This window comes from Avibacterium paragallinarum (genome assembly GCF_011765605.1).
Classification (GTDB): Bacteria; Pseudomonadota; Gammaproteobacteria; order Enterobacterales; family Pasteurellaceae; genus Avibacterium; species Avibacterium paragallinarum.
This window is the reverse complement of record NZ_CP050316.1, coordinates 2353997-2469339: the sequence shown is the minus strand read 5'-3', so window position 1 is coordinate 2469339 and position 115343 is coordinate 2353997. Positions and strand designations below refer to the sequence as shown.

Here is a 115343-nt window from a genome sequence, read left to right as displayed (position 1 = left end):
TTCAAACAAATTTAAGCCGGGCTCTTGTAAGGTTTTTAATGCTTCTAGATTTGGCACAAATTGGCTCAGCTCAGGGTTTTGCACCAAAAGGGCGATGAGCAAACGCATTGGCGTTTTTCTCATCGGCGGTGGATTGTGCGTAGTGGCATTTTCCAATTTGGTTGGGATCAACTGTTCCAACTGAGTTTGATCAAACACCCCTAATTTCTGGGCTAAGGTTTTCCGCAAGGATAAACGGAGCATTTCGCCCGCAATGCGATTGATCAACGGCACAGCCAACGCCGCCAGCTTTGTTTTCCCCTCTTTGGAAGAAAAATCCACTTGCGTACTCAGGGTGGAAAACATAAATTCGCTCAGAGATTGAGCTTGGCTGATGTAATTTTCAAAGCCCTCTTTGCCATATTGCCGAATGAAGGTATCGGGATCTTCACCGTCAGGCAAAAAAATAAACTTCATTTGCCGCCCATCTTCTAAGAAAGGCAAGGCATTTTCTAAGGCTCGCCACGCCGCATCACGCCCCGCACGATCCGCATCATAACAACAAATGATCTGTTCCGTTGAGCGAAACGCGAGTTGAATTTGCTCGGGGGTGGTTGCTGTGCCTAAAGAAGCCACCGCATAATCAATGCCGAATTGTGCCAGTGCCACCACGTCCATATAGCCCTCCACAATCAGCAAGGTGTCAGGGCTATCATTCACCTGCAACGCCTCAAACAGCCCGTAAAGCTGGTTGCCTTTGTGGTAAGTGTGGCTTTCAGGCGAGTTGAGATACTTCGGCTTTTCATCATTCAGCACCCGTCCGCCAAAAGCGATAGTGCGTCCACGCCGATCACGAATGGGGAACATCACGCGGTTACGAAAGCGATCGTAAACGTCCTGCTTTTCATTGCGGGAAAGCATTCCCACATCAAACAATTTCTGCCGTTCTTCCGCATTACGCCCAAATTGTTTTAGCACCGCATTAAATTGATTTGGGGCGAAGCCAATTTGAAAACGATCGATCACCTCTGCCGACAAACCGCGTTGCTGTAAATAGGCTTGAGCAGGCAGATGCGAGGGCAGTTGCTGATGATAAAACTGGGCGATTTCCTGCATTAATTGGAACAGATCTTTTTTGCTCCGATAATTGCTCTGCGTGTTGTGATCTTTGCCATTAAAGTGCGGTGATTTTTCGTAAGGAATTTCCAAGCCCTGCATTGCAGCCAGTTCTTCCACCGCCTCAATAAACTCAAGTTTGTCATATTCCATCAAAAAGCTGATCGCATTGCCGTGTGCGTGACAACCAAAACAATGGTAAAACTGCTTTTTCGGACTAACGGTGAAGGAGGGGGTTTTCTCGTGATGAAATGGGCAACAAGCCTGATATTCACGCCCCGCTTTTTTCAGTTTGACGCGTGAGTTGATCAACTCAACAATATCGGTTCTGGCTAAAACATCATCAATAAATGAACGTGGAATATGATTTGCCATCTTGCTCCCTCGCTTTGTTTGATAACCCTTACACACTTTCACAAAAGTGCGGTGTATTTTTGTGGTGTTTTTTTGCAATGATGATGAGAGATTAAAACAACAAAACCGTGATTCCAACAGGTTTCACGGCTTGCTTAACTCGAGTTTAATTAAAAAATTTTTAATTAGTATAAACGTACATTGCGTGCATTTTCACGAGCAACACGTTTTGCGTGGCGTTTTGCACGGGTTGCGTTTTCACGTTTACGAATTGTGGTTGGTTTTTCGTAGAATTCACGGCTACGAACTTCCGCTAAAATTCCTGCTTTTTCGCAAGAGCGTTTAAAACGACGTAATGCTACGTCAAAGGATTCATTTTCACGAACTTTAATTATAGGCATAAGCCATCACCTCAATATTGATTAATATTTTGCAAAATTTAGTAACCGTTTCGATCAAACGGCTTATTCAAATAAATAAGGGTCGGAATTTTAATCTAAATTTATCGCAAAAGCAAAGAAAAGATCCGATTTTTTCCTCGCAAAGCGAGAAATTTAGGGAGAAAAGGGGGATAATCTTGGCGGTAACTGGTGAAAATGGGCTAAACAGGGTAAAATCTCCGCCACATTTTTTAGTTTGAGTAGAGAACAGAATGCGAATTTTAGGCATTGAAACCTCCTGTGATGAAACGGGCGTGGCGATTTATGACGAAGAAAAAGGCTTAATCGCCAACCAGCTTTACACCCAAATTGCCTTACACGCCGATTACGGCGGCGTTGTGCCAGAGCTAGCCTCACGCGATCATATCCGCAAAACCACGCCGTTAATTCAAGCGGCATTGCAAGAAGCCAATCTCAGCCCTGAAGACATCGATGGTATCGCCTACACCTGCGGGCCAGGCTTGGTGGGGGCATTATTGGTTGGCTCAACCATTGCACGTTCACTGGCTTATGCGTGGAACGTGCCAGCTATCGGCATACACCATATGGAGGGGCATTTGCTCGCCCCAATGTTGGAAGAAAATGCACCGCACTTTCCTTTTGTCGCCTTATTGGTTTCGGGCGGGCATACTCAGCTCGTCCGCGTTGATGGGGTTGGCAGCTATGAAGTGTTGGGCGAAAGCATTGATGATGCCGCTGGTGAAGCCTTCGACAAAACCGCAAAATTGCTTGGTTTAGATTACCCTGGAGGGGCAGCCTTAGCCCGTCTTGCTCAACAAGGCACGCCAAATCGCTTTATCTTTCCACGCCCAATGACTGATCGCCCAGGGCTAGATTTCAGCTTCTCTGGCTTAAAAACTTTTGCCGCCAACACCATTCAGCAAGCGATCAAAGAAGAGGGAGAACTAACCGCACAAACCAAAGCGGATATTGCCTACGCATTCCAACAAGCAGTGGTGGAAACCCTTGCAATAAAATGTCGCCGAGCCTTAAAAGAAACAGGCTTTAAACGCCTTGTGATAGCAGGCGGCGTAAGTGCCAATCAGCAACTACGCCAATCTCTCGCCGAATTAATGGCACAACTGGGCGGCGAAGTGTTCTATCCACAACCGCAATTTTGCACCGATAACGGGGCAATGATTGCCTACACAGGTTTTTTACGCCTCAAACAAGGGGAAAGTTCACCGCTAGAAATCGAAGTGAAACCCCGTTGGGCAATGACGGATTTAACTGAAATTCACATTTAAAAAGGAAAAATTATGCAACAATCTCATTCTTCTGCCATTCGTGCCGCGGGGATCGGCTGTGCCTTAATGCTACTCCTCATTGCCATTGCCTTATTTACCCTCCCCTCATCGCAAATCGTGGATTACCTAACCCTCGCGGGCGAATGGGTGGGGCAAGGCACAACGGTCGGCATTTTTATGCTCGCCGCCTTACCGTCGCTCACCGCATTACTTTTTTATTTCATCTGGAAATGGCTCACAAAATAACCGCACTTTAATTATGGCAAAACTGTATTTTTATTATTCAACAATGAACGCGGGCAAGTCCACCACCTTGCTACAATCCGACTACAACTACCGCGAGCGTCAAATGAACACGCTGGTTTACACCGCAGCCATTGACGACCGCTTTGGTGTCGGCAAAGTAACCTCAAGGATCGGCATTAGCCAACAAGCTAAACTGTTCCACAAAGAAACGGATCTCTTCCTTGACATCGCTGACCATTTGGAGCAAGAAAAGCTGCATTGTATTTTGGTCGATGAAGCCCAATTCCTCACCAAAGCACAGGTTTACCAACTTAGCGATGTCGTGGATAAATTGCATATCCCCGTACTGTGCTACGGCTTACGCACCGATTTCCAAGCAGAATTATTTGAAGGCAGCCAATATTTACTGGCGTGGGCGGATCAACTGGAAGAACTCAAAACCATCTGCCACTGCGGCCGCAAAGCCAATTTTGTCTTGCGTTTAAATGACCAAGGCGAAGTGGTGAAAGAAGGCAGCCAAATTCAAATCGGCGGCAATAACCACTATGTATCCGTATGCCGTCAGCATTACAAAGAGAAGATCGAAAAAGTGTAAAAAAGTGTTATTTTTTACCGCTCTTTTATTATTGGAATATCTTTGATATCGCATTTTTATAAGACGAAATTATCCAATCACTCGTAGATACTCTCCCAACCTCAAAGCTAAATACTTTTTGCATTATGTCAAAATAATCTGAGGTTGGTAAAAAACAAGTCACTTTAGATGTTTTGAAAATAATTATAGGAAAAAATAGGCAACTTTCTTACCGCACTTCCCCTAGAGGCTCCTATGGGTTCGCTGAAACTAAAGAGATAAAAAATGAAAGACAACCAATTACTCAATCAACTGTCGCAACTTAGCACGGAACAACGTAATCCAAACTCAATGAATTTGGATGAGCTTTCTGCGTTAGAAATTGTGCAACTAATGAATGCGGAGGACAAAAACGTGCCGTTGGCTATCGAAAAATGCTTGCCACAAATTGCCACGGCGGTGGAGAAAATCGTCCACGCCTTTCAGCACGGCGGTCGGCTGGTTTATCTCGGTGCGGGAACAAGCGGTCGTTTAGGCGTGCTTGATGCATCCGAATGTCCGCCTACATTTGGCGTTTGCCCCGAAATGGTGAAAGGCATTATTGCGGGTGGCGAACGTGCTTTACGTCACCCCATTGAAGGAGCGGAAGATAATCCACAAAGTGCGGTAGAAAATTTGCAAGAAATTGATTTTTCGGCTCAAGATATTTTAGTTGGTATTGCTGCCAGTGGTCGTACACCTTATGTGCTAGGCGGTTTAGATTATGCGAAATCCTTAGGGGCAACCACGGTCGCCATTGCTAGCAACGCCAATTCACCGATGACTCAGGTGGCGGATATTGCCATTACTCCTGTTGTCGGTGCGGAAGTGCTGACGGGTTCGAGCCGTTTGAAATCGGGCACAGCACAAAAATTGGTGCTGAATATGCTCACCACCGCAAGTTTTGTGCTAATGGGCAAATGCTACCAAAATTTAATGGTGGACGTGCAAGCCAGCAATCAAAAATTAGTGGCACGTGCTACTCGCATTGTCATGCAAGCCACCGATTGCACTGCAGAACAAGCCCAACAAGCCCTCACTGCCGCCCACAATAACGCCAAAGTGGCCATCTTAATGTTGCTGGCAGATCTGGATTATCCAAGTGCGGTGCAATTATTGAGCGAAAATAAAGGTCGTTTGCAAGGGGCGTTGAAATAAAATTAAAGCAAAGGGCGTAAGCGTTGCAATACCGCTTCGGCAGAAATCTGTGCCATTGTTGCGGCTTGCAAGTGGAATTGATTTTTCCCATAAGTGCCGATTAAATCAGGGTTGGTCGCGCCGTAAAGGGTGATATTGGGTTTATCCAACGCAGCGGTGAGATGTGCCAATCCTGTATCTACGGAAACTACCGCTTGGGCATTGGCGATATGTTGGGCTAGTTCGGTGAGGGATAGCTTAGGTAAAACCACTGCATTTTCAATGCCTTGAGCGATCCACTCAGCGGATTGCTTTTCTTTTTTATTGCCCCAAGGCAAATGCACGGCAAAGCCAAGTGCGGTCGTTTCTCGGGCAAGTTTTTTCCATTCTTCATTTCGCCAATGCTTATCCGCTCGCGTGGTGGCGTGAATAAAGACAAGATAAGGCGGGCTTATTTTTTTCCTAGAAAACGACTGAGAAAAATGATGTGCAATGCCATAATCTCCCTGCGTTTGCGGCACGGGGTAGCCAAGCGAAAGAGCAAATAACTGACGAATACGTTCAACGGCGTGCTGATGATAATCAATGGAAAAACGATGATCATAAAACCACGCGGCAAGGGGTTCTCTCGCACAATGTTTGTCATAGCCATATTTTTCCCCTTTGGCGAGGCGGGCGGCGAACAAAGCACTTTTTACCAAACCTTGTGCATCAATCACTGCATCATATTGATTTTGTTGCAATAATTGACGATAAGCCAGCCATTCCTGCCACGCTTTCCCCTGCCATAATTGCTTACGCCAACGGCGTATAGCGATGGGGATCACCTGATTGACCGCCGAATGCCAAGTGGGAATTTCTGCGAAATTTTCTTCCACCACCCAATCCACCTGCAAATCAGGAAATGCCTTTTGAGCGTCCGTCAATGCTGGCAGCACGTGAATCACATCACCCATTGAAGAGGTTTTCACCAAGCAAATTCGCATAATTCCCCTTTCGCCCCCTTAAAGTGCGGTCAAAATTTGGTGCAATTTTTCCATTACCATCGCAGGGGTGATGTCGATTAGGCTTTGATAATAGCCCTCCGCACTGTCTTTGCCCTTGCGGATTTTTTCTAAACCGCCCTGTTGTAAGCGGATAATCACCGCGTCTTTTGCCAGCGGTGGCGTATATTGCGGGCTAGTTGGGCCATAAAGTGCCACCAACGGACGCTGTACCGCGGCGGCAACGTGCATTAATCCGCTATCATTGGTTACAATGCCTTGACAATCCGCGATTAAATCCACCGCTTGATTGAGCGTGGTTTGCCCTGCTAAATTTAAGCAATAAGGCTGCAAAGGCACGGGCAAGCTCGCACGGATTTCCTCACCCACGGCTTCATCTTTCGCCGAACCAAAAATGCGAATGCTATAGCCTTGTTCGATGAGATGCTGAGCAAGCGTCGCATAATGATAATGCGGCCAACGCTTCGCAGGACCAAATTCAGCCCCTGGGCAGAAACCCACCGCGGAGCGATTTTCCGCCTGAGCAAGCTGAGCGTGAAAATGGCTTTTGGTTTGCTCGATTTCTGCCTCATTCACTTGTAGATAAGGGTAAGGAATGTTCATTTGCTCTGCGGTCGGCACAGCATTTTTTTCATATGCCAATGCCACATAACGTTGCACCATCATTGGATAATCCGCTTTATTCTTCCGCAGATCATTAAGGAAAAAATAACGGCTCTCCCCTTTCCAACCACGGCGAAGCGGGATTTTAGCAAACAGCGGAATAAAAGCCGATTTGAGTGAATTTGGCAACACAATCGCCATATCATATTGATTTCTCAATGTTTTTCCAATTTGATAACGCTGGCTTAAACCAAAGGTACCGTGCCCAATCGGCATTGTGAGCGCCTGACGCACCTCTGGCATTCTATCCAGCAAAGGTTTACACCAATTTGGCGCAAGCACATCAATTTGGCAATCAGGATATTGCTGTTTTAAGCATTGGTATAAACTGTGCGACATCATCATATCGCCAACCCAAGATGGGCCGATTATTAAGATATTCATTTGGGTTTGTTTAATATATAGAGTGCTTAGTAGGAAATAAAAAGCACAAATCATAATGCACTTTTTTCTTAATTAAAGCAATAGAGTAACCTAACTAGATGAATTACTAAATAGTTCAAGGTTTATCTCTATTATTTTTTTGTAATAATTCAATCAGTGATTTTAGAGCATTAATTTCATTATCTTTTTGAGATAGTAATTCTTTTTGATGAGCAATAATTAATTGCAATTTTTCATTTTCTTGTATTTGTTTTTCTGAGCCACCGTAGTAATTTGTATTATGATCATTCATTAAAAAAGTGACATTTTTTTCTCCAGAATTCATCAATTCAATAATATCAATATTAAAAATATTAGCAATTTGCTCCAAACGATGTAGGCTAAGTTTAGTCTCTCCACGTTCTAATTTCGCATAATTATTGGTTGACATATGTAGCCGATTAGCCATTTCTTCCTGGGTCCATTTATTGGCTTCTCTTCTAAATTTTATTTTATCTTTCACGTTCATAAATCACCATTCATTGTTTTTGTCAATATCTTTATTAATTGTATATTATACGGATATGTGTGTGGATAAATAGGACTTATTCATCAATAATAAAAAATATTTTAACATATATTTTATGAGGTTTAATGATGAAACTTATTTCCAAATCTATTTTTGTTATTGTCAGTTCCTTAATGTTGAGTGCTTGTGTTACTCAGCGAATGGCTGATTTTACTCTTGCTAGTACAAAAAATGTTAATCTTAGTTCTGGGAAATTAGTTCTCGGAGAAAGAGTAAAAGGAGAAGATCAATCATCTGGAATTGCCTATCTAAAAAATGCAGTAGATAGAGCTATTGAAAAAGACAGATGTGCTGTTGCTCTTTCCGATGTAGTTATTTCTCTAGAACCCGGATTTTTTAGTGTAAAATTTATTGCTGAAGGTACACAAGTGATAGATCGTAGTTTACCAGGTTGTGATACAAGAAGATAATTAATTTTTCTATGAATATCTTATAAGATTATTCAAATTTTTTCTTTCAACTTCTACGTAGGTAGTCGTAGATATTAAACTTATTACAAGATGACTTAGCTGAATGCTAGGTCTTTTTTTATAAGAAAAGAGATTAATTAGATTTCAAACATCGGTATGTTACCAAATAATGAAATTATTCCCATAGTATCTTCTACCTTTCTTATTAATTTTGACATTTTCTAATCCAGCCTATATTTAATTACATAAAGTGTAGAAAACATTTTGATAGCTCTTACTGCTAAAAATCGTGTTGATTCTAGATGGACATCTATATTTGCCCTTTACATTAGAATATAGGTAAAAGAAAATCCCATTACGAATACCACCATAATGGAATTATAGAGAGAGTAGAGTTACTTCTCCTCTACAAGCTACTTTTCACCTCATATTTATCCACTAAAAATATTCAATATCAAGCCGTAGAATACTTTAACTATCGTAGGGGCTGACCTATGTGTCAGCCCGTAATCAAGTTATTTATTCAACCACGCCATATATTCCGCCACGCCTTCGGCGACGTTTTTGAATGGCTTGTCATAACCTGTGGCGCGCAGTTTGGTGAGATCCGCTTGGGTGTATTCTTGGTAACGGCTTTTTAAATGCTCTGGGAATGGAATGGTTTCAATTTGCCCCTTGCCGTGGAATTTCAATACCGCTTGTGCTACCGCCTCGAAACTTTCCGCTTTGCCCGTTCCACAGTTGTAAATGCCCGAAATGCCCTGTTGCCAGCACCAGATATTTACCGCTGCCACATCGCCAACATAGACAAAATCACGCAAGAAATGCTCGCTGCCTGCGAACAATTTTGGGTTTTCCCCTTTCAAAATTTGATTGTTGAGGTGGAATGCCACGCTCGCCATACTGCCTTTGTGCTGCTCTCTTGGCCCGTACACATTGAAATATTTGAAACCACAGACGGGCGATTGTGCCTCAGGTAAAATCTTACGCACATATTCATCGAACAAGAATTTTGAGTAGCCATACACATTCAACGGTTTTTCAAACTCACGCGCTTCTACAAAGGTATCGCTGTCGCCGTAGGTGGCGGCACTGGAGGCATAATAGAAAGGGATTTGGCGATCTAAACAATAATGTAATAACTCTTTGGAATATTCATAATTGTTTTCCATCACGAATTTGCCGTCCCATTCCGTGGTGGCAGAACACGCCCCCTCGTGGAAGATCACATCAATATCGCCTAAATCATCGCCTGCCATAATGGACGCGATGAAATCATCTTTATCGCAATAATCCGCAATATCCAAATCCACTAGGTTCACAAATTTCGTGCCGTCTTTTAAATCGTCCACCACTACAATATCCGTGCGTCCCATTTCGTTCAACGCTTTGACAATGTTGCTTCCAATAAAGCCTGCACCACCTGTTACAATAATCATTTTTCAATCCTCATTTAACAATCAATATTAGGGCGTATTCTAAAGGATTTTCGCGGTAAGGGCTAAAGAAATTTCTCCCCTGTTCCCCCTTTTAGGTTATGATATAGCCCAAATTGACTAATGATGAAGGAGAGCCTATGCAAGCCAAAGAGATCGCGAAATACATTGATCACACCGCCCTCACGGCGGAGAAAACCCCGCAAGATATTCTAAACTTGTGCCAAGAAGCGATGACACATCAATTTTGCTCCGTGTGCATTAATTCCGCCTACATTCCGCTTGCTAAGCAAGCCCTCGCACAAAGTGCGGTGAAAATTTGCACTGTTGTTGGCTTTCCGCTTGGAGCGAATTTGAGCAGTGTCAAAGCCTTTGAAGCCTCAGAAGCCATTAAGCAAGGGGCTGATGAAATTGATATGGTGATTAATGTGGGGCTTGTGAAAGCACAACAATGGCAAGCCGTAGAGCAAGACATCGCCGAAGTGCTTACCGCCTGTCAAGGCAAAACCCTAAAAGTAATTTTAGAAACCTGCCTGCTCAGCAAAGAAGAGATCGTGAAAGCCTGTGAAATCTGTAAAAAACTGGGCGTTGCCTTTGTCAAAACCTCCACTGGGTTTAACAAAGGCGGGGCAACCGTTGAAGATGTCGCCTTGATGAAACAAACCGTTGGCGATGCGGTAGAAGTGAAAGCCTCTGGTGGCATTCGCGACACGGCCACCGCACTGGCAATGCTTGAAGCAGGAGCAACCCGATTAGGCGTAAGTGCGGGGGTTGCGATTGTGCAGGGGGAGAAAGTGCAAGGAAATGGCTATTAAATTTTTGTGGGTTTAATGCCTGTTTTGACCGTTTGGAGGAAAAATGCCAAGTAGAACATCGCAAATTTTACAGCTAGTGAATGCGTCTGGAAAAGTGAATGTCAATGCCCTTGCCGAGCAATTTGGTGTATCGGTCGAAACCATTCGCCGTGATCTGCGAGCGTTAAATCAAAAAGGCTTATTGCATCGCGTTCACGGCGGGGCGATGAGTTGCCAGTCTAAAGACATTGGGCGTTCCTTTCAAGCAAGACAACGGTTAAATTCTGAAGCGAAAAAATACATCGCACAACAAGCGGTAGAATATGTGTTTGAAGGGGCGGTGATCGGGCTTGATGCCAGTTCCAGTAGCTGGCATTTTGCTCAGCTTATTCCCGATATTCCTTGCACCGTGGTAACCAATTCTATGCACAATATCAATGCCTTAGTTAATAAACCCAATGTAAAAACCATTGCCACTGGTGGAGTTTATTCCGCCAAATATGCCGCTTTTTATGGGCCGCTCTCTGAGCAATTATTGCTCCGCTTGCATATTGATCTTTGCGTGTTTTCTTGTACTGGCATTGATAGCAATGGTGGCATTTGGGAATCCAACGAGCTGAACGCGTCTATTAAACGCAAAATGATCGACGCCTCTGGGCAGAAATTTTTACTGCTTGATAGCTCTAAATTTGAGCGGAAAAATTTAATCAAACTCGGTGAGCTTTCTCAACTGGATATTTTATTTACTGATCAAGCCCCAAATGAAGGTTTACAAAACTATTGTAAAGAGCAAGAAATTCACCTTGCTTTTTGACCGCACTTTTTCGTTTTAATGCCCGATTTTGTTTTTAATACCAAAAACGGGCATTTTAACTTCCCTGAATCGGGCATTTTTTGTGATCTCTTTCGCAAAAATGACATAAGATTTCTAAAAAGCTGTTCATTTTTTCCCATCTACTGAAAAATAAATCTAGTGCAATTTCGATTACCAAACCATTTTGCTTTTCTACCACTTATTTTGTCGTTGATATGCTCAATCTAAGAAGAAAACAAAATGCTGTTTGAAATCTGCCATATAGTCGTTTCAATTCAACGTAAGACAAAACTTTGCTCCATAGGCAGTACAGCAAGGCAAACTAACGCCGTATTATTTTGAAATCAAACGACGATATTTTTCAACCAAGAAAGGGGGAAACAAAATGACTGTATTCAAATCCTCACCGATTAAAATCGGTATCCGCCCAACCATTGATGGTCGCCGTATGGGCGTGCGTGAATCGTTAGAAGATCAAACAATGGCGATGGCAAAATCGGTCGCTCAGTTGCTTGAAAGCCATATCCGCCATTCCGATGGCTCATTTGTGGAATGCGTGATTGCGGATAGTTGCATTGGTGGCGTAACGGAAGCCGCCGCCTGTGCGGAGAAATTTAAACTGGCGAATGTGGGAGCGGTGATCACTGTAACCCCTTGCTGGTGCTATGGCTCGGAAACCATTGATATGGATCCACATATGCCAAAAGCGATTTGGGGCTTTAACGGCACAGAACGTCCAGGGGCGGTTTATCTTGCTGCCGCGTTGGCAGGGCATTCACAAATGGGCTTACCTGCCTTTTCTATTTATGGCACAGAAGTGCAAGAAGCCTCTGATACCAGTATTCCGGAAGACGTTAAAGAAAAACTCCTACGCTTTGCTCGCGCCGCACTGACTGTGGCGACCATTCGCGGTAAATCCTATCTTTCTATCGGTTCTGTTTCTATGGGAATTGCGGGCTCTATCGTGGATCAAAAATTCTTCCAAGAATATTTAGGAATGCGCAATGAATATGTGGATATGAGCGAAATCAAACGCCGTCTTGATCGCAAAATCTATGATGAGGAAGAAGTGGCATTGGCATTACAGTGGGTGAAAGACTATTGCAAGGAAGGCGTTGATGTGAACCATCCTGATCAGCAAGACAGCCCTGAACAAAAAGCGAAGTTGTGGGAAACTGTGGTGAAAATGACGATCATCACCCGTGATTTAATGGTAGGCAATGAAAAACTTGCCACCTTGAATTATGGCGAAGAAGCCCTCGGGCATAATGCCATTGCCGCAGGTTTCCAAGGGCAACGCCACTGGACAGATCATATGCCAAATGGGGATTTTATGGAAGCGATCCTCAACTCTACTTATGACTGGAACGGCGTGCGTCCACCTTATATCCTCGCCACCGAAAACGACTCACTCAACGGCGTATGTATGCTACTTGGCAACCAGCTTACAGGGCAAGCCCAAATCTTCGCCGATGTTCGTACTTATTGGAGTGAAGAAGCGGTAGAGCGTGCTACTGGCTTCCGCCCTGAAAGCGGTTTTATCCATTTGATCAATTCAGGATCGGCAGCACTTGACGGCACAGGGCAACATACCGATGCACAAGGCAATCCTGTGATCAAACCTGTTTGGGAGGTTAGCGAAGAAGACGGCAAACGCTGTGTAGAAAACACCCGCTGGTGTCCAGCTATATATGAGTATTTCCGTGGCGGTGGCTATTCCTCACAATTTCTCACCAAAGGCGGAATGCCGTTTACAATGCACCGCTTGAATCTCATTCGAGGCATTGGCCCAGTACTACAAATTGCCGAAGGCTGGTCGATTGATCTGCCTGAGGAGGTTCACCAAACCCTAATGCAACGCACCAATGAAACTTGGCCTTGCACTTGGTTTATGCCTCGTTTAACGGGAACGGGGGCGTTTACCGATGTGTATTCCGTAATGGCAAATTGGGGTGCGAACCACTGCGTCGCCACTTACGGGCATATCGGTGCAGATCTCATCACGTTGGCTTCAATGTTGCGTATTCCTGTGTGTATGCACAATGTGGAAGAGAAAAATATTTTCCGCCCAAGTGCGTGGAATGGCTTCGGACAAGACAAAGAAGGGCAAGATTACCGTGCTTGTGCCAACTTTGGACCGCTTTACAAATAATCCTGAAGAAAAAAGTGCGGTGTTTTTTGACCGCACTTTTAAGGAGGTTCTATGACAATCGCACTGATTTTTGATTGCGGGGCAACCAATTTACGCACCATTGCGATAGATCAAAATGGAAAAATGTTAGCCGCTCATCACCAACCCAATCGCACCCAGCCCGATCCGCACTATCCGCATTTTTACATTTGGGATATGGACGAAATCTGGCAAAAATTGCTCTTTTGTGCCGAGCAAACCTTAACTCAGCTAAAACAATCCCATTCTTTAGCGGAGGTTGTCGGCATTGGCGTCACCACCTTTGGCGTGGACGGCACGGCTTTTGACGCACAAGGCAAACCGCTATATCCCATTATTTCGTGGCAATGCCCTCGCACCATTCCCGTAATGGAACGGCTGTCGCACTACCTTGATGAGCAATCCCTCTATCAACGCAACGGTATAGGACAATATAGCTTCAACACGCTGTTTAAGCTACTGTGGTTGAAAGAAAACGAGCCAGACATTTTTCAACAAATGGACAAATTCCTGTTCATTTCCTCAATGATTACCCAGCGTTTAACGGGCGTGTTCAGCACCGATCGCACAATGGCAGGCACATCAATGATGACGGATCTGCAAAGCCAAACTTGGGATAGCGAAGTGCTGAAGGTGCTGGGGTTACAAACCTCGCATTTTCCGCCAATGGTCAATGCAGGGGAAAAAATCGGCAATTTAAGCACCGCACTTTGTCAGCAGTTGGGCTTAAATCCAATCCCTGTGATTTCCTGCGGACACGATACCCAATTTGCGGTATTTGGTTCAGGGGCTGGCATTAATCAACCCGTTCTCAGTTCTGGCACTTGGGAAATCCTAATGGCTCGCACCGAACAAGCCAATCCCCGCTTTGAATTTATCGCTCAAGGGCTAACCACAGAATTTGATGCCCTGCCATTTTGTTTTAATCCCGCGGTGCAATGGCTCGGTTCTGGCGTGTTGGAATGGGTGGGAAAAACCTTTTTTGCCGATGTCAGAGGATCAGCACAATATTACACCACGATGATGAATGAGGCGGAGGTTGCACCCGTGGGATCACAAGGCATTCGCTTTAGTGGCAAGTTTAACCCTGCGGATAACGGGCAAGGCTTCGGGCAAATTTCGGGGCTTTCAATGCACAGTCAGCGAGGGGAAATTTATCGTGCGGTGTTGGAACATCTCGCCTATCGCCTGAAAGCGGGTTTGGACATTTTGCAACAAGTTAGCCATTTCAACGCTGAAAGCCTAATTTGTGTCGGTGGCGGTTCTAAAATGCCTTGTGGAATCAGATTCGTGCCGATGTATTAAATCTGCCTATAGATGTGGTGGACGTAGCGGAAAGTACAGTGTTAGGAGCAGCGATGTTTACTCTCGCAGGCGTTGGTGTGTATGACAACGTGGTACAAGCTCAACAACAAATGCAACCCCGCAAACAGCGAATTTTGCCTTCAAATCACACCGCACTTTATCAACAGCTTTACCAACAACATAGGGAGGATTTGCAATGTTAAAAGGTATTCACCCCAGTCTTTCACCAGACTTATTAAAAATCCTTGCCGAAATGGGGCACGGCGATGAAATCGTTCTCACTGATGCTCACTTTCCCGCTCATCAACTGCATTCACGCGTGCTTCGAGCAGACGGTGTTGGCATTGCCACCTTGCTAAGTGGCATCACGCCGTTGTTTGAGTTTGATGCTTATGTGGACGCCCCGCTCATTATGATGCAGGCGGTCAGTGGCGACAGCCTCGATCCCAACGTAGAAATGCGTTATCTCAATGCGATCGCACAGGCATCAGAAAACCAAAGTGCGGTGCAAAATTTGCCTAAATTAAGCCGTATCGATCGTTTTGATTTTTATGAGCGTGCGAAGCAAGCCTATGCCATTGTGGTAACAGGGGAATGTGCCAAATACGGCAATATTATTTTGAAAAAAGGGGTTACCCCGATTTCGATCCAATAGTAGTAAGGAAATAAAAATGAACAGACAACAGCTCTCACAAAAAATTATTGATACTTGCCTTGAAATGACGAGATTAGGTTTAAATCAAGGCACCGCCGGCAACGTTAGCGTTCGTTATCAAGACGGAATGTTAATTACCCCCACGGGAACGCCTTACGAACAAATGACACCAGACAGTATTGTTTATGTGGATAAACAAGGCCATTATGAAAAAGGAAAATTACCTTCCAGCGAATGGCATTTCCATTTAGCGGTATATCAAGCTCGCTCTGATGTTAATGCCGTGGTGCATAATCACGCGGTGAATTGTGCTGCCGTTTCAATTCTCGAAAAACCCATTCCCCCTTTCCATTATATGATTGCTGTTGGCGGGACAGATCATATTCCTTGTGTCCCTTATGCCACATTCGGTACACACCAATTGGCGGAATATGTGGCACAAGGCATTAAAACCTCAAAAGCAATTTTACTCGCTCATCACGGTTTAATTGCTGCAGAACAAAATCTTGATAAAGCACTTTGGCTCGCACACGAAGTGGAAGTATTGGCACAGTGGTATATGAAATTGCTCGCAACAGGCCTTGACATTCCGCTTTTATCAGAAACGCAAATGGCAGAAGTGTTAGAAAAATTTAAATCTTATGGATTACGTATTGAAGAATAGTTAATTAAATAAGCTCATTTTTCTATCGGTTGTTTTGAAAATGCAATGAGTTTGTTTCTCACACAAGGAGAACATTATGAGTGCTAAAATTCTTGAAAAACAATTTGTCGTCCCCTTCATTTTAATCACGACATTATTTGCACTATGGGGATTTGCCAATGACATCACCAACCCAATGGTTGCCGTATTCCAAACAGTAATGGAAATTCCTGCTTCAGAAGCGGCATTAGTGCAGTTTGCTTTCTATGGTGGTTACGGCACAATGGCAATTCCTGCCGCATTATTTGTTAGCCGTTATAACTATAAATCGGGGGTATTACTGGGTTTAGCCCTTTATGCAGTCGGTGCATTTTTATTCTATCCTGCCGCACGCTATGAACAATTTACCTTCTTTTTATTCTCGCTCTATATCTTAACCTTTGGCTTGGCGTTCTTAGAAACCACTGCCAATCCTTATATTTTATCAATGGGCGATCCACAAACTGCCACACGCCGTTTAAATTTAGCCCAATCTTTTAATCCGCTCGGCTCAATTACGGGAATGTTCGTTGCCTCGCAAATTGTGTTAGTCAATTTAGAATCAGACAAACGTGATGCGGCAGGCGATTTGATTTTTAACACCTTATCCGCCGCCGAAAAAGCCGCCGTGCGTACCCACGATCTCGAAATTATCCGCAATCCTTATTTAGTGGTAGGGTTGGTTGTCGTGGTCATAATGCTGGTGATTGGTTTATACAAAATGCCCGCCACCAAAATGGAACAAGGCACTAAACTCTCTTTCCGTGAAGCTTTCAATCGCTTAATTGCAAAAGCCAAATATCGCGAAGGGGTGATTGCACAAGTGTTCTATGTGGGTGTACAAATTATGTGCTGGACATTCATTATCCAATATGCCGAACGCTTAGGCTTCACCAAAGCAGAAGCCCAAAATTATAACATTATCGCAATGGGTATTTTCATCGTCAGCCGTTTTATTAGCACCAGCATTATGAAATATCTCAAAGCAGAATTAATGCTATTCCTGTTTGCTTTAGGTGGATTTTTCAGCATTCTTGGCGTGATCTTTATTGACGGCGTGGGAGGGTTATATTGCTTAATTCTCACTTCAGCCTTTATGTCCCTAATGTTCCCAACCATTTATGGCATTGCACTTTATGGCTTAAAAGAAGAAGCCACTTTAGGCGCAGCGGGCTTGGTAATGGCGATTGTCGGCGGTGCGTTAATGCCACCATTGCAAGGCATTCTTATTGACCAAGGCGAAATTTTTGGAATGCCCGCAGTAAATGCCTCTTTCGTCCTCCCACTTATCTGCTTTGTCGCCATTGCAATTTATGGTTATCGCACGTGGAAAGTATTGGAATAATATCTTAAAGAAATAAAAGATCCCAATTTTGGGATCTTTCAATAGCGTTTAGACCGCACGTTATAAAGTGCGGTCATTTTTGCTCTTAAAATCGATATTCAATACCTAAATTCCCTTTTACCGAATAAGAAGAATTTGAGGTTAAATTTTTGGCATAATCTACAGAGCCATACCAATACAGATTTTGATTAAGTTGATGCGTCGCACCAACACCCAGCGTTATCCAATTTTTCTGCCAAGTGCTATCCCAACGTTTCTCACCGAAATCAATTTTTTGTGTTGGTAAAAATTCGTGAGAAAAATTCACTGTGAGATAAGGCGAAAGTGTTCGTGCTGTGTGCAATGCAGGGGCGATACGCAGTGCTAGTCGTCCAATGAAACTTCTATCAACATTGGAGGCAACATTAACCACATCCATTTTATAACCGTTGGTATGAAGTTGCTGATAAGTGAGTTGAACATCACTAAATAAGGCAAGATGTTGGTTTTGAACAAGGATAGTACCTGTTTCGAAAGACGCTCCCCAACCTTTAACGTGAGTGCGAGCAGAGCTATTTTCTGTTGAGTTATTTAGATTTCCCCATAAATAACGCACCACAGTATCAAAATAATTTCCTGTATTTGGGTTATAAGCTGTGTGAGAAAAGCCAAACTGTTTTAAATTCCCCCGCGTATCACCCGTTTGTTTGGAAGTGAGTACATACCCCCCCCCCAGCGGGTTGAATATTCATTGCAATATGCGCATTATCATAAGATATTGAATGAAAATTCGCATACCCCAAAATCAGTTTTGTATCTTCTGTGTAGGTTTTCGCTGTTGTGCCTGGCTTATGAGATAAGCCAATTCCCATTTCAATACCCGACACTTTATTTGAAACCTCTAATTGCTGATTATCGCTAAATTTTTGCCGTGCGTGGAGAACTCTCAGGTAAACAGGGCGTTGCTCAGACTCACTAATCCGATACGCTTCCCCCTCACGTTCACGCCAAGATGATGAAAGTGCATTAGCCGCAAAACGTAGTGTATGATAACTTGTGCGTATCGTGGCATTTTCATCAGAAATACTATCTGTGCCACCATTATTAGGATTTTTCACCCATCCCCAAGTAAAGCCTTTCACACCATCTTTTTCATAAGGCACAAGCTGAACTTGTGTTCCATCAGCTAAAGGAAGGAAACCATAAAAAGAATTTTCATGTTCGATCTTCCCACCGATAGTAATCAGTGGTTTACCATCTTGAATAGCATAAAAGGTTTTGTTAGGGTCGGTAATGGTGTTTGTAGAAGCATCGGGTTCTTCATAGTTACTACTTTGAGGTTTTATTACTTTAACTAAAGTATAACCATATACATTGCCCCCAATCGTCACCATATCTGAAGTTAAACCCGTATTTGTCTCTGTATCCGTACCCGTTTCCCATTGGGAGGCGAGATAAAGCGTTGTAGGATTAGTCTCAGATTTTACATTTTCGCCAAACCAGTTGCCTGTAACATTAATTTTAATTGGAGTGCCAGCTCTACGCGTTACATACAGCGATCCTCTTTTTCCTTGATTATTTGGATCATCTTCAAGTGCAATATTATTTGTATTTAATGCATTATCTACTCTAATAATTCCTTGCGGTTTTACTAGCGTATCCCCCATTCCCCCTAGATTTACATTCTTACCACTCATCCAAAAATTACCTTCTATACTAAGTTTTTTTTCACCATATTTGGGCGTTCCATCTAATGTCGTACTAACTGCCAAAGAAGAAACAGGAACAAATAAACCCGTCACAAACAAAAATATTTTATGCTTTTTATAAAGTGAATGTATATTCATTAGAAACTCCTTTCAGACTTAATCGATAGACTTTCTTTTAAAGTCCAATCCATTATATACCGAATTAGTCTTAAGCAAAAACAGCCCATAAAATAAACCGCACTTTATAAAGTGCGGTTTATTTTTCAAGGATTATTTCTCAAACATTACTTCTGCAAAATAACTTCTTGCGGAATCCCAAAGAAACTGCTGAAAACCACCTCTGTATTTGTCGCCGAAGTAGTAACTTTTACGTTAGGATTCGATTGTTTCACTTTCCACGCACCTTTTAGGCTAACTTTCACCAACAAAGGTTTTGGGCGTTTTTCATTGGCGATATTTAGCTTGGTGGTCACACCGCTGAGGGTAAGTTGGTTGCCTTCCTGTTTCGCCATTACGATAGCAGGCATATTTACCGAACTTACCAAATCATCGTCAATACTACCCGAAGAATAGAACGCATAGCCATTTACCCCCGAAAGTTTATCTTTCACAATATGGGCATTGCTTTGTGCTTGGAAATGATAAGGTTTTTCACCTTTTTTCAACGCATTTGCAAGGGTTTGCATTTTATTTGGCGTTGCATCAAGCACGACAAGGTATTCATAATCTGCATTATTCCCTTGCTTGCTGTGATCCAGCCACGCCGAGCTAAATACACCCTCTGTTTTTTTCCGCTCCATTCCCACATAGCGAACATCAGGTTCGCCCTGTATAGAGTGCTGTTTCTGTTTAACCACATAACCGAGAGGGGCATTCGTGATTAAATAGCCATTACCATCACCATCAATAAGCCAATCACCAGTTTTAAAACTTTGCGGTGTCGCACTTGTTACATTCTTTCCGTTAAATATTGCATTACCACTACTTACATTAGAAAGCTGAAACAAGGTGGTTTCAACATTTTGATTGTTATTTCCACTACGAATATCCGTTCCTACCATAATCAAATGATCATCTGCGGCAAGCACGGTTTTTTTCGCGGTAAAACTAGGATCAAAATGCTGAAGTCTTGATGGGGACAATAAATGAGATGCCATCATTCCATATTTTTGCAATAAAGAAGAAGTACCATTATAAGGTGTTTCGCCTCTTAACATTAATGTGTGTACAATCGGGCTATTCAGTTTATCTAATGAAAGATGAATGGCTGTTGTACCAGGCAATCTATTCCAATCCCAACCATTTTCGATAAAGCCTTGTTCATCAGGTTTTTTATGCGAAAGAATTTGTGCCGATCCATTACTTTGATAACGACCATAACGATTTTCTTCAAAATAGATTTCTGATGACCATACATTACTGTTATAGGTTTTCAGTGTAACCATTTTGTCATTAAAGCGATGGATACCAAATGCCCCACCATTAAATGCCCAAAAGCCTTGAGGCAATTTAGCGGGTAAAATTTCTTGATTAAAAATCACCGCACTTTGTTTTGCGGTTTTCCCACTAATCGTCAAATAAATACTGGCTAATTCTGTATCGACCTTACCGTTATTGGCTAAAGCAAGCCAACGATAAGCATCAACGATTGTATAAAGCGATTCCGTTTTAAAAGGGTGACGTCCGCCCAACGCGATCCCCGTATATGGATTACTATAGATCCAAGCAGAAACTAACGCTTTTTTCAAATTTTGATAGGCAGCGTCCTTCAACGCAAAGGCAGTGCCACTAAATAAATACGCTAAGGCTGCCATATTAGGAAATGCAGGGAAAGAATAGCCTGGATAATTCCCATTATGCCGCCAAGCTGTACCATCTGGTCGCAACCCGTCTTTTGTCCCTGGAACCGTTTGCGAAAGTGAACCTGAGATATAATTTGCAAATGACGAGATTAAACGTCCACGTTCTTCAACATTGTTCTCTAAAAAGAGTAACGCAAAATGCTGACGAGCTAAGGTATTGTAGTAATCCAAATCTGAGCTGTCTGGCGTCAGTACCATATCAAAACTATCTTTAAACTCTCTGGCATACCACAAAAGGGTATCATAAATGGTAGATTGCAATCCCGCATCAGCAAGCACATCTTTCATCAGGAATGCCGATAAATACCACCATCTTGAACTATACCCCCAGTGGTGCGTAGTAATTAACCCACTGCCCTTATAGAACCCTTGATCGATAAGATGCTCACTTAGTAACACATACATTTTTGCCAACTGCTGGCGTTCTTTATTATTATGGCTCTTATTATAGGCAAGACTGATGTTATACATTAAGGTTGAATAATCAGCTAAATCAATGTACTCATCAAAGTATTTTTTATCCTCAGCACGCATATACCTAACTTGATAACGGTTTTTCTGTTTGCCTGTAAGCACATGCCGCCCCGTAATTACCCCATCAGCATTCTTTTGAATATTAAATGAAGTAAAGATTTTTTGGAGAGCTTTGAAATCGATATTTTCTTTAAAGCGAGGATCATTTTCCGTTAATAAAAACTGTTTAAAACGCTGTTCAACCGTATTAAGATCTTGGTGTAATTGTGCCGAAGAAACGTTTGGAAGTGGTGAATATTTATATTTTACCTCAGGCTCAGTGATGCGAGTTTTAACGTGATAATCAGACCACTGATAACGTGCATCATCAACGGAAAGCATAATATGGTCGATAAAAAAGCGTCCTTTTTTAACCGCACTTGGTGCAGTAAAGCGAACGGAATCAATGTTGCTTCCAATACCACGTGCGAGAGAAAAAGCAGGGCCATCGCCCCCCGTACCACTACCGTCTTGTGTTCCACCTGCTGTGCCTGCTCCAGGCATTTCACGGTATTCCATATCATTATTGAGTGAAACCCCTATTGCACGCCACCCTTTAAAATTTAGCTTAACACGCAAGCCCGCATCGCCCGAATTATATGCTGTTACCCCTTGTCCTAAATCAACAACTAAATAATCATCAATCGGCGTTTCATTATAAATAAAAAATGAAAAGAGCGGCGTCGCTTTCCGCCCTAAAGCTTGGAAAGATTCTGCATCTGTCGGCACATAATAATCACGATGAAAAACAATGCTACTCCCTGCTTGCCAATTCCATTCTAATGAAGTTTTGCCCGTAATAGAACGTAATGAACTGAGCGAAAGCTGGCTGCCTTTACCGACGGTGAAATCTTTTAACACCGCACTTGTTACAAAAGGCTCTATTTTCGCTTGCATTATCTGATGGGGATCATTGGTATCCTTTGCAATGCTACTGCCTGCCGCCAACGCCGCAGACAGGGCAAGTGCAAGGACTGAAAGACGGCTTTTTTTCATTTTTCCTAACATTGCCCAACTCCTTAGAATGTGCTACTTAAACTTACACCAAATGCTGCTTCGTTATATTTACCAAATTTGTTGTAAGACAATGAACTTGATACATTCAACGTTTCAGTAATATCTAAACTTGCATTAAATTTTGTAGTAAATTGATTTCCACCCACCGCATTCATCGTCAAAATCCCCTCTTGCGGCGTGGTTGTATCGCCAGCTAAACGATAATGACCATTTAGCTGAGATGAACCAAATTGCTTGTAATATTGCAGATCAAAGCTTGGTACAAACTTCCCAATACTTAAATCAAAGCGTTTCCAGAGCGAAATCCCCGCACCAATATGACGAGCATTATAGGTTTGAGTATCAGATTCCAGTGCAAATGGTGAACCTGTTTCTTTCCAGCCTGAATTACTGAACCATTGTTGTTTCAAACTCATAAATGGACGTAAAGATACTCCTCTAAATTCAGTATCGATTCCCCCTGTAACTTGATAGCCCACTTGGAATCCTGAGTAATCCCCTGTTGCCGTAGTATTACCAATAGAACGCGTACTATCTACAGAATAAGATCCGCCGATGAGATTAGCTTCAGTAAAATAAAAATCATCTTTCCATTCCATATAAGGCATAAATGTAATATAAGTTAGATTCTTATTCACATTGCTGTTACTGAGCGTACTACGATTTACACCAAAGGAAAATCCAAGCAATGCCTCATCATTAATTTGACGATCCATACCAATATGCACACCATAACGATTTAAGCTATAGTCATAAGCGGTTGAATTTTTTCCTTTAGCAAAAGAAGAACTTGCCCAAAGATTCCACCCATCTTCACGCTCATAGCTTGGTAATTGGTGTCGATAGGCAAGAGTGCGTTGTTCAATATGACTTCGCATTTGCTCGCTCCACACCCAAGCCGATTGGATATCTGCACCGCTTAAATCGGGTAAGAATTGGCGGGATAAAGAAACAATTTGAGTCGTTTTAGGGAATTGTTTGAGAAATGTTTCTCTCTCCTCATTACCCACCCCTATAGAATTTTTTAAAATATAACCAATAAAATCAGATTGTTCAGAAGTCTTATCTAAGAAGTTCTGAATACTATTTTCCTTTATTTTAATTTCATTGGATTTTTTGTATTCGAAGACTAAATTATTCCCCTCGGTACGGTTTTTGATACTCCCGCCTTGCTCAACTAATTCCACCCACTCATCATCTTGCTTAGGTAAATCACGGCTAGATTTTAAAGTGTCTGTAATGTCCGTGCCATCTTTATTAAAAATATGGATTTCAGCGGTCGGTATTTTTTGAGCTTTCTCCGTGATCTTCAATAATGTAAGTTGCTTACCATCAATATCATCAGCGGTAACATTCTCACCAAGTGTTAATTTCACTGTGTTATTATCCTTAAAAATAATTTGGGCTGTTGTCAAAAGTGTATCAGCATTTTTATCTTCAAGAATAAGGTTTAAACCTGTATTTGGTTCCATTTGAAGATAAGCTTTATTATAGTTAGCTCCAGTTTGCCCACTTTTAACACTTAATGTGCCATCACTCTTTACATAAATATTGGTTATGCCGCTAATATCGCCTTTTAATGTACTTTTGCCTTTAACCTCAATTTGGTGACCAGACTTCTCAAATTCCTTAATAGCAATGTTTCCTTCTACAGTACTATTATCTACTGTAATTTTCATATTATTTTTTGCTAAATTAGGGGCTTGGATAGAATAGTTCGTTCCTTTAACGGTACTTCCATTTTTAATGTTAATACCATCACTATTTGCCCGTAATTCAGAGCCATTATAAAGAATTGCTGTTCCATCACTTTGAATAGTAACGGCTTTACTCTCATCACCAACTTGGACGGTGTACCTTAATCCTAACGAATCTTCTAATATAAGAGCGTTATTACTACCGCTGAGATCAGTTTTTACCCTAATTTGTCCTTGCTGTTGTTTATTCGTTGAAGATTTTAATGAAACAGTTTGCGAGGTATTTAAACCGGATGGCTCTGTCGCACTAATTTCACATGCATTATTATCAATCGTTATAATATTGCCTGAAGCTGTACAAGCAGCAAAACTCTCTGTTGGTATTCCATATAGTCCAATACTGATTAAAACAGCCAAGGGTAATCGTTGTAGCTTTTTCATTTGAACCTCCAATTAAACAGAAATTAGAACGTAACTCTCATACCTAAACGCAAGTAATTTTGTTTTGACGTTGCTTTAGCTGGGTTATTAGTGAATTTCACATTTTCCCGATAGAATTCCCCTAATAAAGTGAAATTATTATTCACTTGATATTGAACACGCATTGCATAACGCGTGAGATCGCGTTTCTCTACAGAACCACTGCTTTCATTTTTCACTTTAATTTTTCCAAGGATCGATTTACGAACATAAGGGGAAAGCGTAAGACCAAAGTTGGTTTTATAAGTCATATAAAGGCGAAGTTGAGGGTTACTTTCTGTTAATGTAGAATTTTCCCATTGGGCGTTATCATCTCGGCGGTTACGAATATCATTATACGCAATTTCCATATTCCAATTTGGCGTAATGAGATAACGTAACCCCTGCTCTAATTCATAACCTAAACGTGTTGCACGTTGATGAAGCTGCTGCTCTTTCGAGTTATTAGAACTGGCTTTATTACGTTTATATTCATATTTAATCAGTTCTGGTTTAAAACGCCCATTCCAAACAAGTTGCTCTGTAATATTATAGTTATAGGTAATATCCATATTATAGAAATCAAAGGTGTCATTATTCCCATTGATATTAATCGTTTTATCTTGTCGAATATTAATTGAAGGCTGAACCCAGCCATTAGAAAAACGATAGCGATAACCCACACCAAAATCCATACGTTGATAATCACGTTGCCCGATTAACTGTTCAATTTGTGGTTTAGACGAGGCACTGCTATAAGCGGGATTGGTATCATTAACAGTTCGTGTATAGCCTTTAGAACGATTTTGGCGAATACCAAAACTAAACGTCCAATTTGAATTATCCGGTGAAATCGTAGTATCTAAACGATAACCGTGATAATTGCGAGCCTGCCCCGTATTATCACCCGTTTTATTATATTCATCGTTATAACGCACATCCTCCCAGCTAAGAATAGCATTCACATTTGCCGCTTGAACTTGTAAGGCAAATGCAGAAACTGTAGAGGCAAATAAAAGAGGTTTTATCATTTTCATACTCATAATCTCCAAACAATACAAAAAAATATGAAACTCTATTTCACTATAATCACAAAAAAAAAACGAAATTGAAACAGCAAAATTTTGATTATTTGAAGTAGATCACAAAATGAATGCTTTGTATGACAAAGCATTTATGAAGGAGAAGTGAGAAAGATCTGAACGAGATGAAGAAATGCTATAGCTATAAACGTAATTCAAAAATTTGTTTTTTCGTATTCGCCCTAAAACCCGCCATCTCAAGCCAATCTTCTTGCTGTGTACGTTGCTCAATAACAAGACGGGATGATTGCGTATAACGCACAAATTCTTTCGCTTTGGCGATAAGTGCGGTGTAAATTTCCGTAGAATTTTGTTGAGGCAGCACAAAAATATCCGTCAGTTGCCAATAGCGTTGCAGTTGCAAGGATGAAAGGCGAGGATAAAGCTGAATAAAACCAAGCGCTTGGTTTTGAGTGTCTACCGCAAGGAAAAAAATGCTTTCACTAAAGCGAATACGGTTGGTGAGAAAGGTTAAGGTGCGGTCAGGATTTTCTGCCATTCCTTGTGAAAGGCGATATTGTTCAAAAAGGGGCAGCAACAGCTCTAAATTCCATTGTTCAGCTTTAAAAATTTTCATATTGATGATTTTTTGTGAAATCTATACAGTAGATTGTAGCTTTTTAATGCAAAATAATCATCTTTTCACAAAAAAATTTTTCAAATTTGCCTAAAATCAACGGATGCAGAGTAAAAATTTGATATAGTAATGCGGTTATTTTTTGTTAATTACTATGGAGAAAAATTATGGCACGTCGTCCTTTAGTTATGGGTAACTGGAAGTTAAACGGTAGCAAAGCGTTTACCAAAGAGCTAATCGAAGGCTTAAAAGCGGAATTAGCCGGCGTAAACGGTTGTGATGTGGCGATCGCACCGCCAGTGATGTATTTAGCAGAAGCTGAAGCCGCACTTGCAGGCAGCCAAATTGCCTTAGGCACACAAAATGTTGATGTAAATGTGCAAGGGGCATTCACTGGTGATATTTCAACGGCAATGTTAAAAGATTTTGGTGCGAAATACATCATCATCGGGCATTCTGAACGTCGCACTTATCATAAAGAAAGCGATGAATTTATTGCGAAAAAATTCGCCGCACTGAAAGAAGCGGGCTTAGTACCTGTGTTATGTATTGGTGAATCTGAAGCAGAAAACGAAGCGGGTAAAACAGAAGAAGTGTGCGCCCGCCAAATTGATGCCGTGATCAACGCATTAGGCGTGGAAGCATTCAATGCTGCGGTGATTGCTTATGAGCCAATCTGGGCAATCGGCACAGGCAAATCAGCCACTCCAGCGCAAGCGCAAGCGGTTCACGCCTTTATTCGTGGTCATATCGCAGCGAAATCTCAAGCGGTGGCAGATCAAGTGATCATTCAATACGGCGGTTCAGTCAATGATGCCAACGCCGCAGAATTATTCACCCAGCCAGACATTGACGGCGCATTAGTCGGCGGCGCGTCATTAAAAGCGCCAGCTTTTGCCGTGATCGTTAAAGCGGCTGCAGAGGCGAAAAACTAATTTTAATTCCATTCCTATAAAATCTGCTCATTATGGGCAGATTTTTTATGCCTAAATTTTAATCCACTTCCTATTTTATTAAATTGTGATCTTCATCACGGCAAGACTATGATATTTATCATGGTCTGCATTGGCTAAATCAGTTATGTTGAAATTTAAGATTAGCAAAATAAATGGAGTTGATGATGAAATATTACGCAGGTGTAGACATTGGCGGCACGAACACAAAAATCGGCATTTTAGACAACCATTTTAATATTCTTGCAGAACAGAGCATTCCGACTTTATCTCAGCAAGGGGCAAGATCCACTTTTTCTCGCATTTGGCAGACCATTTTGGATTTGCTTGCGCAACATCAGCTTTCAGAAGCACGATTAGAAGGCATCGGCTTGGGAATTCCAGGCCCTGTGGTGAATCAAGCGATCGTTAAAATCGCGGCTAATTTTTCTTGGGGCAATGATTTCAATGCCAAGCAATTAATGGAAGAAATCTCTCACAAAAATGTGGTGGTGGAAAACGATGTGCGAGCCATCACCTTGGGTGAACATTTATTCGGCGCAGGGCAAGGGGTGGCGAATCTTATCGTTGTGCCTATTGGCACGGGTATTGCTTCAGGCATTTTGCTAAACGGCAAGGTGTTGTCTGGTTCAGGCGGCTGCGCGGGCGAATTTGGCCATATTATGGTGAATGAACAAGGAATGAAATGCGGCTGCGGTTTAACAGGCTGCTTGGAAACTTATACTTCCGCCCCAGGATTAGTGCGGGAAGCCAAAAAACTTCTTAGCACTCCAGAAACAGATAAACAAAAGTGCGGTGAGTTTTTCCAACGCTTTTCCACGGATTTAGATTCTCTACAAGCACATCATATTTTTGAATACGCCAAAAAAGGCGATCATCTCGCGCTGCAAGTGGTGGATAGTTTCACAAAATATTTGGCTTACGGTTTAGGCGTGCTGATTAATATTTTTAATCCTGAACTTATTGTATTGGCTGGTGGGGTTGCAAAATCCGCCGATTTCATCATCGAAAAAATACAAAAATTCCTACCGCACTATTCCTTAGGCGTATCCCTACAAAACCTGCAAATCAAACCAAGCCAACTGCTTGATTCTGCAGGTGTGAAAGGTGCAGCCGCATTGGTAATCAAAGAAAAAGCAAGATGATTTAATTTTTTATGCTTATGTTGCAAAGAATGGGTATTGAACTTGGCTGAAAAATGCTATAGCCAAGATCAATACATTGATAAATTATCGTAAGTGCGTAAATTTGTTTTGGTAGTCTGTGCTGTTGATCCATTGGTGGTCTTTTTCCCAAGTAAACCGCCATTTGCGTACAGGACCTGCCATCACATTAAGGTAATAATTATTATATCCCGCAATCGTCGCGACGGGGTGATAGCCTTTCGGCACTTTAACCACATCACCATCATAAACCGCCATACATTCATCTAAGCTGCGGTCATCCGTATAAACACGTTGTAAGCAAAAGCCTTGTGCCAGCTCAAAGCGATGATAGTAGGTTTCTTCTAAATAAGTTTCCGTCTCGCTATTTTTTTGATCGTGTTTATGACTTGGGTATGAACTGGTGTTGCCCTCATCAGTAAATACTTCCACAACTAATAAGGCATCAGCGGGTTCTGTTTCAGGCAGAATATTATGCACAAGGCGTTTATTATTACCAAACCCACGTTGCTCAACGCCCACTTCTTGAGGCGTAATTAAACGCACAGGTAAATTGCCTTCACTAGGTGCACGACAAACCGCTAATTCCAAATAAGTCTCGGCTTGAATTTCAACTTGGTGATGGTGAGGAACATAGAGAGAATAAGGCGGAATGCGGTCAAAAGGTGATTGGCGATTACCGATATGTTTAAATGTTTGTCCGTTTGTGGAAAACGTACATTTTCCTGCGATAACCACAAAACAAACTTCCGTGCCTTCTGTATCAAAATATAAAGATTGATTGGATTGGAGATGATAGCACTCAAAGCCAACATATTCCCAACCAGCACTTTCAGGTGTGATTTTTTGCACTAAGCCATTAGGTGCTGGATTTTGTTTTGCGGATTTCGATAATAAATAGCTCATATTAACCTCTCATCTTAGATAATTAGGTGAGTTTTCATCCAAATCATAGATCAACGGGCGTAATTCTGTCATAAAAATTTGTCAAATATCCAACCTAGATCACAAAAATGAAATAATTATTTTATTAAAAGAAAAAGCGAATTGAAAAATCCATTTCATTATTCTAAGCTAACGCAGACTTAAATCTACGCAATACGCCGATATTGATTCACTTTTAAGTTAAGGACCAAAGAATGGAAACCGTTTTAAATTTTATTAATGGAAAACTTGTTGAAAGTAAAGGCGAAAAAGTATGGCCAATTTTTAACCCCGCAACAGGAAAACAAATTCGCCAAGTGCGTATGAGTACTGAAGCAGAAGTGCTAGAAGCTGTTGATGTGGCACAACGTGCTTTTCCTGAATGGGCAGCAACTTCGCCATTACGTCGAGCAAGAATATTATTTAAATTTAAAGAATTACTGCAACGTGATTGGGATAGTTTAGCTCGCCTAATTACAGAGGAACACGGCAAAGTTTACTCTGATTCTTGTGGAGAATTAACTCGCGGTTTAGAAGTGGTAGAGTTTGCTTGTGGTATTCCGCATTTACTTAAGGGCGAATTTTCAGAGCAAGCAGGGCGGGGCATTGATATTCATTCGACAATGCAACCTTTGGGGGTTTGTGTTGGGATCACGCCGTTTAACTTCCCCGCAATGGTCCCAATGTGGATGTTCCCTGTTGCATTAGCTTGCGGAAATACCTTTATTTTGAAGCCTGCGAAAACTGACCCTTCACTTTCTATTCGTCTTGCTGAATTATTAAAAGAAGCAGGTTTGCCAGATGGTGTGTTTAATGTAGTGCATGGCGATCGTCACGATAATGAAATTTTACTTCGCGATCCTCGCGTTAAAGCGGTCAGCTTTGTTGGTTCAACCACTGCTGCAGAATATGTACATAAAGTAGGATCGGAATATGGTAAACGTGTACAAGCACTTGGTGCGGCAAAAAATCACGGTTTAGTAATGCCTGATGTGGATATTAATGCCACTGCCGATGCCTTACTCGGTGCTGCATTTGGTGCAGCGGGTGAGCGTTGTATGGCATTACCGATTGCAGTAACCATTGATGATGAAACCGCGGATAAATTAGTAGCTGCGTTAAAACCAAAAGTAGAAGCCTTACGTTATGGACCAGGTATTCCAAAAGAAGGCGAAAAAGAAATGGATTTTGGACCGCTCATTACCCAACAACACTTAAACAATGTCACGAAATATATTGATAAAGGTGTGGAAGAGGGTGCTACTTTAGTCGTGGATGGACGTAATAAAAAACCAGCTGGCTATGAAGAGGGTTTCTTTATCGGAGGTACGTTATTTGATCACGTTACTGAAGATATGGTGATTTACAAAGAAGAAATTTTTGGTCCTGTACTTGGTATTGTTCGTGCGAAAAATTTTGAAGATGCAATGCGTTTAATCAATGACCACCAATTTGGTAATGGTGCGGCGATTTTCACCAATAGCGGAGCTGCCGCAAGAGAATTTTCCTACCGTGTACAAGCAGGAATGGTTGGGGTGAATATTCCAATCCCTGTGCCAATGGCGTTCCACTGTTTTGGTGGGTGGAAAGATTCGGCATTTGGGGCATTAAATGTATATGGTCCAGATGGTGTGCGTTTTTATACTAAAATGAAAACGGTAACAACACGTTGGCCAGAACAAAATATGGATTCTCAAGCCGCATTCAGTATGCCAACCTTATAATAAAAAATGGGGCTGTAGTAGATTAGCAACAATGCTATACTACAAAAATGAAGATAACATATTGTAAATTAAAGAAATCCATACAGAAAAAACTGCTTGAGTTTTTTGTCGCAGAAGTTACTGCAAGAACAGCAGCAAATTTGCTAGATATTCAACCGAATACAGCCGCTTTGTTCTACCATAAAATCAGGCTTGTGATTGGCTATCATTTATCCCTTGAAGTTAACGAGATTTTTGAGGGGGAAATTGAACTAGACGAAAGCTATTTTGGTGGTCATCGAAAGGGAAAACGAGGACGAGGACGAGGAGCGGCTGGAAAAGTTGCTGTTTTTGGGTTACTAAAACGACAAGGAAAGGTATTTACTGTTGTGGTTGAAAACACCAAGAGTGAAACATTACTCCCTGTTATTAAAAGAAAAATCAAGCCTGATAGCTGGGTTTATACGGACACTTATCGCAGTTATGATGCGCTTGATGTGAGTGAATTTCACCACGAACGAATCAATCATTCCGAGCTATTTGCGGTGAAACAAAATCATATTAATGGCATTGAAAATTTTTGGAATCAGGCGAAGCGGATACTGCGAAAATATAATGGAATTAACCGAAAAAACTTTCCTTTATTCTTGAAGGAATGTGAATTTCGGTTTAACTTTGGGACACCAAAAGAGCAGTTAAAAATATTGCGAAAATGGTGTGAAATTTAGGGCTAATCTACTACAGCCCCTAAAAAATAAAAGAGATTTTCGTGATGGAAATCTCTTTTTTCTTGCATAAGGAAAAAGAAATGAAAAAAGTAAAAATTGGATTAATCGGCACGGGCTATATTGGACGATGCCACGCAATTGCTTATGCACAAGCCCCAACGGTTTTTCCGTTAGAAGCTGAGCTAGAATGCAATTATCTTGCAGAAATCACACCTGAGTTAGCTGCCCAAAAAGCTAAAGAATTTGGCTTTAAGCGTTCTACAGGAGATTGGCGTGATGTGGTGCAAGATCCCGATATTGATGTAGTAGATATTTGTACGCCAAACTTTCTACATAAAGAAATTGCATTAGCTGCAATTGGACAAGGCAAACACGTTTATTCAGAAAAACCGCTGGCTTTAACGGCTGAAGAGGCAAAATTAATGTTTCAAGCCGCGAAAAAGGCGGGCGTAAAAACCCTTGTGGGATTTAATTACATCAAAAACCCCACCACACAACTTGCTAAAGAAATTATTGAGCGTGGAGAAATCGGTGAAATTGTGCATTTTTATGGCACACATAATGAAGATTATTTAGCTAATCCTAATACGCCACGAGATTGGCATTGTATCAAGGAAAAAGCTGGCTTAGGGGCGTTAGGTGATCTTGCTGCTCATATTGTTCAAATGTCGCAATACTTGGTAGGAAGTGAAATTAAAACAGTGATTGGCGATATGCAAACCGTAATTAAGACCCGTCCAAATCCGCAAAATTTATCAGAACAACTGCCCGTAGAAAATGAAGATCAAGCCACTGCAATGGTACGCTTTGCAAATGGTTGTATGGGAACAATTGAAACCTCTCGTATTGCTTGCGGGCGAAAAATGGGATTAAGTTACGTGATTACGGGGACGAAAGGGACGATCAGTTACACCCAAGAACGAATGGCAGAATTAAAGCTCTACTTACATACTGATGATCCCGCACGGCAAGGGTTTAAAACCTTGCTTACGGGTCCGCTTCACCCAGATTACAAACATTTTTGTGTCAGTGCTGGACACGGAATTGGTTTTAATGATCAAAAAACGGTGGAAATTCGTGATTTGATTAATGGCATTGCAAACGACACGCCAATGTATCCCGATTTTGAAGAAGGCTTTAAAGTTTCCCGTGTTCTTGATGCGATTGCAAAATCTTACCAAGAAAAACGTTGGGTTGATGTTGAAGAAGTTGCATAACATTGCGGCTCGTTACGTTAAAAATCAACTTACAGTGTTCCATCAATAAAAAAACTTGGCAATCTAGCCAAGTTTTTTATTTTACTAAGTGCGGTCGTTTTTTTACGCATTTTTCGCCAATTTCGACCAGTTATAATACCCATATAAGGAGTTAAGCAAATAAGCACCGTACATTAAATACATCGCTGGGTTTCAGCCCAAAGGATCACGGAAAGAATGTTGATGATGATCCATAAAATCCACTGTTCGCTGTAACGCAAGATCATCAGTAGTTGAGCGGCGATAACCAGCACGGTGGTAACGCCATCAAGCCCGATGGAATTGCCGTCAGTGGTTTTAAGAATACTGATGAACGCGATAGAGCCCAATGATACAAGGGCAATTAAGGTTGTCCAGCCTTTAGCGGTGAGGAATTTCGCAATGACAGTTTCGCTTTGTGCCACATTGTTACGCATATTTTCTTTCCACAAGAAATAACCGATAAATTGTGCGGGGATGTAAACATAAAGGGTGGTAGTCATTTCGCCATAGAATTTGTTGTCGAGAGAAACATAAAAATAGCTATAAGCAAAAATCAAGCCGAATAAGTAGTTACTGATTTTTCCTTTGCCGACAAAAACAACGCATAAAATGCCTGAAATGCCTGCCAATGCTTCTAGCCAAGACACGGGAGATTGCACATAGGCGAAAACTTGTGCCGCGATAAAGAGGAAAAGCCATACCACTTCAAAGGGTTTCCAGCCGCCAAAAAATTCATTTTTAAGTGTTTGTGAAAGATTCATTACATTATCCTTAATAGGTTAGATGAAAAAACCTTGCGATTTTTACACCGCACTTCCCCAAAGTCAAGGATAAGCTACATTTTATTTTATAATTTGTGATAACTCTCAAATTTTTATCTATATTTTCATTTCTTTTTTGTCGCAAGATCGTTAAAATAGCCGCCTTTTTTGTCAGCAGATATTGGCGAGATGGCTTTGTCGCTGTTGTGTCGTAATAAAAATAATAAGAGTAAATGTTATGTCCTTTATAGTTGGTCAGCGTTGGATTAGTGAAAGTGAAAATGATCTTGGGTTGGGATTAATCAGTGAAGTCAATCATCGTACGGTTACGGTGAGCTTCCCCGCCGCCGAAGAAATTCGGATTTATGCCCTCGATAATGCCCCGCTCGTACGCGTGTTGTTTCAGGTGGGCGATGAAATCCGCCATAAAGAAGGCTGGAGTGGCGTGGCCATTGAAGTGCTAAATCATAACGGGCTAGCGTTCTATTTAGTGAAAAAAGACGACGGGCAAGAGGCGATGTTGCAAGAGGCGGAACTCAGCCCGCTAATCACCTTCAGCAAGCCACAAGAGCGTTTATTTGCGGGACAAATCGATCGGGCTAGCCATTTTGTATTGCGTTATCGAGCGTTGCAACAGCGTCAAGCCCAATTTCAATCGCCGTTACGCGGGTTGCGTGGCATTCGTGGCGGCTTAATTCCGCACCAGTTGCATATTGCCAAAGAAGTGGGGCAGCGAATTGCTCCGCGTGTTTTGCTCGCTGATGAAGTGGGACTGGGGAAAACCATTGAAGCGGGTATGATTTTGCAACAGCAACTTTTTGCTGAAAAAGCGGAGCGAATGCTGATTATTGTGCCAGAAACCTTGCAACATCAATGGCTTGTGGAAATGCTCCGCCGTTTTAATTTGCATTTTTCCTTGTTTGATGAAGAGCGTTGTGTCGATTTTGATGGGCTTGATGGGGGCGTGGCGAGCAATCCATTCAAAACCGAGCAACTGATTATTTGTGCGTTGGATTGGCTAGTGCAAGAACCAAAACGAGCCGAACAGCTTGCCAACGCGGATTTTGATTTGCTGATTGTGGACGAAGCCCATCATTTGGCGTGGTCTGAACAAGCTCCAAGTTTGGCTTATCAAATCGTTGAGCAACTGACGAAGCACATTCCCGCGGTGCTACTTCTTACTGCCACCCCTGAACAATTAGGGCAAGAAAGCCATTTCGCCCGCTTAAAATTGCTCGATTCCGATCGCTTTTATGATTACAACGCTTTTATGCAAGAACAACAGCATTATCAACCCGTGGCAGAGGCGGTGAACGGCTTGCTCAGCGATCAGCCACTGAGTAACGTAGAGCAACAACATTTAGCCGCCTTGCTTTCCGAGCAAGATATTCAAGGTTTATTGCAAGATCTTGATCAAGAAGAGAAAAAAGCCCAAGCTCGGCAGACGCTGATCGAAAATTTACTCGATCGCCACGGTACAAGCCGTTTATTGTTCCGCAATACCCGCCAAGGGGTGAAAGGTTTTCCGCAACGCCATTATCACGCCATCACCCTGCCATTGCCAAAGCAATACCGCAATGCCATTGGCGTGTTGAATTTATTGGGCGAAGTGAAAAGTGCGGATCTTTTTTACCCTGAACAGATTTTCCAAAAAATGAACCCCGATGTCGCGTGGTGGGATTTCGATCCCCGTGTGGAATGGTTGATTGAATTTTTGACTTCACACCGCGAAGAAAAAGTGCTGGTGATTTGTCATCAAGCACAAACAGCGATCCAACTGGAGCAAGCGTTGCGTGAAAAAGAAGCCATTCGCAGTGCAGTGTTCCACCAAAATATGTCTATTGTGGAACGAGATAAAGCGGCAGCATATTTTGCTCAGCAAGAAGAAGGCGCACAAGTGTTGCTCACCTCAAGCATTGGCTCTGAGGGGCGAAATTTCCAATTCGCCCATCATTTGGTGCTGTTTAACTTGCCTGATAATCCCGATTTATTGGAACAGTGCATCGGGCGTTTAGATCGCATCGGGCAAAAGCAAGACATCGAGATTTACGCCCCTTGCTTTGCTGACAGCCCGCAAGTGTTGCTCGCCCAGTGGTATCATCAAGGCTTGAATGCGTTTGAAGAAACCTGCCCGATGGGGGCGACGCTGTTTGAAAAGTGCGGTGCAAAATTACAACAGTTTTTACAGCAAAATACGGCGGACGACGCGTTTAATGATTTTGTTGCCGAAACTAGAACCGAGCGTGATGCCTTGAAAACCCAGCTCTATCAAGGGCGAGATCGCTTATTGGAAATCAACTCCAATGGTGGCACGCAAGCCGCTGAGCTTGCCGCAGCCATTGCGGAGCAAGATGGCTCAAGCGAATTAATCAATTTCACCTTAAATTTATTTGATATTATCGGCGTGGAGCAAGAAGATCTCGGCGAGAAAAGCATCGTTATTCACCCCACAGGCACAATGCTCGTGCCAGATTTCCCAGGCTTGAAAGAAGAGGGCGTAACCGTAACCTTCGATCGCGATCTCGCGGTGGCAAGGGAAGAGGTAGAATTTCTCACTTGGGATCACCCAATGATTCGCAACGGCATTGATTTGATTACCGATGGCGATATTGGCAAAACTGCCGTATCATTGCTCATCAATAACGATCTGCCAGTGGGATCACTGTGGCTTGAACTGATTTATATTGTCGAAGCCCAAGCACCACGTGGCTTACAACTTACCCGCTTCCTTCCGCCAACACCGGTGCGATTGCTGATCGATGGCAAGGGCAATAATTTAGCGGGAAAAGTGGGCTTTGAGCTGTTGCAAAAACAACTCAAGCCGATGGGCAAACAAATGGCAAGCAAAGTGCTGAAAATGTTGCGTCCTGCCATTGAGCAATTATTGCAAGCGGGCGAAAAACACATTGGCGACACCGCCCAACAGCTCATTACGCAGGCACAACAGCGTGCGGAGCAATGCCTTGATAGCGAGCTAACCCGTTTGCAGGCGTTAAAGCAGGTGAATAAAAACATTCGCCAAGATGAAATTGACACATTAAGCACGCAACGTAGCCAAATTCTTGAGCATTTGCATAATGCCTCGTGGCGATTGGACAGCCTGCGTGTGGTCATCAGTAATAAGAGTAAATAATGGCATTAATTGATTACAATCCCCCGCAAGAACCTTGGTTAGACGTGATCTATCACGACAACCACATTTTATTAGTAAATAAACCCAGCGGGCTGCTTTCCGTCCTAGGCAATCAGCCCCAATATTACGACAGTGCAATGTCGCGGGTAAAAGAAAAATACGGTTTTTGCGAACCCGCTCACCGCCTTGATATGGCGACCAGTGGGATTTTGCTGTTCGCGATGAGTAAGCTGGCGGATAAAGAACTCAAGCGTCAGTTTCGTGAACGTGAGCCGAAAAAATCCTATCAAGCCTTAGTGTGGGGGCATTTAGAGGCGGAGAATGGCACGGTGGATCTGCCCTTGATTTGCGATTGGGAAAACCGCCCGCGACAAAAGATTTGTTTTGAGCGGGGGAAAAGTGCGGTAACAAAATTTGAGGTTTTACAACGCCTCCCCAATAACAGCACAAGGGTGAAGCTCACCCCAATTACAGGGCGTTCGCACCAATTAAGGCTACATATGCTTGCCCTTGGCCACCCTATTTTAGGCGATAAGTTTTATGCGCACCCACAAGCGAAAGCGATGTCGCCACGTTTGTGTTTGCACGCCCAATCCTTACAAATTCGCCACCCTTTAACGGGCGAAATAATGAATTTCACGGCAGATGTACCGTTTTAATTCATTCTAACCAATCACAGAAATAATGCGGAGAATTGGTGATTTAATGCTACAATTCTCCCCAATTCATTTTTACCAAATAGTAGAGAAATTATGTCCCGTCAAAAAAAAACACGCCGTATCACGGATATTATGCCGACACGCAAAGCGGATAAACCTGCACAAAGCCCCGCGAAATCTCGTGGGTGGAAACTCACCCGCTATGAATTAGATGCCAAAGCCCGTGAAGAAAAAAGAAAGAAAAAACACAAAGGCTTAGCGGCGGGATCGCGTCATAGTAGCCAAGGGGAAAATAAACCCTTGGAGCAAAATCAGGTGCAAGATCCCCGCGTTGGTAGCCGTAAAAAAATCCCATTAGTGGTGGAATTTGTCAATAAACCTGAAAAAGGAATGACCATTCCGCCCGTGGAAGTTACAAAACCGAAAGCCCTTGATCCTATGGTGGAACTTGAACAGCTTGAAAACAACGAATGTTTAAATGATTTGTTGGATCAGCTTGAAGCAGGCAAAACCTTAAATGCCAAAGATCAAGCCTTTGTAGACGAATGCCTTGATCGCATCGCTCAATTAATGGACGAGCTTGGCATTAAAGATGAAGAAGAAAATGCGGAAGATTTATACCGCACTTTTGAAACCATTGATATTAATCAGTTTAAATAATTTATGTGGATTTATCTTTTAATTGCCCTCGGGCTTTTGATTATTGTGGGAATGGCCGCTTATGCGGTGAAATTATTGCGTGCGTTGAAAAGCCAAAAGAAGGCGTTAGAAAATGCACGCTTGGTGCGTGTAAAACGCCTAAAAGAGAGTATTGAGATTATCGCCCGTGCAATGCAAAATGGCGATTGTAATCTTTCTGAAGGCGTGATTCGCCTCAAAATGTTGCTTGATCCGCTAGGCATTAAAATCGCCAGCTATCCCGCGATGGGTGAGCTTTATGAGGTGGTGAAAGAAATGCCAACCCATCAAGCGAGAACCGCATTGAAAAAGAACGAACGTATGCGTTTAGATCTTACCCGTGAGAGTGCGGAGGCGGAGCTTGAGGCAAAAATAACGTTGGAATTAGATCAATTATTGTTGGATATGAAAAATTTTTAGGGGGAAATTAATGTCTGGAACTATGTGGGATTCCGCGTTAATTCAAAAATATAACTATTCTGGGCCGCGTTATACTTCGTATCCTACGGCATTGGAATTTAACGAAAATTATAACGAACAAGATTTCCAAGCTGCCGCCGAGCGTTACCCAACTCGCCCGCTGTCGCTGTATGTGCATATCCCGTTTTGTCATAAACTTTGCTATTTTTGTGCTTGTAACAAAATCATCACCCGTCATCAGCACAAAGCGGATATTTATCTCGATTATTTAGAAAAAGAAATCAAAAATCGTGCCGCACTTTTCCGCAATCGCAAGGTAACCCAAGTGCATTGGGGCGGTGGTACACCGACCTATCTCACTGAGCAACAATCCAGCCGTTTAATGGCAATGTTGCGTGAGCATTTTCATTTTGCCGATAACGCGGAAATCAGTATCGAAATGGATCCGCGTAAAATTGAGTTGGACACCCTCGATCATTTACGCAAAATCGGCTTTAACCGTATTAGTATGGGCGTGCAGGATTTTAACAAAGCGGTGCAAAAAGCGGTGAACCGCGAACAGGACGAAAACTTTATTCAAGCCTTATTGGAACGGGCAAGAGCCTTGGGCTTTCAATCCACCAATTTAGATTTAATTTATGGCTTGCCCTTGCAAAATGTGGAAAGTTTTATGTTCACGCTTCAAAAAGTGATCGAGCTGAATCCCGATCGTTTGAGCGTGTTCAACTACGCCCATTTGCCGAGCCGTTTCGCAGGGCAAGCGAAGATCAAAGAGGATCAGCTCCCCGCCCCTGAAACCAAACTCACCATTTTGCAAAAAACCATTGAAACCTTAGAGGGTGCTGGCTACCGCTTTATTGGAATGGATCACTTTGCGAAACCTGATGATGAACTTGCGATAGCACAACAAAATGGCGTGCTACACCGCAATTTCCAAGGCTACACCACGCAAGAAGATGCCGATTTGCTAGGGCTTGGCGTTTCTGCAATTAGCCTGTTGGGCGACACTTACGCACAAAATCAAAAAGAACTAAAACATTATTACGCAGATATTGAGCAAAAAGGCACCGCACTTCACAAGGGCTTTGTAATGAGCCAAGAAGATTGCCTTCGCCGTGATGTGATCAAACAATTAATTTGTAATTTTAAATTGGATTATGCCCCCTTTGAACAACAATATGGCATTGATTTTAAACAGCATTTTGCCGAAGATTTAGCATTGCTCGCCCCACTGGCAGCGGACGGTTTAATTGAAATTGGCGAGCGGGGCTTACAGGTATCCCCTATTGGGCATTTGCTGATTCGCAATATCTGCTTGTGTTTTGATACTTACTCCCGACAGCAAGCCAGACGCCAACAGTTTTCGAGAATTATTTAATCTCAAATAATCCACTCAAAAGATTGTTTTGGGCGGATCAATGATGGGTTTGAGTATCTCGTGCTAGTCAAAGAAACTCTGCATATTTAACTTTTTTATAACATATTCCTTTAAGTTATTTGTAAATCCTTTTGTTTCTTTTACAATGCTTGGCATTGAAAAAACAAATTTGCTTCATTCTATTATTTGAGGAAAGTACTATGTTGAAAAAATTAACTTTTTTAGCCACCTCTGTATTGGCACTTTCAATGGCAAGCCAAGCATTCGCTGCCAACAGCTTACTTGATCGCATTAATAATAAAGGGACGATTACCGTAGGCACAGAAGGCACTTACGCCCCTTTCACTTACCACGATGCCAGCGGTAAATTAACGGGCTATGATGTGGAAGTTACCCGTGCCGTTGCAGAAAAACTCGGTGTAACTGTTGATTTTAAAGAAACCCAATGGGACGCAATGCTTGCGGGCTTAAAAGGCGGACGCTTTGACCTTGTAGCAAACCAAGTGGCACTCACCACCCCAGAACGCCAAGCGACCTTTGATAAATCTGAGCCTTATAGTTGGTCTGGTGCGATGTTATTGGCTCGCCAAGATGAAAATCGTATCCACAAAGTGGAAGATGTGAAAGGCTTAAAAGCAGCACAAACCCTCAGCTCAAACTATGGTGAGCTTGCAGTGAAATACGGTGCGGAAATTGTGCCGATTGACGGAATGGCACAAGGTTTATTGTTAATTCAACAAAAACGTGCCGATGTAACCTTTAATGATTCTTTAGCCTTATTGGATTATTTGAAGAAAAACCCAAATTCAGGCTTAAAACCATTTTGGGAATCCGCAGACAAAGTGGGGGCGGGCTTCGTTGTAAATAAAGGCAACGAGGAAGCACTGGCGAAAATTAGTGCAGCCATTGAAGAACTTCGTAATGATGGCACATTGAAAAAACTTGGTGAACAATTCTTCGGTAAAAATATCAGTGTTAAATAATTTCTTAGCTTCTTTACCCTTTATGACCGACGCGCGTGCTGAGCTGGTCATCAATGGGTTTCTTCCTATGGTTAAAGCGGCGGTATTGGTTTCAATACCGCTTGCTGTCGTTTCATTTATTTTCGGAATGATCATTGCGATCGGCGTGGCATTATTGCGTGTTACCCCTGTGAATGGCTGGCTGCACCGCGTTTTGTTGTCGATAGCGAAAGTCTATATCTCCATTATTCGCGGCACCCCAATATTGGTGCAAATCTCCGTGGTGTTTTACGGATTGCCCGCGTTAGGCATCTTTATTGATCCGATCCCAGCTGCGATTATTGGCTTTTCCCTCAATGTGGGGGCTTATGCTTCAGAAACCGTGCGTGCAGCAATTCAGTCTGTGCCTAAAGGACAATGGGAAGCGGGCTATACCATCGGTATGACTTATATGCAAACTTTCCGCCGTATTATCGCCCCGCAGGCTTTCCGCGTTGCCGTGCCGCCATTGAGCAATAGCTTTATTGGTTTGTTCAAAGATACCTCTTTGGCATCGGTGGTAACTGTAACGGAAATGTTCCGCGTCGCCCAGCAAATCGCCAATTCTTCTTATGATTTCCTACCCGTGTATATTGAAGCGGGGCTGGTTTATTGGTGCTTTTGCTTTGTGCTATTTATTATCCAAGCACGAGTAGAAAAACGCCTCGACCGCTATGTGGCACGTTAAGGAGAAAAGAATGATTAAAGTACGCAATATTCACAAAACATTCGGCGATAACCCCGTATTAAAAGGGATTGATCTAGATATTCATAAAGGCGAAGTGGTGGTGATTTTAGGCCCATCAGGCTCAGGGAAAACCACCTTTCTACGTTGCCTTAACGCCTTAGAATTACCAGAGCAAGGCACGATAGAATTTACTCAGCAAAACCCGCTTAAGGTGGATTTTGCTCAGGCAAACAGCGACAAAAGCATTCTTCCACTACGCCGTAAATCGGGAATGGTGTTCCAACAATACAACTTATTCCCCCACAAAACCGCGTTAGAAAATATTATGGAAGGCCCAATCCAAGTGCAAAAACGCGATCCCAAAATTGTTCGCCAAGAAGCTGAAGCCTTACTAAAGAAAGTGGGTTTGCTAGATAAAAAAGACCTCTACCCTTACCAACTATCAGGTGGGCAGCAACAACGTGTTGGTATCGCAAGAGCCTTAGCAATTCAGCCTGAATTAATGCTTTTTGACGAACCCACCTCCGCCCTTGACCCTGAACTTGTGCAAGACGTATTGAATACAATGAAAGAGCTTGCCAACGAAGGCTGGACAATGGTTGTGGTAACCCACGAAATCAAATTTGCCCTTGATGTGGCTGATGTGGTTGTGGTAATGGACGGTGGTGTGATTGTGGAACAAGGCTCACCGCAAGAATTGTTCGCCAACCCACAACACGAACGCACTAAGGCGTTTTTGCATCGGTTAAGAGCCGAAATATAAGAAATATAGTCAAGTCAAAGAAGTGTATTAATACCTTGCGAAAGCAAGGTTTTTTATGCAGTACGAAAACGACCACTACTAAATAAGTAATGCAATATATAGTCGTTTAAGTTCAAAATAAGACAAGGCAACAAGCCGCAGACAGTACAAATAGTACGGCAAGGCGAAGTAACGCAGTATTATTTTGAAATCAAACGACTATAGATTTCGGAATTAAAATAATTCAGAGCTACTCTGTATCAAAGTACTATTTGTGCTACTCTTGCCCGCTGCATTGCCTTCGGCTGAATTTAAACAACTATATTTTGAATATTTAATAACTATAATAAAAATCAGTTAATGCGTTTTCTGTATTTTAAATAAGAAATTGGGCGACATTTGCCGCCCACTAAATAAATTAAACCGTAATCTGTTGTTTCACAAATTCCACTAGTTGATCTTGGCTAATCATTTGTTTTTCGCCAGTTCGGCGATTTTTGTATTCAATTTCGCCATTTTGTAGGTTTTTCTCACCGAGAACCAACATATGCGGTACACCGATCAGTTCCATATCCGCAAACATCACGCCAGGGCGTTCTTTGCGATCGTCAAAAATCACTTCGATGCCTTCAGCAAGTAAAGTGCGGTATAAATTTTCAGCGAAATTGTGGACGCTTTCAGATTTGTGCATATTCATTGGCACAATGGCAACGGTGAAAGGGGCGATGGCATCTGTTGGCCAGATAATGCCGCGTTCATCGTGACTTTGTTCAATGGCAGCAGCCACGACACGGCTCACGCCAATACCATAACAGCCCATAATCATTGTTTGTGGGCGACCGTCTTCGCCTTGCACAGTGGCTTTCATCGCTTCAGAATACTTTGTTCCAAGTTGGAAAATATGTCCGACTTCAATCCCGCGTTTAATCTGTAATGTGCCTTTACCATCAGGGCTTGGATCACCCTCCACCACATTACGCAAATCTGCCACTTCTGGCATTGCAACATCGCGTTCCCAGTTGATGTTGAAATAATGCTTGCCGTCAATATTTGCCCCCGCTGAGAAATCGCTCATTAACGCGACACTGCGGTCGATAATCGCAGGGATTGGCAAATTCACAGGCCCTAGCGACCCAACACCCGCCCCAATTTTCGCTTTGATTTCTGCTTCGTCAGCAAATTCAAGGGGATCGGCAACTTGTGGTAATTTCTGGGCTTTGATTTCGTTGAGATTGTGATCGCCACGAATGATTAACGCGATTAATGGCTGTTCTTCGCAAGCCCCTTTCACAATGAGGGTTTTGACCGTTTTTTCCACTGGCACATTAAATTGCTCCACCAGTTCATTAATGGTTTTCGCATTTGGCGTATCCACCAATTCCATTGCTAAAGTTGGTGCATTGCGTTCACCTTGTACCACCGCTTCGGCAAGTTCAATATTCGCAGCGAAGTCAGACTCGGTAGAAAACACAATATCGTCTTCCCCGCTTTGAGCTAAAACTTGAAACTCGTGTGATGCACTTCCGCCGATTGAGCCAGTATCTGCCTGCACCGCACGGAAATCCAAGCCTAAACGTGAGAAAATATTGCTGTAAGTTTGATACATTACCTCATAGGTTTCTTGCAAACTTTCTTTCGTGGTGTGGAAAGAATAGGCATCTTTCATTAAAAATTCCCGTCCACGCATTACGCCAAAACGCGGACGAACTTCATCGCGGAACTTGGTTTGAATTTGGTATAAATTTAGCGGCAATTGTTTATATGAGCTGACTTCGCGGCGAACTAAGTCGGTAATCACTTCTTCGTGGGTTGGGCCAAGCACAAAATCACGCTGTCCGCGATCTTGGAAACGTAATAATTCAGGGCCATATTGCTCCCAGCGTTGCGACTCTTGCCAAAGCTCCGCAGGTTGCACAACGGGCATTTCTACTTCAATCGCCCCGCTTTTGTTCATTTCTTCACGCACAATATTTTCCACTTTTTTCAGCACGCGTAACCCTGTTGGCAACCAGTTATAAAGCCCCGAAGCTAAAGGACGAACCATTCCAGCCCGTAACATTAATTGGTGGCTCACCACCTGTGCGTCATTTGGGGTTTCTTTCAGAGTAGCAAATAAATATTGACTCGCTCGCATTGTTGTTTCCTATATTAATCATTTGAAAAAAATTGTCGTTAGTTTATCACTGAGTAGGGTTCACTCAAAGAAGAAAGGAGGAATTTGAGCGGAATATTTTATGCAAAAAATCCCCTCAAATGAATATTGTTCGCTGATGTTTTTATATCACCACGGCAATGGCAAAATAATATCGCATTACTTCGCGTTGGCGTATTATTTATCCAACCTGCGGAGCAACGACTTGTCTTGTTTTATTGACATCCTCCCCGCCCTAAAGGACGGGGATTCCTACTAGTGCCAATTGGCAAGCAATGGGCTACTCTCGCTGGGTTCTTGTTGCTGACCTCTCAATGAAGTTCACTTCACAAGCTCTACGGGCATGTCCTGCCCTGACATTTTATTACGCGTGGACGATAGCTCGCCCACGCCCCAATACATTTAACGCTCCAACCACATCGGCATTTTCTGTGTAGCCACATTCTACACACTCAAAATTAGCCTGTGTTTGGCGATTTTCTTTTGCTACATGACCACAACAAGGGCAAGTTCGGCTGCTATTTTGCGGCGGAACAGCCACTAAAAATCCACCTTGCCATTGCGTTTTGTAATCCAACTGACGGCGAAACTCAAACCACGATTGGTCGAGAATGGCTCGATTTAATCCTGATTTTGCGGCTACATTCTTGCCGTGTTGCTCTACTGTGCCTTTGGCGGATTTCGACATATTTGCCACTTGCAAAGCTTCAATGTAAATCATTGCGTGGTTTTTGCTGATTTGTGTTGAGATTTTATGTAAAAAGTCTTTACGACAATTGGTGATTTTATGATGCAATTTGGCGATTTTCGCCTTTAATTTCTGCCAATTTTGGCTAAATTTTACTTTATTTTTAAGCCTCTTTTGCAGTTTAGCCAATTTTCCTTTGTAAGTTTTAAAGGCGTTTAATGGCTCAAAAAATTCACCGTTTGAAAGCGTGGCAAAACGTGCAACGCCCATATCAATACCGATTTCACCGCCGTTGTGTATTGGAATTTGATATTCAAACTCAGTCTGAATACTGACAAAAAAGCGACCGCACTTTTGGCTGACGGTAACATTTTTGATTTCACCAACGATATCTCGGCTGTTGCGATAGCGAATCCAGCCAATCTTTGGCAGATACAAGCGGTTATTTTGTTGCTCTAATTTGCAACCTTGCGGAAAACGAAAGCTCTCTTTCATGCCTTTTTTCTTGAATTTTGGGAAGTCGGCACGTTTCTGAAAGAAATTTTTAAACGCACTTTCTAGGTCTTTTAAAGACTGTTGAAGCACTTGAGAATGGCATTCTTTTAGCCAAACTAATTCTTTTTTCCATTGTGGAAGCAAGTTGGCGATTTTAGTGTAACTGAACTTAAAGCTGTTATCTTGCTCGTATTGTTCATTTTGCCAAGCTAACGCCCGATTAAATACAAAACGAGAGCAACCACAGAACTGTTTAATTCTGCGGATTTGGCTGCCGTTTGGCATTATCTCGAATTTGAAGGCTTTGCGTAGTTGCATTGGACAAGGTTTAGAATGTAAGTTTTCCATATTTTACCCTTGGCCTATGCAAAAAGAAACAGAAATTAGGCACGGTAGACATTGTGTTTTTAATATGCATGTTCACTTAGTCTTTGTAACAAAATATCGCCGTGATGTTTTTACGAAAGCTATTTTAGACGAACTCAAATTGATTTTTGAAAGCGTCTGCAATGATTTTAAAGCAAAATTAGTTGAATTTGACGGTGAAGACGATCATGTTCATTTACTTGTGGAATATCCACCGAAAGTGGCTGTATCTACACTTGTAAACAGTTTAAAAGGTGTATCAAGCCGAATGATTAGGAAGAAAAACTACTCGAACATCCGCAAAAAACTTTGGGGTAATCAGCTGTGGTCTCCGTCTTATTTTGCGGGCTCTTGCGGTGGTGCACCTATTTCCATTATTCGCCAATACATTGAGCAACAACAAACACCTGATTAGTTAGGTTTGAAACGGCTTACGCCGTTTGTGCCTTATATCTCCGCCCTGAAGGACGGAGTTTTACGGCACATAATCTGATAATTAGAAATTTTCTTCACCTGATCCTACAAAATCAGCAAATTCTTCACTTTGAAAGCCGTGTGAGAGCATATAACGCCAAATTTTTTGTTTCATTTTGAAATCTTGTTCTTGTGCATAATGAGGAAACTTTTTGCGTAATACCGAATGAGCCACCGCAAACCAATCAATTTCACTTTCTGCCACTACCTCTTCTACCACCTCAGAAGCAATGCCTTTTAGCTGAAAAAGCTCTTGTTTAATACGGTTTAAGCCAAAGCCTTTTTGTGATCGGTAATGTAAATAGTTTTCCGTGAAACGCCGATCGCTCTGCCAGTTTTTTTCCTGACAAATTCGCAAAGCCTGTTCAATTTCTTCTTCGCTAAAGGCTTTTTCTTGCATTTTGCAACGCAATTCGTATTCGCTATATTCTCGGCGAGCGAGCAAATTCACGACATAATTCAGTGCGAGTGAAGCCATTATTTCCTCAGGTTAGACTTAACTTGTGGCTAGAAAAAGTGCGGTCAAAAAATACCGCACTTTTCGCTTAGTGAATGGGAGCGATTAAAATTCTGACTCAATATCCATTACATCATTATTGTCATTTTCCTGCTCGGCTTGTTCAATATCAGCCATTAAGGATTTATCTGGATTTGCCAGCAATTCTTCACGCAATTTATTTTCCAATGCTGAGGCTTGTTCTGGGTGTTCAACCAACCATTTCATTGCGTTGGCTTTTCCTTGCCCAATTTTCTCACCATTGTAAGAGAACCAAGATCCCGATTTATTCACTAATTTATGTTTCACACCTAGCTCAATAAGCTCCCCTTCGCGAGAAATACCTTCGCCATAAAGAATTTGGAAATCCACTTGACGGAACGGCGGTGCAACTTTGTTTTTCACCACTTTTACGCGTGTTTCGTTACCGATAATCTGCTCGCCATCTTTAATCGAACCCACACGGCGAATATCTAAACGCACGGAGGAATAGAATTTCAACGCGTTACCCCCCGTTGTGGTTTCAGGATTACCAAACATCACGCCAATTTTCATACGTATTTGGTTGATGAACACCACCAAGCAGTTTGAATTTTTGATTTGCCCCGTGAGTTTACGCAAGGCTTGCGACATTAAGCGGGCTTGTAAGCCAACGTGAGCATCGCCCATATCGCCTTCAATTTCCGCTTTTGGTGTCAATGCGGCGACAGAGTCCACAATCACAACCTCAACCGCACCAGAACGCACCAACGCATCACAGATCTCTAAGGCTTGCTCGCCATTATCAGGCTGAGAAACGAGAAGTTCTTTCACATCAACGCCCAGTTTTGCCGCATAGATGGGATCTAACGCGTGTTCAGCGTCAATAAAGGCACAGGTTTTGCCTAATTTTTGTGCTTGTGCGATAACAGAAAGGGTTAATGTGGTTTTACCTGAAGATTCTGGCCCGTAAATTTCCACAATACGCCCCATTGGCAAGCCGCCGATGCCTAACGCAACATCTAAACTCAATGATCCCGTAGAAATTGCTTCAATGTCCAAATCTTGCTTTTCGCCCAACTTCATAATTGAACCTTTACCAAATTGCTTTTCAATTTGCCCTAAGGCAGCCGCCAGTGCTTTTTCTTTTTCTTCTGGGGTAGTGATTTTCGGTTTTTCCGTTTTGTTTTTTGCTTTATCTTCTTTTGCCATTTTGTTTGATCCTATAAAAAATGGGAAAGCCCCGTTTGTTTGATGATTTAATTGCTTTGCATAATATAAACTGTATTGATATACAGTATCAAGTGAAATTTTGATCTTTTTTAAATTTTTATAATTTGATTACTCTTATTTACTTCTTTTAGTCCCTATTTTTTGTTCATTACACAGTATCCTACAACAAATTTCTTGCAAATCTCATTCAATTCTTTTTGCTTTACCTCTCTTCTATTCTTGCTATGATTTTTTTGTCTTTAGAAATGAACTATTTTCTAAATTTTGCATAGATATTTAAGGAGAATATTTATGGCGATAGGATTATCATCTGATACGATTCGGATCTTACAAGTTATTGCTAAAACAGGGAGTTTTAGTGAAGCTGCCAAAGTGTTACATCGCGTTCCATCAGCAATTGGATATACAGCAAAGAAGATGGAAGATGATCTTGGCATTAAGTTATTCTCTCGAACTAATGGACATATTCAACTTACCCCAGCAGCAAGATATATTTTAGAAAAGGGAGACTGGATTTTACAAGGATTAAATGAATTACAATGTAACGCCGCACAAATTGATAATGGCATAGAAAAACAGTTTACAATCGCCCTCAATTACATTGTTAATCCAGATCCAATTCCTAAACTTCTTTCCTCGCTTTCAGAAAAATTTCCAGCCACAGAATTTTCTATCCGTACCGAAGTTTATAACGGTGCTTGGGAGGCATTATATGAAAATAGAGCAAATATTGTGATTGGTGCTCCGCAGAATCCCCCATTTAATCAAGGAAATATCAGTACAGAATATTTAGGAGATATTGAATGGATATTCTTAGTCTCTCCTTGTCATCCTTTGGCAAAAGAAAACTCTATTTTACAAGCTTCTCAACTACGTCACTACCCTGCTATCGTTGTTCACGACTCATCTATAGCGTTACAGCAAAAGAAAACTTGGGCATTGAAAGGGCAAAAAGTTTTTTATGTGGCTGATTTAGAAATGGTACTTTCAATGATTGCTGAAGGGGTTGGTATAGGCTTTTTACCAGCACGAATAGCAATCCCTGCTTTAACCTCAGGCAAAGTGATAACAAAAGTCATTGCTGAGCATAAACAACCTGTGAGGGTTTACTACGCTTGGCAAAATCAACAACAAAGCCAAATTCTGAACTATCTATTACCCATACTCTGTACGGATGAATATCGTTCACAATGGTTAAATTAACTACAAATAAGGAGAAAAAATGAACGTTAAACTATTTACTGCCGCTGCCGAAGGCAATATTGAACAGCTTCGTTTACTACTTGAAAATGGTGCTGATATCAATGCAAGAGATAAAGGAAAACGAACCCCTATACTTATCGCAGCACAAAACAAGCAATATGATGCTGTGCGCTGGTTAGCGTCGAATGGAGCGGATATTAATACTCAAGATAACAAGTGTTTTAACCCTTTTATTCAGGGATGTATTCATAATGACTTAACGCTTGTCAAGCTTATGGTAGAACTAGGCTGTGATTTAACTTGTCTTACGCGATTCGGGGGAAATGGTTTAACCCCAGCGGCCGAAAAAGGACACGAAGAGATTGTACGTTTTCTGTTAGAAAATACGGATATTAATGTCAATCTGACAAATACTGTAGGTTGGACTGCTTTGATAGAAGCTATTATTTTGAATGATGGCGGTGAAAAAATGCAACGGATTGTTCGTTTATTATTAGACCATGATGCTGATCCAACTATGACTGATGAATGGGGGGTATCTCCTTTAGAACTCGCTTATCGTAAAGGCTATCACGAAATTGCGAAAATTATCGAAGAATATTTATAAATAAGGAGACTGCTATGTTACTACTTAATCAGTTAAAGCCAAATACATACTTTGATTCCGTTACATTAATGGCAATTTCTACAAAAGTTAATCAATTAGAAGGGGTTATTCAAGCTCAAATTGCAATGGGCACACCAATGAATAAAGCAGTTTTAAAAGAAGCACATTTATTTGATAGTCAGTTAGAAAAAGCTGGGCCTTCAGACTTAATGATTGCATTATCTTTGGAAAAGGGGGCTAGCGAACAGAAAATACTATCAGAAGTTGAAAAATTATTAATTAGAAAGCCTTTTGATGATACACAGGCAGAAAATGACATTTTTCATAGTATTAATTCGGTTAATGAAAAACACCCAGAAACAAATTTAGCCATTATTTCTGTAAATGGTCTTTATGCTGCAAGAGAAGCTGAAAAAGCTTTAAATCTAAATAAAAATGTTATGTTATTTTCTGATAATGTTTCTATAGAGCAAGAATTGAAATTAAAGCAATTAGCTCATCAAAAAGGTTTATTAATGATGGGACCAGATTGTGGTACAGCCATAATTAATGGCGTTGGTTTAGGCTTTGCGAATAAAGTTCGAGGTGGCAATATTGGTATTGTCGCAGCTTCAGGGACTGGAGCTCAAGAAATTTCAGTAAGAATACACGAATTTGGAGGTGGCATTTCCCAATTAATTGGAACAGGAGGAAGAGATCTTAGCGAAGATATTGGGGGCATTATGATGTTAGATGGATTACAAATGCTTGCTGAAGATCCCAATACAGACATTATTATTGTCGTATCAAAACCGCCAGCACCTACAATCGCGAGAAAAATCTTATCCACTTGTGAACATATTAATAAACCTATTTTTATTTGGTTTTTAGGCTATAAAGAGGAAACTAAAGCTGCACCGCATATTCATATTTATTCTCATAGCAAACCAGCTGCAATGGCGGCGGTCATTGCCTCTGGTATTCCAGAAGAAAGTATCGATAAACACGCATTAAATTTACCTTTAATTAAAGAGGTACAAAAAAAACTTAACCCACAGCAACGCTACATTCGAGGTTTATTTTGTGGTGGAACCTTATGTGATGAAGCCCTATTTTCTGCTTTAGAAAAGTATCCTAACGTTTACTCGAATATTCAAACAAACCCAGCTTATAAATTACAAGCCAGCGATAAATCAATCGAACACACATTTATTGACTTTGGCGATGATTCTTTTACCAATGGTAAAGCACATCCAATGATTGATCCAAGCTATCGCATAGAACGAATTTTACAAGAGGGACGTGATCCAGAGGTTGGTGTTTTATTGCTTGATTTTGTTCTAGGCTTTGGTGCAAATCCTGATCCTATAGCAGAAACATTGCCTGCACTTCTACAAGTAAAAAGAGAAGCACAACAATCAGGACGGCATTTGGAAATCTTAGCTTATGTATTAGGAACTGAATTAGATCAGCCTTCTGTACAGAACCAGGTTGCACAACTTGAAGCGGCTGGCATTACTATCGCCTCTAGCTCAACTAACGCTGGTTTGTTAGCTAGGGAATTTGTAGCAAAAGGAGAATAATAATGAGTAACTTATTTAATCAACCATTAAATATTATCAATATAGGATTAGCACGTTTTGCTGAAGATTTAATAAAGCAATCAGCTAAGGTATATCAACTAGACTGGCAACCAGCAGGTGGGGGAAACTTACCATTAATTGAAACATTAACCTATTTAGAACAAACAGAAATTGCACAAAAAATAGATCTTGCAAATCAAGAAGCTTTTCAACGCATAACACAAGCAAGTCCCGTTTTAATTGGCTATGGAAAAGCCAAAGAGGTAATTCCTGGAATGCAAGACAAAATGCTTTTGCACGCAGGTCCTCCTATTAACTGGGAAAAAATGAATGGTCCTATGCGTGGTGCAATTACAGGTGCGATCGTCTTTGAAGGATGGGCTAAAAATCTTACTCAAGCTGAAGAGCTTGCTGCAAGTGGTGAAATAAAATTCTCACCTTGCCACGAACATCAAGCTGTTGGTTCAATGACAGGCGTAACTAGCCCATCAATGTATGTACATATTGTTGAAAATAAAACTCATGGTAATTTCGCATTTACTAATTTATCAGAACAACTGGCGAAAATCTTAAGAATGGGTGCGAATGATCAAAGTGTTATTGATCGCTTAAACTGGATGCGAGATATTCTTGGACCAATGTTAGAGGAAGCAATGCTATTTTGTGATGAAGGAATTGATTTACGACTTATGCTTTCTCAGGCTTTGCATATGGGAGATGAATGTCATAACCGTAATATCGCTGGTACAGTGCTATTAAATCAAAAACTCACCCCCTATATTTTAGAAACTCATTTTAGTAACAAAGATAAAAAAGACGTTTTTAATTTTATCGCGTCATCAGACTATTTTTCAGGCCCAACTTGGATGGTGTGTTGTAAAGCAGCATTAGATTCAGCTCAAGGCATTCCTTATTCAACGGTCCTGACAACAATGGCAAGAAATGGCACAGAATTTGGTATTCGTGTTGCAGGATTGCAAAATCAATGGTTTACAGGACCAGCTCAACAAGTTATAGGCCCAATGTTTGCGGGGTACAAACCCGAAGATTCAGGTTTAGATGTTGGTGACTCTGCAATTACAGAAACCTATGGAATAGGTGGCTTTGCTATGGCTGCGGCTCCTGCGATTGTATCTTTAGTAGGTGGAACGGTTAAAGATGCTATACGTTATAGCAAAACAATGAATCAAATTACGATTGGAAACAATCCAAATATTACTATACCTTCACTCAATTTTATGGGGATACCTACGGGGATTGATATTAGAAAAGTGGTGGAAAATAACCTATTACCCGTCATTAATACGGCAATAGCCCATAAAGATGCTGGTATCGGAATGATTGGAGCTGGAATTGTTCATCCGCCAATGGAGGCATTTCAAAAAGCCTTATTTGCCTTTGGTCAAACTTACGCAAAATAAAGGAGAGACGATATGAAAACGCAATTTTGGAAAAAAGGAGATTGGGCTGCCTTTTTTGGCTTATTTAGTAATAATCTTACCAATCTTCTTACGATGATTGCTTTACTTACTTTAGTTGTAGGTATTCCTTCAGAAATTGTTTTCGGCCGCGTTGTTCCTGCATTTGGTTTAGCTGTTCTTTGTGCTAGTATTTGTTATGTTATTTTTGCAAAAATATTAGCAAAACAGAGCAATCGGTCTGATGTTGTTGCCTTACCTTCGGGACCTAGTGCCCCCTCTATATTTACTGTCACTTTCTTAGTCCTTTTACCTGTTTATCAACAAACTCAAGACTATGAACTAGCATTAAAAATTGGTTTAGTGTGGGGATTTGTCGAAGGATTTATTCTCTTTGTTGGATCATTTATGGGAGACTGGTTAAGAAAAGCCGTTCCAAGAACTGTCTTACTTTCTTGTTTAGCTGGGTTAGGTTTATTGCTATTAGCAATGAATCCTATGCTGCAAGCATTTCATACACCTCTTGTCTCATTCGTTGTACTCGTTTTGATTTTTATCAATTGGTTTGGACGTTCACCCATCTTCAAACAAGTCCCAACAGGGTTACTCTTATTAATTGTTGGCACAACTTTAGCTTGGCTTTTTGGATTACAAGATCCAAGCAAAATTGGACAAGCCCTACACAGTGCGGGATTTAATCCACCAAAACTGCATCTATCTTCTTTTATTGAGGGATTAAGTATCGCCGCACCTTACCTAGCTTCGGCAGTTCCTTTAGCACTGGCAAATTATGTCTTCGACTTAGAGAATATCGAAAGTGCTCACGCTGCTGGCGATCCTTACCCAACTAGACGCGTAATGATTGCCAATGGTTGCTCAACAATGTTTGGTGCATTAATGGGAAATCCTTTCCCTGTTACCGTTTATGTTGGACATACAGCTTATAAAGAAATGGGGGCGGGTATTGGATATACTTTAGCAACAGGTATTGTTATGTTCCTCGTCTGTCTATTAGGATTAGGAGGTTTTTTACTCTCACTTATCCCGATGGCAGCGATCGCTCCTATTTTGATTTTTATTGGTATTGTTACAGCTAATCAAGTAGTAAGGGAAACGCCGAAATTAGAAGTACCCGTGATTTTTGTATGTCTTTTTCCTTGGATTGGAGCTTGGGCATTGACAACAGTTAATAATACACTCAAAAGTGTTGGTACAAATGCTAATCAATTAGGTTGGTCAATCTTAGAAAAGAGCGGTGTAGATTTTACAGGATTATTTCATTTAGGTAGTGGGGCCCCCCTGTCATCTTTACTTTGGGGTTGTATTGCTATTTTTGCGATAACTAATCAACCAACAAAAGGTGCAATTAGTGCTGGTTTAGCTGCTATATTGGCATTTTTTGGTATTATCCATCAGGCCCACCCAGTTATTGGTGGTGATTCTCCTACGATATTCCTAATTTCCTATATAATGATTGCAGGATTATTTATTCTAAAATATCTATTAGATAGAAGAGAACAACCCATAGCAAATTAATTACTTTAACGTGATCTAATTGGTGAAAGAATTAGATCACGTATTTCACCCCACCTCCTTTATTTTCAATGCTATACTAAAAAAGAATTAGAAAAGGAGAACAGTATGCCCCTATCCCCCGATGTTTTAAAACTCATTCATACTATTGCGGAAACAGGAAATTTCTCCATTGCAGCAGAAAAATTATACAAAGTGCCTTCCGCAATTAGTTACACCATTAAAAAAGTTGAAGACGAACTCGGCGTTATTCTTTTCGATCGTTCAGGAAGGCAAGTCAAGCTTACTGAAGCGGGGAAATATTTTATTTACCATAGCCAATGGTTACTACATTCTTATGAACATTTAATCACACAGACTAGAACCATTGAAAATGGCGTTGAACGGACGTTTACTATTGTGGTAAACAATATTATTAACTACGATGCTCTTGCAAAATTAACCGAAAAAATAACCGCACTTTTTCCAGCAACAGAACTTTCAATCCATACCGAAGTTTATAACGGGTGTTGGGAAGCCTTATATAAGAAAAAAGCCGATCTTGTTATTGGAGCACCACATACAGCCCCCAAAATCGAAAATATCGTTTATCATCCAATTGGAAAAATAGAATGGGATTTTGTAGTAGCTCCTCATCACCCTCTTGCCCCGTTCACAACGGTGCTGACTTCAGAACAATTACGTTTATATCCAGCTATCGTGGTAAAAGATACTGCTTTTAATATGAATAAGCAGGTTTCTTGGGCATTAGAAGGGCAGAAAGTGATTTACGTTTCCGAACTTTCAACGGCAATTAACCTTATTATTGCGGGATTAGGAATAGGATACATCCCTCATCATCGAGTAAAACTATTACTTGATCAAGGAAAAGTATTAAAAAAACCAATTTCAGAACAAAAACAACCTACACAATTATTTTATGCTTGGAATAGTAGTGTACAAGGAAAAGTATTAACTTGGTGTCTAGATTATATTATGCAACCTCATATACAAAACATTTGGTGCCAGTAATTTTTTAATTAATAAATTTTGAATTTATTATTCAATTCTTTTGAATCATAAAAATATCTTGTGATTTCGTTCACAAAATATTTTTTTACTGCCGTCATATCACGCTATTTTCAATAAATTTCCTTTTAATTCATCAATTTATTTTTCTATGATTAAGGAGGTTTTCTTTATATTATCCCTTCAAGAAAAATAAATTGTTATCAACAAAAGGAGATATTCATTATGTTAAAACAATTCCAAGCTGAACCTTTCCCACTATCCTTTAATCCTCAAACAACAGCATTATTAATGATCGATATGCAACGCGATTTTGTTGAGCCAGGTGGATTTGGAGAAGCCTTAGGTAATGATGTCAATCTCGTTCGTTCAGCAATTCAACCTTGTAAAAGGATGTTATCTGCCGCTCGTCAAGCTGGGATATTTGTTCTCCACACTCGTGAAGGGCATCGTGCTGATTTAAGTGATTGTCCTCCAGCAAAATTAACACGGGGTGGGAAAACCTTTATTGGCGAATGTGGACCAAAAGGGCGTATTCTTATTCGTGGAGAAGAAGGACACGATATTATTCCTGAACTCTATCCTATTGCAGGAGAGCCGATCATAGACAAACCTGGGAAAGGTGCATTTTATCAAACCGATCTACACTTAATCTTACAAAATCGTGGAATTAAAACACTTATTGTCTGTGGAGTAACCACCGAAGTTTGCGTAAACACGACGGTTCGCGAAGCAAATGATCGCGGTTATGAATGTATTATTCCTGAAGATTGTGTTGGCTCATATTTCCCTGAATTTCAAGAATATGCACTGAAAATGATCAAAGCACAAGGGGCTATTTTCGGTTGGGTTTCAACATCAACAGAGATTATCAACGCATTAATGTCATAGGTGAAAAGATGGCTATCCAATATTCAATATTACCAAATCTTTACCAAGATTCCGTTTCTTTAATGCAAATTTCTGCCAAACTTTTACAAATAGAAGGAATTACGCAAGCTTCAGTAGTAATGGGGACACCCGCAAATTTGGCCCGTTTATTAGAAGCTGAATTTCCACCAATTAATGCAAAGCCCAATGACTTGATCATCGCAGTGAAAGGAAGGAAAGAGGAATGTGAAAAAGCAATTAATTTTGCAAAACAATCATTTTTTTCTTGCTCAGAACAAACAACGACAAATAGTGCAAAGACACAAATAGTAAGCCTGTCAAATGCGGTGGAAAAAAATACCGCACTTAATTTAGCACTTATTTCTGTACCCGGTGAATATGCTGCAGCCGAAGCGATTAAAGCCCTCAATACTGGATTAAACGTTATGCTTTTTAGCGATAATGTTTCTCTTCAAGAAGAAAAACAGATAAAAAGGCTTGCACAACAAAAAGACAGATTGGTTATGGGACCAGATTGTGGGACAGCAATAATCAATGGCATCCCGCTAGGTTTTGCCAATATTGTTCGTAAAGGTCATATTGGTATTGTTGCTGCCTCAGGCACTGGGCTACAAGAAGTCACCTGTGGTATTGATAAACTTGGCGAAGGAATATCTCAAGCAATAGGTACAGGAGGGCAAGATTTGCACCAAGAAATTGGAGGGCTTTCGATGCAATATGCAATGAACTTATTAGCACGGGATAGCTATACAGAAGTCATAGTATTGATCTCTAAACCACCTGCATCAGATATTGCAAATGTAATAAAAAAACAAGCAGAACAGATAAACAAGCCTGTTGTGATCCATTTCTTAGGACAAAGCCCTGACGCTAATAGTGGGAGTAATCTTTATTATGCTGAAACCCTAGCACATACAGCAGAAGTTGCGGTTGCTTTGTTAAGAAAACAACGTATTCCCTCTTATATCCCACCTAGTTTTCCAACGTATCAATATTCCTTAAAAAGAGAGCAAAAATATTTACGTGGTGTTTTCTCTGGCGGAACATTTTGTTTTGAAGCTCAACAAATTCTGCATAAAGCTGGGTTACCTTTGTATTCCAATACACCTATTGATGAAGCAACGATGTTGAAAGAGATAAATAGAAGTACACAACATACATTATTAGATCTTGGTGATGATTTCTTTACTCAAGGAAAACCTCATCCAATGATTGATCCAACGTTACGCAATCAACGCCTTTTACAAGAAGGTATGGATCCCGAAGTCGCGGTACTCCTTTTTGATCTCATTTTAGGCTATGGCTCAAATCTGAATCCAATGGAAACATTACTACCTATTCTTCAAAAAATTCGGCAACAGAACTCACCACCTTATCTCATTGCTCATATTTGTGGTACAGCTCAAGATGTCCAAGATAAATTCTTGATCCAAAAACAATTACAAGATATGGGCGTGCTTATTGCAAACAATAATGCAGAATCTGCTTATATGGCATTAGAAATCTTGCAAAGGAGAAATATCAATGAATAATCTTTTTCAGCAGCCTCTTTCAATCATTAATATTGGATTAGAAAACTTTGCACAAAATATTCAGCAAGCTGGGGGAACAGTTCAGCACTTACATTGGCAACCTCCAGCTCAGGGAGATAAGCAAGCTGGATTAACTTTAGCAACGTTGATTAATTGCTCAAAAATCAATCAAGCCAATCAAATTGCACTCTCTCGTTATTTAGCTTCACAGCCTGTTTTAGTCGATATTTTACCAGCGGGAAAAGCGATTCCGCAGTTAATAGAGAAAAAGCGTATCCTCCATGCAGGTCCCCCTATACAATGGAATGCGATGTGTGGTCCAATGCAAGGTGCAATTATCGGAGCGATTTTATTTGAGGGATGGGCTAACACAAAAGAAGCTGCTAAATCACTGATTGAACAAGGAGAAATTGTTTTTGAACCTTGCCATCACTATGACGCAGTTGCCCCAATGGCAGGAATTATTAGTCCTTCTATGCCTGTATGGGTTATCGAGGATATGGCACATAATCATCACCGCTGTTTTAGTAATTTTAATGAGGGATTGGGTAAAGTATTACGTTTTGGTGCTAATAATCCAGACGTGATAACACGATTAAACTGGATGAAAACGGAACTTGCCGAAACATTATCTGCCACACTTAAGTTAAGTGGTCCCATTGAGTTGAAACCTATAATGGCACAAGCTTTACATATGGGGGATGAAGTTCATAATCGTAATGCTGCAGCAACAGGATTATTTCTTAAAAAAATCCTACCGTTCTTACTTAAAATTAACCAACCTTTAGAACACATTGAACGTACTATCCAATTTATCACTAATAATGATCATTTTTTCCTCAACTTATCAATGGCAGCTTGTAAAACAATGTTGGTAGCAGCAGAAGGCATACCTCACAGCACAATGGTAACCGTAATGGCAAGAAATGGTGTTAATTTTGGTATCCAAATTTCATCAATGAAGGGACAATGGTTTCAAGCTCCAGCAAATTCAGTCAATGGATTATTTTTCCCTAATTTTGATATAAACGATGCTGCCGCAGATCTTGGTGATAGTGCAATAACCGAAACTGCAGGCGTAGGAGGCTTTGCAATGGCATCCTCCCCAGCTATTGTCAAATTTGTAGGAGGAAGCACAAATGACGCACTTAATAATAGTGTGATGATGCAAAGCATTAGCTTAGGGCAAAATCCCGCATTTACCTTACCAACATTAAACTTCATACCAACCGCAGCAGGTATTGACATTCGAAAAGTGGTAGATACGGGAATTCTACCTATTATAAATACAGGCATTGCACACAAATTGGCAGGTATAGGGCAAATCGGTGCTGGAATTACAACTGCACCAATGCAATGTTTCACCCAAGCTTTAAATGCGTTTTATCAAAACTACTCTACTTATAGTGAATAAGGAGGCCAAAATGTGTGAACAAATTTTATTTGCAGTAAATGGAACATTAATGCGAGGGTTAGAGCTTAATCATAATTTACTTAATGTTGGAGCTCAATTTATACGTGAAGATAAAACTGATGAATACTATCGTTTATGGTCAATCAACGATATTCATCCAGCAATGCAAAGAACAACTCAAAAAGCTTATGCTGTTGAGCTTGAAATTTGGGCAATAAATCCAACCGCACTTGCTACTATTCTATTAAATGAGCCAAACGGATTAACCATAGGCAAAGTACACTTAGCTAATGGGGATCAAGTATTAGGTGTTTTAGGTGAGAATTGGCTTACCCAAGGACAAATCGAGATTAGCCATATGGGAGGTTGGCGTTATTATCAGAATCAACATAAGGAGAAACACAATGGCTAACAAAAAGTGTTCTAATCCCACATCTTATGCCTCAGCTATTCAAGTCGCAATGATTTTGCTGGGAATTCTAATTACGCCTGTATTATTAGCTTCTTCAAGTCTAGGGAGCCAACTCCCTTTTTCTAAAATGCTATTTGCTATTATTGTAGGAAGTTCAATATTAACATTGCTCGCAACAATCAATATGTCAATAGGTGTTAAAGCTCGCTTGCCCACTTACGGAATTATTAAATTTACTTTCGGTTCTCAAGGTGCGACTGCGATCAATATGTTAATGGCAATCAGTTTATTAGGTTGGATTATTGTTACGGCTAATATGTTTGGACATACCGTACAAGATTTTCTATTTACTCAATTTAATTTATATGTTCCTTTACCTATAATTGTTGTGTTTGGTTGTTTAATTTTCGTAAGTGCAACTACATTTGGTTTTGATTTTCTTAGCAAAGTTGCTCAATGGGCTGTTCCAATTATAGCTATGCTAATGTTTTTTATTCTATATCTTACTTTAAAAAGCAAGTTTTCTATAAATACAGCACTACACACAATGAATATTGGTGCAGCAATTTCTTCTGTTGTAGGAACAATTATTGTTTTAGTTACTACTTCTGTTGATTTTGGTAGTTTTACGCAAAATAAAAAACAAGCTATTACTGCTGGTATTTTAACCTTTAGTATTGCTTATCCTTTCCTTTTTATCATTGGTGCAACACCAAGTTCATTAACGGGCAAAAATACATTACTTGATGCAATGCTAATTATTGGTAGTTTATTACCAGCTTATATTGTACTTATATTTGCTTGCATAACAGGAAATGCTGGGAATATGTTTCAAGGAACATTAGTTTTTTCTACACTGTTCCCTCAGTTGAAAAAATGGAAAATTACAATTGTATTAGGTATCATTACCGCATTGATTGGTAGTATAGATATAATGGCTTTATTTATTCCATTTTTATTATTTCTTGGTATAACAACGCCTCCTATTTGTGGAATTTATATTACAGACTACTTTATAAATAGGAAAATGGGCTATGATGAGAATAGTATTAAAAACGAAGCGAAAGTTAAATATCCTGCATTTTTTGCTTGGCTTATTGGATCCCTAATAGGGTTTCTCACTGTAAAAGGCTTTTTTACATTAACTTTTATTCCATCTATTGATTCTATTTTGATGGCTTCACTATGTTATTTGTTACTCACAAAATATTCTAAAATATAATAATCAAAAGGTTTCGTAATGAAACCTTTTATATTTTATGAAAAAGATCTCTGTTATTAATATAATCAAAAATACCATATAATAGATCAATACCGGAAGAGGAACCAAAACTCATCATATTATTAATATACTCTCTATTTTCTATTTCTCTCATTAAGTCTAAAATCTCCTGTTTAAATAATCTACGGCTAGCATTTTCAATATAATTTGCACTAATCTCATTTGTACAATATTTAGCTAAGATTGCTATTTCTTCAAATGGCTTAAAAACTCCTTTATTTTCAGCATAATATGCTGCCATATAGCCAACAATATAATCATCTCCACTGGGCGTAAGTCCTCGCCCTAATCCCAACATTTCTTTGAGTTTTGCAGTTTTTCTTCTTTGTTGAAAAACAACTTCAAACATATCTTGAGGTCTTATAATTTCCTCTAAAAAAGTTGAGATGTTTTTTGCTGTTAATAGGTTATTTTGAGGAAATAGCGTACAATCAAATTCTTCTACAGAAAAATAAGGAATAAAAAGCGTGTTAGAAATATTATTTTTTATAGATAAGAATAATTCATTCTCTAATATTAAACTATAAGGTGCGGGCTTTATTTTTTGATTCATTATGGCATAAATTTTATTACCTTTTTTCAAATTAACCACTTGTTCGAAAACACTAATAACTTTATATGTACAATTTAATTCAAAATTTTTGTCTTTATGGTTCATATTTTTTCTCTGGAATTTGCATTAAATATAAGTATATTATTATGTTATTAAATAAATTAAAAGAAAAATCGTAGTTAAACATAGAAGGAGGAAAAATGAAACCTAAAATTGTTATCGCCTTAGGCGGGAATGCCCTATTAAAACGAGGGCAGAATATTTCTTATAAAAATCAGCTAGACAATATAAAAATAGCAGCGAGAGTCATTGGAAAATTAGCACAAAAATACCAAATTGCTATTGTACATGGTAATGGTCCTCAAGTAGGCTTACTATCTCTACAAAATGAATCTTTCCAAGAAGAATCAAATTTCCCATTAAATAATTTAGTTGCTCAAACACAAGGAATGATTGCAACAGTTTTAACTCAAGAATTGCGTAAAATTGTTAGTGAACCTATTCTATCTTTTCTTACTCATGTTGAAGTAAAACAAAATGATTTTGCATTTTTAGAACCAACAAAATTTATTGGTGCTGTTTATTCACATCAAGAAGGAAACAAATTAGCGAGTAAATATGGTTGGAAACTCAAACAAGATGGGCAATATTATCGTCGCGTTGTAGCATCCCCCCAACCAATGTCAATCATAGAACATCAAGCTATAGAACTTGCATTACAAAATGGTTATCTTGTTATTTGTTGCGGTGGTGGAGGCATTCCAGTAACAAAACAAGAAGGCTCATTAACAAATATAGACTGCGTTATTGATAAAGATTCAACAGCGGCTCTATTAGCCCAACAAATTCAAGCAGATTATTTTATAATTCTTACTGATGGTGATGGAATTTATTTAAACTGGGGAAAAGAAAACCAACAGAAACTCGATCACATCACTATCGAGGAACTTTCAAACTATAAATTTGATAAAGGCTCAATGCAACCTAAAGTTGATGCAATTATCCGTTATCTTTCCCATCGTAGACAAGGTATAGGCATTATTGCAGATTTACATTTAGCACTAGAAGCGATTAAAGGGCAAGCTGGAACAAGAATTACTGCTAGATAAACTTAATGAGGGGCAATAAAAAGAAAGATATTGCTCCATTTTCCTCTTTTCCCTCTTTCCTCTAGCAATTACACCTTATACCCCCTAAAATACGCAACATTAAGAATGAACATAAAAAAGTTAGGTATCTAATGGGTTTAGATGATAAAAATAACCAGCATACGCCAATGATGCAGCAATATCTGAAATTAAAAGCTGAAAATCCAGAAACACTTTTGTTCTATCGAATGGGGGATTTTTATGAATTATTTTATGATGATGCAAAGAAAGCGGCTAAATTGCTCGATATTTCATTAACCAAGAGGGGGAAATCAGCGGGGCAATTAATTCCTATGGCGGGTGTGCCTTACCACGCTGTAGAGGGGTATTTAGCTAAGCTGGTTCAACTTGGGGAAAGTGTGGCAATCTGTGAGCAAGTGGGCGATCCTACGACTGCGAAAGGCCCTGTTGAACGCCAAATTGTCCGTATTGTTACGCCTGGGACGATCAGCGATGAAGCCTTGTTGCCAGAGCGTCAAGATAACCTCATCGCCGCAGTTTACCAAGAAAAGGAAAAATTCGGCTTAGCCACGTTGGATATGACCTCAGGGCGTTTTCAAATCAGTGAACTCAACACGAAAGAAAGCCTACAAGCGGAGTTACAACGCATTCAGCCTGCGGAATTGCTGTATTGTGAAGATTTTGAAGATCGCTATTTGATCGAAAATGCGAAAGGGCTACGCCGCCGCCCGATTTGGGAATTTGAACTCAAAACTGCCATTGAGCAACTTAATCGCCAATTTGGCACACAGGATTTACGAGGCTTTGGGGTTGAAAAAGCCATTATCGGGCTTTGTGCGGCGGGCTGTTTATTGCAATATGCACGGGAAACCCAGCGTACCGCCTTGCCTCACATTCAAAGCATTAGCTTATTGCAAAATAGCGATAATATTCAATTAGATGCAGCCACCCGCCGCAATCTTGAGCTAACCCAAAATCTCGCGGGCGGAACGGAACACACCCTCGCCGCCGTGCTTGATCGTTGTGTTACGCCGATGGGTAGTCGCTTGCTGAAACGCTGGATTCACCAGCCGATCCGCGATCGCAAAAAATTAACCCAACGCCAACAAAGCATTCAGCAAATTTTGCAACAAGATCTCGTTGCAGAATTGCAACCGCTGTTACAACAAGTGGGCGATATGGAACGCATTTTGGCGCGTGTTGCGTTGCGTTCGGCACGCCCTCGCGATCTTACTCGGTTACGCACAGCATTGGAGCAAATCCCTGCCATTCAACATTATCTAACGCAAAAAACCTCGTCAGAACTGACCGCACTTTCAAACCAGCTAGCGGATTTTTCCCCGCAGTTAGATTTGCTGCAACGAGCGATTATCGACAACCCACCCCTTTTAATTCGTGATGGCGGTGTGATTGCCACGGGGTTCAATGCAGAGCTTGATGAATGGCGTTCGCTTTCTGATGGGGCGACCCGTTATTTGGAAGAGTTGGAGCAACGTGAGCGGGAAAAAACGGGCATCGACAGCCTGAAAATCGGCTTTAATGCCGTCCACGGTTATTATTTACAAATTCCGCAAGGGCAGGCACATAAAGCCCCGATTCATTATGTTCGCCGCCAAACGCTCAAAAATGCAGAGCGTTACATCATTCCCGAATTAAAAACCTATGAAGACAAAGTACTGAAAGCGAAAGGGGCGGCTCTTGCGTTAGAAAAGCAACTGTATGATGAAATCTTCGATGAATTATTACCGCACTTAGGGGCGTTGCAGCTTGCTAGCCTTGCTTTGTCGGAGCTAGATGTCCTCACCAATTTGGCAGAGCGTGCCGATAGCCTCAATTATGTCGCTCCGCAATTTAGCGATCAGGTCGGGCTAAACATCGAAAACGGTCGCCACCCCGTCGTGGAACAGGTGACAAAAACACCGTTTATTGCCAACCCCGTTCACCTCAACCCTGAACGGCACTTATTGATTATTACGGGCCCGAATATGGGGGGAAAAAGCACCTATATGCGTCAAACGGCGTTGATCACGCTAATGGCGTATATGGGATCATTCGTGCCAGCAGAACAGGCTATTATTGGCCCTGTGGATCGCATTTTCACCCGTATCGGTGCTTCCGATGATTTGGCATCAGGACGCTCGACATTTATGGTAGAAATGACCGAAATGGCAAATATTTTGCACCAAGCCACCGACCACAGTTTAGTGCTGATTGACGAAATTGGACGCGGCACGTCCACTTATGACGGGCTTTCCCTCGCTTGGGCTTGTGCGGAATGGCTCGCTCAGAAAGTGCGTTCGCTCACCTTATTTGCCACCCATTATTTTGAACTCACCGTGCTACCAGAGCAGCTTTCAGGTGTTGCCAACGTACATCTTGACGCGGTGGAACACAACGACACCATCGCCTTTATGCACGCCGTGCAAGAGGGGGCAGCGAGCAAAAGTTACGGGCTGGCAGTCGCCGCCTTAGCGGGCGTGCCAAAATCCGTGATCAAGCTGGCAAAACAAAAATTGACCCAATTAGAAAAACTCTCACAAAAAACACCGCACTTAACCACACCGCCTGCCCAACAAATGCAAGGGGAATTGCATTTAATGGAAGCGGAAGAAAACCAAAGTGCGGTGCTAAAAATGCTCGAAAATCTTGACCCAGACGAAATGACCCCAAAACAAGCCTTGGCGTATTTGTATCAGTTAAAGAAAATGGTGTAAAAGAAAAGCCTCTGTTTTTAAATAGAGGCTTAAACCATTAATCTTAGTGATATATGATTATTTTAAGTTAGTCGTATTTACGCATCTTCACTCAAAAAACCACCGCTTTGGTGATGCCAGAGTTTGGCGTAAAGTCCATTTTGAGCAAGCAATTCATTGTGCGTGCCTTGTTCCACAATATGGCCTTTATCCAATACGATTAAGCGATCCATTGCGGCAATGGTAGAAAGGCGGTGGGCAATCGCAATCACGGTTTTGCCTTCCATCATTTTATCGAGGCTTTCTTGAATCGCCACTTCCACTTCAGAATCTAACGCACTGGTGGCTTCATCTAACAACAGAATTGGTGCATCTTTTAGCATTACACGGGCAATGGCGATACGCTGGCGTTGTCCGCCAGAGAGCTTCACGCCACGCTCACCAACGTGAGCCTCATAGCCTGTTCGGCCTTCTGAATCACTCAAATAAGGAATAAATTCTGATGCTTCAGCACGCTGTGCGGCGGAGATCATTTCTTCATCGCTGGCAGTTGGGCGACCGTAAATAATGTTTTCCCGCACGGAACGGTGTAGCAATGAGGTATCTTGTGTCACTAAGCCAATTTGGCTGCGTAAACTTTCTTGCGTAACATCACACACATTCTGCCCATCAATAGTGATCTCACCCTGATTAGCTTCATAAAAACGCAAGAGCAAATTTACAATGGTAGATTTCCCCGCCCCCGAACGACCGATCAAGCCCACTTTTTCCGCCGGTTTAATGGTGAGATTAAAGTGGTTTAGCAATGGTTTTTGTGGATCGTAAGAGAAACTGACATCATTGAAGCGAATTTCCCCTTTGCTTACTTTTAATGGCAAGGCTTGCGGTTTATCTACAATAGTATGGGGTTTAGTAAGCGTGTTCATTCCGTCATTTACCGTGCCGATATTTTCAAATAAACGTGCGGATTCCCACATAATCCAACGAGAAATAAAATTCACCCGCAATGCCATTGCAATGGCTGTGGCAATCGCTCCCACGCCAACGCTGCCTTGCTTCCATAGCACAATGCCTAGGATTGCCGTGCTAAGTGTTAAGGTAATGTTCGTGGCGTAAGTGATAGTATCTAGAGAGGTCGCTAAACGCATTTGCGCGTGTACGGTAACCATAAATTCTTCCATTGAACGCTTGGCGTAACTGGCTTCTCTTGAACCGTGGGAAAATAATTTCACGGTGGCGATATTGGCGTAAGAATCAGTAATTCGCCCCGTCATTAAAGAACGCGCATCAGCTTGGCGTTCTGCCGTTTTGGCTAATTTGGGAATGATAATGCGTAAAATCGTGATAAACGCCACAATCCACAAGGCAAAAGGTAGCAAGAACCACGCATCTAACGCAGCAAGCACAATGCCTGAGGTGATGAAATACACCACCACATAAACCATAATATCCGCAATGGTCAGCACCGTATCACGCACCGCAAGGGCGGTTTGCATCACTTTCGCCGACACGCGTCCTGCAAATTCATTTTGATAAAAACTCAGGCTTTGCCCCAGCATTAAGCGGTGGAAATTCCAACGCAAACGCATTGGAAACACCCCTTGCAAGGTTTGCAAACGCACCGCAGACGCAGTAAACGACCAAAATATGCTGAACACCAGCAAAGCTGCCATCGCCAAAAGCCAATGGCCTTTTTCTTGCCATAGGGTGGCTGGCGTGTACTTGCCAAGCCAATCCACCACAATTCCCATAAACTGGAACAACACGGCTTCCATCACCCCTGTGCCGACTGTGAGCAACGCAAGTAGCAAAATCCAGCCACGCATTCCTTCCATATTCGACCAAATAAAACGAATTAAGCCTTTTTCTGGCGTTTTGGGGGCTTGTTCTGGATAGGCATTGAGCCGACTTTCAAACCATTCAAAAATTCTGTTAAACATTATTTTTCCTAACGATAAAAAGAAAAGTGTATTTAAGCATAAGAATAAAGTGCGGTGAAAAATAAGAGATTTTTTCACCGCACTTTATTTTGCTGTCCATTCACTTAAAAGCGTAAAGGTATTATAGCGAAAGCCTGATTATTTTTTAACAACTTTATTTAAGAAAGCCGATCTGCTTCATCATTGCGATGACAGAATCAACGGTGATTTGTGCCATCAAATTTTTTCCTTTTAATTTTGTTGCCCAAGGAAGCTCGTTTGAAGGTTTGCCAAATTCTTGCTGTACATTTTGTTCATAAACGGAAACCACTTCAGGCAGATTGTTATAAGGCCCTGTGCGTAATGGGTTATGGTAAGCATATAAGCCGATCACAGGTGTGCCTTGTGCTGTCGCGATATGAGCGGGGCCACTATCTGGTGTCAGAACTAAATCAACGAGCCCAATTAAAGCGGCTAATTCTAGCAATGAGGTTTTTCCACTGGCGTCCACGGGTTGGAAATCGCATAAACTAAGTATTTTTTGAATTATGGCTTGCTCTCGTTCAGAAGATGAACCACATAAAATCACATTAATATTTTGTTGATGAGCAATATTAGCAATTTCCGCATAACCTGCTGGTAACCAATCTTTTTCTGATTTGCTTGAGCAAGGGGAAATAAGCAGATTTTTTCTTGTCGGATCAATAAATTGCCTAACGGCGGAAATTTCTTTTTCGCCAATGGCTAAATCCCATTTGGGGGGTTCCACTGGCAAACCTAAATATTCCACGAATGCCCAAAATCCCGCCAAAACGTGCGGATTAGTTGGTTCATTAATTTTACGATTGGTAAATAACCATTGCCCTTCTCTTGCACGGTTTTTGCTAAAACCCACTTTATAAGTGGCTTTGATGCCTAAGGAAATCATTGAGGCACGCAAGGCCGTTTGCATATTTAATAGCACATCAAAATGCTCGCCACGCAAGGTTTTCCACAAAGCTAAAATGCCTTTCCAGCCGGTTTTTTTGTCATAAGGAATAAAGCGAATCCCATTCACATTTTGCAATAACTGCATTTCGGTTTTGCCCACAATCCAAGTAATTTGGGTGTCTTTCCAATAACGCTGAATTTGTTGCACGGCGGATAATGCATTGCACACATCACCAATGGCGGAAAGGCGTAAAATACAAATGGATTTTGGGGGCGTAGAAAAAAGTGCCATAGATTTCCCTTACTTTTTCTGCTTAATGTAGCATTCTTTTTTATTTTCAGTAGAATACTTCCAATGAGTTTATTTTATAAGAAATCTCGCCAATATGCTTGAACTACAACAACAAAATCAATATTTTATTTTCAATTTTGATAGCATTATTACGGATCCCAAAAAATATTTTGATCCTTTATATTGGCAACAACAAAAAAGGATTATTGGTTCAGCATTTGGACGAGGTACTACTTGGTTTATACAAGGTGAAGATATTTTTGGCGTAAACCTTGCCCTTCGCCATTATTACCGTGGTGGTTTACTAGGAAAAATTAATAGAGACTCTTATTGCTTTAATAAACTTGAGTTATCCCGTAGTTTTGCTGAATTTCATCTGCTTAATCAACTACATCAAGCAGGACTTCCTGTACCTAAACCTATCGCAGCAAGAATAATCAAGAGCAAAACGGGCCTATACTATACCGCTGATTTACTAACCGAAAAAATTGAAAATGCTCAGGATCTCACTGAGTTTCTACAGCAACATTCATTATCCAATGAAAATTGGCAACAAATCGGCAAACTTATTCGTCAGCTACATAATCTACAAATTTGCCATACAGATCTTAATGCCCATAATATTTTGCTACAACATTTCGGCACAGCACAACAAAAATATTGGCTATTAGATTTCGATAAATGTGCCGAAAAGAAAGGACATCATTGGAAAATTAAAAATTTAGAACGATTACACCGCTCTTTTCAAAAAGAAACCCAAAAACGGCATATCTTATTTGTCGAACAAAATTGGGCGGATCTTTTAAGTGGATATCAAGCTCCACAATAAGCACATTAATGCAAATCAAAATCTTAATTTGTCAGTATGGAATATAATATTTTATTCATCTTTTTCCTATAAAAATTAAATAAAAACTATTAAAGTGTATTTATTTAGTATTTTTTCTATTTAAGCTTGTTTTTTTCTATGTTGTATTTAATAATCAACTAAGCGACATTTCTCTGCTATGTATTCATAGTATTTAATTGCTAACACATAAAATAATTTCAAACACACAACATAACGCTTATTTTTGTCGCTAAATTTATTCGTTTTTCATTAGAGAAACAGCATCTATTTATCATCAAATTATAGGAAGTGATTATGACAAAACTCTATGATCATTCATTTGAACGAGAAAACTGTGGGTTTGGCTTGATTGCCAATATTGATGGCGTGCAGAGCCATAAAGTGGTGCGAAACGGGATTTTAGGGCTTTCGCGAATGCAGCATCGGGGGGCGATTTTGTCTGATGGCAAAACAGGCGATGGCTGTGGGCTTTCGTTGCAAATGCCTGAAAGTTTTTTCCGTGCTATCGCCGCTGAAAATAACTTCTCTCTTGCCAAAATTTTTGGTGTCGGTCAAATTTTCCTACCTCGTGATGAAACCCTCGCTCAGCAATACATTGAGATTATCAATCAAGAACTTACCGAAGAAACATTAGGCATTGCCGCTTGGCGTGATGTGCCGACCAATCCTGCAGTACTCGGTTCTATCGCGTTGGCGGATATGCCAACGATCAAGCAAGTGTTTGTCAATGCCCCAAGTGGCTGGCGAGTGCAAGATTTACAACGCCGTTTATTTATTGCCCGCCGCCGTATCGAAAAACGCATTGATCACCCTGATTTTTATATTTGTAGCTTTTCTAACCAAACCATTGTTTATAAAGGGCTGTGTATGCCGAAAGATTTGCCTAAATTCTATTTGGATTTAGCGGATCTCAGAATGCAAACTGCCATTTGTTTATTCCACCAACGCTTTTCAACCAATACCCAACCGCGTTGGAAATTGGCTCAACCCTTCCGCTATCTCGCTCACAATGGAGAAATTAACACCATTTCGGGTAACCGTGCTTGGGCAAGAGCGAGAGCCTATAAATACCGCACGCCATTAATCCCTGATTTGCAAACCGCTGCCCCTTTCGTGAATGAAACGGGATCGGATTCCAGCTCTTTAGATAATATGCTTGAGCTTTTCGTTTGTGGCGGTATGGATTTATTCCGTGCGATGCGATTGCTTGTGCCACCTGCGTGGCAGCAAAACCCTGATATGGACGACGATCTGCGTGCCTTTTATGACTTCAACTCAATGCATATGGAGCCTTGGGACGGCCCTGCGGGGATCGTGCTTTCTGACGGGCGTTATGCCGCTTGTAACCTTGACCGCAACGGTCTCCGCCCAGCTCGTTATGTGATTACTGAAGATCGCTTAATCACCATTGCCTCTGAAGTGGGTATTTGGAATTATGCCCCAGATGAAGTGGTAGAAAAAGGGCGTGTAGGCCCAGGGCAGCTGCTGGTTATTGATACGAAAAAGGGGCAAGTGCTGCACTCTGACGAAATTGACAATGAAGTGCGAGCCAGACACCCATACCGCGAATGGCTGAATAAAAACGTGCAACGCCTCATTCCGTTTGAGCAACTGCCTGAAGATGAAGTGGGCGAAGCCAGCTTTGACGCGGACACGTTAAAATCCTATCAAAAACAATTCCTTTACAATCAAGAAGAGTTGGAAAATGTCATTCGCGTACTCGGTGAAAATGGGCAAGAGCCAGTGGGTTCAATGGGTGATGACACGCCATTTGCCGTATTGAGCGAACGCCCTCGTCTGCTGTTTGATTATTTCCGTCAATATTTTGCTCAGGTAACCAACCCGCCAATCGACCCACTGCGTGAAGCCCACGTTATGAGCCTTGCGACCAGTATCGGGCGTGAAATGAGCGTCTTTTTTGAAGCGGAAGGAATGTCGCATCGGGTGAATTTTAAATCGCCAATTTTGGTCTATTCTGATATGCAGCAGATTTTACGCCTGTCGGAAGACCATTATAAACACCATATTTTAGACGCGACTTATGACCCAAATGAGAGCAATCTCAAACAAGCCATTGAACAACTTTGCGAGCAAGCGAAAAGTGCGGTGCAAAATCAAGCGGTTTTATTGGTGCTTTCGGATCGCAATATCAGCCGTGAAAGACAACCAATCCCAAGTGCGTTGGCAGTGGGGGCATTGCAAACTTGCTTAGTAGAAGCCAACTTACGTTGTGATACCAACATCATCGTAGAAACCGCAGAAGCCCGTAATCCGCATCATTTTGCTGTTCTCATCGGCTTGGGGGCAACGGCGGTTTATCCTTATCTTGCCTATGAAACCCTGTATCAAATGGTACAAAGTGGCAAAATCAATAAGCCAATGCGTGTTGTGGCATCAAATTTCCGCAACGGTATCAATAAAGGCTTGTACAAAATTATGTCGAAAATGGGGATTTCCTGCGTTTCTTCCTACCGCTGTGCCAGACTCTTTGAAGTGGTCGGTTTAAGCTCAGAAATCACCGCACTTTGTTTTCCAAAGATCATCAACCGCATTGAGGGGGCGAGCTTCGCTGATTTAGAACAGCATTTAACCGCCAGTCGCAAAGTGGCGTGGCGTGCTAGCCAAGATCTAGAAATGGGCGGTTTGCTGAAATATAAACCGCAAGGGGAATACCACGCCTACAATCCAGATGTGGTGAACACCTTACAAGCAGCGGTGAACTCTGGCGATTATGAAAAATATCGTCAATTCCGTGATACGGTAAACCAACGCCCAATCACCACCATTCGCGATATGCTTCGCCTAAAAACCGAGCAATGCCAAGCCATTCAGGTGGAAAAAGTCGAGCCTGCCGAACAGCTTTATAAACGCTTCGACAGTGCCGCAATGTCCATCGGGGCATTAAGCCCTGAGGCTCACGAGGGCTTAGCAGTGGCAATGAACCGTTTAGGTGGCTATTCTAACTCAGGTGAGGGCGGTGAAGATCCAAAACGCTATGGCACGGAAAAAGTGTCAAAAATCAAACAAGTTGCCTCTGGGCGTTTTGGCGTTACCCCTGCTTACTTAATGAGTGCGGAAGTCATTCAAATTAAAGTGGCTCAAGGGGCAAAACCGGGTGAAGGCGGTCAGCTCCCTGGGGATAAAGTAACCCCATATATCGCTCAGTTGCGTTATTCTGTGCCAGGTTCAACCTTAATTTCACCACCGCCACATCACGATATTTATTCTATCGAAGATTTGGCTCAGCTCATTTTTGACTTAAAACAAGTGAACCCGAGAGCCTTAATTTCCGTGAAATTGGTTTCCTTACCAGGCGTTGGCACGATTGCTACAGGGGTGGCAAAAGCCTATGCGGATCTCATCACCATTGCGGGTTATGACGGCGGCACAGGGGCAAGCCCATTAACTAGCGTGAAATATTGCGGTTCACCTTGGGAGCTAGGGCTAGCCGAAGCCCAACAAGCCTTAGTGGAAAATAACCTCCGCCATAAAGTTCGCTTACAAGTGGACGGTGGATTGAAAACAGGTTTGGACATTGTTAAAGCGGCAATTCTAGGGGCTGAAAGTTTCGGCTTTGGTACAGCACCGATGGTCGCACTGGGCTGCCGTTACTTACGCATTTGCCATCTCAATAACTGTGCAACAGGGATCGCCACTCAAGACGATACTTTACGCAACAAGCATTATCACGGCATTCCAGAAAAAGCGATGAACTACTTCAAATTTATCGCCCAAGATGTGCGTGAAATTTTGGCTCAACTTGGTGTGAGCAAACTCACCGACTTAATCGGTCGCACCGAGTTATTAGAAATTATCGAAGGCAAAACCGCTCAACAACGGGGTTTAGACCTCAGCAAATTGCTCTATTCGCCGAAAGTGCCAGATGGAAGTAGCCGTTATTGTACGCAAGCTAACCCAGCGTTCGATCAAGGCTTGCTCAACAAAGCCATTGTGGCACAAAGCCAAAGTGCGTTGGAAAGCGGTTTATCCGTTGAATTAGACTTTGACATCAGCAACCTTGATCGTTCTGTCGGTGCAACCTTATCAGGACTCATTGCTGAGCGTTACGGCAACCGCGGTAATCCATTACAAACCTTTAACATCAACCTCAACGGTACAGCGGGGCAAAGCTTCGGCGTGTGGCTAGCAGGTGGCGTAAACCTTACCTTAACAGGTGATGCCAATGACTACGTTGGGAAAGGTATGGCTGGTGGCCGCATCGTGATCAAACCACACAGTGGTGTTGCCTTTAAAGCGGAAGAAGCCACCATCGCGGGGAATACTTGCTTATACGGTGCAACGGGCGGGGAACTCTTCGCGTCAGGGCGTGCGGGCGAACGCTTCGCCGTACGAAACTCAGGGGCAACTGCGGTGGTCGAGGGAATTGGTGATAATGGCTGCGAATATATGACGGGCGGCGTGATTACCATTTTAGGTAAAACAGGCATCAATTTTGGTGCGGGTATGACAGGCGGTTTCGCTTATGTGCTTGATATTGATGGAAAATTTAGCAATCGTATTAACCCAGAATTGGTTGAAGGGCTAAGCATTGTGGATCTTGCCACACATCAAGAGCATTTACGCGGATTAATTTACCGCCACGTTGAATTAACCAGAAGTAGTTTAGGGGAACGCATTTTGGCGAATTGGGACGATTATGTGGCACGTTTTGTACTAATCAAACCGAAAGCCAATGACGTAAATGCACTTTTAGGGCATAAACGCCGTACCGTAAACGAATTAGGTGCTGTTATTCAGTAATGACCCAATAATGAAAGTGCGGTGAAAAAATAGCACAAAAAACACACCGCACTTTACCAAAATAGAAAGGAAGAAAAAATGAGCCACGATAATGTTTACCAATTTATTGATCTCCCGCGTGTTGATCCTGCGAAAATTCCATTAAATGAAAGAAAAACAGAATTTATCGAGATTTATCAAATCTTTAGCGAAGCCCAAGCCAGCTCGCAATCCGATCGCTGTCTTGAGTGTGGCAACCCTTATTGCCAACACAAATGCCCGCTACACAACAACATTCCCAACTGGCTACGCTTAGTTTATCAAGATCGCATTTTAGAAGCTGTTGAGCTTGCCCATTCCACCAACAGCCTGCCTGAAGTTTGCGGTCGCGTTTGCCCGCAAGATCGCCTATGTGAAGGATCTTGCACGCTCAACGCTGAATTTGGTGCAGTAACCATCGGCAATGTGGAAAAATACCTTACCGAAAAAGCCTTTGAAATGGGCTGGAAACCCGATCTCTCCAACGTAATTAAAACGGGGAAACGCGTTGCGGTTGTCGGGGCAGGGCCTGCGGGATTAGGCTGTGCTGACTTGCTCATTCGCAATGGCGTTGATGTTACGGTTTACGAACGCCAACAAGAAATCGGCGGCTTGCTCACTTTCGGCATTCCCGCGTTCAAATTAGAAAAAGAGGTAATGGTTCGCCGCCGTACGATTTTTAGCGAAATGGGGATCGAGTTCAAACTTGGGGTAGAAATCGGCAAAGATGTAGCACTTGATGATCTTGTGCGAGATTATGACGCGGTTTTCCTTGGCGTAGGCACATACCAAGGCATTAAAGCCAATATCCCGAATGAAGATGCTCAAGGGGTGTATTCTGCATTGCCTTATCTTATCGCTAACACCCAGCACTTAATGGGCTTAGAAGCCCCTAATTATGTTTCAATGGAAGGCAAACGGGTGGTAGTGCTTGGTGGGGGCGATACCGCAATGGACTGCGTGCGAACAGCGGTACGTCAAAATGCCAATGCAGTAACTTGCGTTTATCGCCGTGATGCGGCAAATATGCCGGGTAGCCGTAAAGAATATACCAATGCAAAAGAAGAAGGTGCGGCATTCCAATTTAACGCTCAACCTGTTGAAATTGAAGCCGAACCGCTCGCCGTGCAAACCGATCAGCGTGGCTATGTAACAGGGCTGAAAATTGTAAAAACTCAGCTCGGTGCTGCTGATGCCAATGGTCGCCGCCAAGCCGAAATTATTCCAAACAGCGAAGAAATTATCCCTTGTGATGCGGTAATCATCGCTTTCGGTTTCGCCCCACATTCAATGCCTTGGCTTGAAAACATCGGCGTAACCACCGATAAACGTGGACGCATTGAAGCCAGTGGCGAATTAGCCCAACAAACCGCAAATCCAAAAGTCTTTGCGGGCGGCGACATTACACGAGGCTCAGATCTCGTTGTTACCGCCATTGCTGAAGGACGTGATGCGGCAAGGAGTATTCTGGAATATCTTGAGCTATAGTAAGTATAAACTGCTACTTTGTTATTCTAAATCTAAAGGGGAGACTATCTCCCCTTTATTTCATAGTGAAAGAAAAAAGCTATTACAATGATGATTTTTCTCGGATCATCGCCAATAACGCATCACAACACTGATCCAATAATTCATAAGTTTGCTCGAAATTTTTGGTGTACCAAGGATCGGGGATATGATCGATACCAAGGTTTGGGCAAAGTTGGGTGATTTGGAACAATTTTTCGGGGTGATGACCAAATAATTTTTCCAGATCTACAAGGTTTTGATCGTCCATTGCGATGAGGTAATCAAAATCCTGCCAATCTTTTGACCGCACTTTTCGGCTAGTAAAACCTTTGTTATCAATATGATGTAATTCAAGGGTTTCTGCTGTGCCACAGTGCATATCTTCGCCATCGTGCCAGCCTGATGTCCCCGCACTGTCGCAGAGGATTTTATCGGCTAGCCCTGCTTGTTTCACTTTTTCGCGGAAAAGATATTCTGCCATTGGGGAACGGCAGATGTTCCCCAAGCAGACAAAAAGCACCTTCACTGTCATTAGCACGTTCCCCATAAATCATATTCGTCCGCTTGTGTGATGGTAACGTTAATCACTTGCCCCACGCTTACCGCTTGGTTTGACAGGTTATCCACATAAACCACGCCATCAATTTCTGGTGCGTCTGCCATTGAGCGTCCGATAATGCCCTCTTCGTCAATTTCGTCCACAATCACGGGCAGCGTTTTGCCAATTTTTTGTTGTAAACGCTGTGCGGAAATGGCTTGTTGCACTTGCATAAAGCGGTGGAAGCGTTCTTCTTTTACCTCTTCTGGCACTTGATCTGGCATATCTGTAGCGACCGCACCTTCTACCGGGCTAAATTTAAAACAGCCAACACGATCTAATTGTGCTTCTTGCAAGAAATCTAAAAGCTGTTGGAAATCCTCTTCCGTTTCCCCGGGAAGCCCACAATAAAGGTAGAACGCAAGGTTAATTCAGGGCAAATTTCACGCCATTTTTTAATTCGTTCAAGGGTGCGATCGATTGAACCGGGGCGTTTCATCGCTTTGAGAATTTTCGGGCTAGCGTGCTGTAATGGAATATCCAAGTACGGCAAGATTTTGCTCTCCGCCATTAGTGGAATTAAATTATCCACGTGCGGATAAGGATAGACATAATGCAAACGTACCCAAATGCCTAAGGTTGCCAACTGCTCGCACAGGCTGATGAGATTGTTTTTAATCGGCTTGCCGTTCCAGAAAACCGTCTTGTTTTGATTTTCTTTGCTTTGATCTAAAGAATAAGCAGAGGTATCTTGCGACACGATAAGCAACTCTTTCACGCCCGCATCGGCAAGGCGTTTGGCTTCATCTAACACTTGCGTAATCGGACGGCTGTCTAAATCGCCCCGCATTGACGGGATAATGCAGAACGTACAACGATGATCGCAGCCTTCAGAAATTTTCAAATAAGCATAATGTTTTGGCGTGAGCTTCACCCCTTGCGCTGGCACAAGGCTGATATAAGGATTATGGGCAGGCTTTGGCACATATTTATGCACTTGCTCCATCACCGCTTCATAGCTATGAGGGCCAGTCACTTCCAACACTTTTGGGTGAACTTCACGAATGCGATCTTCTTTCGCTCCCAAACAGCCAGTTACAATCACCTTGCCGTTTTCTTCCAATGCTTCGCCGATCGCTTCTAGCGACTCTTGCACCGCACTGTCAATAAATCCGCAGGTATTAACAATCACTAAATCGGCATTTTCATAACTCGGAATAATGTTATATCCGTCAGAACGCAACTCCGTTAAAATACGCTCTGAATCCACTAAATTCTTAGGACAACCTAAGCTAATAAAACCAATATTTGGTGCTGAACTCATACAATAATCTCAATAATCACTCAAAACGTTGCATTGTACAAAATTCATCTGCAAAAGGCGATAAGAGGGGATAAATTTACTAACAAAGCACTGTACTTTATTGCTAACTATTTATCCATAAACACAAAAACCTTACCCATTTGATTTTAGTCTAATCTGAGGCGACTTTCTTTACAGCATAATGTACGCTGCATTCGACTATGCTCATTGCCTTGTCCTATTTTTAGCCTACACGGAAAAAATATAAAAAAATAAAAGTGCGGTGTAAATTCTATGAATTTTTGCACCGCACTTTTCATTTCTTGTGCTACCTACCTCGCCAATCCCTGAAATTCTTCTTTGCTGATGACGGTGTCGTAGCCACCCATATAGTCGCCTTGGTGTTTGCGGATTCCCGTGTATTCGAGGCTGGCGTCTTCGTAGCGTTTGAAGCTGAAAACAGCTTCGTTCATTTGCGATTGGTTGAAGACGTTAAGGTTCACCAGCAGTTGGAAATCTTTTTGCGTCAAGCCCGTTACGGTGAAAAAAAGCTCAGGTTCTAGCACTTCGATCACCTCTCGCAAGCTATGTTCGCGGAAGTCGGTGAGGTACATAAACACGGGAACGCGGGTAGCAAATTTGATCAGTTTTTCCTGAATTTGTTTGCGTAAGGATTTGCGTTCTTTTTCTGCAGTGTCCACCTCTTTTTTCTCCGTAGGGGTGAGATCTCGTCCCTCTTTTTCCGCTTCAGTTTTGGTTTTCTTCACCGCTTCGGTGCGGTTGATGATGGTTTGAATATCCTGATTTAGTGAGCGGAAGCCCTCAATTTTTGCCAATGCGTCCATCGCTTCAGGGCTGTTTCGCAGGCGGTCGAGGGTGAGGTTGTCCACGTTCACCAGCATTGCACTTTCCCAACGGCGGGCAAGCAAGGTGGCGGTAATGCCGCTTAGGGTATAATCCAAAATATCGCCTGCATCAAAGCGTTTCATTGAACCGCCGTCATAGGAAATCACGGGCAAGAAGTGGATAAACTCCGCCACTTGTTTTTCGGGATTGTCCTCTTTCGGGTTGAGCTTGGTGCTGTAATCACTCACTTGGGTTAAGGCGCGATTTAGTGCAAAATCAAACACATAGCAATAATCTTTAATCACGGTTTCTTGCTGATTATCATCACGCATCACCCAAGGGGTTTGCACACGAAAGGCGGCTTGGAAGTAGGTTTCGGGGCTTTTCAGATTACACAACATAAAAATGCCCGACCATTCAGGAATAGAAATCCCCGTCAGCAATTTTCCGCAACTGAGGGTAATGCTTTTATTTTGTAGCGGATTATCGCCAATGGCTTTTCGCACAGGTGGCAAGGCTTTTTCACCAATGCCCGCTTGCGAACCCGCTGCCACCACCACGTTATAATCGTGATAAAACTGATTTTGAGGCATCGCTAACAAATTTCGCATTGCAAAACAACTGGTAACCGTGGGCAAAAACCAGACAGTATGCAATAAATTCGCCAGCAAATTCACATCGCTATACGGCATTGGCGGCGGGTCTAAACGCAAATTCAGCTGATGTTCACCGCCATAACGCAACCAGTTAAGCCATTTTTGCACCGCGTCTTGATGTTTGAATTGAGCGTGTTCACCCTCGCCTGTGGTGGCGAAAAATTCGTTTAAATCAAATTCGTTGTTCTCGCCTTTTTCTGCTACCACACGCAAATCTTCCGCCATTTGATAGGTCATCATCACCATTTTTGGCAAGGCACGATAAGGGTTGTCGGGCTTGTTGCCCCATTGCATTTTGGCTTGCTGTTCATCGCTGTATGTCCAGCTAAACACCTGTTCTTCGATAAATTCGCCATTATTCAACGCACGAAATGGCGTGCCTGAGAGGTAAAGATAATGATGGGTGGTTAGCCCTAAGAAATCTTGATCGAACTCGATTTGATCGCTAAGTTCCGTACTCAGCTCGCCGTCATCAAATTGTTCTTTGGTTTTATTCCGCCACGCGCCATAGTGATATTCATCGAACACTACGCAATCCCAGTTGATGTCATAAATCCAGCGGTTGCGGGCTTTCACTTTGCCTTTGGCGGTGCGTCCGTGCAAATCTTGCAAGGAAAGAAAACAAATCAGCGGCTTGTGCAAGGCTTCGCTTTGTTGTTTCACTGCTTCCCACTCATCCATATTTTCTTTGGCTAAAAATTGCCATTCGGTGAAATCCGTATGCCGTTGCAAATCCTCTTGCCACGCGGTTTTTACCGCAGGTTTAAAGGTGAGGATCAACACCCGCCGCCACGCCATTTGTTTCACCAGTTGATAAGTGGCGAAAGTTTTACCAAAACGCATTTTGGCGTTCCATAAAAATTTCGGCTCTTTGTTGGCATTTCTTGGGTCGGCGGCGAAAGCGGTGAAATATGCCCTTGTTCGTTGCACCGCTTCTTGCTGTTCGGGACGCATTTTGAAATCTAAAGTGCGGTGTTTTTTGGGCGGTTTTCTGTTGCGAACTGCCACAATAGCGGCTTGCACCTGTTCTACATCACAATGAAACCATTCGCCCTCTGCCCGTTGCACGCCCATTTTGGCTAACGCCTGATGCACATCGTGATCGGTAAAATAAGAGCCGTCATCACGCAATGCCAATTCCTCAAGCTCAAGCTGATAGCTTTGATTAGGCGTTTTAACGGGGTATTGCTCGGCAATGCGATCGGCGACTTTGCGGGTGGTGTAACCCACTTTAAGCATTTGGGGGAAACGCACATCGCTGTAAGCGTAAATTTTCGGTTGTTGTAGGGGTAGCAATAAATCATTCGACATCGTTTCTCTCCATTGGGCGAACCATTGCTTCGATAAAAGCGATTTCTTCGGCGTTTAAGCCATATTTGGCATAGAGTTTTTCATCATTCCAAGATTGGGTGAAGTCTTGCATTGGGATAAATTCGTAAACTTTTTTGGTCGCATCTTGCGTGTTCTTTTTTAAGGTCAGCATAAAATGAAAGAATTTGGTTTGAATGTAAGAAATGACATTTTTTGCCGTTTGCTCATCATTGAACGGTCCAAAAACGAGATAGGTTTCTGAGCAACAGGAATTTGGCTCGCCTAAAATGGGTTTGACTAAATCTTCTCGGCTATCCCCTGAGCCAATGGCTTTCGGCACAAATAATTTGTAACGATCGATCCAATCCTTATTATTTTTCACCTCACCGCGGCTCACATAATTTATCGCTTTATTGGCATAATATTTCACCTGATTATCTTTGGTTTTGGCATAGCCTTTAAACTTGGTATCAAAGCCAAAAGGCTTACGCGAACTCACCCATTGGCTAAAGCTCGGCTCAGCCAAGGCTTTCACTTTATGATAAATCGCAACAGCCTCATTACTTCGGATAAAAATATCCATATTTTCTTCTTGTAAATAACGGCGAGTTTGTGAAATAACATTATTGCTTTCATAAGTGAAAATTTCCGCCTCCCCCATTGAGCCTTTTTGCCAAAGGAAATAGCATACACCGCCTTTAATTTCCACGCCCGTAAAGCAATCTTGCGAATTGGGGAAATCGTGCAACTGGCGAATTTGTTGGTCTTGCAACATTGCGGAGCGAAATTCATCAAGCCCTTTGCCGCCCGCATACCAACGAGCGGGGATAATCATCACTAAATATTCAGGTTGTAAGGCTTTGGCTTGTTCAACAAATTTTTGATAAATGGGTCTGGCACTGGCTTGCGCGCCGCCATCGCTGAGCTGGTAAGGCGGGTTGCCGATAATCACGTCAAATTTCATATGTTTATACTGTTCAAAAAATGGGCTGTAAGAATGAATAAAATGGTAGGCGTGGCTTTCTAGCTTGTCATCACGATCGAATACCTCTTGGCTCGCTCCACATTCGGTGCAACGCCCGTTTTCCCATTGGTGGGCTAAAGTGCGGTAGAAAATATTGCCGTTTTCGTCATCAAAGGCGGTGCAGACAGAATATTGACCGTTCGCTTCACGGCTACAATAAAGGCTGCGGCGGCTCAGTTGAGCGGTGAGGGTGGTGATGCCGATGCCGAATAATTGCTTGGTAAAAATGTGGTTTAACCGTGTCTGCAAATCGGGGAAATGGCTTTCCAAGCCTTTAATCAGGCGTTTGGCGATTTCGCGTAAAAACACGCCCGATTTACTGCAGGGGTCAAGAAAGGTTTTCGTTGGGTCGCAAAAAAAGTGCGGTGGGATTAAATCCAACATTTTATTAGCTAATTGCGGTGAGGTGAACACTTCATCGCTCGACAAATTGGCAATGCAAGAAAGTACATCGGGGTTGTAATTTTTAATCGTCATTTAGTTCTCACTTGGCAGATATTCAGAGGCATAGTGCTGTTTCAGTTGTAAAAAATCACAAAGGCTAGATTGAAAAACCGTGCGGTAAGGGTGCGGCAGCGTGCTGGTGGCATTGGGCTGATATTCTCTGCCCACCAACCCCCAGTAAATAAAGGGAACGCGTTTGATTTTGCGATCGGTGATGAAGCTCCATTGGTAAAAAATGATCGCTTTTTTTGACCGCTCTTTGTCTTCTTCGCTCACCAAGCCCTCAAGGGGAATGGTCTGGCGTGGGGCTTCCACTTCCATTGTTAAAGCGTTGCCCCAAACGATATTAAAATGCAATAGACATTCAATCGCTTCTAAGCACGCGGTTTTTTGGCTGTGCGGAAAAAGCCGTGCGTATTCCGCGGCGGCGAAGTCAAACAGGCGTTGGCGGCAGGCTTGCACGTTATCTTTAAGCAATTCAATGCCGTAAATGCTACTCACCGCGAGGATTAAATCTCGTTCATAGGAAAGCTGGCTCGGCGGGGCGATATGCTTTCCGCGTTTGCCTTTGGTTTGGTAATTTTCAGCGGCAACGGCTAATTTGCGGCGTAGAATTTCGATCAAAAAATTGCCCGTTCCGCACGCCGGTTCAAGAAAAGTGGCAGCTAACGATTGGGTTTGTAACTTCACCAAATCAAGCATTGCATTCACTTCTTGCTCTCTGGTGTAAACTTCCCCGTGATCCGCCACACGTTTCTTTGAAACTATTTGTTTTTCGTTTTTCATTTAATTATCAAGAGTTAAATTAAAAATTTTTGAAAGTATTATTGATCTTTTTTAAAGTTTAAACAATATCACTTTCATCATTAAAAGCACTGCCTGATAGCTTTGCCACGCTATGAATGAAAAAGAAAAATTTGCTGACAATTTAAAGAAAGCAATGAAAAAAAAAGGCTTTCCACCAAAACCTTCGGAATTAGAAATCATCTTTAATTTAAACTATTACGGGCAACACATTACACCGCAAACCGCCTCACAATGGCTAAACGGCAAAATGATCCCAAGATTAGATAAATTAAGGGTGCTTTCGACTATTTTGAATGTGAATTTGAGTTATCTTGTGCCACCTGATACGCTACAAAAACTACAAGAAGGCGAACTTAGACGAATGGGAAAACCTAAAGCTTACCACTGGGAAAAACTGGCTGAAGAGCAAGATAAAGCCTTATTTCATCAATTTTTAACCCTGCCCGAAATGCAAAAAAATGTGGTGCGAGAAGTGATTGTGGCACTGGCAGAACGCTATAACAAAAAGCAAAAATAAAAGGGCGAATATCTCGCCCTTTGTTTTTATCTTTTGGTTTCAATATGATACGGCGTTAGCTTGCCTTGTCGTACTCATTGTATTGAGGCAGCTCAACGCCTTGCTTAATTTTGAACTGAACCGCCTATTCTTTGATTTTCAAATAATACTGCATTCTTTCGCCGTATTAACGATACGCACTTCGGCTTGTTGCCTGCCGTATTTTTCCCCTATTTTTGGCTACATACTGCGATAAAGTTGAGTTTTTTCTCAGGATCGTTAAACACCCTAAACATTTTTTGGAATGTCGGACGATTTTCAGGCTTCAAGGCATTGGTGATAATTTTCGCCGTGCCAAGTAACCCCTCGTCATAAATCATTCCCGTTGGCGAAAGCAAGGTCATTTCGCCCGAATAGGTTTCCACATTGCGAAAACCCGCCTCTAAAAAAACAGACTTCCAACCCTGTTTGCTGAGCGGGGTAACGGTGATATTAATCGCCTCACGCAACTGTTGGATCACTTCTTCGCTATTTTCTGTGGTGAGCATCACATCGTGGGTGAGCAAAAAGCCATTGGGCTTCAACACACGGTAATATTCCCGCACCGCTTTCATTTTGGCTTCGAGAGGCAACATCGTGAGCATCGCTTCGTTAATCACAATATCAAAGCTGTTATCCTCAAAAGGCAATTTCATCGCATTAGCACGCTGAAGGTGAATTTTATCTTGCAAGCCTTTTTCCGCGATATTCTTGCGTGCTTTTTCTAAAGCAACTTCATCAAGATCCACGCCCTCAATCTGACAACCAAATTTACTCGCCAGTTCAATGGCGGTTGTCCCCATATTGCACGCCACCTCCAGCACTTTTTTATCTTGGCTGAAATCCCCATTGGCGATTAACCACTCCGTCGCCTTACGACCACCAGGGCGTAAACGAGTTTTCCCTAAACGAGCCAAAAAATTATGCCCCACTTCTTCTTTTTTCATATAACCTCCCGTGTTTTTGCTCAATCATACCAATTTTCATTTGTAAATGAAATTTGTTCTTATTTTATACCGCACTTTTGAATATAAACGCTAATTTTTTTAGAGAAATTGCCTATGCAAAAATTCACGCTAAGGGGCGTATGCGATATACCCCTACGGCTGATTGAATAATTTCTCGCCTTATAAAATAGTTACTCGCCCTAAATCCCTAAATCATAAAACTTCATACAGACAATAAATCCTACAATTTAGGCTTTTTCTTCTATCTATAATCAGTATAATAAAACCACTTTTATGACTAAAAATGGGTTTCTATGTTTAGAGTTCTTTTTACAGTAATGATGGCGACAACCATCGCAGGATGTTCTTCCGTTTCTTCCTATATTCCTTTTGTGAATAATGAAAAAAAAGTGATCAATTTGGATCAAGATAAAATTGATCAAAAGTCCTATGCAGCAGCTTATGCAGCAACGGTACAAACCTATTCAGGGCGAGTGAATGAGGGGTTTGATGTCAATTCTTTTTCTAGTGGAGTCAATGATTGGTATCGCAACCGTATTCTTGTGCCACTTGATGAGGTAAAAGCCAAATTGTATCAAAGCAATGGCGTAGATAGCCAAATCTATGCCTATTACAGTGGTGTTTTGTTTGCGGCAGAATTACAGAATAATTTTAATCGCTTAAGTACAAATTGCTGGCCACAGATTGAAACACCAAGTGTTACACAAGGGATTTACGATGCGATGTTAGATTTACAAAAAGGCAAAGCAAAATCCGCTGATGATGAATATATCGCACAAGGCAATGATCAAATTTTAAAAATTTGTGTCGAAAAATAATGTTCTTTTTATAACCGGTTATATGACCGGTTTTTTGTTTGAACTCGTTAAAAAATTTATTCAATAAAAAATAGAGAATAGCTATGGCAGAATATCATAAATTTCGTTTGGAATGGGATTGTCGGCGTGGAATGCTGGAGTTAGATAAAGTGATTATGCCATTTTTCCAGCAACATTTTGATCACTTAGATGATGCCCAAAAAGCCACTTTTGTGCGTTTATTAGCCGCAACAGATTTACAACTTTTTTCGTGGTTTTTTAACCGAACGCCTGCCCCTGACCTTGAATTACAGCAAATGGTGGACTATATACAAGAAAAATTATCAAACTAATTTGATAAAAAATTTGAACTTTTACGATTTTTTTTCCTCTAATAGAACACAAGCTTGCTGTCTTGTGTATCAAGGCTTGTTAGAGGTATATAAGAGGTTATATGGCTGAACAGCTAACAGATCAGGCTTTGGTAGAAAGGGTACAGCAGGGAGATAAGAAAGCATTCAATTTGTTGGTATCGCGTTATCAAAATAAGGTGGCAGGGTTATTAACCCGTTATGTTTCACCGAATGATATTCCCGATGTTGTACAAGAATCATTCATTAAAGCATATCGCTCTATTGAATCATTCCGCGGTGATAGTGCTTTCTACACTTGGCTATATCGTATTGCCGTGAATACGGCAAAGAATTATTTAACCGCACAAGGTCGCCGCCCGCCGAATGAAGATATTTTGGCTGATGAGGCAGAGTCCTATGATGTGGGAACAAATTTAAGGGACGTGGATACGCCTGAAAATCAAATGTTATCCAGTGAATTGAAGAAGATCATTTTTGATACCATTCATAGTATGCAAGAAGACTTAAAAACCGCCATCACCTTGCGTGAGTTAGAGGGGCTAAGTTATGAAGAAATTGCCGATATTATGAATTGCCCAGTAGGAACGGTGCGTTCGCGCATTTTCCGCGCAAGGGAGATTATCGAAAATAAAATTCAACCCCTTCTTCAAGGCTAATACAAGATTAATAACATTAAAAAAGAGAAAACCCTGGAGTTTACAATGCAAAAAGAGCAACTTTCCGCTTACATTGATGGCGAACAAATCAGCGAGGCAATGACAGAAAAACTTTGCCAAGATGCTGATTTACAAAAATCCTGGGCAAATTTTCATACTATTCGTGCAGTAATGCGTCAGGAAAGTGAAGTATTATTGGGTGCGGATTTCACTGCAAAAATGGCAGATTTAATTGAGCAAGAAGAAATTGTGGTGGCACAACCGATGGTTTCTCAACCAATGCCAGAAGAAACTGCGCAATCGCCATTTATGCAAAAACTGAAAGCGTGGTTTATGCCAATGACTCAATTTGCCGTGGCAGCGGGCGTGTGTTTAGTGGCGGTAATGGGCGTGCAAAGTTTTATGACGAATAGTAATAAAGATAACCAAGATGCTCCTGTGTTGCAAACTTTGCCCTTTACTAATTCTGTACAAGAAGTAAGCTATAATATGCCAACTCAGGAAGTCATTACACCAGAGCAAGTTGAGCAAAAAAATAAACGTATTGACTCAATGTTACAAAGTTATGAATTGCAAAAACGCATTTATGCCGATAGTTTGAATTTACAAAATCAAAAATAATGCGAATTGAAAGTTAGGTTATTCACCACCATTTTGGTGGTGAATTTGTTTGTTCCTCTTTTTTTGTGAATTACGATGTTAAAAACGTTCCAAAAAATCACCGCACTTTCTTTAGTGCTATTGACAGCAGCATCACTATGGGCAACTGATCCTGCCGATATTCAACCTCGCCAACTGCTTGATGAAATGCAACGAGCGGGAACTCAGCTTAATTATGAAATGGCTTTTGTACAAACCACACCGAATATGGCATCGCTACGTTATAGCCATATTTATCAAGATGGAAAAACCTATGCTCAGCTTCTAACCTTAGATGGAATGCCATTGCAAATTGTCCAGCGTGATAATGTGGTGAGCTATTTCCAACCTAATTATTCACCGTTTTCCATCAATGCAACCCATATTGTAGACAGCCTGCCGGCGATTATGTGGAGCAATCTTGATGTCTTAAGTACACATTATGATTTTACTTATATCGGACGCAACCGCATTGCAAATAAAGTGGTGCAGACCATTCGTATTTTGCCGAAAGATGATTTTCGTTATCAATATGTGGTATTTATTGATGAACAAAGTCACTTATTGCTGCGTAGTGATGTGTTAGATCGAGAAAATAATCTGTTGGAACAGTTTCGTGTTGTCAATTTATACCAAGGGGAACACATTGAAGATTTACTTAATGCGATAAATCATATGGGATTTCCAGCATTAATTAATGATAAAACTACCTTTCAACCTACCCAAGAGGCGTTTAATTGGCAACCAAGCTGGCTACCCAATGGATTTAAATTAATTAATCGTAGTGTGGAAACAAACGACGAGCAACGGATCGAAGCACTGTTATATAGCGATGGCTTGTTCTCTTTTACCCTTTATCGTAGTACGGCGATTTTACCTAATGATGCTCAAAATGGTTGGTGGAATGGGACAAAAACCTTTTATAGCGAAACCTTTGGTGAGAATGAATTCACCTTTGTGGGGCAACTGCCGATCTCTACAGCGAAACGAATTGTGCAAGACATTAAGGTGAAATAAATGTTGAAAGAAAGTGCGGTGGTCATTGCTTATCAATCTGGTATTGCTCAAGTGAAATGCCAATCGCAAAGTGCTTGTGGGAGCTGTGTAGCAAAATCCGCTTGTGGTTCAGCAGCACTGGCTGAACTTAACGGCACAGGGACTGAACATTTTTTTGAAGTGGAAACCCTCACCCCTGTTAAAGCGGGGCAGATTATCGAAATTGGCATAATGGAACGCTCGCTGATTGCATCTAGTCTATTGGTTTACTTTTTTCCTCTATTAACCTTAGTTATTTCTACCTTAATCGCGGATAAGCTATTTCAAACTGAAATAGAGCAAGGAATTTTTATGCTTTTTTGCACCGCACTTGCTTTTTGCGTTGTAAGAAAAGTGGGAGCGAGATGGCAGAAAAAAGCGACTTTCCAGCCCATTTTTCTCAGAGTGCTAAAAAGCTAATTTTCTTTAGCTACGAAGATCACAGTGTTTTTAAAATAGGTTATCATAATACCACTTTCCTTTTTTATCATAGTAAGGACAAAATATGCCTCCAATGCTTGGAATTACAGGATATAGTGGCAGTGGCAAAACCACCTTGTTAGAAAAACTGTTGCCCCAACTCGCAAACTTAGGATTGCGGGTAGCTGTGATTAAGCACAGCCATCATAATGCTCAAGTGGATAAAGAAGGAAAAGACAGCTGGCGAATGAAAGAGGCGGGGGCAAGTCAAGTGATGATGGCTTGTGATCATCGTTGGGCATTAATGACGGAAACCGCATCGCCTGTGAATTTAGCCTATTTAGCGGAACAGTTTGATCCGCAACTTGTCGATCTCATTTTGGTGGAAGGATTTAAAAATGAGCCTATCGCCAAAATTCTGTTGCATCGTCAGGAGATGACAAAGCCCTTACCTGAATTAGACGGAAACGTCATCGCCCTTGCAACAGATTACTCTTTGCAAACTCCCGTTCCCCTGTTGAACATTAACCATATAGAACAGATTGCACAGTTTATTTTTCACTGGTATCAACAACATCACGCTTTATTAAAGAGCGGTCAAAAATAACGAAATTTTATGACAGAACAAAAAACTTATACGGGGTTAGCTTGGATTGCCGCGATGGCTTTTTTTATGCAAACCCTTGATGCAACGATACTTAATACAGCATTACCCACTATTTCACAAAACTTAAATGAATCGCCACTGAATATGCAATTGGCCATTATTAGCTATGCCTTAACCGTCGCCTTATTTATTCCTTTAAGTGGTTGGTTGGCCGATAAATACGGCACATTGAATGTATTTCGAGTTTCGATTGCTATTTTTGTCCTCGGCTCAATCGCTTGTGCTTTTTCATATTCTCTTAGTGTCCTTGTTTTCTCGCGGATCTTACAAGGTCTAGGCGGGGCATTAATGATGCCTGTAGCACGTCTAGCCATTATTCGCACTGTGCCAAAAAATCAGTTACTCAATGCGTGGAATATTATGGCAATGGCAGGGCTTATCGGGCCAATTCTCGGCCCTGTATTAGGCGGGCTAATTGTTACTTATTTAACTTGGCATTGGATTTTCCTGATTAATATTCCTATCGGATTAGCGGGGATGTTATTGGCAAAATATGCAATGCCAAATATCAAAGGCCAATCGCTACCTTTAGACATCATAGGGTTTATTTTATTTGCTGGGGGACTAGTGGGCGTAACGCTCGGTTTAGATTTAGTTGCGGAACATTTTACTACCCCTTGGATTGATACAACTGTCTTAACATCTGGGGTGATGTTTCTTTTCGCTTATATTTATTATGCTAAACAAATTGCACACCCATTACTTCCCCTTTCGCTTTTTCAAATTAGAACCTTTCGTCTAGGGTTTATCACCAATTTGTTTATTCGATTATGTGGCTCTGGCGTACCATTTTTATTGCCTTTAATGTTACAAGTGGTTTTCCATTATAGCCCCGAAATGGCAGGCTGGCTGATGGTCCCCATCGCCGTAAGTTCAATGGCGTTTAAGCCCCTTATTAAACCTATTTTATTTCGGTTTGGTTATAAAAAGACATTAATTGGAACAGGCGTTTTAATGACTTTGACTATCGCCACAATGAGCCTATTACAACAGCAAACACCTGTTTGGCAAATGGTACTGATCTTATTAGTGTATGGAGGCTGTATGTCGGTGAGTTTCACTGCCGTGAACACCTTAACGGTGGGGGATTTATCAGAAAGCAACGCCAGTGCGGGGTCTACAATGTTAAGCATTATTCAGCAAGTGGGTATTGGTATCGGTATTGCTGTTTCTTCCGTGATCTTAGGTGTTTATCGTAATTTATTAAGCGATAATAGCGAACAATTACAAAATGCGTTTAGTTATACTTTTCTTACTTCTAGCTTGTTTGGCATTGTTTTAGTTCTGATTCTAAGAGGGCTTAAAAAGCAAGACGGAAATAATCTACAGATAGAAAAACCAAAGGAGGCAGAATGAACTTACAAAACATTCGCCAAGAATACAGTCAAAAAAGTTTATCAAAATCCCTTTGCCCCGCTGAGCCAATGGCATTTTTCGACCAATGGCTGAATGAAGCGATGAATGCTAAAGTCAATGAGCCTACCGCGATGAACCTTGCCACAGTGGACGAAAACGGCAAGCCCAATAGCCGAATGGTGCTTTTAAAACAAACCACACCTCAGGGGTTTATTTTTTTCACCAATTATCTCAGTCGCAAAGGGCAGGCACTTAGTCAGCATCCTTTTGCTGCCCTCACTTTTTTCTGGGCAGAATTGGAACGCCAAGTGCGTATCGAAGGGCGTGTAGAACGCCTACCCGAAGCCCTCTCTGATGAATACTTCGCTAGCCGTCCCTACACAAGCCGAATTGGTGCTTGGGCAAGTGAACAAAGTGCGGTGCTTTCCAGTAAAGAATTTTTGCTCGCCAAAGCGGCAATGTTTGCCGCCAAGCACCCAATTAACGTGCCTCGACCAGCCCATTGGGGTGGCTATATTGTGTTGCCAGATATGATCGAGTTCTGGCAAGGTCGCCCAAGTCGCCTACATGATCGTATTCGTTATTTACGCATCAGTGAACAAGAATGGCAGAAAGATCGGTTATCTCCCTAAAAACAGCATAAAAAAACACCGCACTTCTAAGTCAAATGCCTATAAAAGTGCGGTATTTTTTCGGACCAGTTTTTACCATTGAAAAATTAATTATATTTCAACCCAATCACCCCTCTATAGCCGTGATGACCAGCTCGATGACCAAATCGTTGCTCATAACGTACATCCGTGTACAAATACAGCTTACGAGATAAAGGCAATTGCAACCCTACTCCTGCTTCCCACCATAGATTCCCATAACCTTGTTCAAATTTCACATCATTAATCCGAACTCCCGTGCGATTGTAAAAATCTTTCCAAATATTCGCAACCGCATAAAGGGAACGTGCTTGCCATTCATCATCTAACGCTCTATTACGCACAACCCGAACGCCTACACGGCCTCGCAACGCATTGCTATTTGACATCTCTATCTTATCGTTCGGATTCTTCGAGGCAATAAATTGATAAATCAATTGGGCTTGAGGCTCTATAAACCACCCTATTTTTTCTTCTGACGAACTCACTGCGAAAGGCTTACCCGCTTCTACTGAGAACAATACCCCAAAACCACTATATCTTACTTTTTCTCCCTCTAAACGTGCTTGGTACTGATTTCTGAAATAAGACATCAATCCCACTAAATCCACATAACCGCCATCTTTTGCATAACGGGTATGCTCCGCTCCTAGATGGAAATGATGGGTGCGAAGTTTTCCTTGATAGAGGAGGTGCTTATTCTCATCTTCACCATAGAATTTCGCTTTACCTACTCGATAACCCGCAAATATCCCCGTTAATCTATGCCCCGCTTCTTTCTTCTCTATGCGGTCATAACCTAATTGAAATCCATAATCTCGCAACTTAAATGACGCATTTTCATCTCCTTTTTGCGTCAAATAATCCCCTAACACTCTGCCCCAAGGCTGACCTTCTGTTTCCTTCAATTCCCTGTTCTCACCCCGTCTTTCGTGTAAGGTGCGTACGCTCGCAAATCCCTGTTCTAAATTCACTCTCGGTGCCAGTGCCAGCCAAGACATTGTTGGTTGTTGCGGTTGGCTTGGTTGGGTCGGTGGTTGAGGTATTGATGCTCCTGAATCTGGTAGTGTTTCTGGTTCTTCAGGTTCTGGTGATTCGTCTAAATCGTACCCTTTCTCTTTCGCATATTTGAGGGCTTCTTCACGCTCGTCTTCATATTCAATATTCTCAAGCATCCCTTTAAAGTATTCTTCAAGATTTTTTTTAGTACACCATTCCTCTGCTTCTGGTTCTGATGTATTTTTGCAATAATCTAGTTCTTCATCAACCCCCTTTAAACTCTTCTAACGATATGCCACCACGATCCTCCTCCTTCGCAATAACAACGTTTGGCATTACTAAACTAACAAGCCCTAAAACAGCAAGCCAAGTTTTTAAATTTGTTTTCATTTCCCCCTCCAAAAATAAAAATAACCAATGGTATGAATACCTTATTATAAGTAATTTCGGGGGGGGGGGGTAAAGCATACTTTATGAATTTGTGAGAAAAATCACAGATTTTATCTACAAAATTCGGAAAGATTGTTACAGTTTTGTTAATTCCCTTTTTATTACGAACATTCGTCATAAAAATAGATAACAAAATGACCGCACTTTATTTTTCCTTATTTACTATACCTGCCTATTCCACCGTTACCGCTTTCGCAAGGTTTCGTGGTTGATCCACGTCTGTGCCTTTGATTAAAGCAATGTGGTAAGAGAGGAGTTGTAACGGCACGGTATAGAAAATTGGTGCAGTTACCTCATCAACTTTAGGTAACACAATGGTTTTGAAGCCTTCATCATCGCTGAAGCCTGCATCGTGATCAGCAAAGATATAAAGTTGTCCCCCTCTGGCACGCACTTCTTCAATGTTTGATTTCACTTTTTCAAGTAAATCATTTTCTGGCGCAACCACAATCACCGGCATATCGCTGTCAATTAAGGCAAGAGGCCCGTGTTTGAGTTCGCCTGCCGCGTAAGCTTCAGCGTGAATATAAGAAATTTCTTTCAATTTCAAGGCAGATTCCATTGCGATTGGGTAAAACTCGCCACGTCCTAAGAATAAGGTGTGATGTTTATCAGCGAAATCTTCCGATAATTTTTCAATTTGTTTATCGTAAACTAACGCACTTTCAATTTGTGCTGGCAAACGTTGTAAAGCCTGTACAATGTGATGTTCTTGTTCTTCGCTCACTGTGCCTTTTAAACGCCCAATTGCCGCATTTAATAATAATAAACAGGTTAATTGAGTGGTAAAGGCTTTGGTTGATGCCACGCCAATTTCCACGCCCGCACGGGTCATAAAGGCGAAATCTGATTCGCGTACTAAAGAAGAACTTGCCACGTTACAGATTGTCATTGCGGTCATATAACCTGATTCTTTGGCTAAGCGTAATGCCGCTAAAGTATCCGCCGTTTCCCCTGATTGAGAAAGGGTGATCAGCAGGCTATTTGGGCGAGTAACGAATTTGCGATAGCGAAATTCGGAGGCGATTTCCACATCACAGCTTACGCCTGCGATCGATTCAAACCAATAGCGTGCCACCATTCCCGCGTTGTATGAGGTTCCGCACGCCACAATTTGAATATGCTCCACTTTTTGCAAGATTTCTGCCGCATTAGGACCAATGGCATCAATATTGACTTTACCATTAACGATACGCCCATCTAGGGTATTCATAATCGCAACGGGCTGTTCAAAAATTTCTTTTTGCATATAGTGGCGATACTGCCCTTTGTCTGCGGCGTCCGCTTCAAAATGCCCTTCGTGCATTTCACGCTCAACGGCATTGCCTTGTGCATCAAAAATTTGTACATCACGGCGAGAAATTTCCGCCACATCGCCTTCTTCTAAGTAGATAAAACGACGTGTTACGCTTAATAACGCTAGAGGATCGGAAGCTAGGAAGTTTTCACCCACACCTAAACCGATAACCAATGGGCTGCCAGAACGTGCTACGATTAAATGCTCAGGTTCATCTTGGTGCATTACCACTGTGCCATATGCCCCACGCAATTGTGCCACGGTTTTTTGCACAGCTTCTAATAATGAGCTAGCGGTGCGGTATTCCCATTCCACTAAATGTGCGATCACTTCGGTGTCAGTTTGAGAAAGAAATTTATAACCGCGTTTTTGTAATTCTTCACGCAATTCTTCATAATTTTCGATAATCCCGTTATGCACAACGGCAATTTTACCTGAGCGATGCGGGTGAGCATTGGCTTCTGATGGCTCGCCGTGGGTTGCCCAACGGGTGTGAGCGATGCCTGTTCCCCCTAAAATTGGATGGGCTTCTAGGGCTTCATCTAAGGCTTTCACTTTACCTACACGGCGTACGATTTGCATATGATGATTTGCATCTAGCACCGCGATACCCGCTGAATCATAACCACGGTATTCCAAACGATGTAAGCCATCGACTAAAATTTCCGCCACATCACGTTGTGCTACTGCACCCACAATTCCACACATAACATTTCCTTTGTTGTAAGTTTGTAAAAAATAGTCAAAATTTACACCGCACTTACGCAGATCACTTCCACGCCTTGCGATTCAATTTGTTGCTTAATTTCCGCTGGCAACGCATTATCGGTAACTAACACGTCAATTTGCTGCCAAGTTAATTCGATATTCGGCATTTTTCTGCCAATTTTTTGTGATTCCACCATCACAATCACTTCACGGGAAACTTCTGCCATCACGCGACTTAAATCCACTAATTCATTAAAGGTGGTCGTGCCACGCTCTAAATCAATGCCGTCCGCCCCAATGAAAAGCTGATCGAAATTATATGAACGCAACACCTGTGCCGCCACTTGCCCTTGAAACGATTCCGAACGGGTGTCCCAAGTCCCCCCTGTCATCAATAGCGTTGGCTCATTTTCTAATGCACGCAATTGGGTCGCTACCGACAAAGAATTCGTCATCACCACCAATCCCTGCTTTTTGTTGAGCTGATGAATGAGGGCTGCTGTTGTGCTGCCGCTGTCAATAATAATGCGGTTATGATCCGTAATGCGTTCAGCCGCATATTTGGCGATCGCTAACTTTCGATTCGAAAGCGGTTCATCTTGGCTTTCATCGAGCAATTCCTGTGGCATTAGGATTGCACCGCCATAACGACGTACTAACACCCCATTTGCCTCAAGTGCGGTGAGATCTTTACGAATGGTTACCTCTGAGGTTTCAAATAACTGTACAAGCTGTTCCACACTCACTTCGCCTTGGCTTTGCAATAATTGCACGATGCGATGACGGCGTTGTTGCGTATTTCTGGGTTGAATATTTCGTTTCATAATCTTTAATCAGATTTAAATTTCGGTTCGGAATGTTATAGAAAGAAAAGGCAAATGTAAATAGAAAGTTTGTTAAGGAAAACAAAGCAACTGTTTTTTTAAATCGTATAGACAAAAAACCCTGCATTACGCAGGGTTAGAAAATAAGGACAATGAATTATTTGATCGCATCTTTTAATGCTTTACCAGCAACAAACGCTGGCACTTTTGATGCAGCAATTTGAATTTCTGCACCTGTTTGTGGGTTACGACCTGTACGTGCTTTACGCTCGTTCACTTTGAATGTACCAAAGCCGATTAATTGAACTGGCTGACCTGCTTTTAAGCTACCAGCAATCGCGTCTAAAGTTGCTTCTAATGCCGCTTTAGCCTGCTTTTTATTTAACTCTGCTGCACTTGCAATCGCATCAATTAAATCCGTTTTGTTCATAAATTAGTACCTTCTCTATTTCGATAATATTAAACTTGTTAAGAAAACTCTTAACACCAAATGCAATCATAAATAACTGAATACACAGTGCGATAAAGCATACTCTAAGTTAAGAATAAAGCAAAGCAATCTCAGTGAAAAATGTTAGCTAAATCACATTATTGCTTAAATTCTATACCAATATTTGATACGCCCTCAGCCCGAATTTCATTTTTTAAGGATAAAATCAACGCCACATCTCGCTCTTCGCAATCCTTTAACAGGCGGTAGATCTGCCACTGCACATCAAGCTCTTGTTCAACATAGGCATTAGTTTTCAATTCTTGTTCGGAAAACTCACGCTCTTCTTCCTGTTCCAATGCCCCAATCACGGTTTGTAAGGAAATCAAGCTCAGTTGAATCGCACGTTCCAACGTTTCGCCGGCAATTAAACTATGCAATAGCTCAGAAAGCCCCTCGCAAGCCTCAATAGCGGGAACGATGCCGTAAAACTCGTAGTCATTCACATCAGGAATAATGGCTTCAAATTTTTCCAGTTGATGATCGAAATTAATATTTGCCCCTTTCACCGTTAAATGTTCCCAAACAAGGTTCAAAATATTTTGATAAACCTTCGCTTGAGCAGGCTGTTCCGTTACTTGGCAGAAAAGCTGAAAATTAGGCAACATTCGCTCACATAAGCACGCCATAAAGGTGAGATGTTGCCAGCTCACCAAATTTTCTAAACGTTTATGAATCGGATTACGCATTGTTTCCCCTTATTTATGATAGGCTTGGGAATATTGATGAATGGCATCAACGAAAACTTTCGGGCTAATTTCGGGTACATCTTGATGAATACCGTGTCCGAGATTGAAAACGTGGCCGCTGCCTTCGCCAAAATCCGCCAAAATTGACCGCACTTCTTGCTCAATCCGAGCTGGTGAAGCATAAAGCACAGAGGGATCCATATTGCCTTGCAAAGCGACTTTATGTCCAACACGCTTTTTCGCCTCAGCTAAATTTACAGTCCAATCTAGCCCAATCGCATCACAGCCCGTATCCGCAATGGCTTCCAGCCACAACCCGCCACCTTTGGTAAACAAGGTAACTGGTACTTTCCGCCCCTCATTTTGGCGGATCAGGTTTTCAACGATTTTTTGCATATATTGCAAGGAAAACTCGAGATACTCACGATGCCCCAACACGCCGCCCCAAGTATCAAAAATCATTACCGACTGCACTCCCGCTTTAATTTGAGCATTAAGATAAAGGGCGACCGCATCGGCAAGTTTATCTAATAATAAATGCAAAGTTTCTGGCTCGGCATAGAGCATTTTTTTGATTTTGGTGAAGGCTTTGCTGCTCCCGCCCTCAACCATATAGGTGGCAAGCGTCCAAGGGCTACCCGAAAAACCGATCAACGGCACTTCACCTTTAAGTTCACGGCGAATGGTTCGCACTGCATTCATCACATATTGCAATTCCTGCTCAGGATCAGGAATAGGCAAATTTTGCACCGCACTTTTATTTTCGATTGGGCGAGCAAATTTCGGGCCCTCTCCTGCCCCAAAACTTAAGCCCAAGCCCATTGCATCGGGAATGGTGAGAATATCAGAAAATAAAATTGCTGCGTCAAGAGCATAACGGCGTAAAGGCTGAAGCGTAACTTCGCACGCCAGCTCCGCATTACGACAAAGGGACATAAAATCCCCCGCTGTCGCTCGGGTGGCTTTGTATTCTGGCAAATAACGCCCCGCTTGACGCATCATCCACACGGGGGTCATATCCACAGGTTCACGCAATAATGCTCGCAGATAGCGATCATTTTTTAGTTCAAACATCAAAAAATCCTTTCTTTTTTAGACCGCACTTTTGTCGTGTTCCGCACAAAGTGCAAGGGTTTGGTTAATCAATTTTAGGGCAATCGTGCCTTCTGGTGGCAAGGTTGGCAAGGGTTCATCATAGGCAAACCATTGTGCATCACTTAGCTCCGCTTCTTGCAAGGTGATCTCACCGCTCGCGTAATCAGCTAAAAATCCGACCATTTGCGAATTTGGAAACGCCCACGGCTGGCTGCCAAAATAGCGGATATTCTTCACCTTAATCCCCGTTTCCTCAAACACTTCTCGCTCAACGGTTTGCTCAAAACTTTCGCCTACTTCCACAAATCCTGCCAAAGTGGTGTACATTTTTTCCTGCTGATGACGCAAATGATTGGCGAGCAAAATCTGCTTCCCTCTCCGCACTGCTACAATAATAGAGGGACAAATCACAGGGTAAGTGCGGTGCGAACAAGCGGCATTTTTGCATTGCAATGCTAACTCTTCCCCCACCATCGCCATCGGTGAACCACATCGCCCGCAAAAACGGTGCGTTTTCAGAAAATGGTTAATTTCCACACCTCGATTTAACAAATTAAATTGTATTTCGGGCAAATGAAGCTGACTGCGTAACGAGGTATATTCCCGCCAATCTTGCTCTTGCTCAGCAACCAACCAAAGGGGCTGCGTTTCGCCTGCCCTCTCCATTCGCCCAATTTCCATTGCTGGCAACCCTTGCAACTGAAACGCACTCGCCAGCCCTTGGGGTAACTTGCCGTCAATTAAATAAATCGCCGAACCTTGCGTTAAAAGCCAAACGCCCTGCGTGTCTGGGGAAAGAGGTTGCATCAAAAAACGCATAAAAAACTCACCGCACTTTCTTGGTTTATAGAATTGTTTAATTAGGGGGTATTTTACAGATTTATTTGGGTTTCGCTATGAGAAATTATTGTTGTTAAACGTTGATCGCACTATTTTATCATTGCATAAATCCTTAAGCTCAAGATTAGGCAAAATGACGAATACAAGTAATACAGAATAATTTAAAACTAAATAGTTATACCCGTTTATATTCTTGTTACTATGCTTTATGCAAAAAGAAAATCGTCAAATATCTATGGTAAGGTTTTAGATCTAAGAAATTATAAAGATGAAAATTTCCTTATTCTAGCTTTCCCCATTTCTTTCGTTACAACCTCAAGCAAAAAGGGCATCTTTCGATGCCCTCTCTTAACGTTCTAGTGTTACCTAGCAATCATCATTATTTGATGATTTTCGCTACCACACCCGCACCTACTGTACGACCACCTTCACGAATCGCAAAGCGTAAACCTTGGTCCATCGCGATTGGGTGAATTAAGCTTACTGTCATTTTGATGTTATCGCCTGGCATTACCATTTCCACGCCTTCTGGTAACTCGATTGTTCCTGTTACGTCAGTTGTACGGAAATAGAATTGTGGACGGTAACCTTTGAAGAATGGAGTGTGACGACCACCTTCTTCTTTTGATAATACGTAAACTTCTGATTCGAAGTCTGTGTGTGGTGTGATTGAACCTGGTTTCGCTAATACTTGACCACGTTCGATTTCTTCACGTTTTGTACCACGTAATAATGCACCGATGTTTTCACCCGCACGACCTTCGTCAAGTAATTTACGGAACATTTCAACACCTGTTACGGTAGTTTTCGCAGTTTCTTTGATACCTACGATTTCTACTTCATCACCCGTGCGGATAATACCACGCTCTACACGGCCTGTTACTACTGTACCACGACCTGAGATTGAGAATACGTCTTCGATTGGTAATAAGAATGGTTGGTCAATCGCACGCTCTGGCTCTGGAATGTAAGTGTCTAAGTGGTTTGCTAACTCAAGGATTTTTTCTTCCCATTGTGCATCACCTTCTAAGGCTTTTAACGCTGAACCGCGTACGATTGGAGTATCATCACCTGGGAAATCATATTGAGATAGAAGCTCACGCACTTCCATTTCTACTAATTCTAATAACTCTTCGTCATCTACCATATCGCATTTGTTTAAGAATACGATGATGTATGGTACACCTACTTGGCGACCTAATAAGATGTGCTCACGAGTTTGTGGCATTGGGCCATCTGTCGCTGCTACTACAAGAATTGCACCGTCCATTTGTGCCGCACCAGTGATCATATTTTTAACATAGTCCGCGTGTCCTGGGCAGTCAACGTGTGCATAGTGGCGAGTTGGGGTATCGTATTCAACGTGTGAGGTGTTGATGGTGATACCACGTGCTTTTTCTTCTGGTGCATTATCAATTTGATCAAATGCACGTGCTGAACCACCGTAGTGTTTCGCTAATACTGTGGTGATCGCTGCTGTTAAAGTTGTTTTACCATGGTCAACGTGGCCGATTGTACCCACGTTTACGTGCGGTTTTGTACGTTCAAATTTTTCTTTAGACATTAAGAGTCCCTCTAGATAAACACGGTTATCGATGGTTCAAAATACCACATTAACCAAATGAATAAGTTTGTGCTAAATATAAGAGAAAGGTGAAGTTAAGGCTGGTGCTGATAGGCGGATTTGAACCGCCGACCTCACCCTTACCAAGGGTGCGCTCTACCAACTGAGCTATATCAGCGCTTGGAGCGGGCAGCGGGAATCGAACCCGCATCATCAGCTTGGAAGGCTGAGGTAATAGCCATTATACGATGCCCGCAGTCCTAAATTCATCTATCCCATCAGAATTCATCTACAAAATGGTGGAGGGAGAAGGATTCGAACCTTCGAAGGCTGAGCCGGCAGATTTACAGTCTGCTCCCTTTGGCCGCTCGGGAATCCCTCCGCACTAAATGAATGAACTTGGCTACGCTTGGTTATGGTGCCGACTACCGGAATCGAACTGGTGACCTACTGATTACAAGTCAGTTGCTCTACCTACTGAGCTAAGTCGGCGTCGTAAGCAAGTGAGGCGTATTATAGGGAAATTTTTATCACTGACAAGCGTTTTTTTGAAAAAAAATCGATTTTTTTAATTGTTCGTTTATTTATCAGCCAAAGTGAACAAATTTTATAAAAAAATCCTCGATTTACACTAAAATTCTCTCTCCATAAAAGAATTTATAAGGTATATTTCTCCACATCGTTTTATCAAATATAAAGATAACATTGTGAGTTTTTCTAATTCAAACGCATTAAGCGAACAATTAACCCCTTTTCTTACGTTTAATCGTCAACAGTGGGCAGAATTACGTAAATCCGTGCCATTAAAGCTTACTGAACAAGACCTTAAACCTTTATTAGGCTTTAATGAAGAGCTTTCTTTAAATGAAGTAAGCACAATTTACCTTCCTCTTACTCGCCTTATCAACTATTACATTGAAGAAAATCTTCGTCGCCAAACCGTTTTAAAACGTTTTCTTAGCCAAGATACGCAAAAAACACCTTACATTATCAGCATTGCGGGTAGTGTGGCTGTTGGGAAAAGCACTTCTGCACGGATCTTACAATCTTTACTCGCAAACTGGCCACAAGTTCGTAGAGTAGATTTAATTACTACAGATGGTTTTTTATATCCGCTAGAAAAACTCAAGGCAAAAAATATATTGGATAAAAAAGGTTTTCCTATCTCTTACGATACTCAGCGTCTCATCCATTTTCTTGCAGATATCAAATCTGGTAAACGCAATGTTAAAGCCCCCATTTATTCACATCTAACTTATGATATTGTGAGAGATAAATTTGATATTGTTGACCAACCAGATATTCTTATTTTAGAAGGTCTAAATGTCCTACAGCAAAGTAATACCCACACTAATCAAGTTTTTGTATCTGATTTTGTAGATTTTTCTATTTTCGTCGATGCCGAAGAAATACTGTTAAAAAAATGGTACATCCATCGTTTTTTAAAATTTCGCCGTAGTGCTTTTAGTAATCCTAACTCTTATTTTAAACACTATGCTTCTCTTTCGGAGCAAGAAGCGATTCAAACTGCAAGTAAAATTTGGGATGAAATTAATGGCAAAAACTTACGAGATAATATTTTACCCACTAAAGAGCGAGCGAATTTGATTCTAATTAAAGGTGAAAATCATATAGTAGAAAAAGTCAAATTGAGAAAATAAAAAATCGTTGTTGATTAACTCCAACAACGATTTTTCAATATTCAATGTTCTAACCTTGGAAAAAAGAAGCTACTTCAACGAAAAATTTTAATAAACTTGCATTTAATAAATCGATGAAAAATGCTCCAACCATTGGCACAATTAAGAAAGCTTTGTGTGATGGTCCATAATGAGATGTTACCGCCTGCATATTAGCTACAGCTGTAGGTGTTGCTCCTAAACCAAAACCACAATGCCCTGCACTTAAAACAGCCGCATCATAATCTTTCCCCATTACTCGGAATGTCACAAAAATCGCATATAGTGCCATTACAACAACTTGAATTAATAAAATCACAAAAATAGGCAAGGCTAATCCAGCTAATTCCCACAATTTTAAAGACATTAATGCGATGGCTAAAAAGATCGATAACCCTACGCTACCCAAAATATCAATCGCCTCATCTGCAACTTTAAATTTAAACACATGAGCTAAAGAATTCCGCACAATAACGCCGGTAAACAAACACCAAACAAAAGTAGGCAATTGAAATGCCGTCCCTTTAGCTAACAAATCTAATTGCTGTCCAATAAATAAACAAACAGACATCATTGTGATGGTTTCAATAATGGAACGAGTATTAACCTTACGACGGTACACTGGTTTTTCAAAAGCTTCCTCAACATCATCAAGATTTTCATCTTCAGGAATTTCTTTCCGATGTAAACGCTTTAACAAGAAACTAGCAACGGGACCACCAATCACTCCACCAAAAACGAGTCCAAAGGTTGCACAAGCCATTGCCAATTCCATTGTACTTTGTAATCCAAAACGATTCGCTAAGGCATCAGCCCAAGCAGCACCTGTACCATGACCACCTGTCAATGTGATAGAACTCGCAATTAACCCATACGCAGGTTCAATCCCTAAAGCCAATGCACTAAATATGCCTACCGTATTTTGTAACGTAATTAATCCAGCCGCAACAAACAGAAATACGACTAACGGTTTTCCACCTTTTATTAAACGCGAAAAATTTGCACTTAGCCCAATAGATGTAAAAAAAGCAAGCATCATCGTGCGTTGTAGATTTGTATCAAAGCTAAAACTCAATCCCCAAAATTTATGCACTAGCGTCAATACAATAGCCACAAGAAACCCTCCAACTACGGGTTCTGGAATATTATAATGACTCAATAGACGAACACGTTTCACTAAAAAATATCCTAGCAACAAAACCAAACAAGCTAGTGCCAATGTTTCATAAGTATCAAAAACCATATAATCTCCTCATTAGTTTATCCGTGTAGTCAATGCTAAAAACAAATGATTACAACTTAAGAAATAGAAGAATTTCACTATACCAAAAAAAAAGCGAGATTATAAGTTTGTATTCGCAATCAAAGAAATTTTTCCCTTTGTGAAGAACATAGAATATTTTTTAGCCACCACCTTCACTAACCTAGAATATCTAATACAGAAGAAGGAACAAAATTGCTGACATCTCCACCGTGTAAATAAATTTCTCGCACGATTGTGGAAGAAACAAAAGCCCATTTTTCGCTAGGGGGGAAAAATAAACTTTCCACGCCTTGCCCATTTTCATTTTTGGTTAATAAGCGATTTAGGCTGGCGAGCTGTAGTTCGTATTCAAAATCGGTGGTGGTTCGCACACCGCGGATAATGGCGTGAATGTGTTTTTCTTGCACCACCTTAGCCAGCAAATCAGCAAAGCCAAATACTTCCACATTGGGTAAGTGAGCGACCGCTTGCTGTGCAATTTTCACTCTGGTGTCTAAATCGAACAGGGGCTTTTTGCTCGGGCTGGCGGCAATGGCAACAAAAACTTTGGAAAAAAGCACCGCACTTCGTTCGATAATATCTAAATGCCCGTTGGTGATGGGATCAAAGGTGCCGGGGTAAATTACGCTTGTCATTTTTTCTCCTTTAAGTTCTGCTATGGCGTTCAGGCAAAATTCTGTGTTTACGGGGCGTCCAAATAAGGTTGAAGTAAATCGAGCAAACGTTGTAAAGCACCGCGATTTTCTAATAATACGCCGTAGCCCGCTTTCCCTGTGCGTGCACGTAAGGCTGACGAATTCAGTAAAATTTCCACCGCTCTTGCGATGGCGGCAGCATTATTATTCACTTCAACAAAGCCCTGAACTTCCATTAAATTGCGGTAAACTTCGGGGAAATTGAAGGTATATTTACCACTCACCACAGGAATTTGAAAGGCCAACGGCTCAAGGGGATTATGTCCGCCTCGTTTCACTAAACTGCCCCCTACAAAGGCGACATCGGCCAAAGCATACATTAGCATTAACTCGCCCATTGTATCACCTAGCACCACTTGAGTATCGGCTTGTGGCACACGATTTTCACTGCGGCGCACAAAGGTGAAATGCTGTTTTTCAATTTGCTCCGCCACTTCGTTAAAACGTTCTGGGTGGCGTGGCACGAGAATCAGCAATAAATCGGGAAAGGCTTGTAATAATAAACGGTGACTTTCCAAAATCAGGCTTTCTTCACCTTCGTGAGTGCTAGCAGCAACCCACACAGGGCGTTGTTGTTTCCATTGGGCTTTGAGCTTTTCTGCTTCGGTGAGTAAGCTCTCACTTAGCACTAAATCATATTTAATATTGCCTGTGAGTTTGAGCTTTTCTGGATCGTAGCCTAGTTTGAGATAACGCTGTCCGCTGATATTATCCTGCGGCGCAATCAGGCTGATTTTGCTTAAAATGGCTTGGATATAGCTTTCCAGCCAGCCATAACGTTTTGCTGATCGGGCAGATAAACGGGCGTTAGCGATAATAAACGGAATGTGCTGTTTGTGCAGTTGATAAATGAGATTTGGCCAAATTTCCGTTTCGATCACAATGCAGACTTTAGGCTGAATAAAACGGATAAAACGTTTAATCACACCAGGTAAATCGTAAGGCAAATAAAAATGGCTCACTTGATCACCAAAAGCAGCTTTAACACGCTCAGAGCCTGTTGGCGTAACAGTGGTGAGGATGATAGGTAGATCGGGGTAACAGCGTTGAATCGCTTTCACCAATGGCGTAGCGGCAATTACCTCTCCCACCGAAGCGGCGTGAATCAGCACGCCATTCGGTTTTGGTGGCGTTTGCGAGGAAGCATACAGCCCGTAACGTTCGCCAATTCGCTGGCGGTAAGCAGAGGCTTTTAGGCTACGCAATAAAATAAATAGCCAAATCAGCGGTTGAACGAGATACATTATGCAAGTGTAAATTCTGTGCCACATAGCCGTTTCTTCATTAAACCGAAAAAATTGAGAAATTTGCCCCGCACTTTATTCATACACCTTGGCAGGATAAAGTGCGGTGGAATTTCGTGAAGTTTTTATTTGATTGATTGTTCAATAATGCCGCCGCCAAGGCAAATTTCCCCTTGGTAGAACACGGCAGATTGCCCTGGGGTTACTGCGATTTGCGGTTCATCAAAACGCACTTCAATGCTGTCATCATTAAGAGGAATGATTTGGCAAGGAATATCTGTTTGACGATAACGGGTTTTCACCGTGCAACGCAGGGGTTCGCGAATCGGTTGGCGATCCACCCAGTGCAGCTGTTGTGCGATTAATCCACTGGAAAGCAAGGCAGAATTATCCAAGCCCTGAGCGACCACTAACACATTGTTAGTGAGATCTTTTTCCACCACATACCACGCATTTTCTGCTTTGCCTTTCACGCCACCAATGCCTAAGCCTTTGCGTTGCCCTAGGGTGTGGTACATTAAGCCTTGATGACGACCGATCACTTCGCCCTCAGTAGTTTTAATTTCCCCTGGTTGGGCGGGTAAAAAGCGGGCTAAGAAATCTTTAAATTTGCGTTCGCCGATAAAGCAGATCCCTGTGGAATCTTTTTTCTTCGCCGTTGCTAGCCCTAGATCTTCCGCAATGGCTCGCACCACGGGCTTTTCAAGCTCGCCAACAGGGAAAAGGCTTTGCCCCACTTGGGCCTCGCTCAGGGTGTAGAGAAAATAGCTTTGGTCTTTGTTGGGATCTAAGCCTCGCAATAGCTGCGCCTTGCCGTTATGCTCACCACGGCGAACATAATGCCCTGTGGCAATGTAATCCGCCCCTAAATCTTCGGCGGCATATTCCAAAAAGGCTTTAAACTTGATTTCTTTGTTGCATAGAATATCAGGGTTCGGCGTGCGACCCGCTTTGTATTCCGCTAAAAAATGCTCAAAAACGTTATCCCAATATTCCGCCGCAAAGTTGATTTTGTGCAATTTAATACCGAGCTTGTCGCATACTGCTTGGGCATCAGCGAGATCCGCCGCGGCTGTGCAATAATCGGTGTCATCATCTTCCTCCCAATTCTTCATAAACAAGCCTTCCACTTGGTAACCTTGTTGCTGAAGAATAAAGGCGGAAACGGAAGAATCCACGCCACCAGACATTCCACAAATTACTTTAATTTTGCTGTTTTCTGCACGTTGGCTTTCGCTTAATTCAGGAAAATATTGTTCATAAGTTTTTGATTTCATCATAATTTTTCAAATTTTTGACCGCACTTTGGTTATTCGGAAATTATTTTACTTCGTAGAAATTCGTTTCGCTTTTGTTGAAGCGATCTAATTCTGACGCGTCCACTTCGCCTTTTTCAACTTTGGCTTTTAAATTATCGCAAGGTTCATCGCAATCACACACTTTTTTTAAACCCAGTGCGGAAATACCGCCACAGCTGCCAGCAATAGATTTGCGTTTAATGATATAGCCGATGGACATTGCAAAAATCACTGCAAGGAAAAAGCCGAAAGTAATAAAAAATAGTTCCATTTTTTCACCTTTATGGATTGATTAATTGTTTAAATGCGGAAGACATTTTCACGTTAAAGCCCGTTTCTGTTTTGATGATTAAATATACCGCTAATTGTTGCTGCTCCGCCACTTTGAGCGCTTCATCTTCACCGAGCACAAACAAGCCTGTTGATAAGCCGTCTGCCGTCATTGATGAGGGATCAAGCACGGTAATTGACGCCAAATGATGTTGAATTGGGCGACCTGTTTGCGGGTTAATTTCGTGAGAATAACGCACACCGTTTTCTTCGAAATAAATGCGATAATCGCCAGAAGTTGCCATTGCCAGATTGTGTAAGCCGACCACTTGTTCTACGCTTCTTGAGCCGTCCGTAGTGGGTTTTTCTATCGCAATTTGCCAAGGCTTGTTTTCACTGTTATTGCCTTTGGCACGAATTTCGCCACCAATTTCCACCATATAGTTATCAATGTGTAAACTTTCAAGATAGTCCGCCACTTGATCGACACCAAAGCCTTTAGCGATGGAAGATAAATCCACATAAAGTTCTGGCACAGTTTTTTCTAGGTAAAATTTACCCGCACTTTCACTCAGTGTTAATTTTTCAATGCCTACCCACGCACGGCGTTCATCAAGCTGTTGCTGGGTTGGGGCTTTTTCCACGCGTTTTTCTGGGCCGAATCCCCACAGGTTCACCAATGGCCCTACGGTAACATCTAATGCGCCTTGTGTAACCTTATTTAAGCGAATGGCTTCACCTATCACTTTGGCTAGATCCGCAGAAATTTCAATCGGGGTATCCACTGCGCGGTTTTGGTTAAAACGGCTTAATTCAGAAGTAGGAATATAGGTGGACATTTTTTCATTCACGTCTTTTAAGATTTTTTCCACCCCTTCGTGGGTATCCGCTGCCGATTGGGTTGCTTCTACGGTGATGTATTTAATGTGGTAAGTAGTTCCCATTGTTTTACCGCTTAAGGTAACAATTTCGGGATCTTTTTGGCAGGCGGTTAGGCTACTCACCAAGAGTAAGGCGATGGCCCAGCCGTAAACCGTTTTGACTTTTCTTAACATAAATCTATCGCTAATTTTTCTGTGGCTAAAAATGGCTAAAGCGGTCAGAAATCTGACCGCTCTTTTTCTTTATTTAACAGCGTTATCAACCGCCAAAGTCATCTAATAAGATGTTTTCGTCTTCAACACCTAAGTCTTTGAGCATTTTGATTACTGCTGCGTTCATCACTGGAGGCCCACACATATAGTATTCACAGTCTTCTGGGGCTTCGTGATTTTTCAGATAGTTTTCATAAAGCACGTTGTGAATAAAGCCGGTGTAGCCGTCCCAATTATCTTCTGGCAATGGATCAGAAAGTGCCACGTACCATTTGAAGTTGTCGTTTTCGGCTTGGAGGGTGTCAAAATCTTCCACATAGAACATTTCACGTTTTGAACGTGCCCCATACCAGAACGACATTTTACGTTTAGATTTCAAACGTTTTAATTGGTCAAAAATATGCGAACGCATTGGTGCCATACCTGCACCCCCACCGATAAATACCATTTCTGCATCAGTATCTTTCGCGAAGAATTCCCCGAATGGACCAGAAATAGTTACTTTATCACCCGGTTTTAATGACCAAATATAAGAAGACATTTGTCCCGGTGGTGCATCTGGGTTGCTTGGCGGTGGCGTTGCGATACGCACGTTAAGCATAATGATGCCTTTCTCTTCTGGATATGAAGCCATTGAGTATGCACGCACGATTGGCTCGTCCACTTTTGACACATAACGCCATAGATTATATTTATCCCAGTCTTCGTGGTATTCTTGTGGAATATCGAAGTCTTTGTAATAAACCGTATGTGGCTCAGCTTCAATTTGGATATAGCCGCCCGCACGGAATGGCACTTCTTCCCCTTCAGGAATTTGAAGTTTAAGTTCTTTAATGAAGGTGGCTTTGTTGTCGTTAGAAATAACGGTACATTCCCATTTTTTCACGCCAAACACTTCTTCAGGCAATTCGATTTGCATATTGTTTTTTACGTTTACCTGACAAGCAAGACGATAACCTTCTTTGGCTTCACGTTTCGAAATGTGAGAAAGTTCTGTTGGCAGAATATCACCGCCACCCTCGGTTACTTTCACCACACATTGACCACAAGAGCCACCGCCGCCACAAGCAGAAGAAACGAAAATGCCTTTACTCGCTAATGCACCGAGTAATTTTCCGCCTGCTGGCAAATGAATGGCTTTGCTTGGGTCGTGATTAATTTCAATAGTAATGTCCCCTGAATTAACGAGCTTTGATTTAGCAAATAAAATGATTACCGCTAAAGCAAGCACTAGCACAGTGAACATTGCAATACCTAAAATAATTTCCATTTAGTATCCCCTTCTTATAACTGAATACCTGAAAATGACATAAAGCCAAGTGCCATTAGCCCTACAGTGATAAAGGTGATGCCTAAACCGCGTAAGCCTGCTGGAATATCAGCATATTTCATTTTTTCAGTTAAACCTGCAAGTGCCACGATAGCAAGCATCCAACCTGTTCCTGCACCGATACCATAAACCACCGACTCGGCAAAGTTATATTCGCGTTGTACCATAAAAGATACGCCACCGAAAATCGCACAGTTTACCGTAATGAGTGGGAGGAAGATCCCGAGTGCGTTGTAAAGAGCTGGAAAGAATTTATCTAGCACCATTTCAAGGATTTGCACCAATGCCGCAATCACCCCGATGAAGATGATGAAACGAAGGAAACTTAAATCAATACCTTCCACCAATGCCCCATCTTTTAAGATATGGGTATAAACGAGTTGGTTAGCTGGCACGGCAATGCCTAATACTACGATTACCGCAATCCCTAAACCAAAGGCGGTTGAAACTTTCTTTGAAACCGCAAGGAATGTACACATACCAAGGAAGAAAGAAAGTGCCATATTTTCAATAAAAATGGACTTAACAAACAGACTTAAATAATGTTCCATTGCTTATTTCTCCACCTGTTCTGGTTTCCAAGTTCTCAAGCCCCAAATGAGGAAGCCGATAATAAAGAATGCACTTGGTGCTAAAAGGAATAAACCGTTTGCTTGATACCAACCGCCATCTTGGATGGTTTGGAACACGGTCATACCGAAAATTTTGCCTGAACCAATTAATTCACGCAAAAAGGCAACGATAATTAAGATTGCACCGTAGCCGATACCATTACCTAAACCATCAACAAAACTTGCCAATGGTGGCTCTTTCATTGCAAAAGCTTCTGCACGCCCCATTACAATACAGTTAGTAATGATCAATCCAACGAATACGGAAAGTTGTTTAGATAACTCATAAGCATAGGCTTGCAACACTTGATCCACAAGGGTTACTAATGATGCAATGATCGCCATTTGCACAATGATACGGATACTATTTGGAATGTAGTTACGGATACAAGAAATAAAGAAACTTGAACACGCCGTTACTAAACTCACCGCAATCGCCATTACAACAGCGGTTTCTAATTTCGTTGTTACCGCTAAGGCTGAACAAATACCCAAAATTTGCAACGCAATCGGGTTGTTGCTCACCACAGGAGATAACAATAATTTTTTCATATTTGCATTAGCCATTAGTTAGCCTCCGCTCTAAGTTTATCTAAATACGGCCCAAAACCATTACGTCCAAACCAGTAATCGAAAGAACCTTGAACGCCTTTCGTGGTTAATGTCGCACCAGAAAGCCCATCAATACCGTGTTCTTTGTCTGCTGACGCACCTTTACCAATTTTAATTGCCACTTGATCTTGTGCATTAAAGAGTTTTTTACCCACAAAATGTCTCTGCCAGTTTGGGTTAGCAATTTCGCCTCCCAACCCTGCAGTTTCACCTTGCTCATAGTAAGTGATCCCTTTAATGGTATTCGCATCAGGTGCAACAGACACAAAACCATACATTACCGACCATAACCCTGTACCATAAATTGGCAACACAATTTGCGAGGTTTTACCCTGTGCATCTTTCACTAAATAAACCTCAGCATATTTTGCCCGCACTTTAATTCCCGCTTTATCGTCTGCAGGGTTAATGGCGATGCTTTCCGCAGGGTCTTTCGCTGCCACGCGTGCATTGAAATTAGTGATGTTATTTACATAATCACCGGTTGCGAGATCCACAATTTTCGGCTCAATGTTTTTCGCATAAAGGTCTTTAATTTCTGCCCCTTTTGCTTTTGCAGGTAATAAGCCCGCTACACTGAGGATATTTTTTTGTTTATCTAATAATTTTTGCTCATTTTGCGTCGGTTTCAATCCAACCGCAGCGGTTGCGACAATAATTGAGCAAACTAAGCTGACTAAAACAACAACAAGGATTGTTCCGCCAACACTATCTTTATTAAACTTAGCCATTGCGCGCTCTCCGACGTTTGATATTTGCTTGAACAACCAGATAGTCAAAAATTGGGGCAAATAAGTTAGCTAATAAAATGGCTAACATCATACCTTCAGGATAAGCAGGATTTACCACACGAATAAGTACTGCCATCGCACCAATTAATGCACCATACCACCATTTTCCTTTATTTGTGAATGAAGCGGATACTGGGTCTGTTGCCATAAACAACATACCTAACGCAAAGCCACCCAATACTAAATGCCAATGCCAAGGCATTGAGAAAAGTGGGTTGGTTTCTGAACCAATCACATTAAATAAGGTAGAGGTCGCGATCATACCGAGCATCACGCCCGCGATAATACGCCAAGAAGCAATGCGTGCGAACACAATCACCGCTGCACCAATTAACAACGCAAGGGTAGAAACTTCCCCAATTGACCCTGGGATATTTCCTAAGAATGCGTCCATCCATTGAATTGGCTGACCTGTGGTAACTTGCTTTAATGCACCTTGACCGCCCGTTGCCCATTGTGAAAGTGCGGTCGCACCAGAGAAGCCATCAGCGGCAATCCATACAGAATCCCCTGAGATTTGTGCGGGATAGGCAAAGAATAAAAACGCACGCCCTGCTAAGGCTGGGTTCATAAAGTTTTTACCTACACCACCAAACACTTCTTTGGCAACTACAACCCCGAATGTCGTCGCTAACGCCGCTTGCCATAATGGCAAGGTTGGCGGAACGATAAGGGCTAACAAAATAGAGGTTACGAAAAAACCTTCGTTGATTTCGTGTTTACGCACTGTGGCAAATAACACTTCCCAGAAACCGCCCACGAGGAACACGGTTAAATAAATAGGAAGGAAGAAAATTGCACCTAGTGCCATTTTTGCTAGCACGCCCGCATCGGGTGAAACTAAGCCTAACGCGTTTGCTAAGGCAAAATGCCAGTTTGAATCCACGTTATGGGCTAAGTTCTGTGCAAAATCGCCCACTTTTAATGCAAGAATAGATTGCTCACCCACATTAAACATTCCGTAGAACATTGCTGGGAATAAGGCTAACCACACCAACACCATCATACGTTTAGAATCCAACGCATCACGGACGTGAGAGGCCTTCGCTGTTACTGTACCCGGTGTATATAAAAAGGTTGCCGTTGCTTCATAAAGGGCATACCACTTCTCATATTTACCACCCGGTAAAAAAGCAGGTTCCATTTTCTCTAAAAGATGTTTTAAACCCATTTTTAACCTTCCTTCTCGATCTTATCTAAGGCTGCACGCAGCATTGGACCGTAGTCGTTTTTACCCGGACAAACGAATGTACAAAGTGCGAGATCTTCTTCATCTAACTCTAAGCAACCTAATGCTTGTGCACTGTCTGTATCGCCCGCACTTAAATCACGCAACAACAAAGTTGGGATAATGTCTAATGGCATTACACGCTCATAAGCACCAATTGGCACCATCGCACGGTGTCCACCATTAAGTGCGGTGGTAAAATTGAATAATTTGTGTCCGAAATGACCTAACACAGTACGGGTGATAGAGTATTTGTTCGCCCCTGGCATAATCCAACCTAGGAACTCTTTCTCACGACCTTCTGCAATCACAGAAACCTGTAACGCATAACGTCCTAAATAATCTACCGCACCTTCCGCTTTATGACCGCTTAACACGGAACCTGAGATAATACGGTTTTCACCTTCTTTTAACTCGCCTTTAGTTAATTGGGCTAAGTTAGCACCAAGTTGGGTGCGAATTAAACGCGGATTTTTCACCTGTGGGCCAGCCAATGAGATCACACGGCCATTATAAAGTTCACCCGTGGTAAATAAGCGACCAAATGCGATCACATCTTGATAATTCAAATACCAAACCGTTTTCGTTGCACTAACCGGATCGATAAAGTGAATATGCGTACCGCTTAAGCCCGCAGGATGTGGGCCACCAAAATCGTGTACGGCTAAATTTGGTAAATCCACCGTTGGGATATTGCTATCGCCCGCTTTACATAAATGCAATTTGCCTTCGTGTAAACGGCTTAACACGGTTAAACCATTGGTAAAATCGTCCCAATGTGCTTTTAATACCACTTCAGGATCAGCCGCTAATGGATTGGTATCCATTGCATTGACAAAAATAGAAGATGGCACGGCATTAACAGCAGGCACTTTACTGAATGGACGAGTACGAAGTGCTGTCCAAAGCCCAGAGGCTTGTAAGTTTTGACGAACTTGCTCGGAAGTTAAACTTTTAAGCTCATCGGCGGAATATTTATTAAAGGTAACCTGATCATCACCTTCGATTTGAATCACTACTGATTGCAACACACGCTTAGCACCGCGATTAATCGCAGTTACAGTACCACTTGCAGGGGCAGTGAATAATACGCCAGGGTTCTTTTTATCTTCAAAAAGCACCTGACCTTTTTTCACCACATCACCTTCACGCACCTTCATTGAAGGACGCATTCCCACATACTCTTCGCCAAGCAAGGCAACTTCAGTAACGGCATTGCCGTTATGGATTACTTGTTCTGGCTTCCCAGCGATAGGAAGATCCAAGCCTTTTTTAATCGTAATCATATTGTATGCACTACTTTTCGTTAGATTAAAAATATAGCTATCGCAAGATAAAACTCAATGCGATAACCTCGTCTTGAGTAATGATTTTTGCTTAATTATCAACGATGAATGCAAACACATCGCAACAATGTCCACTCCAACCACATAAATTTAAAACTCAAATTCTTGGTGTAACCTCACTGACAACAAATGAATTGCTATCAATAAGTTAAAATTTTGATAAAAATTAACGGCTCATTTTAACTAATTAATAACTGACACGCTACTTTGACGAGCCGTTTTTGTGATTTTTTCCACAAAAAAAGCAATCAGTTTTGTGTGAAATCAATTTTTTAAATCTGAAAAAGAGACCTCATACTAAAAATAAGGTATCGATTTATTGTCCCACACCTAAGCAATTTGGCGAACGAGGAAATTGCTCCCCTAACTTTTGCCATTCTTCTAAGGTATAAATATGCAATGCCAAGGCGTGAATGCCATTTTTTAATTCTTCCGCCAATAATTGATACAGCATTTGATGACGTGCCACTTTACGAACCGCATTGAAAGCGTCACTCACTAGCACCACTTTAAAATGAGAATCTGCACCACGCCCTGAACTGTGCATATGGCTTTCATTTTCAATATGCAAAAAGTGCGGTGCAAATTTTGCTGATATTTTTTCTTCTAAACGTTGTTGTGTATCCATTATAAATTTCCTCTTTCTACTTTACCGCCGCAAAGACTATACATTCACAACGAAGTTTGCAAGAATAAGACCACTTTTTATTTAAATGAGGAATGTATTATGCGTTTTGCCAAACTCTCCGCTCTCGCCCTGCTTTCAACGGCATTGTTCACTGCTTGTCAATCTCAACCGAGCAATACTTTAACCTTCACCCCATCAAGTCCAATAATGCAACAATTTAACGCTGCCAACCAGCGTGCAGTGCTGAATGTGGTAACCCGTGATGTACGACAAGCCCCTGAAGTATCAAGCTATGTGCATAACGATAAAATCCATAAACTCTTCGCCCAGCCTTCAGTTACTCAATTATTCGATCAAGTGATCAAACAAAATCTGAATGCCAAAGGCTTCCGAATCGCCGCCACACCAGCACAATCCAACACCAATGTGATCGTAAATATCACCCAGTTCTTCGCTAATGTTGAACAAGGCAATTTACGCTACAAAATCACCGCGAAAGTCCGAGTGAATGTCCAAGTTCAAGGAGCAAAAGGGCAATTTAACAAAAATATCGGCTCAACCCGCACCCAAGAAGGGGCATTCAATGCGGATAACGCCAACATTCAAAAGGTGTTAGGACAAGCCTTAGAAGACACCATTCAAAGTTTATACAAAGACCAAGAAATCGCCAACGCAATTAACCAAAACTGGTAGAAGCTATACCATAAAAAACGAAACCTACTCCTGCTCACGGCATTTTCAAATAGCCCAAAAATGCCGTTGTAGATGTTTATGATTGCCTAACGTTAATATCATACAATAATAAAAACCTCTCCCCTTATCCCAAAAAAATCCCCAAACAAACTACCGCACTTCCCCTTTCCATTCCCTTTTGAAGTGCTATAATTTTCCCTCTACATTTATCAGCAAAACAAGGATTTTCTATGGACAATAAGATCGCCCCAGCCAGCCAGCCAGCCAGCCAGCCAGCCAGCCAGCCAGCCAGCCAGCCAGCCAGGATTTGTAGTGCCAGCCTCGCACAACAGCAAGCGTTTTTAAACGATTTAGATGCCCGTTTATGGGCAGCGGCGGATAAGTTAAGAAACCAGCTAGACGCAGCCAACTACAAACACATCGTTCTCGGTTTTATCTTCTTAAAATACATCTCCGACAGCTTCACCGCCTTTCGTGAAAAACTGCAAGCCCAGTTGCAAGATCCCGAAAATCCCCTTTATCTTGACCCCAACGACTATTCCCCCCAAGACTACCAAGCCTTGCTCCACAGCGAAATGGAACTGCAAGACAACTACACCGCTGAAAACATCTTTTGGGTGCCAGAACAATCCCGTTGGGAAAACATCAAAAACACCGCCATACTCAACAAAGGCACAGCCTTGCCTTGGGGCGGTAGCTTTCGTGGCGTTGCCAGCCTGATTGATGACGCATTCACCGCCATCGAAAAAGAAAACCCCAAACTCAAAGGCATC

101 protein-coding genes, 4 tRNA genes and 3 pseudogenes (2 of these 108 running past the window's edge) are annotated in these 115343 nt (G+C 41.8%); 55 read left to right on the top strand and 53 right to left on the bottom strand.

The genetic code is table 11. The features are described from left to right. Both dnaG and rpsU read right to left on the bottom strand, forming a co-directional pair. A protein-coding gene (gene dnaG, locus HBL79_RS11985; protein ID WP_035687451.1) for a DNA primase crosses the window boundary here: on the bottom strand, positions 1 to 1470 show its 5' portion. It extends 291 nt beyond the left edge of the window; only the first 1470 of its 1761 coding nucleotides appear in the window; its start codon is at positions 1468 to 1470; the stop codon falls past the left edge of the window. Between the two features lie 164 nt (positions 1471 to 1634). Then, the gene (gene rpsU, locus HBL79_RS11980) at positions 1635 to 1850 is read right to left on the bottom strand and encodes a 30S ribosomal protein S21 (RefSeq protein ID WP_035687453.1); all 216 of its coding nucleotides are present in this window, start codon (positions 1848 to 1850) and stop codon (positions 1635 to 1637) included. 251 nt (positions 1851 to 2101) lie between these two features. Between rpsU and tsaD the strand changes: the two genes are divergently transcribed. From tsaD to murQ, 4 genes are all read left to right on the top strand, one after another. Then, a complete protein-coding gene (tsaD, locus tag HBL79_RS11975) occupies positions 2102 to 3136 on the top strand; it encodes a tRNA (adenosine(37)-N6)-threonylcarbamoyltransferase complex transferase subunit TsaD (protein WP_035687456.1) in 1035 nt (344 codons plus the stop codon). 12 nt (positions 3137 to 3148) lie between these two features. Next, the gene (locus HBL79_RS11970; protein WP_017805198.1) at positions 3149 to 3382 is read left to right on the top strand and encodes a hypothetical protein; all 234 of its coding nucleotides are present in this window, start codon (positions 3149 to 3151) and stop codon (positions 3380 to 3382) included. A 13-nt stretch (positions 3383 to 3395) separates the two neighbouring features. After that, entirely contained in the window at positions 3396 to 3977 is a 582-nt protein-coding gene (locus HBL79_RS11965) for a thymidine kinase (RefSeq protein WP_017805197.1), read from the top strand. A gap of 264 nt (positions 3978 to 4241) precedes the next feature. Beyond that, the gene (gene murQ / locus HBL79_RS11960; protein ID WP_035687459.1) at positions 4242 to 5153 is read left to right on the top strand and encodes an N-acetylmuramic acid 6-phosphate etherase; all 912 of its coding nucleotides are present in this window, start codon (positions 4242 to 4244) and stop codon (positions 5151 to 5153) included. 2 nt (positions 5154 to 5155) lie between these two features. On the opposite strand, the gene rfaC is transcribed toward murQ, so the two are convergent. The 3 genes from rfaC to HBL79_RS11945 form a co-directional block, all read right to left on the bottom strand. Further along, positions 5156 to 6118 carry a lipopolysaccharide heptosyltransferase RfaC gene (gene rfaC, locus HBL79_RS11955; RefSeq protein WP_035687462.1) on the bottom strand — a complete coding sequence of 321 codons (963 nt, stop codon included), beginning with the start codon at positions 6116 to 6118 and terminating at the stop codon, positions 5156 to 5158. 18 nt (positions 6119 to 6136) lie between these two features. Next, positions 6137 to 7183 (bottom strand): lipopolysaccharide heptosyltransferase II, encoded by a 1047-nt coding sequence (gene waaF / locus HBL79_RS11950; RefSeq protein WP_035687516.1) that lies wholly within the window; start codon positions 7181 to 7183, stop codon positions 6137 to 6139. Between the two features lie 115 nt (positions 7184 to 7298). Then, entirely contained in the window at positions 7299 to 7691 is a 393-nt protein-coding gene (locus tag HBL79_RS11945; RefSeq protein WP_035687465.1) for a helix-turn-helix domain-containing protein, read from the bottom strand. Positions 7692 to 7816: 125 nt separating this feature from the next. Between HBL79_RS11945 and HBL79_RS11940 the strand changes: the two genes are divergently transcribed. Further along, a complete protein-coding gene (locus tag HBL79_RS11940) occupies positions 7817 to 8161 on the top strand; it encodes a hypothetical protein (protein ID WP_199735588.1) in 345 nt (114 codons plus the stop codon). A gap of 515 nt (positions 8162 to 8676) precedes the next feature. Here HBL79_RS11940 and rfaD read toward each other — a convergent pair. Further along, positions 8677 to 9600, bottom strand: a complete 924-nt coding sequence (gene rfaD / locus HBL79_RS11935; protein ID WP_035687469.1) for an ADP-glyceromanno-heptose 6-epimerase — start codon at positions 9598 to 9600, stop codon at positions 8677 to 8679. A gap of 137 nt (positions 9601 to 9737) precedes the next feature. On the opposite strand from rfaD, the gene deoC reads away from it, so the two are divergent. The 7 genes and pseudogenes from deoC (at position 9738) to fucP (ending at position 17362) form a co-directional block, all read left to right on the top strand. After that, on the top strand, positions 9738 to 10412 hold the full coding sequence (deoC, locus tag HBL79_RS11930; RefSeq protein WP_035687471.1) for a deoxyribose-phosphate aldolase: 675 nt from the start codon (positions 9738 to 9740) through the stop codon (positions 10410 to 10412). Positions 10413 to 10455: 43 nt separating this feature from the next. Beyond that, positions 10456 to 11205 carry a DeoR/GlpR family DNA-binding transcription regulator gene (locus HBL79_RS11925; RefSeq protein ID WP_035687474.1) on the top strand — a complete coding sequence of 250 codons (750 nt, stop codon included), beginning with the start codon at positions 10456 to 10458 and terminating at the stop codon, positions 11203 to 11205. A gap of 385 nt (positions 11206 to 11590) precedes the next feature. Next, positions 11591 to 13357 carry an L-fucose isomerase gene (gene fucI / locus HBL79_RS11920; RefSeq protein ID WP_035687477.1) on the top strand — a complete coding sequence of 589 codons (1767 nt, stop codon included), beginning with the start codon at positions 11591 to 11593 and terminating at the stop codon, positions 13355 to 13357. A 51-nt stretch (positions 13358 to 13408) separates the two neighbouring features. After that, positions 13409 to 14883, top strand: a pseudogene (gene fucK, locus HBL79_RS11915) (L-fuculokinase). Further along, complete coding sequence (gene fucU, locus HBL79_RS11910; protein WP_035687483.1) at positions 14877 to 15335, top strand: L-fucose mutarotase; 459 nt, start codon at positions 14877 to 14879, stop codon at positions 15333 to 15335. The pseudogene fucK and the gene fucU overlap by 7 nt, the downstream one beginning before the upstream one ends. A 16-nt stretch (positions 15336 to 15351) precedes the next feature. Continuing rightward, positions 15352 to 15999 (top strand): L-fuculose-phosphate aldolase, encoded by a 648-nt coding sequence (fucA, locus tag HBL79_RS11905; protein ID WP_035687485.1) that lies wholly within the window; start codon positions 15352 to 15354, stop codon positions 15997 to 15999. Between the two features lie 76 nt (positions 16000 to 16075). Continuing rightward, positions 16076 to 17362, top strand: coding sequence for an L-fucose:H+ symporter permease (gene fucP / locus HBL79_RS11900; RefSeq protein WP_017805186.1), 1287 nt, complete (start codon positions 16076 to 16078; stop codon positions 17360 to 17362). Between the two features lie 85 nt (positions 17363 to 17447). On the opposite strand, the gene HBL79_RS11895 is transcribed toward fucP, so the two are convergent. The 6 genes from HBL79_RS11895 to HBL79_RS11870 all read right to left on the bottom strand — a co-directional run bounded on the left by HBL79_RS11895 (position 17448) and on the right by HBL79_RS11870 (position 26257). Then, positions 17448 to 18077: an autotransporter outer membrane beta-barrel domain-containing protein gene (locus tag HBL79_RS11895; protein ID WP_228518226.1), complete on the bottom strand. Its 630-nt coding sequence runs from the start codon at positions 18075 to 18077 to the stop codon at positions 17448 to 17450. Next, positions 18037 to 19188, bottom strand: a complete 1152-nt coding sequence (locus HBL79_RS11890; protein ID WP_035687489.1) for a hypothetical protein — start codon at positions 19186 to 19188, stop codon at positions 18037 to 18039. Before HBL79_RS11890 ends, HBL79_RS11895 begins: the two co-directional genes overlap by 41 nt. 146 nt (positions 19189 to 19334) lie before the next feature. After that, on the bottom strand, positions 19335 to 22433 hold the full coding sequence (locus HBL79_RS11885; protein WP_199735586.1) for a chondroitinase family polysaccharide lyase: 3099 nt from the start codon (positions 22431 to 22433) through the stop codon (positions 19335 to 19337). Between the two features lie 11 nt (positions 22434 to 22444). Further along, the gene (locus HBL79_RS11880) at positions 22445 to 24580 is read right to left on the bottom strand and encodes an autotransporter outer membrane beta-barrel domain-containing protein (protein WP_046097248.1); all 2136 of its coding nucleotides are present in this window, start codon (positions 24578 to 24580) and stop codon (positions 22445 to 22447) included. Between the two features lie 23 nt (positions 24581 to 24603). Next, on the bottom strand, positions 24604 to 25629 hold the full coding sequence (locus tag HBL79_RS11875) for a porin family protein (protein ID WP_124994784.1): 1026 nt from the start codon (positions 25627 to 25629) through the stop codon (positions 24604 to 24606). A gap of 193 nt (positions 25630 to 25822) precedes the next feature. Beyond that, positions 25823 to 26257 carry a GNAT family N-acetyltransferase gene (locus HBL79_RS11870; protein ID WP_017805180.1) on the bottom strand — a complete coding sequence of 145 codons (435 nt, stop codon included), beginning with the start codon at positions 26255 to 26257 and terminating at the stop codon, positions 25823 to 25825. A 167-nt stretch (positions 26258 to 26424) separates the two neighbouring features. On the opposite strand from HBL79_RS11870, the gene tpiA reads away from it, so the two are divergent. Together tpiA and HBL79_RS11860 are read left to right on the top strand one after the other, a co-directional pair. Then, positions 26425 to 27192: a triose-phosphate isomerase gene (gene tpiA, locus HBL79_RS11865; protein ID WP_046097246.1), complete on the top strand. Its 768-nt coding sequence runs from the start codon at positions 26425 to 26427 to the stop codon at positions 27190 to 27192. A gap of 185 nt (positions 27193 to 27377) precedes the next feature. After that, a complete protein-coding gene (locus tag HBL79_RS11860; protein WP_046097245.1) occupies positions 27378 to 28355 on the top strand; it encodes an ROK family protein in 978 nt (325 codons plus the stop codon). An 84-nt stretch (positions 28356 to 28439) separates the two neighbouring features. Here the strand turns inward: HBL79_RS11860 and iolB are convergent, their stop codons facing one another. After that, the gene (gene iolB, locus HBL79_RS11855) at positions 28440 to 29279 is read right to left on the bottom strand and encodes a 5-deoxy-glucuronate isomerase (protein WP_046097244.1); all 840 of its coding nucleotides are present in this window, start codon (positions 29277 to 29279) and stop codon (positions 28440 to 28442) included. A gap of 233 nt (positions 29280 to 29512) precedes the next feature. Between iolB and HBL79_RS11850 the strand changes: the two genes are divergently transcribed. The 3 genes from HBL79_RS11850 to HBL79_RS11840 all read left to right on the top strand — a co-directional run bounded on the left by HBL79_RS11850 (position 29513) and on the right by HBL79_RS11840 (position 32945). Further along, positions 29513 to 31021 carry a CoA-acylating methylmalonate-semialdehyde dehydrogenase gene (locus tag HBL79_RS11850; RefSeq protein WP_046097243.1) on the top strand — a complete coding sequence of 503 codons (1509 nt, stop codon included), beginning with the start codon at positions 29513 to 29515 and terminating at the stop codon, positions 31019 to 31021. A 47-nt stretch (positions 31022 to 31068) separates the two neighbouring features. After that, on the top strand, positions 31069 to 31728 hold the full coding sequence (locus tag HBL79_RS11845) for an IS1595 family transposase (RefSeq protein ID WP_021723635.1): 660 nt from the start codon (positions 31069 to 31071) through the stop codon (positions 31726 to 31728). Positions 31729 to 31808: 80 nt separating this feature from the next. Further along, the gene (locus HBL79_RS11840) at positions 31809 to 32945 is read left to right on the top strand and encodes a Gfo/Idh/MocA family protein (RefSeq protein ID WP_035687918.1); all 1137 of its coding nucleotides are present in this window, start codon (positions 31809 to 31811) and stop codon (positions 32943 to 32945) included. A 102-nt stretch (positions 32946 to 33047) separates the two neighbouring features. Here the strand turns inward: HBL79_RS11840 and pnuC are convergent. Beyond that, positions 33048 to 33727, bottom strand: a pseudogene (gene pnuC / locus HBL79_RS11835) (nicotinamide riboside transporter PnuC). Between the two features lie 238 nt (positions 33728 to 33965). Here pnuC and rapA point away from each other — a divergent pair. The 8 genes from rapA (at position 33966) to HBL79_RS11795 (ending at position 42447) form a co-directional block, all read left to right on the top strand. Then, entirely contained in the window at positions 33966 to 36860 is a 2895-nt protein-coding gene (rapA, locus tag HBL79_RS11830) for an RNA polymerase-associated protein RapA (RefSeq protein WP_035687916.1), read from the top strand. After that, on the top strand, positions 36860 to 37519 hold the full coding sequence (gene rluA, locus HBL79_RS11825) for a bifunctional tRNA pseudouridine(32) synthase/23S rRNA pseudouridine(746) synthase RluA (RefSeq protein ID WP_017805441.1): 660 nt from the start codon (positions 36860 to 36862) through the stop codon (positions 37517 to 37519). Before rapA ends, rluA begins: the two co-directional genes overlap by 1 nt. 93 nt (positions 37520 to 37612) lie before the next feature. Next, a complete protein-coding gene (gene yihI / locus HBL79_RS11820; RefSeq protein WP_035687914.1) occupies positions 37613 to 38179 on the top strand; it encodes a Der GTPase-activating protein YihI in 567 nt (188 codons plus the stop codon). 3 nt (positions 38180 to 38182) lie between these two features. Then, positions 38183 to 38617, top strand: coding sequence for a DUF2489 domain-containing protein (locus HBL79_RS11815; RefSeq protein ID WP_017805443.1), 435 nt, complete (start codon positions 38183 to 38185; stop codon positions 38615 to 38617). Positions 38618 to 38627: 10 nt separating this feature from the next. Beyond that, positions 38628 to 39995 carry an oxygen-independent coproporphyrinogen III oxidase gene (hemN, locus tag HBL79_RS11810; protein WP_035687912.1) on the top strand — a complete coding sequence of 456 codons (1368 nt, stop codon included), beginning with the start codon at positions 38628 to 38630 and terminating at the stop codon, positions 39993 to 39995. A gap of 200 nt (positions 39996 to 40195) precedes the next feature. Next, on the top strand, positions 40196 to 40978 hold the full coding sequence (locus HBL79_RS11805; protein WP_035687909.1) for an amino acid ABC transporter substrate-binding protein: 783 nt from the start codon (positions 40196 to 40198) through the stop codon (positions 40976 to 40978). A gap of 22 nt (positions 40979 to 41000) precedes the next feature. Beyond that, positions 41001 to 41684, top strand: a complete 684-nt coding sequence (locus HBL79_RS11800) for an amino acid ABC transporter permease (RefSeq protein ID WP_370539156.1) — start codon at positions 41001 to 41003, stop codon at positions 41682 to 41684. Between the two features lie 10 nt (positions 41685 to 41694). Next, entirely contained in the window at positions 41695 to 42447 is a 753-nt protein-coding gene (locus HBL79_RS11795; protein ID WP_035687904.1) for an amino acid ABC transporter ATP-binding protein, read from the top strand. A gap of 397 nt (positions 42448 to 42844) precedes the next feature. Here HBL79_RS11795 and proS read toward each other — a convergent pair whose 3' ends face one another. Both proS and HBL79_RS11785 read right to left on the bottom strand, forming a co-directional pair. Beyond that, entirely contained in the window at positions 42845 to 44560 is a 1716-nt protein-coding gene (gene proS / locus HBL79_RS11790; protein ID WP_035687902.1) for a proline--tRNA ligase, read from the bottom strand. Between the two features lie 382 nt (positions 44561 to 44942). After that, a complete protein-coding gene (locus HBL79_RS11785; protein ID WP_035687926.1) occupies positions 44943 to 46079 on the bottom strand; it encodes an RNA-guided endonuclease InsQ/TnpB family protein in 1137 nt (378 codons plus the stop codon). A 46-nt stretch (positions 46080 to 46125) separates the two neighbouring features. Here HBL79_RS11785 and tnpA point away from each other — a divergent pair, with 46 nt between their 5' ends. Further along, positions 46126 to 46542 (top strand): IS200/IS605 family transposase, encoded by a 417-nt coding sequence (gene tnpA / locus HBL79_RS11780; RefSeq protein ID WP_017805755.1) that lies wholly within the window; start codon positions 46126 to 46128, stop codon positions 46540 to 46542. A gap of 81 nt (positions 46543 to 46623) precedes the next feature. On the opposite strand, the gene recX is transcribed toward tnpA, so the two are convergent. Both recX and recA read right to left on the bottom strand, forming a co-directional pair. Then, positions 46624 to 47079, bottom strand: coding sequence for a recombination regulator RecX (recX, locus tag HBL79_RS11775; protein WP_035687900.1), 456 nt, complete (start codon positions 47077 to 47079; stop codon positions 46624 to 46626). A gap of 84 nt (positions 47080 to 47163) precedes the next feature. Next, positions 47164 to 48243, bottom strand: a complete 1080-nt coding sequence (gene recA / locus HBL79_RS11770) for a recombinase RecA (protein WP_035687924.1) — start codon at positions 48241 to 48243, stop codon at positions 47164 to 47166. 357 nt (positions 48244 to 48600) lie between these two features. Between recA and HBL79_RS11765 the strand changes: the two genes are divergently transcribed. From HBL79_RS11765 to HBL79_RS11715, 11 genes are all read left to right on the top strand, one after another. Continuing rightward, positions 48601 to 49512 carry a LysR substrate-binding domain-containing protein gene (locus HBL79_RS11765; RefSeq protein WP_051128097.1) on the top strand — a complete coding sequence of 304 codons (912 nt, stop codon included), beginning with the start codon at positions 48601 to 48603 and terminating at the stop codon, positions 49510 to 49512. 19 nt (positions 49513 to 49531) lie between these two features. Further along, positions 49532 to 50119 (top strand): ankyrin repeat domain-containing protein, encoded by a 588-nt coding sequence (locus tag HBL79_RS11760; protein WP_017805451.1) that lies wholly within the window; start codon positions 49532 to 49534, stop codon positions 50117 to 50119. A gap of 14 nt (positions 50120 to 50133) precedes the next feature. Beyond that, positions 50134 to 51681 carry an acyl-CoA synthetase FdrA gene (fdrA, locus tag HBL79_RS11755; protein WP_035687897.1) on the top strand — a complete coding sequence of 516 codons (1548 nt, stop codon included), beginning with the start codon at positions 50134 to 50136 and terminating at the stop codon, positions 51679 to 51681. A gap of 2 nt (positions 51682 to 51683) precedes the next feature. Continuing rightward, positions 51684 to 53102, top strand: a complete 1419-nt coding sequence (locus tag HBL79_RS11750) for a YlbE family protein (RefSeq protein WP_035687895.1) — start codon at positions 51684 to 51686, stop codon at positions 53100 to 53102. Between the two features lie 12 nt (positions 53103 to 53114). After that, positions 53115 to 54635, top strand: a complete 1521-nt coding sequence (locus HBL79_RS11745) for a xanthine permease (protein ID WP_035687892.1) — start codon at positions 53115 to 53117, stop codon at positions 54633 to 54635. A 105-nt stretch (positions 54636 to 54740) separates the two neighbouring features. After that, positions 54741 to 55643: a LysR substrate-binding domain-containing protein gene (locus tag HBL79_RS11740; RefSeq protein WP_035687890.1), complete on the top strand. Its 903-nt coding sequence runs from the start codon at positions 54741 to 54743 to the stop codon at positions 55641 to 55643. A 222-nt stretch (positions 55644 to 55865) separates the two neighbouring features. Then, positions 55866 to 56531, top strand: coding sequence for a cysteine hydrolase family protein (locus HBL79_RS11735; RefSeq protein WP_035687887.1), 666 nt, complete (start codon positions 55866 to 55868; stop codon positions 56529 to 56531). Positions 56532 to 56539: 8 nt separating this feature from the next. Beyond that, positions 56540 to 58063, top strand: coding sequence for an acyl-CoA synthetase FdrA (fdrA, locus tag HBL79_RS11730; protein WP_035687885.1), 1524 nt, complete (start codon positions 56540 to 56542; stop codon positions 58061 to 58063). Further along, positions 58056 to 59477 carry a YlbE family protein gene (locus HBL79_RS11725; protein WP_035687882.1) on the top strand — a complete coding sequence of 474 codons (1422 nt, stop codon included), beginning with the start codon at positions 58056 to 58058 and terminating at the stop codon, positions 59475 to 59477. Before fdrA (HBL79_RS11730) ends, HBL79_RS11725 begins: the two co-directional genes overlap by 8 nt. Positions 59478 to 59487: 10 nt before the next feature. Further along, on the top strand, positions 59488 to 59889 hold the full coding sequence (locus HBL79_RS11720) for an allophanate hydrolase-related protein (RefSeq protein ID WP_035687879.1): 402 nt from the start codon (positions 59488 to 59490) through the stop codon (positions 59887 to 59889). Further along, complete coding sequence (locus tag HBL79_RS11715) at positions 59882 to 61111, top strand: cytosine permease (protein ID WP_035687872.1); 1230 nt, start codon at positions 59882 to 59884, stop codon at positions 61109 to 61111. The genes HBL79_RS11720 and HBL79_RS11715 overlap by 8 nt, the downstream gene beginning before the upstream one ends. Before the next feature lie 28 nt (positions 61112 to 61139). Here the strand turns inward: HBL79_RS11715 and HBL79_RS11710 are convergent, their stop codons facing one another. Continuing rightward, positions 61140 to 61829, bottom strand: a complete 690-nt coding sequence (locus HBL79_RS11710) for an oxamate carbamoyltransferase subunit AllH family protein (RefSeq protein WP_035687869.1) — start codon at positions 61827 to 61829, stop codon at positions 61140 to 61142. Between the two features lie 95 nt (positions 61830 to 61924). On the opposite strand from HBL79_RS11710, the gene HBL79_RS11705 reads away from it, so the two are divergent. Beyond that, positions 61925 to 62833 carry a carbamate kinase gene (locus tag HBL79_RS11705; protein WP_035687867.1) on the top strand — a complete coding sequence of 303 codons (909 nt, stop codon included), beginning with the start codon at positions 61925 to 61927 and terminating at the stop codon, positions 62831 to 62833. A gap of 131 nt (positions 62834 to 62964) precedes the next feature. Then, on the top strand, positions 62965 to 65547 hold the full coding sequence (gene mutS / locus HBL79_RS11700; RefSeq protein WP_035687865.1) for a DNA mismatch repair protein MutS: 2583 nt from the start codon (positions 62965 to 62967) through the stop codon (positions 65545 to 65547). A 77-nt stretch (positions 65548 to 65624) separates the two neighbouring features. On the opposite strand, the gene HBL79_RS11695 is transcribed toward mutS, so the two are convergent. Then, a complete protein-coding gene (locus tag HBL79_RS11695; protein WP_046097242.1) occupies positions 65625 to 67466 on the bottom strand; it encodes an ABC transporter ATP-binding protein in 1842 nt (613 codons plus the stop codon). Between the two features lie 154 nt (positions 67467 to 67620). Then, entirely contained in the window at positions 67621 to 68667 is a 1047-nt protein-coding gene (locus HBL79_RS11690) for a glycosyltransferase family 9 protein (protein WP_035687858.1), read from the bottom strand. 94 nt (positions 68668 to 68761) lie between these two features. Here HBL79_RS11690 and HBL79_RS11685 point away from each other — a divergent pair, with 94 nt between their 5' ends. The 3 genes from HBL79_RS11685 (at position 68762) to HBL79_RS11675 (ending at position 75784) form a co-directional block, all read left to right on the top strand. Further along, positions 68762 to 69496, top strand: a complete 735-nt coding sequence (locus HBL79_RS11685) for a 3-deoxy-D-manno-octulosonic acid kinase (RefSeq protein ID WP_035687856.1) — start codon at positions 68762 to 68764, stop codon at positions 69494 to 69496. Positions 69497 to 69811: 315 nt separating this feature from the next. Further along, on the top strand, positions 69812 to 74278 hold the full coding sequence (gene gltB, locus HBL79_RS11680) for a glutamate synthase large subunit (protein ID WP_035687852.1): 4467 nt from the start codon (positions 69812 to 69814) through the stop codon (positions 74276 to 74278). 78 nt (positions 74279 to 74356) lie between these two features. Continuing rightward, entirely contained in the window at positions 74357 to 75784 is a 1428-nt protein-coding gene (locus tag HBL79_RS11675) for an FAD-dependent oxidoreductase (RefSeq protein ID WP_035687850.1), read from the top strand. Positions 75785 to 75866: 82 nt separating this feature from the next. On the opposite strand, the gene HBL79_RS11670 is transcribed toward HBL79_RS11675, so the two are convergent. From HBL79_RS11670 to HBL79_RS11650, 5 genes and pseudogenes are all read right to left on the bottom strand, one after another. Further along, entirely contained in the window at positions 75867 to 76337 is a 471-nt protein-coding gene (locus tag HBL79_RS11670; protein WP_017805470.1) for a low molecular weight protein-tyrosine-phosphatase, read from the bottom strand. Next, positions 76337 to 77667 (bottom strand): annotated as a pseudogene (rimO, locus tag HBL79_RS11665) (30S ribosomal protein S12 methylthiotransferase RimO). The gene HBL79_RS11670 and the pseudogene rimO overlap by 1 nt, the downstream one beginning before the upstream one ends. A gap of 311 nt (positions 77668 to 77978) precedes the next feature. Further along, positions 77979 to 80459, bottom strand: a complete 2481-nt coding sequence (locus HBL79_RS11660) for a DEAD/DEAH box helicase (RefSeq protein WP_035687844.1) — start codon at positions 80457 to 80459, stop codon at positions 77979 to 77981. Next, a complete protein-coding gene (locus HBL79_RS11655; protein ID WP_035687842.1) occupies positions 80449 to 81960 on the bottom strand; it encodes an Eco57I restriction-modification methylase domain-containing protein in 1512 nt (503 codons plus the stop codon). The genes HBL79_RS11660 and HBL79_RS11655 overlap by 11 nt, the downstream gene beginning before the upstream one ends. Next, positions 81961 to 82713: a DNA methyltransferase family protein gene (locus HBL79_RS11650; RefSeq protein ID WP_035687840.1), complete on the bottom strand. Its 753-nt coding sequence runs from the start codon at positions 82711 to 82713 to the stop codon at positions 81961 to 81963. Between the two features lie 154 nt (positions 82714 to 82867). On the opposite strand from HBL79_RS11650, the gene HBL79_RS11645 reads away from it, so the two are divergent. Next, the gene (locus HBL79_RS11645) at positions 82868 to 83251 is read left to right on the top strand and encodes a helix-turn-helix domain-containing protein (RefSeq protein ID WP_167316927.1); all 384 of its coding nucleotides are present in this window, start codon (positions 82868 to 82870) and stop codon (positions 83249 to 83251) included. A gap of 209 nt (positions 83252 to 83460) precedes the next feature. Here the strand turns inward: HBL79_RS11645 and HBL79_RS11640 are convergent, their stop codons facing one another. Continuing rightward, positions 83461 to 84216, bottom strand: a complete 756-nt coding sequence (locus HBL79_RS11640) for a class I SAM-dependent methyltransferase (protein ID WP_035687834.1) — start codon at positions 84214 to 84216, stop codon at positions 83461 to 83463. A 314-nt stretch (positions 84217 to 84530) separates the two neighbouring features. Here HBL79_RS11640 and HBL79_RS11635 point away from each other — a divergent pair, with 314 nt between their 5' ends. The 9 genes from HBL79_RS11635 to pdxH all read left to right on the top strand — a co-directional run bounded on the left by HBL79_RS11635 (position 84531) and on the right by pdxH (position 90813). Then, on the top strand, positions 84531 to 85055 hold the full coding sequence (locus HBL79_RS11635) for a hypothetical protein (RefSeq protein ID WP_035687831.1): 525 nt from the start codon (positions 84531 to 84533) through the stop codon (positions 85053 to 85055). Between the two features lie 83 nt (positions 85056 to 85138). Beyond that, positions 85139 to 85387 carry an FAD assembly factor SdhE gene (locus HBL79_RS11630; RefSeq protein WP_017805482.1) on the top strand — a complete coding sequence of 83 codons (249 nt, stop codon included), beginning with the start codon at positions 85139 to 85141 and terminating at the stop codon, positions 85385 to 85387. 101 nt (positions 85388 to 85488) lie between these two features. After that, the gene (rpoE, locus tag HBL79_RS11625) at positions 85489 to 86064 is read left to right on the top strand and encodes an RNA polymerase sigma factor RpoE (RefSeq protein ID WP_046097241.1); all 576 of its coding nucleotides are present in this window, start codon (positions 85489 to 85491) and stop codon (positions 86062 to 86064) included. 45 nt (positions 86065 to 86109) lie between these two features. Further along, positions 86110 to 86685, top strand: coding sequence for a sigma-E factor negative regulatory protein (locus HBL79_RS11620; protein ID WP_046097240.1), 576 nt, complete (start codon positions 86110 to 86112; stop codon positions 86683 to 86685). Between the two features lie 75 nt (positions 86686 to 86760). Continuing rightward, positions 86761 to 87720, top strand: a complete 960-nt coding sequence (rseB, locus tag HBL79_RS11615; protein WP_035687826.1) for a sigma-E factor regulatory protein RseB — start codon at positions 86761 to 86763, stop codon at positions 87718 to 87720. Further along, positions 87721 to 88158, top strand: a complete 438-nt coding sequence (locus HBL79_RS11610; RefSeq protein WP_035687823.1) for a SoxR reducing system RseC family protein — start codon at positions 87721 to 87723, stop codon at positions 88156 to 88158. 85 nt (positions 88159 to 88243) lie between these two features. Beyond that, positions 88244 to 88765, top strand: a complete 522-nt coding sequence (gene mobB, locus HBL79_RS11605; RefSeq protein WP_017805477.1) for a molybdopterin-guanine dinucleotide biosynthesis protein MobB — start codon at positions 88244 to 88246, stop codon at positions 88763 to 88765. Between the two features lie 9 nt (positions 88766 to 88774). Then, on the top strand, positions 88775 to 90181 hold the full coding sequence (locus HBL79_RS11600; RefSeq protein ID WP_035687821.1) for a DHA2 family efflux MFS transporter permease subunit: 1407 nt from the start codon (positions 88775 to 88777) through the stop codon (positions 90179 to 90181). Continuing rightward, entirely contained in the window at positions 90178 to 90813 is a 636-nt protein-coding gene (gene pdxH / locus HBL79_RS11595) for a pyridoxamine 5'-phosphate oxidase (protein WP_017807543.1), read from the top strand. Before HBL79_RS11600 ends, pdxH begins: the two co-directional genes overlap by 4 nt. Before the next feature lie 86 nt (positions 90814 to 90899). Here pdxH and HBL79_RS11590 read toward each other — a convergent pair whose 3' ends face one another. The 13 genes from HBL79_RS11590 to HBL79_RS11535 all read right to left on the bottom strand — a co-directional run bounded on the left by HBL79_RS11590 (position 90900) and on the right by HBL79_RS11535 (position 100279). Then, positions 90900 to 92006, bottom strand: coding sequence for an autotransporter family protein (locus HBL79_RS11590; protein ID WP_046097239.1), 1107 nt, complete (start codon positions 92004 to 92006; stop codon positions 90900 to 90902). An 88-nt stretch (positions 92007 to 92094) separates the two neighbouring features. Beyond that, positions 92095 to 92220, bottom strand: coding sequence for a hypothetical protein (locus HBL79_RS12560; RefSeq protein ID WP_256730369.1), 126 nt, complete (start codon positions 92218 to 92220; stop codon positions 92095 to 92097). A 232-nt stretch (positions 92221 to 92452) separates the two neighbouring features. Next, positions 92453 to 94285: a glutamine--fructose-6-phosphate transaminase (isomerizing) gene (glmS, locus tag HBL79_RS11585; RefSeq protein WP_035689345.1), complete on the bottom strand. Its 1833-nt coding sequence runs from the start codon at positions 94283 to 94285 to the stop codon at positions 92453 to 92455. Positions 94286 to 94326: 41 nt separating this feature from the next. Continuing rightward, on the bottom strand, positions 94327 to 95109 hold the full coding sequence (locus HBL79_RS11580) for a DeoR/GlpR family DNA-binding transcription regulator (protein WP_035689342.1): 783 nt from the start codon (positions 95107 to 95109) through the stop codon (positions 94327 to 94329). Positions 95110 to 95266: 157 nt separating this feature from the next. Further along, on the bottom strand, positions 95267 to 95539 hold the full coding sequence (locus tag HBL79_RS11575) for an HU family DNA-binding protein (protein ID WP_017805492.1): 273 nt from the start codon (positions 95537 to 95539) through the stop codon (positions 95267 to 95269). Positions 95540 to 95697: 158 nt separating this feature from the next. Next, positions 95698 to 96288, bottom strand: coding sequence for a YjaG family protein (locus tag HBL79_RS11570; protein ID WP_035689339.1), 591 nt, complete (start codon positions 96286 to 96288; stop codon positions 95698 to 95700). 9 nt (positions 96289 to 96297) lie between these two features. Next, positions 96298 to 97362: a uroporphyrinogen decarboxylase gene (gene hemE / locus HBL79_RS11565; RefSeq protein ID WP_035689336.1), complete on the bottom strand. Its 1065-nt coding sequence runs from the start codon at positions 97360 to 97362 to the stop codon at positions 96298 to 96300. An 18-nt stretch (positions 97363 to 97380) separates the two neighbouring features. Continuing rightward, positions 97381 to 98190 carry an NAD(+) diphosphatase gene (gene nudC, locus HBL79_RS11560; protein WP_035689348.1) on the bottom strand — a complete coding sequence of 270 codons (810 nt, stop codon included), beginning with the start codon at positions 98188 to 98190 and terminating at the stop codon, positions 97381 to 97383. A 412-nt stretch (positions 98191 to 98602) separates the two neighbouring features. Further along, positions 98603 to 99787 (bottom strand): elongation factor Tu, encoded by a 1185-nt coding sequence (gene tuf / locus HBL79_RS11555; RefSeq protein WP_035689535.1) that lies wholly within the window; start codon positions 99785 to 99787, stop codon positions 98603 to 98605. Between the two features lie 102 nt (positions 99788 to 99889). Further along, positions 99890 to 99965, bottom strand: a tRNA-Thr gene (locus tag HBL79_RS11550). Positions 99966 to 99968: 3 nt separating this feature from the next. Continuing rightward, positions 99969 to 100043, bottom strand: a tRNA-Gly gene (locus HBL79_RS11545). 41 nt (positions 100044 to 100084) lie between these two features. Beyond that, a tRNA-Tyr gene (locus tag HBL79_RS11540) sits at positions 100085 to 100169 on the bottom strand. Between the two features lie 34 nt (positions 100170 to 100203). Then, positions 100204 to 100279, bottom strand: a tRNA-Thr gene (locus HBL79_RS11535). A 215-nt stretch (positions 100280 to 100494) separates the two neighbouring features. Between HBL79_RS11535 and coaA the strand changes: the two genes are divergently transcribed. Next, the gene (gene coaA / locus HBL79_RS11530) at positions 100495 to 101448 is read left to right on the top strand and encodes a type I pantothenate kinase (protein ID WP_035688934.1); all 954 of its coding nucleotides are present in this window, start codon (positions 100495 to 100497) and stop codon (positions 101446 to 101448) included. A 49-nt stretch (positions 101449 to 101497) separates the two neighbouring features. On the opposite strand, the gene gltS is transcribed toward coaA, so the two are convergent. The 13 genes from gltS to HBL79_RS11465 form a co-directional block, all read right to left on the bottom strand. Beyond that, the gene (gene gltS / locus HBL79_RS11525) at positions 101498 to 102709 is read right to left on the bottom strand and encodes a sodium/glutamate symporter (protein WP_035688936.1); all 1212 of its coding nucleotides are present in this window, start codon (positions 102707 to 102709) and stop codon (positions 101498 to 101500) included. Between the two features lie 176 nt (positions 102710 to 102885). After that, positions 102886 to 103365: a pantetheine-phosphate adenylyltransferase gene (gene coaD, locus HBL79_RS11520; RefSeq protein ID WP_035688938.1), complete on the bottom strand. Its 480-nt coding sequence runs from the start codon at positions 103363 to 103365 to the stop codon at positions 102886 to 102888. A 47-nt stretch (positions 103366 to 103412) separates the two neighbouring features. Then, complete coding sequence (waaA, locus tag HBL79_RS11515; RefSeq protein WP_035688940.1) at positions 103413 to 104696, bottom strand: lipid IV(A) 3-deoxy-D-manno-octulosonic acid transferase; 1284 nt, start codon at positions 104694 to 104696, stop codon at positions 103413 to 103415. 98 nt (positions 104697 to 104794) lie between these two features. Continuing rightward, the gene (mnmA, locus tag HBL79_RS11510) at positions 104795 to 105946 is read right to left on the bottom strand and encodes a tRNA 2-thiouridine(34) synthase MnmA (RefSeq protein WP_035688943.1); all 1152 of its coding nucleotides are present in this window, start codon (positions 105944 to 105946) and stop codon (positions 104795 to 104797) included. A gap of 43 nt (positions 105947 to 105989) precedes the next feature. Continuing rightward, entirely contained in the window at positions 105990 to 106238 is a 249-nt protein-coding gene (nqrM, locus tag HBL79_RS11505) for a (Na+)-NQR maturation NqrM (protein WP_035688945.1), read from the bottom strand. 10 nt (positions 106239 to 106248) lie between these two features. Further along, positions 106249 to 107292: an FAD:protein FMN transferase gene (locus HBL79_RS11500; protein WP_046097233.1), complete on the bottom strand. Its 1044-nt coding sequence runs from the start codon at positions 107290 to 107292 to the stop codon at positions 106249 to 106251. A gap of 85 nt (positions 107293 to 107377) precedes the next feature. Next, on the bottom strand, positions 107378 to 108601 hold the full coding sequence (gene nqrF, locus HBL79_RS11495) for an NADH:ubiquinone reductase (Na(+)-transporting) subunit F (RefSeq protein ID WP_035688947.1): 1224 nt from the start codon (positions 108599 to 108601) through the stop codon (positions 107378 to 107380). 14 nt (positions 108602 to 108615) lie between these two features. Further along, on the bottom strand, positions 108616 to 109212 hold the full coding sequence (gene nqrE / locus HBL79_RS11490; RefSeq protein WP_017805503.1) for an NADH:ubiquinone reductase (Na(+)-transporting) subunit E: 597 nt from the start codon (positions 109210 to 109212) through the stop codon (positions 108616 to 108618). A gap of 3 nt (positions 109213 to 109215) precedes the next feature. Continuing rightward, a complete protein-coding gene (locus tag HBL79_RS11485) occupies positions 109216 to 109839 on the bottom strand; it encodes an NADH:ubiquinone reductase (Na(+)-transporting) subunit D (RefSeq protein WP_017805504.1) in 624 nt (207 codons plus the stop codon). After that, positions 109839 to 110615, bottom strand: a complete 777-nt coding sequence (locus HBL79_RS11480) for a Na(+)-translocating NADH-quinone reductase subunit C (RefSeq protein WP_017805505.1) — start codon at positions 110613 to 110615, stop codon at positions 109839 to 109841. Before HBL79_RS11480 ends, HBL79_RS11485 begins: the two co-directional genes overlap by 1 nt. After that, the gene (locus HBL79_RS11475; RefSeq protein ID WP_035688948.1) at positions 110608 to 111846 is read right to left on the bottom strand and encodes an NADH:ubiquinone reductase (Na(+)-transporting) subunit B; all 1239 of its coding nucleotides are present in this window, start codon (positions 111844 to 111846) and stop codon (positions 110608 to 110610) included. Before HBL79_RS11475 ends, HBL79_RS11480 begins: the two co-directional genes overlap by 8 nt. Positions 111847 to 111848: 2 nt before the next feature. Next, positions 111849 to 113189 carry a Na(+)-translocating NADH-quinone reductase subunit A gene (locus HBL79_RS11470; protein WP_035688951.1) on the bottom strand — a complete coding sequence of 447 codons (1341 nt, stop codon included), beginning with the start codon at positions 113187 to 113189 and terminating at the stop codon, positions 111849 to 111851. Between the two features lie 376 nt (positions 113190 to 113565). Further along, positions 113566 to 113877 carry a BolA family protein gene (locus HBL79_RS11465; protein WP_035688954.1) on the bottom strand — a complete coding sequence of 104 codons (312 nt, stop codon included), beginning with the start codon at positions 113875 to 113877 and terminating at the stop codon, positions 113566 to 113568. 99 nt (positions 113878 to 113976) lie between these two features. Here HBL79_RS11465 and HBL79_RS11460 point away from each other — a divergent pair, with 99 nt between their 5' ends. Together HBL79_RS11460 and HBL79_RS11455 are read left to right on the top strand one after the other, a co-directional pair. Continuing rightward, entirely contained in the window at positions 113977 to 114570 is a 594-nt protein-coding gene (locus HBL79_RS11460) for a YajG family lipoprotein (protein ID WP_035688956.1), read from the top strand. A 230-nt stretch (positions 114571 to 114800) separates the two neighbouring features. Next, positions 114801 to 115343, top strand: the start of a protein-coding gene (locus tag HBL79_RS11455) for a class I SAM-dependent DNA methyltransferase (protein ID WP_244300906.1). 1170 nt of this gene lie beyond the right edge of the window; only the first 543 of its 1713 coding nucleotides appear in the window; the start codon lies at positions 114801 to 114803; the stop codon falls past the right edge of the window.

Coding starts and splice junctions, on each gene's coding strand:
- rpsU (WP_035687453.1), bottom strand. CDS start 1,850: ATGCCTATAATTAAAGTTCGTGAAAATGAATCCTTTGACGTAGCATTA.
- tsaD (WP_035687456.1), top strand. CDS start 2,102: ATGCGAATTTTAGGCATTGAAACCTCCTGTGATGAAACGGGCGTGGCG.
- HBL79_RS11970 (WP_017805198.1), top strand. CDS start 3,149: ATGCAACAATCTCATTCTTCTGCCATTCGTGCCGCGGGGATCGGCTGT.
- HBL79_RS11965 (WP_017805197.1), top strand. CDS start 3,396: ATGGCAAAACTGTATTTTTATTATTCAACAATGAACGCGGGCAAGTCC.
- murQ (WP_035687459.1), top strand. CDS start 4,242: ATGAAAGACAACCAATTACTCAATCAACTGTCGCAACTTAGCACGGAA.
- rfaC (WP_035687462.1), bottom strand. CDS start 6,118: ATGCGAATTTGCTTGGTGAAAACCTCTTCAATGGGTGATGTGATTCAC.
- waaF (WP_035687516.1), bottom strand. CDS start 7,183: ATGAATATCTTAATAATCGGCCCATCTTGGGTTGGCGATATGATGATG.
- HBL79_RS11945 (WP_035687465.1), bottom strand. CDS start 7,691: ATGAACGTGAAAGATAAAATAAAATTTAGAAGAGAAGCCAATAAATGG.
- HBL79_RS11940 (WP_199735588.1), top strand. CDS start 7,817: ATGATGAAACTTATTTCCAAATCTATTTTTGTTATTGTCAGTTCCTTA.
- rfaD (WP_035687469.1), bottom strand. CDS start 9,600: ATGATTATTGTAACAGGTGGTGCAGGCTTTATTGGAAGCAACATTGTC.
- deoC (WP_035687471.1), top strand. CDS start 9,738: ATGCAAGCCAAAGAGATCGCGAAATACATTGATCACACCGCCCTCACG.
- HBL79_RS11925 (WP_035687474.1), top strand. CDS start 10,456: ATGCCAAGTAGAACATCGCAAATTTTACAGCTAGTGAATGCGTCTGGA.
- fucI (WP_035687477.1), top strand. CDS start 11,591: ATGACTGTATTCAAATCCTCACCGATTAAAATCGGTATCCGCCCAACC.
- fucU (WP_035687483.1), top strand. CDS start 14,877: ATGTTAAAAGGTATTCACCCCAGTCTTTCACCAGACTTATTAAAAATC.
- fucA (WP_035687485.1), top strand. CDS start 15,352: ATGAACAGACAACAGCTCTCACAAAAAATTATTGATACTTGCCTTGAA.
- fucP (WP_017805186.1), top strand. CDS start 16,076: ATGAGTGCTAAAATTCTTGAAAAACAATTTGTCGTCCCCTTCATTTTA.
- HBL79_RS11890 (WP_035687489.1), bottom strand. CDS start 19,188: ATGAATATACATTCACTTTATAAAAAGCATAAAATATTTTTGTTTGTG.
- HBL79_RS11885 (WP_199735586.1), bottom strand. CDS start 22,433: ATGTTAGGAAAAATGAAAAAAAGCCGTCTTTCAGTCCTTGCACTTGCC.
- HBL79_RS11880 (WP_046097248.1), bottom strand. CDS start 24,580: ATGAAAAAGCTACAACGATTACCCTTGGCTGTTTTAATCAGTATTGGA.
- HBL79_RS11875 (WP_124994784.1), bottom strand. CDS start 25,629: ATGATAAAACCTCTTTTATTTGCCTCTACAGTTTCTGCATTTGCCTTA.
- HBL79_RS11870 (WP_017805180.1), bottom strand. CDS start 26,257: ATGAAAATTTTTAAAGCTGAACAATGGAATTTAGAGCTGTTGCTGCCC.
- tpiA (WP_046097246.1), top strand. CDS start 26,425: ATGGCACGTCGTCCTTTAGTTATGGGTAACTGGAAGTTAAACGGTAGC.
- HBL79_RS11860 (WP_046097245.1), top strand. CDS start 27,378: ATGAAATATTACGCAGGTGTAGACATTGGCGGCACGAACACAAAAATC.
- iolB (WP_046097244.1), bottom strand. CDS start 29,279: ATGAGCTATTTATTATCGAAATCCGCAAAACAAAATCCAGCACCTAAT.
- HBL79_RS11850 (WP_046097243.1), top strand. CDS start 29,513: ATGGAAACCGTTTTAAATTTTATTAATGGAAAACTTGTTGAAAGTAAA.
- HBL79_RS11845 (WP_021723635.1), top strand. CDS start 31,069: ATGAAGATAACATATTGTAAATTAAAGAAATCCATACAGAAAAAACTG.
- HBL79_RS11840 (WP_035687918.1), top strand. CDS start 31,809: ATGAAAAAAGTAAAAATTGGATTAATCGGCACGGGCTATATTGGACGA.
- rapA (WP_035687916.1), top strand. CDS start 33,966: ATGTCCTTTATAGTTGGTCAGCGTTGGATTAGTGAAAGTGAAAATGAT.
- rluA (WP_017805441.1), top strand. CDS start 36,860: ATGGCATTAATTGATTACAATCCCCCGCAAGAACCTTGGTTAGACGTG.
- yihI (WP_035687914.1), top strand. CDS start 37,613: ATGTCCCGTCAAAAAAAAACACGCCGTATCACGGATATTATGCCGACA.
- HBL79_RS11815 (WP_017805443.1), top strand. CDS start 38,183: ATGTGGATTTATCTTTTAATTGCCCTCGGGCTTTTGATTATTGTGGGA.
- hemN (WP_035687912.1), top strand. CDS start 38,628: ATGTCTGGAACTATGTGGGATTCCGCGTTAATTCAAAAATATAACTAT.
- HBL79_RS11805 (WP_035687909.1), top strand. CDS start 40,196: ATGTTGAAAAAATTAACTTTTTTAGCCACCTCTGTATTGGCACTTTCA.
- HBL79_RS11800 (WP_370539156.1), top strand. CDS start 41,001: ATGACCGACGCGCGTGCTGAGCTGGTCATCAATGGGTTTCTTCCTATG.
- HBL79_RS11795 (WP_035687904.1), top strand. CDS start 41,695: ATGATTAAAGTACGCAATATTCACAAAACATTCGGCGATAACCCCGTA.
- proS (WP_035687902.1), bottom strand. CDS start 44,560: ATGCGAGCGAGTCAATATTTATTTGCTACTCTGAAAGAAACCCCAAAT.
- HBL79_RS11785 (WP_035687926.1), bottom strand. CDS start 46,079: ATGCAACTACGCAAAGCCTTCAAATTCGAGATAATGCCAAACGGCAGC.
- tnpA (WP_017805755.1), top strand. CDS start 46,126: ATGCAAAAAGAAACAGAAATTAGGCACGGTAGACATTGTGTTTTTAAT.
- recX (WP_035687900.1), bottom strand. CDS start 47,079: ATGGCTTCACTCGCACTGAATTATGTCGTGAATTTGCTCGCTCGCCGA.
- HBL79_RS11765 (WP_051128097.1), top strand. CDS start 48,601: ATGGCGATAGGATTATCATCTGATACGATTCGGATCTTACAAGTTATT.
- HBL79_RS11760 (WP_017805451.1), top strand. CDS start 49,532: ATGAACGTTAAACTATTTACTGCCGCTGCCGAAGGCAATATTGAACAG.
- fdrA (WP_035687897.1), top strand. CDS start 50,134: ATGTTACTACTTAATCAGTTAAAGCCAAATACATACTTTGATTCCGTT.
- HBL79_RS11750 (WP_035687895.1), top strand. CDS start 51,684: ATGAGTAACTTATTTAATCAACCATTAAATATTATCAATATAGGATTA.
- HBL79_RS11745 (WP_035687892.1), top strand. CDS start 53,115: ATGAAAACGCAATTTTGGAAAAAAGGAGATTGGGCTGCCTTTTTTGGC.
- HBL79_RS11740 (WP_035687890.1), top strand. CDS start 54,741: ATGCCCCTATCCCCCGATGTTTTAAAACTCATTCATACTATTGCGGAA.
- HBL79_RS11735 (WP_035687887.1), top strand. CDS start 55,866: ATGTTAAAACAATTCCAAGCTGAACCTTTCCCACTATCCTTTAATCCT.
- fdrA (WP_035687885.1), top strand. CDS start 56,540: ATGGCTATCCAATATTCAATATTACCAAATCTTTACCAAGATTCCGTT.
- HBL79_RS11725 (WP_035687882.1), top strand. CDS start 58,056: ATGAATAATCTTTTTCAGCAGCCTCTTTCAATCATTAATATTGGATTA.
- HBL79_RS11720 (WP_035687879.1), top strand. CDS start 59,488: ATGTGTGAACAAATTTTATTTGCAGTAAATGGAACATTAATGCGAGGG.
- HBL79_RS11715 (WP_035687872.1), top strand. CDS start 59,882: ATGGCTAACAAAAAGTGTTCTAATCCCACATCTTATGCCTCAGCTATT.
- HBL79_RS11710 (WP_035687869.1), bottom strand. CDS start 61,829: ATGAACCATAAAGACAAAAATTTTGAATTAAATTGTACATATAAAGTT.
- HBL79_RS11705 (WP_035687867.1), top strand. CDS start 61,925: ATGAAACCTAAAATTGTTATCGCCTTAGGCGGGAATGCCCTATTAAAA.
- mutS (WP_035687865.1), top strand. CDS start 62,965: ATGGGTTTAGATGATAAAAATAACCAGCATACGCCAATGATGCAGCAA.
- HBL79_RS11695 (WP_046097242.1), bottom strand. CDS start 67,466: ATGTTTAACAGAATTTTTGAATGGTTTGAAAGTCGGCTCAATGCCTAT.
- HBL79_RS11690 (WP_035687858.1), bottom strand. CDS start 68,667: ATGGCACTTTTTTCTACGCCCCCAAAATCCATTTGTATTTTACGCCTT.
- HBL79_RS11685 (WP_035687856.1), top strand. CDS start 68,762: ATGCTTGAACTACAACAACAAAATCAATATTTTATTTTCAATTTTGAT.
- gltB (WP_035687852.1), top strand. CDS start 69,812: ATGACAAAACTCTATGATCATTCATTTGAACGAGAAAACTGTGGGTTT.
- HBL79_RS11675 (WP_035687850.1), top strand. CDS start 74,357: ATGAGCCACGATAATGTTTACCAATTTATTGATCTCCCGCGTGTTGAT.
- HBL79_RS11670 (WP_017805470.1), bottom strand. CDS start 76,337: ATGACAGTGAAGGTGCTTTTTGTCTGCTTGGGGAACATCTGCCGTTCC.
- HBL79_RS11660 (WP_035687844.1), bottom strand. CDS start 80,459: ATGTCGAATGATTTATTGCTACCCCTACAACAACCGAAAATTTACGCT.
- HBL79_RS11655 (WP_035687842.1), bottom strand. CDS start 81,960: ATGACGATTAAAAATTACAACCCCGATGTACTTTCTTGCATTGCCAAT.
- HBL79_RS11650 (WP_035687840.1), bottom strand. CDS start 82,713: ATGAAAAACGAAAAACAAATAGTTTCAAAGAAACGTGTGGCGGATCAC.
- HBL79_RS11645 (WP_167316927.1), top strand. CDS start 82,868: ATGAAAAAAAAAGGCTTTCCACCAAAACCTTCGGAATTAGAAATCATC.
- HBL79_RS11640 (WP_035687834.1), bottom strand. CDS start 84,216: ATGAAAAAAGAAGAAGTGGGGCATAATTTTTTGGCTCGTTTAGGGAAA.
- HBL79_RS11635 (WP_035687831.1), top strand. CDS start 84,531: ATGTTTAGAGTTCTTTTTACAGTAATGATGGCGACAACCATCGCAGGA.
- HBL79_RS11630 (WP_017805482.1), top strand. CDS start 85,139: ATGGCAGAATATCATAAATTTCGTTTGGAATGGGATTGTCGGCGTGGA.
- rpoE (WP_046097241.1), top strand. CDS start 85,489: ATGGCTGAACAGCTAACAGATCAGGCTTTGGTAGAAAGGGTACAGCAG.
- HBL79_RS11620 (WP_046097240.1), top strand. CDS start 86,110: ATGCAAAAAGAGCAACTTTCCGCTTACATTGATGGCGAACAAATCAGC.
- rseB (WP_035687826.1), top strand. CDS start 86,761: ATGTTAAAAACGTTCCAAAAAATCACCGCACTTTCTTTAGTGCTATTG.
- HBL79_RS11610 (WP_035687823.1), top strand. CDS start 87,721: ATGTTGAAAGAAAGTGCGGTGGTCATTGCTTATCAATCTGGTATTGCT.
- mobB (WP_017805477.1), top strand. CDS start 88,244: ATGCCTCCAATGCTTGGAATTACAGGATATAGTGGCAGTGGCAAAACC.
- HBL79_RS11600 (WP_035687821.1), top strand. CDS start 88,775: ATGACAGAACAAAAAACTTATACGGGGTTAGCTTGGATTGCCGCGATG.
- pdxH (WP_017807543.1), top strand. CDS start 90,178: ATGAACTTACAAAACATTCGCCAAGAATACAGTCAAAAAAGTTTATCA.
- HBL79_RS11590 (WP_046097239.1), bottom strand. CDS start 92,006: ATGCTTGAGAATATTGAATATGAAGACGAGCGTGAAGAAGCCCTCAAA.
- HBL79_RS12560 (WP_256730369.1), bottom strand. CDS start 92,220: ATGAAAACAAATTTAAAAACTTGGCTTGCTGTTTTAGGGCTTGTTAGT.
- glmS (WP_035689345.1), bottom strand. CDS start 94,285: ATGTGTGGAATTGTGGGTGCAGTAGCACAACGTGATGTGGCGGAAATT.
- HBL79_RS11580 (WP_035689342.1), bottom strand. CDS start 95,109: ATGAAACGAAATATTCAACCCAGAAATACGCAACAACGCCGTCATCGC.
- HBL79_RS11575 (WP_017805492.1), bottom strand. CDS start 95,539: ATGAACAAAACGGATTTAATTGATGCGATTGCAAGTGCAGCAGAGTTA.
- HBL79_RS11570 (WP_035689339.1), bottom strand. CDS start 96,288: ATGCGTAATCCGATTCATAAACGTTTAGAAAATTTGGTGAGCTGGCAA.
- hemE (WP_035689336.1), bottom strand. CDS start 97,362: ATGTTTGAACTAAAAAATGATCGCTATCTGCGAGCATTATTGCGTGAA.
- nudC (WP_035689348.1), bottom strand. CDS start 98,190: ATGCAACCTCTTTCCCCAGACACGCAGGGCGTTTGGCTTTTAACGCAA.
- tuf (WP_035689535.1), bottom strand. CDS start 99,787: ATGTCTAAAGAAAAATTTGAACGTACAAAACCGCACGTAAACGTGGGT.
- gltS (WP_035688936.1), bottom strand. CDS start 102,709: ATGGTTTTTGATACTTATGAAACATTGGCACTAGCTTGTTTGGTTTTG.
- coaD (WP_035688938.1), bottom strand. CDS start 103,365: ATGACAAGCGTAATTTACCCCGGCACCTTTGATCCCATCACCAACGGG.
- waaA (WP_035688940.1), bottom strand. CDS start 104,696: ATGTGGCACAGAATTTACACTTGCATAATGTATCTCGTTCAACCGCTG.
- mnmA (WP_035688943.1), bottom strand. CDS start 105,946: ATGAAATCAAAAACTTATGAACAATATTTTCCTGAATTAAGCGAAAGC.
- nqrM (WP_035688945.1), bottom strand. CDS start 106,238: ATGGAACTATTTTTTATTACTTTCGGCTTTTTCCTTGCAGTGATTTTT.
- HBL79_RS11500 (WP_046097233.1), bottom strand. CDS start 107,292: ATGTTAAGAAAAGTCAAAACGGTTTACGGCTGGGCCATCGCCTTACTC.
- nqrF (WP_035688947.1), bottom strand. CDS start 108,601: ATGGAAATTATTTTAGGTATTGCAATGTTCACTGTGCTAGTGCTTGCT.
- nqrE (WP_017805503.1), bottom strand. CDS start 109,212: ATGGAACATTATTTAAGTCTGTTTGTTAAGTCCATTTTTATTGAAAAT.
- HBL79_RS11485 (WP_017805504.1), bottom strand. CDS start 109,839: ATGGCTAATGCAAATATGAAAAAATTATTGTTATCTCCTGTGGTGAGC.
- HBL79_RS11480 (WP_017805505.1), bottom strand. CDS start 110,615: ATGGCTAAGTTTAATAAAGATAGTGTTGGCGGAACAATCCTTGTTGTT.
- HBL79_RS11475 (WP_035688948.1), bottom strand. CDS start 111,846: ATGGGTTTAAAACATCTTTTAGAGAAAATGGAACCTGCTTTTTTACCG.
- HBL79_RS11470 (WP_035688951.1), bottom strand. CDS start 113,189: ATGATTACGATTAAAAAAGGCTTGGATCTTCCTATCGCTGGGAAGCCA.
- HBL79_RS11465 (WP_035688954.1), bottom strand. CDS start 113,877: ATGGATACACAACAACGTTTAGAAGAAAAAATATCAGCAAAATTTGCA.
- HBL79_RS11460 (WP_035688956.1), top strand. CDS start 113,977: ATGCGTTTTGCCAAACTCTCCGCTCTCGCCCTGCTTTCAACGGCATTG.